Origin of the sequence: Prauserella alba (assembly GCF_024171735.1) — a bacterium.
Classification (GTDB): Bacteria; Actinomycetota; Actinomycetes; order Mycobacteriales; family Pseudonocardiaceae; genus Prauserella; species Prauserella alba.
The window spans coordinates 57,672-173,014 of the sequence record NZ_JAMTCH010000005.1 but is presented as its reverse complement, the minus strand read 5'-3'; the positions used below and the strand labels follow the sequence as shown (position 1 = coordinate 173,014).

Annotated in this window: 100 protein-coding genes and 1 tRNA gene (2 of these 101 cut by a window edge); 48 read left to right on the top strand and 53 right to left on the bottom strand. The window is 69.8% G+C overall.

Features of this window, described 5'->3' with window-relative positions; translation table 11 throughout:
- From LY12_RS16430 to LY12_RS16410, 5 genes are all read left to right on the top strand, one after another.
- Positions 1-662, top strand: the 3' portion of a protein-coding gene (locus LY12_RS16430; protein ID WP_253857712.1) for a GntR family transcriptional regulator. Its footprint begins 118 nt before the window's first position; 662 of the gene's 780 nt are visible here — the last part of the coding sequence; the start codon falls outside the window, past its left edge; its stop codon occupies positions 660-662.
- Between the two features lie 577 nt (positions 663-1,239).
- Complete coding sequence (locus LY12_RS26130) at positions 1,240-1,617, top strand: hypothetical protein (RefSeq protein WP_308292133.1); 378 nt, start codon at positions 1,240-1,242, stop codon at positions 1,615-1,617.
- Positions 1,604-1,864 carry a hypothetical protein gene (locus LY12_RS16420; protein WP_253857710.1) on the top strand — a complete coding sequence of 87 codons (261 nt, stop codon included), beginning with the start codon at positions 1,604-1,606 and terminating at the stop codon, positions 1,862-1,864. Before LY12_RS26130 ends, LY12_RS16420 begins: the two co-directional genes overlap by 14 nt.
- A 115-nt stretch (positions 1,865-1,979) precedes the next feature.
- A complete protein-coding gene (locus tag LY12_RS16415; RefSeq protein WP_253857708.1) occupies positions 1,980-2,363 on the top strand; it encodes a DddA-like double-stranded DNA deaminase toxin in 384 nt (127 codons plus the stop codon).
- The gene (locus tag LY12_RS16410) at positions 2,360-2,767 is read left to right on the top strand and encodes an Imm1 family immunity protein (RefSeq protein WP_253857706.1); all 408 of its coding nucleotides are present in this window, start codon (positions 2,360-2,362) and stop codon (positions 2,765-2,767) included. Before LY12_RS16415 ends, LY12_RS16410 begins: the two co-directional genes overlap by 4 nt.
- A 75-nt stretch (positions 2,768-2,842) precedes the next feature.
- Here LY12_RS16410 and xylB read toward each other — a convergent pair whose 3' ends face one another.
- From xylB to LY12_RS16395, 3 genes are read right to left on the bottom strand one after another with little or no spacing between them, the layout of a single operon-like run.
- Positions 2,843-4,240, bottom strand: coding sequence for a xylulokinase (xylB, locus tag LY12_RS16405; protein WP_253857704.1), 1,398 nt, complete (start codon positions 4,238-4,240; stop codon positions 2,843-2,845).
- A gap of 2 nt (positions 4,241-4,242) precedes the next feature.
- Positions 4,243-5,397 carry a xylose isomerase gene (gene xylA / locus LY12_RS16400; RefSeq protein ID WP_253857695.1) on the bottom strand — a complete coding sequence of 385 codons (1,155 nt, stop codon included), beginning with the start codon at positions 5,395-5,397 and terminating at the stop codon, positions 4,243-4,245.
- A gap of 44 nt (positions 5,398-5,441) precedes the next feature.
- The gene (locus LY12_RS16395; RefSeq protein ID WP_253857693.1) at positions 5,442-6,878 is read right to left on the bottom strand and encodes a sugar porter family MFS transporter; all 1,437 of its coding nucleotides are present in this window, start codon (positions 6,876-6,878) and stop codon (positions 5,442-5,444) included.
- A gap of 179 nt (positions 6,879-7,057) precedes the next feature.
- Here LY12_RS16395 and LY12_RS16390 point away from each other — a divergent pair, with 179 nt between their 5' ends.
- Positions 7,058-8,218, top strand: a complete 1,161-nt coding sequence (locus tag LY12_RS16390; RefSeq protein ID WP_253857692.1) for an ROK family protein — start codon at positions 7,058-7,060, stop codon at positions 8,216-8,218.
- A gap of 232 nt (positions 8,219-8,450) precedes the next feature.
- On the opposite strand, the gene LY12_RS16385 is transcribed toward LY12_RS16390, so the two are convergent.
- Genes LY12_RS16385 through LY12_RS16365 form a run of 5 tightly spaced genes read right to left on the bottom strand, consistent with a single transcriptional unit; the run spans position 8,451 to position 12,946 of the window.
- Positions 8,451-8,813, bottom strand: a complete 363-nt coding sequence (locus tag LY12_RS16385; RefSeq protein WP_253857691.1) for a universal stress protein — start codon at positions 8,811-8,813, stop codon at positions 8,451-8,453.
- A 22-nt stretch (positions 8,814-8,835) separates the two neighbouring features.
- Positions 8,836-10,344, bottom strand: coding sequence for a tripartite tricarboxylate transporter permease (locus LY12_RS16380; RefSeq protein WP_253857690.1), 1,509 nt, complete (start codon positions 10,342-10,344; stop codon positions 8,836-8,838).
- A 1-nt stretch (position 10,345) separates the two neighbouring features.
- Positions 10,346-10,858: a tripartite tricarboxylate transporter TctB family protein gene (locus LY12_RS16375; protein ID WP_253857689.1), complete on the bottom strand. Its 513-nt coding sequence runs from the start codon at positions 10,856-10,858 to the stop codon at positions 10,346-10,348.
- A complete protein-coding gene (locus tag LY12_RS16370) occupies positions 10,855-11,895 on the bottom strand; it encodes a Bug family tripartite tricarboxylate transporter substrate binding protein (RefSeq protein ID WP_253857688.1) in 1,041 nt (346 codons plus the stop codon). Before LY12_RS16370 ends, LY12_RS16375 begins: the two co-directional genes overlap by 4 nt.
- Before the next feature lie 25 nt (positions 11,896-11,920).
- Positions 11,921-12,946 (bottom strand): Bug family tripartite tricarboxylate transporter substrate binding protein, encoded by a 1,026-nt coding sequence (locus LY12_RS16365; RefSeq protein WP_253857687.1) that lies wholly within the window; start codon positions 12,944-12,946, stop codon positions 11,921-11,923.
- Positions 12,947-13,015: 69 nt separating this feature from the next.
- On the opposite strand from LY12_RS16365, the gene LY12_RS16360 reads away from it, so the two are divergent.
- Both LY12_RS16360 and LY12_RS16355 read left to right on the top strand, forming a co-directional pair.
- Positions 13,016-14,698, top strand: a complete 1,683-nt coding sequence (locus tag LY12_RS16360) for a sensor histidine kinase (RefSeq protein ID WP_253857686.1) — start codon at positions 13,016-13,018, stop codon at positions 14,696-14,698.
- The gene (locus LY12_RS16355; RefSeq protein WP_253857684.1) at positions 14,695-15,378 is read left to right on the top strand and encodes a response regulator; all 684 of its coding nucleotides are present in this window, start codon (positions 14,695-14,697) and stop codon (positions 15,376-15,378) included. The genes LY12_RS16360 and LY12_RS16355 overlap by 4 nt, the downstream gene beginning before the upstream one ends.
- Before the next feature lie 19 nt (positions 15,379-15,397).
- Here the strand turns inward: LY12_RS16355 and LY12_RS16350 are convergent, their stop codons facing one another.
- The 7 genes from LY12_RS16350 to msrA form a co-directional block, all read right to left on the bottom strand.
- Positions 15,398-17,182 (bottom strand): GMC family oxidoreductase N-terminal domain-containing protein, encoded by a 1,785-nt coding sequence (locus LY12_RS16350; RefSeq protein WP_253857682.1) that lies wholly within the window; start codon positions 17,180-17,182, stop codon positions 15,398-15,400.
- Complete coding sequence (locus LY12_RS16345) at positions 17,182-18,081, bottom strand: hypothetical protein (protein ID WP_253857680.1); 900 nt, start codon at positions 18,079-18,081, stop codon at positions 17,182-17,184. Before LY12_RS16345 ends, LY12_RS16350 begins: the two co-directional genes overlap by 1 nt.
- A gap of 92 nt (positions 18,082-18,173) precedes the next feature.
- The gene (locus tag LY12_RS16340; RefSeq protein ID WP_253857678.1) at positions 18,174-18,650 is read right to left on the bottom strand and encodes a (2Fe-2S)-binding protein; all 477 of its coding nucleotides are present in this window, start codon (positions 18,648-18,650) and stop codon (positions 18,174-18,176) included.
- An 11-nt stretch (positions 18,651-18,661) separates the two neighbouring features.
- Complete coding sequence (locus tag LY12_RS16335; RefSeq protein WP_253857676.1) at positions 18,662-21,001, bottom strand: molybdopterin cofactor-binding domain-containing protein; 2,340 nt, start codon at positions 20,999-21,001, stop codon at positions 18,662-18,664.
- A gap of 604 nt (positions 21,002-21,605) precedes the next feature.
- Positions 21,606-22,850 carry a PucR family transcriptional regulator gene (locus LY12_RS16330; protein WP_253857674.1) on the bottom strand — a complete coding sequence of 415 codons (1,245 nt, stop codon included), beginning with the start codon at positions 22,848-22,850 and terminating at the stop codon, positions 21,606-21,608.
- A 96-nt stretch (positions 22,851-22,946) separates the two neighbouring features.
- Positions 22,947-24,455: a long-chain-fatty-acid--CoA ligase gene (locus LY12_RS16325; RefSeq protein ID WP_253857672.1), complete on the bottom strand. Its 1,509-nt coding sequence runs from the start codon at positions 24,453-24,455 to the stop codon at positions 22,947-22,949.
- Between the two features lie 520 nt (positions 24,456-24,975).
- Entirely contained in the window at positions 24,976-25,635 is a 660-nt protein-coding gene (gene msrA / locus LY12_RS16320; RefSeq protein WP_253857670.1) for a peptide-methionine (S)-S-oxide reductase MsrA, read from the bottom strand.
- 150 nt (positions 25,636-25,785) lie between these two features.
- On the opposite strand from msrA, the gene LY12_RS16315 reads away from it, so the two are divergent.
- The 3 genes from LY12_RS16315 (at position 25,786) to LY12_RS16305 (ending at position 32,672) form a co-directional block, all read left to right on the top strand.
- Complete coding sequence (locus LY12_RS16315) at positions 25,786-27,102, top strand: hypothetical protein (RefSeq protein ID WP_253857668.1); 1,317 nt, start codon at positions 25,786-25,788, stop codon at positions 27,100-27,102.
- A gap of 211 nt (positions 27,103-27,313) precedes the next feature.
- Positions 27,314-28,900 carry a flagellar basal body-associated FliL family protein gene (locus tag LY12_RS16310; protein WP_253857666.1) on the top strand — a complete coding sequence of 529 codons (1,587 nt, stop codon included), beginning with the start codon at positions 27,314-27,316 and terminating at the stop codon, positions 28,898-28,900.
- A complete protein-coding gene (locus LY12_RS16305; RefSeq protein ID WP_253857664.1) occupies positions 28,893-32,672 on the top strand; it encodes an FkbM family methyltransferase in 3,780 nt (1,259 codons plus the stop codon). Before LY12_RS16310 ends, LY12_RS16305 begins: the two co-directional genes overlap by 8 nt.
- A gap of 134 nt (positions 32,673-32,806) precedes the next feature.
- Here the strand turns inward: LY12_RS16305 and LY12_RS16300 are convergent, their stop codons facing one another.
- Entirely contained in the window at positions 32,807-33,976 is a 1,170-nt protein-coding gene (locus LY12_RS16300; protein WP_253857662.1) for a putative hexosyltransferase, read from the bottom strand.
- A gap of 162 nt (positions 33,977-34,138) precedes the next feature.
- On the opposite strand from LY12_RS16300, the gene LY12_RS16295 reads away from it, so the two are divergent.
- Both LY12_RS16295 and LY12_RS16290 read left to right on the top strand, forming a co-directional pair.
- Positions 34,139-36,472 (top strand): acyltransferase family protein, encoded by a 2,334-nt coding sequence (locus tag LY12_RS16295; RefSeq protein ID WP_253857660.1) that lies wholly within the window; start codon positions 34,139-34,141, stop codon positions 36,470-36,472.
- 72 nt (positions 36,473-36,544) lie between these two features.
- Positions 36,545-36,898, top strand: coding sequence for an ester cyclase (locus LY12_RS16290; RefSeq protein WP_253857658.1), 354 nt, complete (start codon positions 36,545-36,547; stop codon positions 36,896-36,898).
- 77 nt (positions 36,899-36,975) lie between these two features.
- On the opposite strand, the gene LY12_RS16285 is transcribed toward LY12_RS16290, so the two are convergent.
- The 3 genes from LY12_RS16285 to LY12_RS16275 all read right to left on the bottom strand — a co-directional run bounded on the left by LY12_RS16285 (position 36,976) and on the right by LY12_RS16275 (position 41,824).
- Positions 36,976-38,622 carry a sugar ABC transporter substrate-binding protein gene (locus LY12_RS16285; protein ID WP_253857656.1) on the bottom strand — a complete coding sequence of 549 codons (1,647 nt, stop codon included), beginning with the start codon at positions 38,620-38,622 and terminating at the stop codon, positions 36,976-36,978.
- A 56-nt stretch (positions 38,623-38,678) separates the two neighbouring features.
- Entirely contained in the window at positions 38,679-40,406 is a 1,728-nt protein-coding gene (locus LY12_RS16280) for a gamma-glutamyltransferase family protein (RefSeq protein WP_253858862.1), read from the bottom strand.
- Between the two features lie 107 nt (positions 40,407-40,513).
- On the bottom strand, positions 40,514-41,824 hold the full coding sequence (locus LY12_RS16275; protein WP_253857653.1) for a UDP-glucose dehydrogenase family protein: 1,311 nt from the start codon (positions 41,822-41,824) through the stop codon (positions 40,514-40,516).
- A 132-nt stretch (positions 41,825-41,956) separates the two neighbouring features.
- Between LY12_RS16275 and LY12_RS16270 the strand changes: the two genes are divergently transcribed.
- Both LY12_RS16270 and LY12_RS16265 read left to right on the top strand, forming a co-directional pair.
- On the top strand, positions 41,957-42,715 hold the full coding sequence (locus LY12_RS16270) for an SDR family NAD(P)-dependent oxidoreductase (RefSeq protein ID WP_253857651.1): 759 nt from the start codon (positions 41,957-41,959) through the stop codon (positions 42,713-42,715).
- 579 nt (positions 42,716-43,294) lie between these two features.
- A complete protein-coding gene (locus tag LY12_RS16265) occupies positions 43,295-44,620 on the top strand; it encodes an HNH endonuclease signature motif containing protein (RefSeq protein WP_253857649.1) in 1,326 nt (441 codons plus the stop codon).
- On the opposite strand, the gene LY12_RS16260 is transcribed toward LY12_RS16265, so the two are convergent.
- Complete coding sequence (locus LY12_RS16260; protein WP_253857647.1) at positions 44,604-46,298, bottom strand: TM0106 family RecB-like putative nuclease; 1,695 nt, start codon at positions 46,296-46,298, stop codon at positions 44,604-44,606. The genes LY12_RS16265 and LY12_RS16260 overlap by 17 nt on opposite strands.
- A 223-nt stretch (positions 46,299-46,521) precedes the next feature.
- On the opposite strand from LY12_RS16260, the gene LY12_RS16255 reads away from it, so the two are divergent.
- The gene (locus LY12_RS16255) at positions 46,522-47,058 is read left to right on the top strand and encodes a DUF6474 family protein (protein ID WP_253858861.1); all 537 of its coding nucleotides are present in this window, start codon (positions 46,522-46,524) and stop codon (positions 47,056-47,058) included.
- A 127-nt stretch (positions 47,059-47,185) separates the two neighbouring features.
- Here LY12_RS16255 and LY12_RS16250 read toward each other — a convergent pair whose 3' ends face one another.
- From LY12_RS16250 to LY12_RS16230, 5 genes are read right to left on the bottom strand one after another with little or no spacing between them, the layout of a single operon-like run.
- Entirely contained in the window at positions 47,186-48,127 is a 942-nt protein-coding gene (locus tag LY12_RS16250) for a glycine betaine ABC transporter substrate-binding protein (protein ID WP_504967633.1), read from the bottom strand.
- Between the two features lie 35 nt (positions 48,128-48,162).
- Positions 48,163-48,939 carry an ABC transporter permease gene (locus tag LY12_RS16245; RefSeq protein WP_253857643.1) on the bottom strand — a complete coding sequence of 259 codons (777 nt, stop codon included), beginning with the start codon at positions 48,937-48,939 and terminating at the stop codon, positions 48,163-48,165.
- Positions 48,936-50,213, bottom strand: coding sequence for an ABC transporter ATP-binding protein (locus LY12_RS16240; RefSeq protein WP_372493540.1), 1,278 nt, complete (start codon positions 50,211-50,213; stop codon positions 48,936-48,938). The genes LY12_RS16245 and LY12_RS16240 overlap by 4 nt, the downstream gene beginning before the upstream one ends.
- A 16-nt stretch (positions 50,214-50,229) precedes the next feature.
- Positions 50,230-50,877 carry an ABC transporter permease gene (locus LY12_RS16235; protein WP_253857641.1) on the bottom strand — a complete coding sequence of 216 codons (648 nt, stop codon included), beginning with the start codon at positions 50,875-50,877 and terminating at the stop codon, positions 50,230-50,232.
- On the bottom strand, positions 50,874-52,832 hold the full coding sequence (locus LY12_RS16230; RefSeq protein WP_253857639.1) for a BCCT family transporter: 1,959 nt from the start codon (positions 52,830-52,832) through the stop codon (positions 50,874-50,876). The genes LY12_RS16235 and LY12_RS16230 overlap by 4 nt, the downstream gene beginning before the upstream one ends.
- A gap of 264 nt (positions 52,833-53,096) precedes the next feature.
- Between LY12_RS16230 and LY12_RS16225 the strand changes: the two genes are divergently transcribed.
- From LY12_RS16225 to LY12_RS16210, 4 genes are all read left to right on the top strand, one after another.
- Complete coding sequence (locus tag LY12_RS16225; protein WP_253857637.1) at positions 53,097-53,633, top strand: hypothetical protein; 537 nt, start codon at positions 53,097-53,099, stop codon at positions 53,631-53,633.
- Positions 53,634-53,755: 122 nt separating this feature from the next.
- The gene (locus LY12_RS16220; RefSeq protein WP_253857635.1) at positions 53,756-54,520 is read left to right on the top strand and encodes a YcnI family copper-binding membrane protein; all 765 of its coding nucleotides are present in this window, start codon (positions 53,756-53,758) and stop codon (positions 54,518-54,520) included.
- A complete protein-coding gene (locus LY12_RS16215) occupies positions 54,517-55,107 on the top strand; it encodes a copper resistance CopC family protein (protein ID WP_372493539.1) in 591 nt (196 codons plus the stop codon). Before LY12_RS16220 ends, LY12_RS16215 begins: the two co-directional genes overlap by 4 nt.
- Positions 55,104-56,111 (top strand): CopD family protein, encoded by a 1,008-nt coding sequence (locus LY12_RS16210; protein ID WP_253857633.1) that lies wholly within the window; start codon positions 55,104-55,106, stop codon positions 56,109-56,111. The genes LY12_RS16215 and LY12_RS16210 overlap by 4 nt, the downstream gene beginning before the upstream one ends.
- A gap of 121 nt (positions 56,112-56,232) precedes the next feature.
- Here the strand turns inward: LY12_RS16210 and LY12_RS16205 are convergent, their stop codons facing one another.
- Both LY12_RS16205 and LY12_RS16200 read right to left on the bottom strand, forming a co-directional pair.
- A complete protein-coding gene (locus tag LY12_RS16205) occupies positions 56,233-57,084 on the bottom strand; it encodes a phosphotransferase (protein WP_253857631.1) in 852 nt (283 codons plus the stop codon).
- 32 nt (positions 57,085-57,116) lie between these two features.
- Positions 57,117-58,535, bottom strand: a complete 1,419-nt coding sequence (locus LY12_RS16200; RefSeq protein WP_372493538.1) for an NsdA family TPR-like regulatory protein — start codon at positions 58,533-58,535, stop codon at positions 57,117-57,119.
- Between the two features lie 515 nt (positions 58,536-59,050).
- On the opposite strand from LY12_RS16200, the gene LY12_RS16195 reads away from it, so the two are divergent.
- The 3 genes from LY12_RS16195 (at position 59,051) to LY12_RS16185 (ending at position 61,218) form a co-directional block, all read left to right on the top strand.
- Positions 59,051-59,509, top strand: a complete 459-nt coding sequence (locus tag LY12_RS16195; protein ID WP_372493537.1) for a hypothetical protein — start codon at positions 59,051-59,053, stop codon at positions 59,507-59,509.
- 11 nt (positions 59,510-59,520) lie between these two features.
- Positions 59,521-59,985, top strand: coding sequence for a hypothetical protein (locus tag LY12_RS16190; protein ID WP_253858856.1), 465 nt, complete (start codon positions 59,521-59,523; stop codon positions 59,983-59,985).
- Between the two features lie 591 nt (positions 59,986-60,576).
- Positions 60,577-61,218: a TetR/AcrR family transcriptional regulator gene (locus LY12_RS16185; protein ID WP_372493536.1), complete on the top strand. Its 642-nt coding sequence runs from the start codon at positions 60,577-60,579 to the stop codon at positions 61,216-61,218.
- Between the two features lie 120 nt (positions 61,219-61,338).
- Here LY12_RS16185 and LY12_RS16180 read toward each other — a convergent pair whose 3' ends face one another.
- Positions 61,339-62,526, bottom strand: a complete 1,188-nt coding sequence (locus LY12_RS16180; RefSeq protein ID WP_253857627.1) for an alanine racemase — start codon at positions 62,524-62,526, stop codon at positions 61,339-61,341.
- 83 nt (positions 62,527-62,609) lie between these two features.
- On the opposite strand from LY12_RS16180, the gene LY12_RS16175 reads away from it, so the two are divergent.
- Complete coding sequence (locus LY12_RS16175; protein WP_253857626.1) at positions 62,610-63,917, top strand: D-arabinono-1,4-lactone oxidase; 1,308 nt, start codon at positions 62,610-62,612, stop codon at positions 63,915-63,917.
- Here the strand turns inward: LY12_RS16175 and LY12_RS16170 are convergent.
- Together LY12_RS16170 and LY12_RS16165 are read right to left on the bottom strand one after the other, a co-directional pair.
- On the bottom strand, positions 63,904-64,557 hold the full coding sequence (locus LY12_RS16170) for an SDR family oxidoreductase (protein WP_253857625.1): 654 nt from the start codon (positions 64,555-64,557) through the stop codon (positions 63,904-63,906). The genes LY12_RS16175 and LY12_RS16170 overlap by 14 nt on opposite strands.
- A gap of 128 nt (positions 64,558-64,685) precedes the next feature.
- A complete protein-coding gene (locus LY12_RS16165) occupies positions 64,686-65,351 on the bottom strand; it encodes a hypothetical protein (protein WP_253857624.1) in 666 nt (221 codons plus the stop codon).
- Between the two features lie 658 nt (positions 65,352-66,009).
- Between LY12_RS16165 and LY12_RS16160 the strand changes: the two genes are divergently transcribed.
- The 3 genes from LY12_RS16160 (at position 66,010) to LY12_RS16150 (ending at position 69,413) form a co-directional block, all read left to right on the top strand.
- Positions 66,010-66,867, top strand: coding sequence for an HpcH/HpaI aldolase/citrate lyase family protein (locus LY12_RS16160; RefSeq protein ID WP_308292132.1), 858 nt, complete (start codon positions 66,010-66,012; stop codon positions 66,865-66,867).
- 196 nt (positions 66,868-67,063) lie between these two features.
- Positions 67,064-68,320, top strand: a complete 1,257-nt coding sequence (locus LY12_RS16155; protein ID WP_253857623.1) for an MFS transporter — start codon at positions 67,064-67,066, stop codon at positions 68,318-68,320.
- Between the two features lie 121 nt (positions 68,321-68,441).
- The gene (locus tag LY12_RS16150) at positions 68,442-69,413 is read left to right on the top strand and encodes an LLM class flavin-dependent oxidoreductase (protein WP_253857622.1); all 972 of its coding nucleotides are present in this window, start codon (positions 68,442-68,444) and stop codon (positions 69,411-69,413) included.
- Between the two features lie 6 nt (positions 69,414-69,419).
- Here LY12_RS16150 and LY12_RS16145 read toward each other — a convergent pair whose 3' ends face one another.
- The 8 genes from LY12_RS16145 to LY12_RS16110 form a co-directional block, all read right to left on the bottom strand.
- A complete protein-coding gene (locus LY12_RS16145; RefSeq protein WP_253857621.1) occupies positions 69,420-70,262 on the bottom strand; it encodes a mycofactocin-coupled SDR family oxidoreductase in 843 nt (280 codons plus the stop codon).
- A 372-nt stretch (positions 70,263-70,634) separates the two neighbouring features.
- Positions 70,635-71,981: an amidase gene (locus tag LY12_RS16140; protein ID WP_253857619.1), complete on the bottom strand. Its 1,347-nt coding sequence runs from the start codon at positions 71,979-71,981 to the stop codon at positions 70,635-70,637.
- Between the two features lie 22 nt (positions 71,982-72,003).
- Positions 72,004-72,780: an ABC transporter ATP-binding protein gene (locus LY12_RS16135; RefSeq protein WP_253858854.1), complete on the bottom strand. Its 777-nt coding sequence runs from the start codon at positions 72,778-72,780 to the stop codon at positions 72,004-72,006.
- A 50-nt stretch (positions 72,781-72,830) separates the two neighbouring features.
- On the bottom strand, positions 72,831-73,577 hold the full coding sequence (locus LY12_RS16130) for an ATP-binding cassette domain-containing protein (RefSeq protein ID WP_253857617.1): 747 nt from the start codon (positions 73,575-73,577) through the stop codon (positions 72,831-72,833).
- A gap of 80 nt (positions 73,578-73,657) precedes the next feature.
- Positions 73,658-74,467, bottom strand: coding sequence for an ABC transporter permease (locus tag LY12_RS16125; RefSeq protein WP_253857615.1), 810 nt, complete (start codon positions 74,465-74,467; stop codon positions 73,658-73,660).
- A complete protein-coding gene (locus LY12_RS16120; protein WP_253857613.1) occupies positions 74,467-75,447 on the bottom strand; it encodes an ABC transporter permease in 981 nt (326 codons plus the stop codon). The genes LY12_RS16125 and LY12_RS16120 overlap by 1 nt, the downstream gene beginning before the upstream one ends.
- Positions 75,444-76,976 (bottom strand): ABC transporter substrate-binding protein, encoded by a 1,533-nt coding sequence (locus LY12_RS16115; protein ID WP_253857611.1) that lies wholly within the window; start codon positions 76,974-76,976, stop codon positions 75,444-75,446. The genes LY12_RS16120 and LY12_RS16115 overlap by 4 nt, the downstream gene beginning before the upstream one ends.
- Before the next feature lie 79 nt (positions 76,977-77,055).
- Positions 77,056-78,105 carry a trans-sulfuration enzyme family protein gene (locus tag LY12_RS16110; RefSeq protein ID WP_372493533.1) on the bottom strand — a complete coding sequence of 350 codons (1,050 nt, stop codon included), beginning with the start codon at positions 78,103-78,105 and terminating at the stop codon, positions 77,056-77,058.
- 54 nt (positions 78,106-78,159) lie between these two features.
- Here LY12_RS16110 and LY12_RS16105 point away from each other — a divergent pair, with 54 nt between their 5' ends.
- Positions 78,160-78,297 (top strand): hypothetical protein, encoded by a 138-nt coding sequence (locus LY12_RS16105; RefSeq protein ID WP_253857608.1) that lies wholly within the window; start codon positions 78,160-78,162, stop codon positions 78,295-78,297.
- Between the two features lie 205 nt (positions 78,298-78,502).
- On the opposite strand, the gene LY12_RS16100 is transcribed toward LY12_RS16105, so the two are convergent.
- Positions 78,503-78,585: transfer RNA gene (locus tag LY12_RS16100), tRNA-Leu, on the bottom strand.
- A 134-nt stretch (positions 78,586-78,719) separates the two neighbouring features.
- On the opposite strand from LY12_RS16100, the gene LY12_RS16095 reads away from it, so the two are divergent.
- The 7 genes from LY12_RS16095 to pknB all read left to right on the top strand — a co-directional run bounded on the left by LY12_RS16095 (position 78,720) and on the right by pknB (position 88,871).
- Positions 78,720-80,027: an FhaA domain-containing protein gene (locus LY12_RS16095; RefSeq protein ID WP_253857607.1), complete on the top strand. Its 1,308-nt coding sequence runs from the start codon at positions 78,720-78,722 to the stop codon at positions 80,025-80,027.
- 160 nt (positions 80,028-80,187) lie between these two features.
- Positions 80,188-80,667 (top strand): FHA domain-containing protein FhaB/FipA, encoded by a 480-nt coding sequence (locus LY12_RS16090; RefSeq protein ID WP_253857606.1) that lies wholly within the window; start codon positions 80,188-80,190, stop codon positions 80,665-80,667.
- A complete protein-coding gene (locus tag LY12_RS16085; RefSeq protein WP_253857605.1) occupies positions 80,664-82,133 on the top strand; it encodes a PP2C family protein-serine/threonine phosphatase in 1,470 nt (489 codons plus the stop codon). Before LY12_RS16090 ends, LY12_RS16085 begins: the two co-directional genes overlap by 4 nt.
- Entirely contained in the window at positions 82,133-83,986 is a 1,854-nt protein-coding gene (locus tag LY12_RS16080; protein ID WP_253857604.1) for an FtsW/RodA/SpoVE family cell cycle protein, read from the top strand. Before LY12_RS16085 ends, LY12_RS16080 begins: the two co-directional genes overlap by 1 nt.
- Positions 83,983-85,452, top strand: a complete 1,470-nt coding sequence (locus tag LY12_RS16075) for a peptidoglycan D,D-transpeptidase FtsI family protein (RefSeq protein WP_253857603.1) — start codon at positions 83,983-83,985, stop codon at positions 85,450-85,452. The genes LY12_RS16080 and LY12_RS16075 overlap by 4 nt, the downstream gene beginning before the upstream one ends.
- Positions 85,453-86,856 carry a serine/threonine-protein kinase gene (locus LY12_RS16070; RefSeq protein WP_253857601.1) on the top strand — a complete coding sequence of 468 codons (1,404 nt, stop codon included), beginning with the start codon at positions 85,453-85,455 and terminating at the stop codon, positions 86,854-86,856.
- Entirely contained in the window at positions 86,853-88,871 is a 2,019-nt protein-coding gene (pknB, locus tag LY12_RS16065; RefSeq protein WP_253857599.1) for a Stk1 family PASTA domain-containing Ser/Thr kinase, read from the top strand. Before LY12_RS16070 ends, pknB begins: the two co-directional genes overlap by 4 nt.
- A 217-nt stretch (positions 88,872-89,088) precedes the next feature.
- Here the strand turns inward: pknB and LY12_RS16060 are convergent, their stop codons facing one another.
- From LY12_RS16060 to LY12_RS16050, 3 genes are all read right to left on the bottom strand, one after another.
- Positions 89,089-89,727: an aminodeoxychorismate/anthranilate synthase component II gene (locus LY12_RS16060; protein ID WP_253857597.1), complete on the bottom strand. Its 639-nt coding sequence runs from the start codon at positions 89,725-89,727 to the stop codon at positions 89,089-89,091.
- 94 nt (positions 89,728-89,821) lie between these two features.
- Positions 89,822-89,977: a hypothetical protein gene (locus LY12_RS16055; RefSeq protein WP_253857595.1), complete on the bottom strand. Its 156-nt coding sequence runs from the start codon at positions 89,975-89,977 to the stop codon at positions 89,822-89,824.
- 1 nt (position 89,978) lies between these two features.
- Positions 89,979-90,893: a class E sortase gene (locus LY12_RS16050; protein WP_253857593.1), complete on the bottom strand. Its 915-nt coding sequence runs from the start codon at positions 90,891-90,893 to the stop codon at positions 89,979-89,981.
- Between the two features lie 198 nt (positions 90,894-91,091).
- Between LY12_RS16050 and crgA the strand changes: the two genes are divergently transcribed.
- Together crgA and LY12_RS16040 are read left to right on the top strand one after the other, a co-directional pair.
- Entirely contained in the window at positions 91,092-91,358 is a 267-nt protein-coding gene (crgA, locus tag LY12_RS16045) for a cell division protein CrgA (RefSeq protein ID WP_183780859.1), read from the top strand.
- Positions 91,359-91,480: 122 nt separating this feature from the next.
- On the top strand, positions 91,481-91,945 hold the full coding sequence (locus LY12_RS16040) for a PH domain-containing protein (RefSeq protein ID WP_253857591.1): 465 nt from the start codon (positions 91,481-91,483) through the stop codon (positions 91,943-91,945).
- Positions 91,946-92,023: 78 nt separating this feature from the next.
- Here LY12_RS16040 and LY12_RS16035 read toward each other — a convergent pair whose 3' ends face one another.
- Together LY12_RS16035 and LY12_RS16030 are read right to left on the bottom strand one after the other, a co-directional pair.
- Positions 92,024-92,977 (bottom strand): rhomboid family intramembrane serine protease, encoded by a 954-nt coding sequence (locus tag LY12_RS16035; RefSeq protein ID WP_253857589.1) that lies wholly within the window; start codon positions 92,975-92,977, stop codon positions 92,024-92,026.
- 19 nt (positions 92,978-92,996) lie between these two features.
- Entirely contained in the window at positions 92,997-93,554 is a 558-nt protein-coding gene (locus tag LY12_RS16030) for a peptidylprolyl isomerase (RefSeq protein ID WP_183647358.1), read from the bottom strand.
- A gap of 89 nt (positions 93,555-93,643) precedes the next feature.
- On the opposite strand from LY12_RS16030, the gene LY12_RS16025 reads away from it, so the two are divergent.
- On the top strand, positions 93,644-94,186 hold the full coding sequence (locus LY12_RS16025) for a hypothetical protein (RefSeq protein WP_253857587.1): 543 nt from the start codon (positions 93,644-93,646) through the stop codon (positions 94,184-94,186).
- A 153-nt stretch (positions 94,187-94,339) separates the two neighbouring features.
- Here LY12_RS16025 and LY12_RS16020 read toward each other — a convergent pair whose 3' ends face one another.
- Together LY12_RS16020 and LY12_RS16015 are read right to left on the bottom strand one after the other, a co-directional pair.
- A complete protein-coding gene (locus LY12_RS16020; protein ID WP_253857586.1) occupies positions 94,340-94,786 on the bottom strand; it encodes a DUF6918 family protein in 447 nt (148 codons plus the stop codon).
- Positions 94,787-95,016: 230 nt separating this feature from the next.
- Positions 95,017-95,595 (bottom strand): DUF2020 domain-containing protein, encoded by a 579-nt coding sequence (locus LY12_RS16015; protein WP_253857583.1) that lies wholly within the window; start codon positions 95,593-95,595, stop codon positions 95,017-95,019.
- A gap of 207 nt (positions 95,596-95,802) precedes the next feature.
- Between LY12_RS16015 and LY12_RS16010 the strand changes: the two genes are divergently transcribed.
- From LY12_RS16010 to LY12_RS16000, 3 genes are all read left to right on the top strand, one after another.
- Positions 95,803-96,693, top strand: a complete 891-nt coding sequence (locus LY12_RS16010) for an aminoglycoside adenylyltransferase domain-containing protein (protein ID WP_253857581.1) — start codon at positions 95,803-95,805, stop codon at positions 96,691-96,693.
- A gap of 277 nt (positions 96,694-96,970) precedes the next feature.
- Positions 96,971-97,546 carry a TIGR03086 family metal-binding protein gene (locus tag LY12_RS16005; protein ID WP_253857579.1) on the top strand — a complete coding sequence of 192 codons (576 nt, stop codon included), beginning with the start codon at positions 96,971-96,973 and terminating at the stop codon, positions 97,544-97,546.
- 15 nt (positions 97,547-97,561) lie between these two features.
- The gene (locus LY12_RS16000) at positions 97,562-97,966 is read left to right on the top strand and encodes a nuclear transport factor 2 family protein (RefSeq protein ID WP_253857577.1); all 405 of its coding nucleotides are present in this window, start codon (positions 97,562-97,564) and stop codon (positions 97,964-97,966) included.
- Between the two features lie 141 nt (positions 97,967-98,107).
- On the opposite strand, the gene LY12_RS15995 is transcribed toward LY12_RS16000, so the two are convergent.
- The gene (locus LY12_RS15995) at positions 98,108-99,295 is read right to left on the bottom strand and encodes a sigma-54-dependent transcriptional regulator family protein (RefSeq protein WP_253857575.1); all 1,188 of its coding nucleotides are present in this window, start codon (positions 99,293-99,295) and stop codon (positions 98,108-98,110) included.
- 137 nt (positions 99,296-99,432) lie between these two features.
- On the opposite strand from LY12_RS15995, the gene LY12_RS15990 reads away from it, so the two are divergent.
- The 6 genes from LY12_RS15990 to LY12_RS15965 all read left to right on the top strand — a co-directional run bounded on the left by LY12_RS15990 (position 99,433) and on the right by LY12_RS15965 (position 105,345).
- Positions 99,433-101,268: a flavin-containing monooxygenase gene (locus tag LY12_RS15990; RefSeq protein WP_253857573.1), complete on the top strand. Its 1,836-nt coding sequence runs from the start codon at positions 99,433-99,435 to the stop codon at positions 101,266-101,268.
- A 176-nt stretch (positions 101,269-101,444) separates the two neighbouring features.
- Positions 101,445-101,981, top strand: coding sequence for a hypothetical protein (locus LY12_RS15985; protein ID WP_253857571.1), 537 nt, complete (start codon positions 101,445-101,447; stop codon positions 101,979-101,981).
- 233 nt (positions 101,982-102,214) lie between these two features.
- Positions 102,215-103,189, top strand: a complete 975-nt coding sequence (locus LY12_RS15980; RefSeq protein WP_253857569.1) for a DUF368 domain-containing protein — start codon at positions 102,215-102,217, stop codon at positions 103,187-103,189.
- On the top strand, positions 103,186-103,722 hold the full coding sequence (locus LY12_RS15975; RefSeq protein WP_253857567.1) for a 2'-5' RNA ligase family protein: 537 nt from the start codon (positions 103,186-103,188) through the stop codon (positions 103,720-103,722). The genes LY12_RS15980 and LY12_RS15975 overlap by 4 nt, the downstream gene beginning before the upstream one ends.
- 5 nt (positions 103,723-103,727) lie before the next feature.
- Positions 103,728-104,411 (top strand): helix-turn-helix transcriptional regulator, encoded by a 684-nt coding sequence (locus tag LY12_RS15970; protein WP_253857566.1) that lies wholly within the window; start codon positions 103,728-103,730, stop codon positions 104,409-104,411.
- A gap of 52 nt (positions 104,412-104,463) precedes the next feature.
- Positions 104,464-105,345, top strand: coding sequence for a hypothetical protein (locus LY12_RS15965; protein WP_253857565.1), 882 nt, complete (start codon positions 104,464-104,466; stop codon positions 105,343-105,345).
- 53 nt (positions 105,346-105,398) lie between these two features.
- On the opposite strand, the gene LY12_RS15960 is transcribed toward LY12_RS15965, so the two are convergent.
- The 3 genes from LY12_RS15960 to LY12_RS15950 are packed head-to-tail and all read right to left on the bottom strand — an operon-like array spanning position 105,399 to position 106,551.
- Complete coding sequence (locus LY12_RS15960) at positions 105,399-105,767, bottom strand: VOC family protein (RefSeq protein WP_253857563.1); 369 nt, start codon at positions 105,765-105,767, stop codon at positions 105,399-105,401.
- Positions 105,764-106,225 (bottom strand): SRPBCC domain-containing protein, encoded by a 462-nt coding sequence (locus LY12_RS15955; protein WP_253857562.1) that lies wholly within the window; start codon positions 106,223-106,225, stop codon positions 105,764-105,766. The genes LY12_RS15960 and LY12_RS15955 overlap by 4 nt, the downstream gene beginning before the upstream one ends.
- A 5-nt stretch (positions 106,226-106,230) precedes the next feature.
- Complete coding sequence (locus LY12_RS15950) at positions 106,231-106,551, bottom strand: ArsR/SmtB family transcription factor (RefSeq protein ID WP_253857560.1); 321 nt, start codon at positions 106,549-106,551, stop codon at positions 106,231-106,233.
- Positions 106,552-106,848: 297 nt separating this feature from the next.
- Between LY12_RS15950 and rph the strand changes: the two genes are divergently transcribed.
- Positions 106,849-109,470 carry a rifamycin-inactivating phosphotransferase gene (rph, locus tag LY12_RS15945; protein ID WP_253857558.1) on the top strand — a complete coding sequence of 874 codons (2,622 nt, stop codon included), beginning with the start codon at positions 106,849-106,851 and terminating at the stop codon, positions 109,468-109,470.
- Between the two features lie 27 nt (positions 109,471-109,497).
- Here rph and LY12_RS15940 read toward each other — a convergent pair whose 3' ends face one another.
- The 3 genes from LY12_RS15940 to LY12_RS15930 form a co-directional block, all read right to left on the bottom strand.
- Positions 109,498-110,802 (bottom strand): M1 family metallopeptidase, encoded by a 1,305-nt coding sequence (locus LY12_RS15940; RefSeq protein WP_253857556.1) that lies wholly within the window; start codon positions 110,800-110,802, stop codon positions 109,498-109,500.
- The gene (locus tag LY12_RS15935) at positions 110,799-114,722 is read right to left on the bottom strand and encodes a Pls/PosA family non-ribosomal peptide synthetase (RefSeq protein ID WP_253857554.1); all 3,924 of its coding nucleotides are present in this window, start codon (positions 114,720-114,722) and stop codon (positions 110,799-110,801) included. The genes LY12_RS15940 and LY12_RS15935 overlap by 4 nt, the downstream gene beginning before the upstream one ends.
- Positions 114,723-114,855: 133 nt before the next feature.
- Positions 114,856-115,343: the 3' portion of an ArsR/SmtB family transcription factor gene (locus LY12_RS15930; protein ID WP_253857552.1), read on the bottom strand. It continues 52 nt past the right edge of the window; 488 of the gene's 540 nt are visible here — the last part of the coding sequence; the start codon falls outside the window, past its right edge; its stop codon occupies positions 114,856-114,858.

The following is a 115,343-nucleotide window of genomic DNA, read 5'->3' as shown; positions in this document are numbered from 1 at the left end:
CCGAAGCAGCGTTGATGGAGAACTTCGGCGTGGCTCGCATGACAGCCCGGCAGGCGATACAAGAGCTCCGCGGCGAAGGCCTCGTCATTCCCGAACACGGTCGGGGCGTATTCGTCCGGCCGATGCCGCCGGTGCGACGGCTCGCGTCCGACCGCTTCGCCCGCAGACACCGCGATGCCGGAAAGGCCGCTTTCATCGCCGAAGCCGACAAGGCCGGCTATCAACCGGGCGTCGACCGGATCGAGATCTCCCGGACAACCGCCACCGAAACCATCGCGGAACGGCTGCGCCTGCCAGCTGGAGACGAGGTCCTGGTCCGTGACCGCCGCTACCTGGCGAACGGACGTCCCGTAGAGGTCGCGACGTCGTATCTACCGATCGCGATCGCCGATGGAACACCGATCGAGGAACCTGACCCTGGCCCCGGCGGAATCTACGCGCGTCTCGAAGAGGCAGGGCACACGCTCGCCCGCTTCAGCGAGGAGGTCGGCGCCCGAATGCCAACGCCGGACGAGCGAACAGCACTAGAGATCGGACCGGGCATCCCTGTGCTGACCGTTGTCAGAACCGCCTACGACGTCAACGACCTCGCCGTAGAGGTATGCGACACGGTGAAGGTCGCACCCGCCTACTTACTCGAATACGACGTCCCGGCGCAGTAAGGGTGTTCGCAAAAGCAACCACTCACATAAGCCGGCTTGCAACTCCTCTAGACGTCTAGAACAGTAGTAGCGACCCTGCGGGTGGCGCCGATACGTCGGCAGCGCCCGCTCACACCAAAACCCGTAACGGACCGATTCCTATGACAGCTGCAGAGGCGGCCACTCGCCGGAAGCTCTTCACCACATGGTTTCTCTGCTCAGCGGACGGCAAGGACCACGCGGTCGAGGACGAGGCCTTCGCTGCGGGCCGTGCTCGTGGAGCAGGCGAGTATCGCGCCGTCTGCGGCCACACCGTCACGGCATCGGCAGCGATCCTGCCGAACGGTCCGCGCTGTTCGAGGTGCCGTGCGGTGCTCAACGGCCAGGAAGACCGCAACTCGCCTTGGCGCGACAAGCACTCCGGCCGACCCGGGATCGTGCGCCGCTTGCTGGCCCGTGCCATCCGCCCTCCGGCCGGGGCCCCGTCCTACCCCCGCCCGGGGCGCGCCCCGCGGCCGGAACCCGACCCCGGTGGGAGCGAGCTGCCCACCCCCTCCGCGCTCGCGCCCACCGGACTCCACGGGACGGAGGCAGGCCAATGACGGACGGCGTGATGCTCGCGCGGCCAATTCCCGGCCTGGAGAACGAGTCCCAGCGCGTCAGTCACGTGTTCCCGATCCCCGCCTCCTCGGCACCCCCACGGCGGATCACCGCCCTGTGCGGCGCGTCGTTCGGACCAGGCCAACTGGAACGGCTCGACAACCCCACGGGCATGCCCTGTGAACGCTGCCTGAGCAGGTCACCCCAGGGCACCCGGGACCCCGGCCTGCCGACAGCACGGCTGGAGGCGATCGAACGAACCCTCCACCAAATGCAGGTCCAGATCAACGGAATCAAAACAGCCCTCGCCGCAACCCTCGGCGAATACCACGACCACGACGAAATCCGAAGAAAGGACAGCGATGGCCTCCCATGAAGAAACCCTGGCAGCGCTGCACACGGCGTCAGGCAGATGCCACGAGATCCAAGGCGGCATCCACGCCCAGACCCAAGAAGTGGACGGCATCGTGCACCAACTCCTGGCCGCGCTCGGCAACACCGAGGCAGGCACCATACTCCACAGCCAAGCAGCTCAGGCCACGGACGCCCTGGGAACAGCGATGGGAGCGGTGGCGCGGCTCAAGGAGGGCGTCGACGCCACGTTGCAGCGATTTCAAGACTGAGAACAGCCAGCCGAGCACGCCGCCACCTTCGACTACGCACGACGAATACCGAAACCCCCACGGCGACCGATATCCGGCCGAAGCTGCCCCTGTCCATGAGAACCTCCCACGCCGAGTGCGCCGAGGCGAGCGCAATCCTCGCGTCGTCGCCTACCCCGAACTCGGCGGCCGCGCGCTCGGACACATCACGCCCAACCGTGACGACCCGTGGACCGCCGAGGCACGGGATGCGCTGCGCAAGCGAGATATTCCGGATGCTGTCACACGCCGACTGGCCCACCACGTTGAAATGAAGACAGCCACGATGATGATCAAACTTGGGGAACGACACGGGAAGCTCACCCTGAACCACGCTCCCTGCGGGTCCGAACCCGGCGCGACGGGCGGCTGTCATGCATACCTGCCGGCTATCCTCCCGACGGGGTTTTCGCTGACCGTGCTCGGCACAGACGTCGACGGCAAGCCATTCAAGCGCATCTACAAGGGGACAGCCTCATGACCAACCTCCTCGACCTGACGGGCTTCCGTGTCGATGACGTGCCCGACGTGAGCCGGTTCATTGACCGAGTTCGCGAGTTCGCTGCAGGAGATCTGGAGGCCGCCCACTTCTGGGTCGTCGCGGCCGGACCGACCGACGTGCGCCACGAAGACCACGTCGAACTCGAATTCGGTGTCAGCACGGCACCCGGTGTCGCTGCCCTGACTTTCGGTCAGCGCGACGGCCAGTACGTCCCGGCAGGCGGCACCAACGAGGACGAAGTCGACTACCAGCTGGCCGGTCTGCACCCTTCGTACCTACCGCCCGGGGCGGAGGTCCCGCTCCCCGACATGCTCACCGCGCTGGAAGAGTTCCTCCGCACCCATCAGCGCCCCACCAGCATCACGTGGGTTCCCGCCGACTGAACGTTCCCGGCAGCGGCTTCGCTCCTCACGCCCGCCACGCCCGCGTTTCTGTCGGCGCCGGACGAGTACCTCGGCTCAGACCGAGTGCATCCGTTCGCGTGCCTTCCGGTAGGACTCGCGTGCCGGTCGCACCGCCGCCGGATCGCCCGCAGGCAGGCGGGTGCGAACGACGTCCCAGTGCGGCGGCTCCTGGGCACCGGACAGGGTCCAGGCTGCTTGCCGTGCGGCGCCGATGGCGACGTATTCGTCCACTGTGGGGACTTCCACGTCGGCGTCGAACAGGGCGGGGGCTGCCTGCTGCACCGCCGGCGAGCGGGCGGCACCGCCGGTCAGCAGCACGCGGTTGATCGCCACCCCGTACTCACGCAGCCGGTCCAGACCATCGGCCAGCCCGCAGAGCATGCCCTCCACCGCGGCCCGAGCCAGGTTGGCCGGCGTCATGTTGGTCGTGCGCAGCCCCGTGATCGTGCCCGCAGCGTCCGGGAGGTTCGGGGTGCGCTCGCCCTCGAGGTAAGGCAACAGCGTCAGGCCGCCGGCACCGGGCTCGGCCTGCCCGGCGAGCCGGTTCAGCCCGTCGAGATCGGTACCGAGCATCGCCGCGGTGCTGCTGAGTACGCGCGCTGCGTTGAGGGTGCACACCAGCGGCAGGAACCGGCCCGTGGCGTCGCAGAAGCCGGCGATGTCCCCGGCCGGGTCGGAGACGGGCTGCCTCCCGACGGCGAAGACCGTGCCGGAGGTGCCGAGCGAGACCACGACGTCGCCGGGTCCGATACCCAGCCCCAGGGCCGCGCCCATGTTGTCGCCGGTGCCCGGTCCAAGGGTGAGACCGCCTGCGGTGGTGGCCACCGGTTCGGCCGGTCCGCACACCCGTGGCAGGTGCGGCACCGAGCCGAACGCGCGCTCGACCAGGTCCTCGCGGTAACGGCTCGAGCGGGGCGACCAGTACCCGGTCCCGGAGGCGTCTCCCCGGTCGGTGGTGACGCGGGCGGGATCGCCGCTGCCCGCCAACCGCCACGTCAGGTAGTCGTGCGGCAGGCACACCGCCGCGGTGCGCGCAGCCGAATCGGGGTCGAACTCGGCCAGCCACCGCAGTTTGGCCACGGTGAACGAGGCCCGCGGCACGCTCCCGACCGCCTCGGCCCACTGCTGCGGGCCGAGCTCGGCGGTGAGTTCGTCGGCCGCCGCGGCGGGGGCGAGGTCGTTCCACAGCGACGCCGTGCGCACGATCTCGCCGTCCTCGTCGAGGCAGACCAGCCCGTGTTGCTGGCCGGCCACCGACACCGCGGCGACGTCGTCGAGGCCCCCGGCCCGGTCGACGGCGGTGTGTAGTGCCGTCCACCAGTGCCGGGGATCGACCTGGGTTCCGGAGGGATGCTCGGCCTGGCCGTCACGCACCGGCGCACCGGTGTCGGCGTCACGCACGACCACTTTGCAGGATTGCGTCGACGAATCGACACCCGCGACGAGGGGCATGGTCAGCGCGCTCCCATGAGGTGTTCGACGGCCAACTGTTGCAGGCGCGCGTTGGCCGCCCCCCGCTCGGCGGCCTCGTCCACGTCGAGTTCCTCGGAGAGGACGCTGGTGACCGTCTCGCCCTTGTCCAGAGTGGACACCGACAGTTGGTCCAGACGGGCGGCCTTGCGCGCCTCGGCGACCTCGGGGTCCTCGCGGAACTGCCGCGCTCGCTCGCGCAGGATCAGGTAGGTGCGCATGTTGGCACGCGCGCTGTCCCACACGCCGGCCTTGTCCTCGGTGCGCAGCGGCTTGTAGTCGAAGTGGCGGGGACCGTCGTAGCCGCCGTTCTCCAGCAGGTCGACGAGGAAGAACGCGTTGATCAGGTCGCCGTGCCCGAACACGAGGTCCTGGTCGTAACGCGGACCGTGCTGGCCGTTGAGGTCGATGTGGAACAGCTTGCCCTGCCACAGCGCCTGGGCGTAACCGTGCACGGCGTTGAGCCCGGCCATCTGCTCGTGGCCGACCTCGGGATTGACCCCGACCATGTCGGGATGATCCAGCGTCTGAATGAACGCCAGGGCGTGCCCGATGGTCGGGAGCAGGATGTCGCCGCGCGGCTCGTTCGGCTTGGGTTCCACGGCGAACCGCAGCTGGTAGCCCTGCTCCTTGACGTAGTGCGTCAGCGCGTTGAGACCCTCGCGGTAGCGTTCCAGGGCCGCGGTCGGATCGTAGGCGGCTTCGGCCTCAGAACCCTCGCGGCCGCCCCAGAACACGTAGGTCTGCGCGCCCAGTTCGGCGGCGAGGTCGATGTTGCGCGCCACCTTGCGCAGGGCGAAGCGCCGCACGTCCCGGTCCTTGGCTGTCAGCGCGCCGTCCTTGAACACCGGGTGCCCGAACAGGTTGGTCGTCGCGGTCGGCACGACCAGGCCCGTCTCCGCCAGCGCTTTGCGGAACCGCTCGATGATCGCGGTGCGTTCCGCAGCCTGCGTGCCGAACGGGATCAGGTCGTCGTCGTGGAACGTGATCCCGTACGCGCCGATCTCGGCCAGTCCGTTCACCGCCTCCACGGGGTCGAGGCGTTCGCGGGTCGGGGCGCCGAACGGGTCGTCGGCCCGCCAGCCGATCGTCCACAGCCCGAAGGCGAAACGGTCCTGGGGCTTCGGGGTCAGATCCATGATGTCTCCTCGTTTCGAGTCGGGAAGGGGAAACGCGGTCGCACTCAGCTCGCCCGCGTCAGCGTGGTGCGGTCCATGTCCTCGAGCGTGCGCCCCTTGGTCTCAGGCACCCACTTGAAGACGAACCACACCGACACGGCCGCGAACACGGTGTAGCCGAGGTAGGTCATCGACAAGTTGATCTCTGACAGCGGCGGGAACGAGGCGGTGATGGTGAAGTTCGCCAGCCACTGGGCGGCTGCGGCAACCGCCAGCGCCGGAGCGCGGAACCGGTTCGGGAACATCTCGCCAAGCAGCACCCAGACGACCGGTCCCCACGAGATGGCGAAGAAGAACACGAACACGTGCGCGGCGATCAGTGCCATCGGACCGTAGGGATCGGCCAGATTCGGCTCACCGTCCACTGTGCTCGCGTGACCGAAGGCGTAGGTGGCGACCGCCAGCATGACCGCCATGCCGGCTGAGCCGGTCATCAGCAGCCGGCGACGTCCGACCCGGTCCAGCAGCAGCAGCGCGAGGACGGTACCGACGATGTTGAAGATCTGGGTGGACAAGCTCAGCAACAGCGAATTGGACTCGTCGATCCCGACCGACTGCCACAGCGCCGACGAGTAGTAGAAGATGACGTTGATTCCGACGAACTGCTGCAGCACGGACAGGACGATGCCGACCCAGACGATCGGGAGCAGGCCGGTGCGCCTGGTGCGCAGGTCCCGCACCTGCGGCCGATGGTCGTTGGCCACGGAGTCCTGGATCTCGGCGAGCCGCGCTTCGACGTCGCCGCCTTCGGTGGTGCTGAGAACCTCGTGGGCGCTGTAGATGCGTCCGCGAGCGACCAAATAGCGCGGCGATTCGGGGATGGTGAAGGCGAGCAAGCCGTAGAGGACCGCCGGGACGGCCTCGACGGCCAGCATCCACTGCCACGCGTCGAGCCCCAGCAGCGGCGCTTCGGAGCCGCCCGCAGCGCCGGCGATGCCCCAGTTGACGACCTGCGAGATGGCGATTCCCAGCACGATGGCCAGCTGCTGCAGCGAGCCGAGCCGCCCTCGGTTGCCCGCGGGGGAGATCTCGGCGATGTAGGCGGGCGCGATCACCGAGGCCATGCCGACCGCGACACCACCGACGAGCCGCCAGATCGTGAAGTCCCAGACCGACAGCGGCAACGCTGAACCGATCGCACTGAGCAGGAACAACACGGCGGCGGTGCGCATCGTGGCCAGCCGGCCGTACCGATCGGCCAGCGTTCCGGCGCTCCAGGCCCCGAGCGCCGAACCGATCAGTGCCGTTGCCACGGCCAGTCCGGTGACGACGGCGCCGATCTGGAACTCGCTCTGAATGGCGGTGACGGCCCCGTTGATCACGGCGGTGTCGTAGCCGAAGAGGAAACCGCCGAGCGCGGCCACCACGGCGAAATGTGCCGTGCGCAGCGAGCGTGACCCGGAGCCGGAACCTGGCGGATCAGTAGTGGAATCGACGGACATCAATGCTCCATTGCAGTGGTGGGGACGGTCACTCCGACGTGGTTGGTAAGGATCATATACTTACTAACCACTGTCAAGAATGGAACCGCCATCACCGAGCCGGTTGGCGGCAATCACCATGAACTGTGGTGCTCGCAGCTGGCAGTGGCCGCACAGGCCGTACGAGGAGGTTTCACAGGATGGCCGATCCCCGGACGGTCCGGCAGTTGAACCGGCAGCACCTGCTCGAGCTCTTCGGAGACGGGCTCCCCCGCTCGCGCGCGGAGGTGGCCCGCGCCACCGGCCTGACCAAACCCTCGGTGGCATCGATCGTCGACGGGCTGTTGGACGAGGAGCTGCTGATCCCCGCCGGTGTGGGCGAAGCCGGTGTCGTCGGGGGCCGCAAGCCGAACCTCGTGGTCTTCAACCCGGATGCGCGCGCCTACGTCGGCGTGCACCTGGGCGTGCACCGCAGCTCGGTCGCGGTGGCCGACGCACTCGGCCGCACCCTGGTGCAAGCGACCGTGCCCAGTGCGGTCGGCGACCCCGCAGCCGGCGTGCGTCAGCTGGGACCACTGGTCCGCGGGGCGGCCGAGCAAGCGGGCGTGCCCGCCGACCGCATCGCCTCGGTCGGGGTCTCGGTCGCCGGTCTGGTCGACCACCGCAGCGGACACTGCCTCCTCGCCCCGAACCTGGACTGGCACGACGTGCCGTTGCGGGAGTGGGTCGAGGAGCTGTTCGGCGTCCCGGCTGTGATCTACAACGAGGCCCACGCCGGTGCGCTGGCGGAACAACGCTTCGGCTGGGGCGACGGTGTCGCCAACTTCGTACGGATCATGGTCAGCGCGGGCATCGGGGCCGGTGTCGTGCTCGATTCCCGGCTGTTCTCCGGAGCCGCCGGAATCGGCGGAGAGATCGGCCATTGCCGGGTCGAGGACGACGGTCGGCCGTGCGCCTGCGGCAACATCGGATGCCTCGAGAGCGTGGCCTCTCAACCCGCGATCCTGCAGTCGGCACACGAGGCCGCTGAAGCAGCGGCCACCGACCTCGCGTCCACCCGCGACATCGACGACGTGCTGGCAGCCGCCGCGCGCGGTGACACCGCGGCGGTGGCCGCGGTGGAACGCGCCGGAACCGCACTGGGGCGCGGGATCGGCTACCTCCTCAACGTGCTCAATCCCGACCTCGTCGTCCTCGGCGGCGCGGTGGCCGGCGCCGGCGACGTGCTGTGGCGCCCGCTGGAACAGGCCGTGCGGCGCTCCTCACTGTCGCAGTCCGCCTGCCGCCTGGCTGCGAGCTCGTTGACCAACGCCGAGCTCGACGGCGCCGTGCTGCTGGCACGCGACAACGTCGCGCTGTGAGTAGCCGTCACCTGACGTGCCGGGCGAAACCGCGCCAACCGCCCGGCACCCTGTGAAAAACACTGCCGGTCCGTCGCTTGTGGACAGCGACGGACCGGCAGCTCGCGTGGCGCCGGTGTTCGGGCACCGCCGTACGGCCGAGGCCGGCACCGCCTTGCGCGGCCGGGTGATCGCCGCGGTACGCGACGGCGGCCACCCGGCCGGCCGCGGCATAGGGAGACCGGACCTACCGCTACTCGGGTTTCGCACCGGCCTTGACCGCGAGGACCGGAGCGTTCGCCTCCAGCAGCACGTGCTGTGCCATGGAGCCGAACAGCAGTTTCCCGGTCGGTGACCGCCGCTTGAGTCCGATCACGATGAGCGAGGCCTCCCGCCTCGTCGCGGTGTCCAGCAGGCTGCCGACCGGGTCCCGGTCACGGGGGTCGGGCTCTTCGAAGGAGACCGGCGCTCCTTCGACGGTGTCGTCCGGGTCGAGGCGCACACCGTCGAGGTTGAAGACCACCAGGTCCTCCCCTCGACGGCGCGACTCGGCGACACCGGCGCTCAGCGCGGCTTCGCTCTCCGGCGTGTCGGTACGGGCCACGATGACGGTCATGCTTCCTCCCTAAGGTTCCTTCTCAGACGTCCCGCCGGCTTCTGGTGACCACGACCTGGCGGACCTTGAACGCGACCACGACCAGCAGCAGGACGTAGAGCACGATCGGGATCGGCCCGGCGACGAAGACCGAGTAGTCACCGTTCGACCCCAGGAGCGCGTCGCGCATGCTCGTCTCCGCCAACGGGCCGAGCACCATGCCGATCAGCAGCGGTGCCACGGGCACGGCGTAGCGGCGCATCAGGAACGCCAAGCAGCCGATCCCGAGGAAGAACAGCAGATCGAACATCGAGGGCGACGTCGCATAGATGCCCAGCCCGCAGAAGACGACGATGCCGGCGTAGAGGTACGGCGGCGGGATGAGCAACAACTTCGCCCACAACTGCGCGAACGGCAGGTTGATCAGCAGCAGCACCACCATCGCGATGAAGAAGCTCGCCAGCAGCGGCCAGACGAGGTCGGCCGACGTGTCGAACAGCAGCGGTCCCGGCTGGATGCCGTACTGGCGGAACGCCGCGAGCATGATCGCTGCCGTGGCGGAGACCGGGAGTCCGAGCGCGAGCAGCGCGCCCATCGCCATGCCCGTCGTCGCGTTACCCGCGGCCTCGGGCCCCGCCAGACCACGCGGAGCGCCCTTGCCGAACTGCGGGTCCCGACGCCGCCGGTCCAGCCTGCGCTCGACGTCGTAGGACAGGAACGTCGGCACTTCGGCACCGCCCACCGGGATCACGCCGAACGGGAGACCGATGCCGGCTCCTCGTGCCCAGGCAGGCGCCGCATCCTTGAACTCCCGTTTGGACAGGAACTTCCGGCTGCCGGGGGCGCCCAGCTGTTCCGGCTTGGGATCCCGATGGATGCGGGTGGCGACCTTGAGCACCTCCCCCAGCGCGAGCATCCCGACCACCACGACGACGAGCGAGACACCGTCGAACAGATACATCGAACCGAACGTGAACCGCTCGGCCCCGGAGATCGGGTCGACCCCGACCGTCGCCAGGACCAGCCCCAACACCAACGAGGTCAGGCCCTTGACCACCGAGTCCGCGACGACGGAGGAGATGGCGCCGAAAGCGAGCAGTGCCAGGGCGAAGAACTCCGCCGGTCCGAAGTTGGCCGCGAACTCGGCCAATGCCGGGGCGGCGAAGGTCACCGCGACCGCGGACACGATGCCGCCGAGGAACGCGCCGATCGCCGCGATGGCCAGCGCTTGCGGGGCACGTCCCGCCTTCGCCATGGCGTGACCCTCGAAGGTCGACGCGATGGCCGAAGCCTGACCGGGCGTGTTCATCAGGATGCCCATCGTGGAATCCCCGAACAGGCCGCCGAAGTACACCCCTGCGAACAGGATGAACGCGGCCGTCGGGTCCAGCGCGAAGGTCATCGGCAACAGCAGGGCGACCGCCATCGACGAGCCGAGCCCCGGCAGGACCCCGACCGCGGTGCCGATCAGGCACCCCAGCAGGACCCAGAGCAGGTTCATCGGGGTCAGGGCCCCCGCGAAGCCCTCCAAGAGCAGCTGCAACTGGTCCATGTCACATCCCTCCCAGAAGCCCGGACGGGAGGGTCACCCCGAGCCCGGCGGCGAACACCAGGTAGATCAAGCTCGACAGCAGCAATGCCACCGACACGTCGAACAGCGGCCGCTTGCTCCCGACACCTCTGGCCACGCCCCAGAAGAGCAGGCCGGCGGCCAGGATCCAGCCGAGCACGTCGAGCAGCACTGCGAAGGCGAGGAAACTGCCGGCCACCCAGGCGAAGGCAGGCCAGTCGCTGTAGGTGCGGTACTGCGTCTCCGTGGCCTCCTCATCCGGGTGCCGCAGGTAGTGCACCACCAGCAGGATGCTGAGCGCGTAGCCCGCGACCACCAGGATCGTCGGGAAGAACCGCGGTCCGGGGAAGGTCGTCTCCGGCGGCACCTCCATCCCGACCATGCCGATCACGACCAGGGTGCAGACGATGGCCACGACCAGCGGGACCAGCAGCCCGCCGCGGCCACGCAGCTGCCGCGGCGCGTCACCACGTTCGGCGTTCGGCGCTGTGCTCATCGGCCCAACTCCTTGTAGAGCGACTTCACGAGCTCTTCCTGCTCGTCGAGGAATCGGCGGAACTCCGCACCGTCCAGCCACACCTCGTTCCATTCGTTGCGGGCGACCGCGTCCTGCCACTCGGAGGTGGTCGTCACCTCCTGGAACACCTCGCGGATCACCTCCGCCTGTTCGTCCGAGATGCCCGGCGGTGCGAACACGCCGCGCCAGTTCGCGAGCGTGACGTCGTAGCCGAGCTCGGGCAGGGTCGGTACGTCGAGCCCGTCGATCGGTTCCTTGGCGGCCAGCGCCAGGGGACGCAGCCGGCCCGCCTCGATCTGGTCGTCCACGTCCAGGTAGCCGGAGGTGGCCGCGTCGGCGGTACCGGTCACCAGGGCCTGGGTGACCTCCCCGCCGCCGGACTTGGGGATGTAGGTGGTCTCCGCGGGTTCGATGCCTGCGGCGCTGGCCAGCTGTGCCATGACCAGCTCGTCGAAGCTGCCGCCACCGGTGAAGGCGATCTCCGCCGGGTCCTCACGCCAGGCGTCGATGAGCTGCTGCAGGTTCTGGTACGGCGAGTTCGCCGGCACCACCACGACGTCGTACTCCTCGACGACCCGTGCGATCGGGGTGACGTCGTCCATCCTCACCTGCGACCCGGTCTGCTCGACCCCCGCCACCAGGCCGGTGCCGCCCACCATGGCGGCGTCGGGGCGACCGGTCATCGTGGAGAGCCGGGTCAGCCCGATCGTCCCCGCGGCGCCGGGCACGTTGACGACCTGGATGTTGCTGCCGAGGCCGTTCTCCCGCATGGACTCCTGGGCCTCGCGCATGAAGGTGTCCCACCCGCCACCGGCGGCGGCGGGTGCGATGAGGGTCGCGTTGCTCCGGATGTCGGCGGTGACGCCCCCGCGGGCGACCGAGGCCGCCACTCCGGCGCCGATCACCAGCGTCGCGACGACGCCGTACACGACCATTCCCAGCCGGCCCCGCCGCGCACGACGACCTCCGCCGGGGTCGTCCGGGTCGGTGTCCGTCACGTCGTGGGCACGGTCCACGGCCCACTCCTTTCCACGTTGTTACTCATGTCAGTCCGAGCTCCCGCAATGTCCGGTCGACATCGGTGGCCTGCTCTCGCAGGAAACCGGCGAACTCGTCGCCGGTGGCGAAGTTGTCCCGCCATCCGTTGCGTGCCAGTGCCGCCTGCCACTCGTCACTCGCATGCATGGCGGTGACGGTCTCGATCAGGTGCTGCCGGTGCCCCTCGGAGATCCCGGGCGGGGCGAGCACGCCACGCCAGTTCGTGAAGACCAGGTCGATGCCGGACTGCGTGAGAGTCGGAGCGCCGGGCCGGTGCCGGTCCCGGCCCGACACGGCGAGGAGGCGGAGCGCACCCTCCCGGACCTGGCCCTCGACCTCCCCGAGGCTGGACACGCCGACGTCCACCTCCCCGCCGATCAGCGCTGAGGTGAGTGGTCCGCCGCCGGCGAAGGACCGGTAGGCGACCCGACGCGGCTCGATGCCGACCTCGGCGGCGAGCCGCATCGGGAACAGGTGATCGGGGCCGCCGACCGTGGAGCCGCCGCCGACGGTGACCGACCTCGGCGACCGCCGCCATGCGGCGACCAGGTCGTCGACCGTCCGCAGCGGCGAGTGCGCCGGCACCAGGATGCCCTCCTGCTCCTCGACCAGCCTGGCGATCGGGGTGACGGCCGGCGGCGTGACGTCGGAGGTCCGCGCATGCACCGCACCGAGGACACCGAGACCCATTACCAGGACCAGGTCCTCCGCACCTTCCTCGTCGAGCAGCCGCTGGAGCGCCACGGTGCCACCACCGCCGAGCACGTTGGTGATCTCCACCGCGTCGAACTTCTCGCCCGCCTCCAACGCCTTCGCCGCTGCCCGGCCGGTGAGGTCGTAACCGCCGCCGGGACTGTGCGGGATCAACATGCGCAGCAGCCGATCCGCGCCGCCGTTCGCGATGCCGCAGCTGCTCCCGGCCACGGCAGCCGAGGCCACAGCGACGGCCGATGCCAGCAGCCGTCGCCGGTCGAGAATCGGCCCATGCGGTCGCAACGTCGCCTCCACACGCCAGGTGACCGCGGTCACGGGATTGGAATCGTGCGAGCATGACGCGATGACGCGGCAAACGTCACCCTTGTGAACACAAAGGAGGTTGTGGTCGTTGTGGTCGCGCTGAGCCACCGTTCCCCCGGACGGGGCGAACCCACGCTCGCTGCGCAGTTCCTGCTGCTGCAGCTGCTCGTCATCGGTGTGCTGCTGGTGATCGTGGCGCTGCTCAGCGTGCGGCAGTCGACGGCCGAGTTCACGACCCGGCAGGGCGCCCAGATGCGTTCGGTCGCCGAATACGTCGCCAACCGCTCCGTGGTGCGGCAACAGCTCACCCGGGCCCGCGACAGCAGCGTGGCCGCGAACGACACTCCCCGAGTGCTGGCGCCCGCGGTCGACCGAGGCCTGAGCCTCTCCGGCGCGACCGACGTCATGATCGTCTCCCCTCGCCGCGACGTGCTCGCCGCGTCGGATCCGAGCCTGGTCGACGGGAAGGCCGCGCTCGGCGAGAGCGACGCACTGTCCGGTCGCGGCTGGTCCGGCGACGTCCGGCCACCGCGCGGCCGAGCCGTCGCCGCACACGCGCCGATCTACTCCGACGACGGCGAGGTCCTCGGCATCGCCGTCGCCGAACAGGCCTACCCGTCGCTGTGGGAGCGCCTCGTCGGAGCCGGCCCCCACCTCGGCCTCTACCTGGGACTCGGAGCGCTCCTCGGCGGTGTGGGGACGTACGGCGTCGCGCGGCTGCTGAAACGTCGCACCCGTGGCCTCGCCTCCACGGAGATCGCGACCCTGGCCGACCATCGGGAGGCGCTGCTGCACGCCATCCGCGAAGGCGTGGTCGCCGTGGACACCGGCGGCCGCGTCACCATGATGAACGATGCCGCCCGCACCACCCTCGGCCTCGACGAGCCGGACCAGCCGGATCCCGTGGGCAGGCCCGTCGACGAGCTCGGCCTCGATCCGCACGTGATCGCCCTGCTCACCGGGGCGCCCGAAGCCGGCGACGTGGCGGACGCCGTGGCACTCGTCGGCACGCGCGTCGTGGTGTTCAACCGCCGGGAGGCGAGCACCCACGGCCGCGGCATCGGCAGCGTCACCACCCTGCGGGACCGCACCGAACTCGTCTCGCTGCAGAGCCAGCTCAGTTCGAACCTCACGATCACCGACACGCTGCGGGCGCAGACACACGAGTTCGACAACCAGCTGCACACCATCTCGGGGCTGGTGCAGCTCGGCGAGTACGACGAGGTCCGGGCACTCGTCGGCGACCTGACCCGGCACCGCGCCGAGGTCAGTGCCGCGGTGTCGGAACGACTGCGCGATCCCGCCGTCGCGGCCGTCGTGATCGCCAAGCACGCCGTGGCCGAGGAACACGGGGTCGAGCTGGTACTGGACCCCGAGTCACGGTTGCCTGCCCTGCCCTCCGAACTCGGCGCGGACCTGACCACCATCCTCGGCAACCTCGTGAACAACGCCGTCGACGCGTGCGCCGGCACGGACGGGGCCACCGTCGAGGTGCGGATCGTCGTCGACGCCAACGAGATCCACATGCGGGTGCGCGACAACGGTCCCGGCATTCCCCGGGATCGGCGGGAATCCGTCTTCACCAGAGGCTTCTCGACCAAACCCGACGTCGTCGGTGGTCGTGGGCTCGGCCTGTCGCTGGTACGACTGATCTGCAGCCAACGGGGCGGCCACGTGAGAATCGAGGAAGCCGAGGCAGGCGGCGCGGAGCTCCACGTGGTCCTGCCCGCCGACACCTCCGTCCGACAGGAGTCCACACCGTGATCCGGGTACTGGTGGTCGACGACGACTTCCGCGTCGCGCGCATCCACGAGAAGTTCGTGGAGCGGACGCCGGGCTTCGAGGTCGCGGGCACGGCGCACACCGGCCGTGAGGCGCTGGACCTCGCGGCCTCGCTGCAACCGGACCTGCTGTTGCTCGATGTGCACCTGCCCGACATGTCCGGGCTCGACGTGCTCAACCGGCTGGGCGGCGAAGGACACCCGATCGCGGTGGTGATGGTCACCGCCGAGGCGGGCGCGGCGGCGGTCCGCGCAGCGCTGCACGGCGGGGCGATGCAGTACCTGGTCAAGCCGTTCGAGTACGACGACCTCGCCGTCCGGCTGCAGCGGGTGGCCGACGCAATGGCCGCGCTGCCCACCGACCGGCAACGGGAAGAGGTCGCCCAGGCCACGATCGATCAAGCCTTCGGCATCGGACACGCTCCCGCCGACCGCGGGGCCGCGGCGCTGCCGAAGGGGCTCAGCCAGGAGACGGCGGACCTGGTGCTGACCGTGGCCAGGGAGCGGGGCGACATCTCCGCCTCGGAGGCAGCCGAGGCGGTCGGACTGGCCCGTGTCACGGCGCGTCGCTACCTCGAACACTTCGCCGCCACGGGCACCGCGGAGATACGGCCGCAGTACGGCACCTCCGGCCGCCCCGTCCGCCGCTACCGGATCCAGTGAGCACGGCTCACCTGGCTGTTCAGAGTCCGAGCGCCATCATGCCCGCGGTGATCCTCGGATCGGTCGAGACGACCGGCGCCCCGGTCCGGACCCATGGGTCACCGCCGAACCGGTCGGTGAAGATCCGCTCCGCGGTCCGGGTCGACACGGCCTGCGTGGTCAACGTCGGATTGGCACCGCTGGCCGAATTGGCCAGCGCCGAGTTGTCGGCGATGTAGAGGCCGTCCACCCATCGGGCCTGTCCGTTGGGGTCGAGCACCGAGTTCGCCTCGGACTCCCCCATCCGCATGCTCGACTGCACGTGCAGGATGATCGGCGCCCAGTCCATTCGGTACACCTTCTTCGCCCCGGCGGCCCGTGCGACCTCGACGGCGCGGCGCACCAGGAATTCCCGGTTCTCGACCGTGCGCCGAGTGCGCTGACGCTGATTGATCTCCACCTTGGCGACGGCACCGTGCTCGTCGGCCGGCAGCGTCGACAGTGAGGTTCGGTTCTGCGCCTCGACGTGGTCGTCGGTCATGATCAGCATCGCGAAGACCTGATCGACGCCGTGCATCATGAGGTCCTTGAGCTCGTTGCCCATCGGACGGCCCGCCGGTCCGTCCCAGGTGCCGGTCGGCCCGCGACCGTTGGTGTACTGACCGCGGATGCCGCTGTCGGACATCGCCATCGTGAAGCTGAACAGGGCGGGCGGGATGCCGACGTTCATCATGCCGCCACGACCCGGCCAGTCCGTTCGGGCCGAGGAGCCGGTGCCCTTGCTCGTTCCGGTGTACGAATCGAACGTGGCGAAAACCCAATCGAAGTAGTGATCGGTGTAGCCGCGGCCGACCCAGTCGTTCGGGTTGGGCAGACCGCTGTTCAACCACAGTCGCGGGTTCTCCGTGCAACCACCTGCCAGCACGACGACCTTGGCGTCCTCGCGGTGCTTCTCACCGGTCGCGCCGACCCGCCAGGTGACGCCGGTCGCGGTTGTTCTTCCGTTGCGCTGCTCGGTGTGCACCTGGGTGACGAACGCGTCCGTGACCAACTCGACCGGCTTGCCGCCGGAAGCCCAGCGGTCGGCGGTCAATGCCATCGGTATGTAGCTGTTGTCGGTCGACCGTTTCGCGGTCAGGTTCCGCGGCGCCTGCTCGGGATGCCTGCATCCCATGATGCAGTAACCGCACATGGTGCAACCGGTCGCCTGCGGGTGGAGCAGCCGCGGTTCCTCGTCGCCGCCAGCCACCTTTCCCGCGAACCCGCCGGGTTGCAGAACCGCGTTCTCCTGCGGCCGGAACGAGTTCCGTGTGGTGGTCTTTCCGGTCTGCACCGGCAGGTCGAGATTCTCACAACCGCGGAAGAACACCTCTTCCTTGGTTCCCATCGGCGCGGTCTGCACGGGCAGCGTGGCTTCGGCCCATTCGTAGTAGGGCACGAGCTCGGAATAGCTGAACGGAAACAGGTGGCCCGTGTCGTAGGCATCCTTGTCGGGGCCGTCATATCCCGCGAAGGAACCCGGATAGGCGCGCGGACTGTTACCGAAGTAGTGCTGGGTCGTGCCGCCCACGCCGGAAAGCTGCCACAGGAACGAGTTCTGTGGCGTCTCCCGGTACCAGGCGGGTTTGGACCGGTCGGCCGGACCGAACCGCAGGAAACCGGTCAACGGGTTGTTGGCGTCGTTCTCGTAGTGGCTCCAGTCCTCGTCGAGGTCGGCGTGCCGCGGTCCCCCCTCGAGCAGCAGCACGTCCAGACCTTTCGCCGCGAGTTCCTTGGCCACAACCGGGCCTCCGCCGCCCGCGCCGACCACGATCACGTCGCGCATCAGTTCGTCACCTTCTTCCGGCCCTGGTAATAGCCCTTGAACTCGTCCCATCCGTGCACGACGCCGTCCGGTTGGTAGCCCGTCAGCTCCCACCCCACCGGGCGCCGGACGACCGTCTTGGCGCGCGTGTCGTAGACACTCCATTCGTTGTAACTGCCGTACGCGGAGAACTCGAGCAACGCCCCGGCAAGGAACCGCAACGTCCCGGACAGCGTCTCGGTGAACGGTTCCGGCACATTCCCGTCCAGGGTGGCGACCAGGCTCGGGGTCGGCCCCTCCAGCTGTTCGAAGGCCCGGCACTTCTCCTCGAAGGACAGCCGGGAGAACGGCGACAGGAACGCACCGTTGATCGATGCCGGGTTGACCTGCGTCGCGGTCAGGTTCAGCAGCATCGCGACCACTGTGGACAGTGGCAGGGTCGCGTCGTTGCGCAGGATCGTGCTGAGCGCGTCATCGAGGGTGCGCACCTGTGTCAGTGGCAGGCCGGCCAGCTGTCCCGGCAGTTCGATGCCGGTTCCGTCCAAACCTGCTGCCAGACCTTGGGTCAGCGCACCGCCGAACCGGTCGGGGAACGGCACGAAGTCGTCCAGCGAGGCGATCATGAAGTCCGTCGCCTTCGCCTCCATGGCACCGGGCTCGCTGCGAGGAGTGCCCTGCGCCTGCGAGTAGGCGTCGGGCCCCGGACAGGTCATGACGACGAGGCCGTTCAAGGTGTCCCTCGCCAGTTCGGCCAGCACCGGTTGCAGCTTGGCGATCAGATCGTCCAGCGGTCCACTCGAGAGTGCACCGGAGACCTGGGCTCGCGCGGCCGGCCCGAGCAACCCGCCGGTGGCTACCGCGGCACCGAGCACCCCGATCCGGGCGAGGAAGGCGCGTCGGCCGACGTCTTCGTTGGCCATCACCTGACTCCTTTCGATTCGCAGTTGGCTGCGCCCCTCGGCAGGAAGAACACGAGCCGTCCGGGGCGCCGGAACGAATGGCGCGAATGAACTCACATGTGTTCGGCGCCTGCCCGGATGGCCTCGCGGATGCGCGTGTAGGTGCCGCACCGGCAGACATTGCGGATCTCGTCGAGATCGGCGTCACTGATCTCCCGACCTTCGGCCCTGGCCTTGCGGACCTTGTCCACCGCGGCCATGATCTGGCCCGGCTGGCAGTAGCCGCACTGCGCCACGTCACGGTCCAGCCATGCTTGCTGCATCGGGTGCAGGGGCTGCCCGACCGTTCCGGGAAGCCCTTCGATCGTGGTGATCTCGTCGGTCGGTTCGATGTCGGTCACCCGCACCGAACACGGGTTGAACGCCTTGCCGTTGATGTGCGAAGTGCACGCCTTGCAGACGTTGATGCCACACCCGTACTTCGGGCCCGTGACGTCGAGTACGTCCCGCAGGACCCAGAGCAGCCGGACGTCGTCCTCGACGTCCACGGTCACCTGCTCGCCGTTGAGCTTGAACGTGTGTTGGGGCACGCGATGACTCCTCAGTACTTGGTCAGGCCGTCGGTCGGGGACTGCACCAGCGGTGGTTCGTAGGGCTTCGGTTCGAAGAAGAGCGGATCGTTGTGGTTGATCGGGAAACTGGTCGGCATCGTCCCGGTCGCGCGGGCATAGGCACACGCGACGGCGGCCATCGCCGATGGCACGCCGAACTCACCGGCGCCACCGGGCTGGCCCGTCGTCGGCGGCATGACGATGATCTGCACGTCGAACGGTGCGTTCCACTGCCGGGTGTAGGCGTAGTTGTCCCAGCTGGCTTCGAGGAACGCGCCGTTGCGAAGGTGTTTGCTCGACGTCAGCGCCTGGGCGATGCCGTCCATCAGCCCGCCCTGCATCTGCGCCTCGAGCCCACGCGGGTTGACGGCGAGGCCGGTGTCGACCGCAACCACCGCCTTGGTGACCCTGGGCCCGGTCACGGCGTCGCGAACCTTGCGGTTGACCGTCTCGGGGCGGCAGTCGATCTCGACGAGCGTGGCGATCGCGCCCTTGTACTCCTTGTGCACCGAGATGCCCTGCGCCGTCCTCGGAGCCATCGGCCTGCCCCACTGGCCGGCCTCGGCGACCTTGTCCAGCACCGCCAGCGCCCGCTGATCGTCGGCGAACTCCCGGCGGAACCGGTAGGGATCCTTGCCCATCTCCGCCGCCAGCTGGTCGACGACGAGTTCCTGCGCGGTTCGCACGTCCGGGTTGACCAGGTTGCGCATGCTGCCGCTCGGGATCCTGTCGTATTCGTAGATCTCGTTGAGCAACTGGGTGACCGCACCGAACTTGTAGGGCACGTTGACCGTCAGGTGGAACACGGGCACGGAGTAGCCCAGCTCGTTTCCCTGGCCGAGCGGCGGGATCTCCCCTGCCATGTTGGTGATGACTTCGCCGAAGCCCTGGGTGTAGTCGGTGGCCACACTGGTGTGCCGCTGTTCGAAGGTGAGCACCTCGTTGCCGAGATACGTCGCCCTGATCCGCGAGGTGCACATCGGGTGCGCGCGACCCTGACGGGGCTCGTCGACGCGGTGCCACATCAGCCGCACCGGCTTGCCCATCTGCTGCGACGCCTCGACCGCCTCCAGCACCGGATCGCTGAACATCTTCCGCCCGAACGCACCGCCGGCCGGTGTCACGTGGACGGTGACCGCGCTGACCGGGACGCCGAGCAGCCCCGCCACCTTCTGCTGCGTGAGGATCGGCGCCTGCAACGGCGCCCAGATCTCGGCCTTGCCGTCCCGAACGTCCGCCACGGCGCACTGCGGCTCCAGGGCCGCGTTGTCGCGAGTGTAGAAGGTGAACTTCTTCTCCACGGTTCTCGCGAGCACCGGGACCTCCGGCACGGCCAGCGGCACTTCGGCCTTCTCCAGGTCCGCCAGCACGTCCTTATCGGACATTCCGTCGACCGTTCCCTGGTTCCAGGAGACCTTGAGCGCGCGAACGGCGTCGATGCACTGACCGAACGTCCGTGCGCGCACAGCCACCCCGGTCGCGATCGTTGCCACGTCGGTGACTCCCGGCATGCCGCGAACCTCGGCGACGTTGGCTACCGACTCGACCGTCCCCTTGATCGTCGGCGGCCTGCACACCATCGTCGGCATGGCGTCGGGAACCTTGATGTCCATCGCGAACTGCTTGCGCCCGGTCACCGCTTCGAGCGCGTCGGTGCGGTTCCGCGGAGTACCGATGACCGTGAAGTTCGACGACGGCGTCAGCTCGACGTCGACCTGCCGCACCTCGTGGCCGGCGGCGGCCTTCGCGAGCTCGCCGTAGCTCAGCTCGCGGCCGTCCGGCGCCCGCACGGCACCGAGAACGGGCTCCAACCGGTGCACCTGCTCGTTCAGCAGCTGCCCCGCCGCCTTCAGCAACTGTCCCTTCGCGATCGCCGCCGCGACCCGGATCGGCGTGTACATCGAGAACGTCGTGTTGGAGCCGGCGGTGAACTGGTTGAAGAGCAGTTCAGGGCGCGCATCGGCCAGCGTCACATTGATCTTGTCGAGCGGGAGGCTCAGCTCCTCGGAGATCAACATCGCCGCCAGGGTGCTGACGCCCTGCCCGCACTCGAGCCGGGGCATGTCGAACGACGCGGTGCCGTCCGGGTTCACCGCGACGGTGATCAGGCCCGACGTCGGCAGCGCGGCGTCCCTGAGGAGGTCGTTCAGGTCGTAGGCCTCGGACACCTCGGGAGCCGACGGGACCGCCGCTTCGGCCGTTCCGGTTCCGACGCCGAGTTTGGCCGCGGCAACCAGTGTCGGACCGGCCAGCACATAACCGAGAAAACGGCGTCGCCCGAAGTCCGGTCGCGACGAATCGGCAGCATGGCCGGCACGAGATTTCTCCATTGAAAAACGTCCTTTCGACTCGCCCGAACGCCACCCGGTGAAACGGGTGCATCACGAGTGCGTCAACACTGACGCACTCCGTCACGTCGGACCATGTGAGCCGGCACAACGTAGCCCCCTGCTGGATGTCGCGCCATAACAACGCGACGACCTGACAGCCGGGGAACCCGGGCCGGGGAACCCGGGCCGGGGATCCGGTGCCGCGGGCCGAGTTCTGCGAAGGGCGGCGAGTCGTTCGTACCAGTCCTGCGCAGATACGTGGGCGTTGACCGGGGTTCCGGAGAACGAGTCGCCCACCGGCCCGCCATGGTGTTCGCTGACCGGACCGAACCTCGAAGCCGGCCGCATCCACCTACGGCGAATCACACGATCGTGCTACGACCTCAGCTGAGACGAGGCCTGTCGGCAATGGACGTACTGACGATGATGTCGGCGGTTCCTCGGCGATCGGCCACGGCTTCCGCATCAGACGGTGATGCGTCGGGTGGGAGTCGACAGTGGATCCCGCTACCGCGAGGACGTCATGGGCAGACCGCGACCGGCACTGCCGACACACTCGCCGCGTACGGGGACTGCCGGGCCGGCTCGGTCGACCGTGACCGGTTCACGCCGTTGGTGGCCACGGCGGCCGCCCACCCACGGCCGACTCGGCCGGTAGCGGCACCGCGGCAGCCGGATAGGTGCGGAGGGCTCGCAGCGCTGCCAACAGTTCCGCCTGGTCGGCCGGGTTGGACAGCGACCTTCCGAGCTCGTCCTGGAGCTTGCGCAGGCGGTACCGCACCGTGTTGGGGTGGCAGTAGCTGAGCTGCGCGGCCTCCTTTGTGGACCCGCGGCTGTCGAACCAGGCCGACAGGGTGTCGAGCAGCACCACCCCGTCGTCACCGAGCCGCAGGACCGGACTGAGCACCTGGTGGGCCAGCTGGACGGCCTCCTCCGGCGAGCTGGCGACCAGGGCGTTCAGCGGCGACTCGGTGAACTGCCGAACACCCGGCCGGTTGGCGGGCAGACTGGCCAGGGTGACGCGCGCGAGGTGCAGCGCCCGGGGCGTGTTCTCCAAGCCCCGGAACGCCGGACTCACCCCGATCCTGGCGTCCGCATGCCGCCGCAACAGTTCCAGGACCCCTTCCTCGGCTGAGCGCGAGCGCAACGAGACCACACCGACCTGCAGCTCGGGGGTGAGCCGCCACGCCGAAGCCAGGTTCTCGGCGTCGAGGCGCGACTCGATCTCCGGCAGGGCGTCCTTACCCAGCGTGGGAGTCTCCGCGGCGACCACGACGAACACGCCGTCGCTGGGGATCTGCAGTATCTCCGAGATCTGCCACAACTCGGCCTGAGCGACGAGGTTGCCGGAGAAGAGGGCCTCCACCAGCACGGAGCGCTCCTTCTGCTGCCGGAGCATGATCTCCGCGGCGGTGTCGCGGTACGACTGAGTCACCGCCACCGAGTAGTCGTCGGCGAGAGACCAGAGCGTGGTCGCGGCCGAAACCAGTTCCTGCACGGCATCCGGTCCCGCCAGCGCGGCCTGTTCGGCCAGCACCTTCCAGATCTCGGTGAACCCGATCCGGAAGGCCCGCAGAACCTCCGGCAACGGCGCGCTCTGCTCGGCGCGGCGCCGCCCGGTCTCGTGGGCAGGCGAGACGTCGGGGGCCGGGCCGTACAGGGCACGGACGATCTCGCGCATGTTGTCCCCCACCGACAACGCGAGGTCGTCCCGCGGCACGGGCGCCGCCGCCTGGTAGAGGTCGATCGCACCCACGATCTCGTCGGTCACGTTGACGATGAGCTCCGGCAGCCGCCGTTCCACCTCGTCGAGAAGTGTCACGATGACCGGATCCGGTGCTTGGTGCATCATCGCCTCCCTGCTCCCTGCTCCCTGCTCCCTACTCCCTGTGCACTGCCCCGCACAGTCGACCCAGCCTGCCACCCGCCGGGAGGTTTGGCCAGGTCAGGACGGGAGCTGGGGCTGCGGCACAGCGACCTCCCGGTGCAGGATCTTGCCGGTGGGCCCCTTCGGCAGCTCGTCAACGAGCCACACGTGGCGGGGATACTTGTGGGCCGCCACCCGCTGCTTGACGAACTCGCGCAGCTCGTCGGGCGTCGCCGTGGCGCCGGCGGCGAGAGTGACGGCGGCGCCGACCTCCTCACCCAGGCTCGGGTGCGCGATCCCGACGACGGCGACCTCGGCGACGTCCGGATGCAGATGCACGACCTCCTCGATCTCGCGCGGGTACACGTTGTAGCCGCCGCGAATGATCAGGCTCTTCTTGCGGTCGACGATGTAGAGATAGCCCTCGTCGTCTCGCGTGGCCAGGTCGCCGGTGCGCAGCCAACCGTCGGGGACGGCGGCCCTGGTCTCATCCGGGCGCCGCCAGTAACCCTTCATCACGTTCGAGCCCCGGATGGCGATCTCACCGACCTCGCCGTCCGTGACGTCACCGCCGCCGTCGCCGACCAGCCGGATGTCCACGCCGGTGACCGGCTGCCCGATCGAGCCGGGTTTGCGTGGCCGGTCCGGGTGGTTGAACGAGGCCACCGGCGATGTCTCCGACAACCCGTAGCCCTCCAGGATCATGCACCCGAAGGCCTCCTCGAAGGCGCGCAACACCTCCACCGGCATCGCCGCTCCGCCGGAAACACAGGTACGGAGGCTCGCCACCGCGAACCGGTCCCGCGCCGGGTGGTTCAGCATCGCGGAATACATGGTCGGCACACCCTCGAACACGGTCACCCCGTCGCGCTGGATCACCTCGAGCGCCTTGCCCGGCTCGAACCTGGGGATGAGCGTCAGGCACGCGCCGGACAGCACCGACGCGTTGAGACCGCAGGTCAGGCCGAACACGTGAAACAGCGGCAGACACCCCATCACGACGTCGTCCGGCTCGGTGGTGATCACCGTGGTGGCCGTGATCGCGGCGTTGCTGCTCAGGTTGGCATGCGTGAGCTGTGCACCCTTGGGCTGACCGGTCGTGCCGGAGGTGTACAGGATGACCGCGGTGTCGTTGTCGTCCCGGGGAGCCGGGGCTGTGTCGGTGTCCACCTCGGCGTCGACCACGTCCTGTGGGCCGAGCGGCCCGACCGTGACCGCGGGAACCCCGGCGAGTTCTGCTCCCCTGGTCACTTCCTCGGCCACGGAATCGACCGCGAACACCATCCGGGCTCCCGAGTCGCTCAGGTGGTAGTGGATCTCGCGGGCCTTCAACAGCGGGTTCATCGGAACCACGACCCCACCGGCATACAGGATTCCGTAGAAGAGCGTGACGAAACCCGGCACATTGGGCAGTACCAGCCCGACCCGATCGCCCGGTACGACCCCGCGCCGCCGGAGCATGTCCGCGATCGCGACCACCGAGCGGTGAAGCTCCCGGTAGTCGGCGACGTAGTCGTCGAGCCTCACCGCCGGTCGCTCCGGGTACATCCCGGCTGCCTCGACCAAGTTGCGCGCCACATTCGTCATGTCCGTTCGCCCACCGTCCGTCTGCTCGCCGAATCGCTGTGCCCCACGGTGACGCGACGACTGCCGGCGTGGAATGTGCAGCGGCACAGCATGCGACGGGGCCGACTGTTCCCGCAGAACAGGCGGCAACGATCACGCTCCGGAACTCCCCATGGCCGACGCCGACGGTCCTTACCCCGCAACGGAGGGAACACGGCCCCATCGCCGCAGCTCAGCGAGGCGTCGTCACGGCGCTGCACCTACCCGGCTCCGGAGGAACGACTTCAGCGGAACGGACTCGTCCTGTGGAGAGCACTCGAACCCTGCGACGACCAGCCTGAGCGACAACCAGCGTTCCTCGGGCACCGACCGGAATCGACCCTCGAAACTCGGCCCGCAAAGACTCCGCCGTCGAGGACTATGCCTTCGAGGACTCCGCCTTCTAGAGTCCGCCTTCTACAACTCTGCCCTCTCCAACTCCGCCCTCGAGAGAACGGCCGTTGAGAGAACCGGGCTGCCACCGAGCCGGAGTGATCCCTGCCTACGACTCCACCCCGAGACCCACCGGGCACGACACACCCGTGCCACCGAGGCCGCAGTAGCCGTTCGGCACCTTGTAGAGGTACTGCTGGTGATAACCCTCGGCGTAGTAGAAGTCGCCGAGCGGCGCGAGTTCCGTGGTGATCTCGCCCTGGCCCGCCGCGCGGAGCGCCTGCTGGAACGCCTCGCGCGAGGATTCGGCCACGGCCCGCTGGTCGTCACCGTCGTAGTAGACCGCCGAGCGGTACTGGGTGCCGACGTCGTTGCCCTGGCGCATGCCCTGCGTCGGGTCGTGGCCTTCCCAGAACACCTTGAGCAGCTGTTCGTAGCTCACCCGCTGCGGGTCGTAGACGACGAGGACCGCCTCGGTGTGGCCGGTCAGGCCGGTGCACACCTCTTCGTACGTCGGGTTCGGCGTGTGCCCGCCCGCATAGCCGACAGCCGTCGAGTACACGCCGTCGGTCATCCAGAACAACCGCTCGGCGCCCCAGAAACAGCCGAGGCCGAACACCGCGGTGCGCGTGCCTTCCGGGAAGGGCGGCTTGATGCGCCGGTCCGGATGAACGGCGTGCAGCTCGGGCGTCACGAGCGGCTCGGAGCGGCCCGGCAGCGCCTCGTCCGCCGACACCCGGCGCGTCTTGTCTCGACCGAAAAGCGACATACAGCCATGGTAGGCGACACATTCTCCTTCCGACCGGTGATAACGACCGCGCATCGGCCAGTACTGTGCTCGTCGTACGTGCAAGGCGTGGCGGGCGGCGAGCAGGCACCGCCGCCCACCCGAGCTGGCAGAACCACAGGGGAGCCCGTCATGAGCTGGCAAGAAGAGCTGCGACGTCTCGACGCCCAGCTCACCGCCGGTGCGCTCACCGAAGCCGAGCACCGGCGCAAGCGTGACGAGGTCATCGCCGAAGCCTCCGGCGACGCCGGCCCCAGCACTCACCTAGGCACGTCCGGTGCCACCGGCGACGGCACTCAGCCCGACGCCTCCGGCGACACCTCCGGTGACGCCTCGCAACAGGGTGCCGCCCCGCCGCCGACAGCCCCGCCGCCGACAGCCCCGCCGGCGACGGCCCCGGGAGCTCAGCCGCCGCAGCACGACGGGCCGACGTGGGCCGCCGCCAACCCCGCTGCGGCCGCGCAGCTGCCGGCGGGCAGCGATGCCGCCGACGTCCAGCCCGGCACGTTCACCCCCGCCGCCTCGCAACCCGCCTCGACGAAACCGGCTCCGACACCGCTCGGTCACGCCCCCTCGACAGCCCGGCGCGCGCCCGCCCCGTTGTTCGTGCCGCACACGCCCGCGAACGGTTCCGCAGGCGCGTTCGGCTCGGGCGGCGCGTTGGGCTCGGGCGGCGCGTTCGGCTCGGGCGGCGCCGCACCGGCAACCGGCACCTCGCCCACGGACGACACCTCCGCCGCGGCCCAGGCGAGCGCCTACCCCGACTTCTCGGCTCCGCCGAAGAAACGCAAGGTGGCATGGCTCGTCGTGCCACTGGTGATCCTCGTCGTGCTGGGCGGTGTCATCGCGGGCACCTGGTGGCTCGGCAACTCAGGCGGCGGCGAGGCAGCCCCGGCCCCGACATCCGGCGCATTGGCCGACCCCGACGGCGGGTCCGATGATTCCGGCGATCCCGGCGACGACGAGATCCCGCTCGGGGAGCGCCTGCCCGAACTGCCCGGCGAGCCGAGTCCCGACAACTCGACGATGTCGATCGACCGTGCCCTCGACCTCGGCTTCATCACCGAGGTCGACGCCGAGTCGATGCGCAAGTTCGGTGTCGCCGACCTGATCTACCGCGCCTCCGCGGCCGGCGAGAACGGCAACCAGGGCCACAGCCTCGTCGTGGCACGTACCCCGAGCTCGCAGAAGGCCGTCGGCCTGCAGCACGCGATGAACACGACCCTGGTCAAGGAAGGTTTCGCCAACGAACGCCTGCATGACGATCCCCGTTTCATCTCCTTCACCGGACGGCAGGCCGGCGGGCGGGTGAGCATCGTCTGGTACGCCTCCGGCGACCGCACCGTGGGCATCGGCGTGTCCCAACCGGTCGACGGCGACGAGGGGAAACTGATCCGCCGCCTCGAGGAAACGCTCACGTCGATGCAGGACGCACTCCCCGCGTCCTGACACGCGGCGCCCCGCTGAGACCGGCGGCGGGTCGCCGCCCTCACCGGCCGACCGTCGCAGCACCTACTCGGTGACCGGCGGGAATCGGGGAGGTCACAAAACGACCCACACCTTCTCACAGCCTGCACACCGTGCAGAATGAGCGCAGTTCGAACACATCGCAGGAAGCGGCCGCCGGAGCCGGCGGCGCTGATCGAGCAGGGGGTACGTGGTGTCCTGGCAGGAAGAGTTGCGCAAGCTGGACGAGGAGCTTGCAGCGGGCAGACTCTCCGCGGACGACTACCGCGTCCGACGCGACCAGGTGCTGTCTTCGGCTGTCACGCACGGTGACGAAGCCGCGGGTGCACAAGCTCAGGCACCCGGACAGGCTCCCGCGCAGCCGGGACAACCGCAGCAGACTGCGCAGCCCGGCCAGCCGGACCCAGCCCAGCAGCAGGCTGCCGCCCAACCCCCGCAAGCACCCCAGGCACCTCAGCAGGCCCAGCCGCCGCAGCCCCAATCCCCACAGCCGCAGTCCCCACAGGCCCAGTCCCCGCAGGCGCAGCCGCAGCAGGGTGGTCAGCCACCCCAGGGTCAGGCGCCGCAGGGTCAGGCGGCGCAGGGTCAGGCGGCGCAGGGTCAGGCGGCGCAGGGTCAGGCGGCGCAGCAGCCCCAGCCACAGAATCCCCAGCCGCAGTCCTCACAGCAGCCGCAGTCCCAGCAGCAGCCGCCCCAGAACCAAGGCGGCGACGGCAACTCGACGCAGGTCATCGCCCCGGTGAGCCCGCCACCCGGCCAAGCCGGTCAGCCGCCCGCGGGACCGGGCCAGACACCCCCGCAGGCGGCTCAACCGGGAGGCGACCCCGAGGCCACGCAGGCGGTGCGTCCTTCAGACCCGGAGGCGACGCAGGCCGTCCGCCCCGGCGACGCCGAGGCCACCCAGGCCGTGCAGCCGGTGGCCCCGCCGCAACCGCCGTACCAGCCGCAGGCCTCACCCGCCGCCGGTTTCCCGCAGCCGCAGCAGCCGTGGAACGCACCCGACGTCGACCAGAGCCCGCCCTGGGGCGGCGAGTTCCCGCCCGTCTCCCCCGGTAACTCGGCCGAATGGGGCCAGGGGCCGGAGGACTCGTTCGACAACGAGTCGAAGGGCAAGAAGGGCAAGGTCTTCGCGATCATCGCGGCGGTCGTGCTGCTGGCAGGCATCGCCACGGGCGCGTTCTTCCTGTTCGGCTCCGGAGACGGCGAGCCGACGGCCGAGGGCGGCAACCAGGGCCAACAGGGCGGTGGCGGCAACAGCAGCAGCCAGGCCCCCGAGCCGAAGGACGACATGCCGCTCGACGGCCAGCAGGGTGAGGTGGAAAGCAGCGCCTCGCTCAAGTCGTGGGACGACATCGCCAACATCAACCTGCTCAACGACGACGAGCTCTCCGCCTACCAGGGCACCGCGCCCGGCGAGGCCGAGTACGCCGTGTACCGGCACGACGGCGGCAAGGTGAAGACGGTCGTGCTCATGGTCAAGGTGGCCGACCAGGAAGCCGCGTCGGCAGCGGTGGGCGAGCTGCGCGACATCCAGCTCAAGAACGGCCAGAAGAACACGTCGATCAACGGTGTGCCCGGCTCGGTGCAGGTCACCGAGATCAAGCAGAAGAAGGACAAGGGCAAGATCACCCAGAACGCGACGATGCGTGCCCACTACCTGGCCGGCGACGTGCTGGTGCGTATCGAGGGCGTGTCCGGCGAGGCGAAGCTGGACAAGATCCGGGACAAGTTCGAGGCGACGTTGAAGACCCAGCTCGAGAACCTCTCCGCCGATGAGTGAACCGAGGCAGGCCAGCGGCGACCTGACCGTGGTCACCGCCTGCACCATCGTCGCCCGCAACTACCTGCCCGCGGCGCGCGTGCTCGCCGCGTCGTACCTCAAGCACCATCCGGGACACCAGTTCGTCGTGGGCGTCATCGACAGCGATCGCGGCGTCGGCACCGAGGACCCCGGCGACGACGAGACGGTCATCGACGGCATGCGCATCGTCGGACCGTCGGCGTTCGGGATCGACCCCGAGACGTACCTGCGCATGGCGACGGCGTACTCGATCACCGAGTTGGCGACCGCGGTCAAGCCGTATCTGCTGCGCGAGCTGCGGGCGAGTTCGTCGGTGGTGATCTACCTCGACCCGGACATCCAGGTGTTCTCACCGATGCCCGAGGTCGCCGAGCTGGCGCTGGACCACAGCATCGTGCTCACCCCGCACTTCACCGCCCCGCTGCCGCGCGACGGCAAGGAACCCGACGACGCGGTGATCATGGGCACCGGCATCTTCAACCTCGGGTTCGTCGGCGTCGGGCCGGGCTCGGAGGAGTTCCTCGAGTTCTGGGCGGGCAGGCTGCGCCAGGACGCGATCGTGGCGCCCGAGGCGCAGCTGTTCACCGACCAGCGCTGGGTCGATCAGGTGCCGGCACTGTTCCGGCACGTCGTGCTCACCGACCCCGGCTTCAACGTCGCGTACTGGAACCTGCACGAACGCCCCGTCGACCGCGCCGACGACGGCACGATCACCGCGGGCGGCCACGCCCTGCGGTTCTTCCACTTCTCCGGCTATCGCCCGGAGAAGCCGTGGCTGCTGACGTTCCACTGCGCCCGGAACCCGCGCGTGCTGCTGTCGGACAATCCCGACCTGCGCGCCCTGTGCGACGCCTACGGCTCGGCGCTCAAATCGTCCGGGTACGCCGAAACGCTGGACGCCATCCCGTACGGCTTCGCCACGTTCGGCGACGGCACGCCACTGCCCGCGGGCTGCCGGCGACTGTTCCGCGACGGCTGGATCGCCGCCGAGACTCCCGACGAGACCGGCCGCGGCGCGGGCCGCGGCGAACCGATGCCGCCGCACGCCTACGGCGACGACGGCGGTGAGGCGCTGCGCGCGTGGCTGGCGGCGCCCGCCGACCACGCGCAGGCCTCCGCCGGGCTGAACCGCATGACGATGGCCGTCTGGCGGGAACGGACGGATCTGCAGCTGGCGTTTCCCCACCCGACCGGCGACGACGCCGACGGCTTCCGCACGTGGTGCGCGAGCTCGGGCGTCGGTGAACAGGTGCTGCCCGAGTGGGCGCTGCCCGACCGGCAACGCGAACCGGACGAACCCGACGAGGACTTCGGCGTCAACCTCCTCGGTTACCTGACCGCCGAACTGGGTCTCGGCGAGATGGGCAGGGTCATCCACGACGCGATCGTCGACGCGGGCGTCGAGGTGGCGTCGGTGGTCGAGGAGAAGGCGGTGTCGAACCGCACCGGTGTCGAGCGGCCCGCCACCACCGGTGATCCGCGGTTCCCGCTCAGCATCGTCGCCGTCAACGCCGACCAGACACGTCTGGCCGCGTCGACGCACCCCGACGTCGTGCACAACCGGTACCGCATCGGGCTGTGGGCGTGGGAACTCGAGGACTTCCCCGAGTGGCAGCACGAGGCGTTCGGGCTGGTCGACGAGGTGTGGACCGTCAGCGATTTCTGCCGCGACGCGTTCGCCGCCCACGCGGCCGTGCCGGTGAAGACCATCCCCGTGCCCGTGCGCGACCCCGGGCCGACCGCGCGTGTGCGCAAGGTCGGCGACCCGTCGCGGTTCCTGTTCGCGTTCGACTTCAACAGCGTCGGAGAGCGCAAGAACCCGTGGGGTGCGGTCGAGGCGTTCCGGATGGCGTTCGACGGCCGCACCGATGCGCGCCTCGTCCTCAAGACGATCAACGGCGATCTGCATCCACAGGCCGCCGAACGTCTGCGCACGATGGTCGCCGACGACGCCCGCATCGAACTCGTCGAGGGCTACCTCAGCGCCGCCGAACTGGCCGACCTGTACGCATCCGCCGACTGCTACGTGTCGCTGCACCGCAGCGAGGGCTTCGGCCTGACGGTCGCCGAGGCGATGGCGCGCGGCATGCCGGTGATCAGCACCGCGTACTCCAGCACCACGGAGTTCCTCGACGGCGACACCGGCTGGCCGATCCCGTACCGCATGGTGCCCGTCGGCGACGGCTGCGAGCCGTACCACCCCGGCGCGCTGTGGGCCGAACCCGACGTCGAGGCCGCGGCCGAGGCGATGCGCCAGGTCGCCGACGTGCCCGCGGAAGCCGCCCGCCGGGGCCGGGCCGCGCGGGAACACATCCTGCGCACACGGTCGATGGAGACCGCGTCGACGTGGCTGCGCACCGAGTTGGAACGCGCGCACCGGACGTGGCTCGACCGCCGCAGGGCCGCCGAACAGGCCCCCGCACCCGAGGACCCGCTGACGCCGATGCGCGAGTCCCGCGAAGCGCTGCGGTGGCAACCCGAGACCGGCGCGGCGGCGCGCTCGCCGATCGCGCCCGCGCTGCGCAAGGCCGTGCTGCGGCTGCTGGACCACTACGACGTCCACCAGCGCAAGATGCTCGGCGCCCTGCAGGACGGGTCCGAGGCGACCATGCAGCGGATGCTCGGGCGGATCGAGGCGCTCGAACGGTCCGTGGAAGCGACGTCGAGCGAGGCCGCTGCGGCGCGCGAGGCCGCCCGCAAGCAGGAGAAGCGTGCCGAGCAGCTGCGCCGCACGGTGGACGAACTGCGCCAGGCCGAGAGCGTCAGCGTGGAGGAGTTCCGCAGCAGCCGGGCCGACATCGGCAAGGTCGCCGACCGGCTCGCCCACCTGGCATCCGACGTCGAGCGGCGGCAGGAGTCGGTGCACGAGCTCATCCAGAACCGTGACCAGCGGTTCGACAACGACGAGCACGCCATCCAGCGCCTGGGCCGCGACCTGGAGGCCGTGCTGGAGGCGGCGCGGCTGCAGCACGCACCGATCCCCGAGGGCGGCGACGTCGTCGTGTGCGACGCGGGCGCGCTGCTGCTGCCCATCGACGACGTCATGCTGCCGTGGATCCGCCACCACCGGTCGTGGGAACGTGACGAGGCGCAGTTGCTGACGCAGTTGGCGCAGCGGCGGCCGGGCGCGTTCCTGGACCTCGGTGCGCACGTCGGCTACCACACGCTGAACCTGCTGCGGTCGTCGTCGGCCGTCACGAACGTCGTGGCCGTCGAAGCGGACCCGACGAACGCGGAGTTCCTGCGCCGCAACCTCGCCGTGAACCTGCCGAAGGAACGTTCCGGGCTGGTCAGCGTGCTCGAAGCGGCGGCATGGGACACCGATGGCAACCTCGTGCTCGCGCACACCGACGAACGCAACAGCGGTGACCACCGGGTGCGGGAACCGGACGGCACGGCGGCGCTGATGGTGCAGGCCGTGCGGCTCGACGGCAACACCGACGTGCTGCGCCAGCCGGTGGGACTGGTCAAGACCGACCTGCAGGGCCGCGACCACCGCGCGCTCGCCGGACTGCAGGAAACGCTCGAACGGGACCGGCCGGACGTGCTGTGCGAGTTCTCTCCGGAAGCCATCGAGGAGTTCGGTGACGATCCGGCCGCGGTGCTCGCGGCCTATCGCAAGTGGGGATACCAGCCGGTCGAACTGCTCGCCGACGGCACGCTCGCCGACGACGAACCGGACGACACGCTGATCCACCACGCCCGCATGGACCAGCGCGGCTTCACCACACTCTGGCTCCGTCCGCAGTAACCCTCCGCGACCGGCTTGTTGCCCCCAAGGGCACCTTGGTGGCGTTGAACGCGACCAAGGTGCCCCTGGGGGCATTCAACGGCCACCCGTTCGTGAAGGTCTGCTACGCGGACGATCACGCCGCGTCGACGTCGTTACGGGTTCAGTTCGGCGTACGCCAGCAAGTGGGCGCCCCACCAGGCGCCGCCGACGCACGCGAGTGACACCACGACGGCCGATACCCACCGCGGTGCCCTGGCCAGCACGAACGCCACCGGGACGGCCAGCGTGATCGCGGGCAGCAGGAACCGTGCCCTGCAGTTCCAGAACGCACCAGTGCCCAGCGCGGAGGCCATCATCACGGCGGTGTAGACGTGTGCGGGCAACGGGATCGAGCGGACGAACCACGACGCGACGAGCAACCCGACGCTCAGCACCACGACCGCGGCGAGGACCACCGACCACGCAGGCTCGTCACCGGCCAGCACCCTGCCGAGGGTGATCCGGGTGAGTTCGCCGCCGTCGAAACCCATGTGCCAGGCGTGGTCCTGGATCCAGAACCACGCGTCGAGGCGACCGCCGCGCCACCCGACGTACAGCAGGTACGCGACCAGCCCCAGCGGTGCGAGCAGTGCGCCGGCCCAGGGACGCCAACCGTCGCGGCGGCCCGCGATCGCGATCAACGCCGCGACACCGACGGCCGCGATCAGCGCGACGGCCGTGCTCCGCGACAAGCCCGCGACCAGCGTCAACCCGCCCGCGGCCAGCCATTGCCGGCGCTCGAGCGCCAGCAGGGTCCACACCGCGAGGGCCACGAACAGCGACTCCGAGTAGCCCATGCGCAGCACGATCGCGCCGGGCGCGACCGCCCACAGCACGGCCATGAGGTTCCCGACGCGAGGCCCGGCGATGCGGATGCCGAACTCGTGCAGCCCCCACGCCGCGATCCCACCCGCGAGCAGCGACACGAGCAGCAGTGCGGCCGCCGCGGGCATGCCGAACAGTCCGAACACCGAGGCCAGCCCCGGCAACAGGGGGAAGAACGCGAGGCTGACCGGTTCGGGATTGCCGTGTTCGTCGAGGGGGACGTCCTGACGGTAACCATGCTCGGCGATCTCGGCGTACCAGTGGACGTCGTAGCTGCCGACCAGCTCGGTGAACGAAGCGCCCGCACGCTCGGCCACGAGTGCGATGACGAGGTACGAGACGACCTGGACCGCGTAGAACGCCGTCAGCGCGGGTAGCGCCGGGCGGAGCGCGTGCCACACCCGCCGGCGAAGCGTCGCGGGAGCCGCCGGCAGCGGCTCGGCGGTCGTTTCGCTCATGCGCAGGTGTCACAGATCATCGGACGGACGGGATTCCACGGCCATGCTAACTGCGGATACGCTGCCGTTTGCCCGATTCACTGCTGGAGTGAACCACAGCACCACCAGACCCTGATGGACGATGGCAGACGGATCGGCAAGCATGGCGGTTGCGCTGAGGGGGTGAGTGCGTTGGACAGGACGTCACGCTCTCGGCCGAAGCCGCTCGAAGGCGACGCCAAGACCCGCATCTCGTTCGTCGACATGGGCCGTGCCATCGCGGCACTGCTGGTGGTCTACTCCCACATCGCCCACCCGTGGGTGCAGGTGAAGGGGGAGAACGCCCCGGTCATCGAGTTCGTCGAGACGTTCAGCAGCGAACCGATGCGCATGGCCACCCAGGGCATCGGCCAGGTCGCCGTACCGTTCTTCTTCCTGGTCAGCGGGTTCATCGTGACGCCGATCGCGATGCGCCAGGGATACCGGAAGTTCGCGCTCAACCGGTTCATCCGCGTGTACGCGCCGCTGCTGTTCGTGCTGCTGCTTACCTCGGCCGCCCTGTGGGCCGGCCTCGAACCGCAGTCGACGGGCCAGTCGCAGGAGCTGACGCCGTGGACGATGTTCACCAACTGGACCCTGGTGAACTACATACTGTATCCGCAGGTCGTCCTCATGCCAGTGGCCTGGACGATGATCATCGAGGTCCTGTTCTACCTCATTCTGCTGGCGCTGTTGCCGGTGCTGCGGCGTGCGGTGTGGCTGGCGATCGGCATCGAGCTGACGTTCGTGTTCGTGGTGTTGTCGAGCCGCAGCGAACTGAACGAGTCGTGGTCGCTGTTCGCGGTCAACGTGTCGTACCTGCCGATCCTGATCATCGGCCAGATCGTGTGGGCAACGACCTCGAAGAAGATCCCGCTCTGGGCGGGCGGTGTGTTCGGCGCGCTCGCGTGGATGCTGTACGTGTACGCCGACATCATCGACGTCGGCCGCATCGACGACTCGTACAACCTCGCGATGTCGATCGCCGTGATGTTCTTCCTGATGGGTTACTTCGCCGAGCCGAAGTTGAGGCAGTTCCGCTTCTGGACGGCGATGTCGGAGCGCTCGTACTCCATCTATCTGCTGCACGGCCTCGGCATCTTCGTCACCCTCGGCCTGCTGCGTCCCACCGTGCCGTTCGCCATCGCGCTGCCGATATCACTGCTGGTCACGGCGGGACTGGTCGAGATCAGTTATCGCGGTGTGGAACGGCCGAGTCATGAACTGGCCCGCAGTCTGTCCAGGCGCGTGGGCAACCCGCCCAAGCGCGCGGCGGATACGAACGACGATCCGGGCGCCGGTGCCACCCGGGCGGACGCCGCCGCCGATGCTGATGGGGTCCTCGACGCGGACGGTGTCGACGCGGACGGTGTCGATGCGGGGCATGTCGATGCGGGCGGCCGTTCCGCAGTCGGTGAGCCGACGGTGCGAATTCCGGCCGATCCGGACGGCGCAGCACCGCCTCGCTCCGATTCACCCAGAGCCGGCTCGCGGGCGGCGGGTGCTCCCAACGCTGTCCCTCCCGGCGCTGTCCCTCCGAGCGACGGTTCGCCCGGCGCCGGTGCTCCCGGGATCGGTTCTCCCGGCGCCGGTTCTCCCTCGAAGATGCCGCCCGGCGCGACCCGCTTCGATGCGACGCGATCGGAACCCGTTCCCGTCGACCCGACCCGTTCGCAGCCGTTGCCTTCGAACTCACCGCACGTCGACTCACCACACATCGACTCACCGCACGTCGAACCACCGCGTCCCGCTTCACCGCGCCCCGGCTCCCAGCTCTCGGATTCCCGGTACCCATCACCGCACCCGGAGCCACAGCACTCGGAACCACAGCGTCAGGAACCACAGCACCCGGAGCCGCAGCGTGCGGCACCTGAACAGCGTCCGGCACGCGGCGACGTCGCCGATCCACGGCGCAACGGGCACGGCGAGCCCCTCAACCGGGGTGGTGGCCGTCCGCGCCCCGCCCCGGATCGGGTCGAACCGACGTCGAACGGCCAGGGCGAACAACCCCGAAACCATCGTTCGCAGGTGCCGCCGCGGCGGCCTGCGCAACAGGCCGATCCCCCGGTCGAGCCGCGCCGGGAGCAGCCACGCTCGTCGAACCGGGCCCAACCGCGCCCGGCCGAACGTGCGGGACCGCCGCGTGAGGCAGAGCGCAACGGCGGGGAACCTCTCGACCGGAGCCAGGCGCGACAGCCCCCGCGGCGACCCCCGCCGCAACCGGGGCAGCAGCAACCGGCAGAGCAGCAACCGACGCTGCAGGAACCCGCGCAGCGGCGAGCGGAGCGGTCGACACCACGGGATCCGGAGCAGCGGGCGCAGGAACGTCGGCCGGAAGGGGCCGAGCCGCAGCGACAGTCACCGGAGCAGGCGCGGGGACAGTCGCCGGTTCGACGTCCGCAGGAACGCCGGGTGCAGGAACGCCGGGTGCAGCCGCGACGTCCCGATGGGAGCGATGGTCCTCGACACGCACGCTGACCTGCGTCCGAGCACAGGTGCGCGGCTCGACGATAAGGAGCAGCAACGGGTCGGACACGAGGAGGACTGGCGATGACGCTGTACGTGCGGTGGCTGGACGAGCTGTGGAACGGCGAACCGACGGATCTGGAAACGATCGCGCGGGATGTCGTGACGGACGATTTCGTCGGTCATTGGCCGGGCCATCCGGCGCTGGTCACCGGCCCGGATCAGCTGGCTGCTGTGATTCGTGAGGGACGCGGCATGTTCGACGACCTGTCGTTCGCCGTGGATGTGGGACCTGTCGCGGACGGTGATCTGATCAGTGCCAGGTGGGTGGCGCATGGTCACCGCAACGGCGTGCCGGCAGAGTTCCACGGCCACGACATCCTCCGCCACGACGGTCGCCGATTCGTCGAGTACTGGGTGATCGCGGAAACACCGTGATGCGGGCCGTCGCGCCCGTCGAATCGAACATGCGGCCGCGGGCGCTGGTGCAGTGCGTGTGCGAGGCGGGATGCCTGTCACGCGCCGGAGAGCAGGGCGTGGCCTTCGTCGGCGGTGGCCTCCGCCACGGCGCGCGGGTCGCCGTGACCTGCGAGGACCTGATACTCGGCGCGGCCGAGCAGTCGCCACGCGATGCGCATGCCGGGGCCGGAAGGCATCGGTGTTCCGGTTCGGCACTGGTCGATGTACGGCCGCAGGAGGGGATCGTCGCGGCGGAGGGTGTCCATCGCATCGTCGTGCGCCGGCACGATGCGGCGGATCCGGTTGAGGTCCTCGCCCGCGGTCGGCGACGCCTGGTAGGTGGTGAGCAGGTCGCGCGCGGCGGGCGGGTTGCGGGAGCGATGGTTGAGGTAGAGGCCGTGGACGGACACGAGCGTCACCGGGGGACGTGTGCCGAGCCGGGGGACCTGCGACACGGTGACGTTCAATCTTCGCCGGCGGATTTCGTGCAACGCCAGGGATGAACTGATCAGGTACGGCGCCCTTCCTCCGAGGAACAATCGCAACGATGCGCGGCGGTCCAACTCGGGATCGAGGACGCCGCCGTGCGCTCTGCCGAGAGTGGCCAACTTCTCGAACGCGTTGACGAAGTCGTCGCGCCAGCATTCGGTTCCGCGCTGCTCTCCGGGATCGTGGCCGACTCCGAAGAAAGAGGCGCCGACGCTGCTGAGGAGCGGCCACGCGTGGTAGGGATCGCCGTCGGGGGCGCCCACCTGCAATGCGACCGCGACACCGTCGTGGATTCCTTTGGCGCGCAACGCGTCCCGGCCGTGGGCGGCGACCTCCGCGAAGGTCGAGGGCATCGGCCCGGTGCCGGCGAGGGCGTCGTTGCGGATCAACGCGACGCTGTCCATGGCGTAGGGCACCGCGTACAGCGGGTCGCCGTGGCTGAGCGCGTCCACCGCGATGGGTGACATGCCCGCGCGGTCCTCGACCGTCGGCGGTGGTTGTTCGACCCAGTCCTCGGCGACGGCGCGGCCGAGCCAGTCGTGCGGGCCGGCGACGACGTCCGGTATCCGGTAGCCTGCCGGCGCGTGCCCGGTCGAGGCGACCTGGGCGAATGCCGTCTCCAGGGCCGCGTTGCCGTCGAAGGACTCGACCTCGATGCGAACCGAGTAGTTCTTCCGGAAGTGGCCGTCACGGCCGAAGTACCGTTTCAGCGTCTCCGCCATCGTCCGTTCGGCCCACAGCACGAGGGAGCGGATCCGTTCTGCGCTGCGTTCGTCGCGGAGCCAGCACTCGCGGCCGCTGCGGAACACCACTTGGACTTTGTGCTGGTCGGTTTCGTGCGCCTCGGCGACTCGGTCGTCATGGACGTCGTCACTCGGCCATACATGGGTGTCCTGCGGCTTCAACACCGCGATCTCGCGGCGGGCCGTTCGGCGGCGAGCTCCGCACACCACCGTGACGACGAGCTGCTGCAGCGGCACGTTCGATCCATTGTAGACGACGGCGCCGGTGTCGTCCGCGTCGTGCGCGACCTGCCAGCCGGCGTGGATCGCCATGACCCGCGCTTTGTTCCGCCGCGCCAGCATGTACAGCACGGCGGACGCGACACCGCTGAGCACTCCGACGATCGCACCGAGCAGGTCGGCGATACCGGAAAAGTGCGACACCACCGCTGCACTGGAATCGACGAGCTCCGGCCCCCACGAGAGCATCATCTCATGTTATCAATGCAATCCGTTGCGACAGAAGCAAAAACTGCAACTTGCACCGGTCAGCGGCCGACGGCGTAACCCTGCATACCGCGCGCATTCGCCGCCGCACGAAGGATTCCGCCGTTCGGATCACGCGACACCGCTGAAAGACGTCCCAGTGCCCACGGTCCGGCGTCAACGACGTCGTGGCCACGATCGGACAGTTCGGCGAGCGCTTCGGCTCCCACGCGCGATTCGACGACCAGTTCCTTCGGTGTCCACGCCCTCGGATAGAACGAACTCGGGAAGGCCGTCGTGTGCCACGCGGGCGCGTCGATCGACTGCTGCAGGTTCAGCCCGGCCCCGACGTGTGCTAGCCAGAAGCAGAGTTGCCACTGGTCCTGCTGATCACCGCCGGGTGTGCCGAACGCGAGGGTCGGTTCGCCGTCGCGCAACGCCATGGACGGCGAGAGTGTGATCCGCGGCCGCTTCCCGGGCGCGAGCGAGTTGGGCAAGCCGGGCTCGAGCCAGAACATCTGTGCCCGCGAGTCCAGGCAGAAGCCTAGCTCCGGGATCGTCGGCGACGACTGCAGCCACCCGCCGGACGGGGTGGCGGACACGATGTTTCCCGCGGCGTCGACGACGTCGATGTGAACCGTGTCGCCACGGGTGCGTCCCTGCGGTTCGACGGTGGGTTCGCCGATCGCACCGGACCCGGCGGCAGTGTCGCGCGTACGCTCGATCATTTCTGGCAGACGGGCGTCAGCACCCCCGGGCCGCAGCCGGTCGCTCGCCGCGTCACCGATCAACGCCCGGCGTTGGGCGGCATACTCGCGCGAAAGTAGGCGTTCCATCGGCACGTCGCCGGTGTCGCCGTACCAGGCTTCACGATCGGCAAAGGCCAGCTTCGCAGCCTCGGTGGCGAGGTGAACCGTACGAGCGGTCGGTTTCCCGTCCACAAACGACATATCAAGCTCTTCGAGGATGCGCAGCTGCTGCACGAGAACTGGCCCCTGCGTCCACGCTCCGCACTTGACCAGGCTCCATTCGCCGAAGTCCGCGACGACGGGGTCCTCATAGGACGCTTCCCAGGAGGCGAGATCGTCTCCGGTCAGCAGGCCGGCGTGCTCGCGGCCCGAGTCGTCACGGAATGCGGTGCGACTGAAACCGTCGATGGCCTCGGCGACGAACCCTTGGGCCCACGCTCGCCGTGCGGCGTCGATCTGTTCCTCTCTACTCGACGCAGTTTCGGCCTCACCGAGCAGCCGCTGCCAGGTTCGAGCCAGGACGCGGTTCGAGTGGAGTGAACCCACCGTGGGTGTATCGCCACCCGGCAACCACAGTTGTGCGGATGTCGGCCAATGGGTGGCGAACAGGTCGGACACAGTATTGATCGTGGAAGCGATCCGATCCAGCACGGGGATCCCGTTCCAGGCATAGGAAATCGCGTACCCGAGCACGTCCCGGAGCGACTTGGTGCCGTAGTCGCGAAGCAGGAGCAGCCAGGCGTCCCATGCACCCGGCACGGTGGCAGGCAGCAGACCACTACCGGGGATCAACTTCAGGCCGAGGTCGTCGAAGCGGCCGATCGTGGCCGCCGCGGGTGCACCTCCCTGACCGCACAGCACGCGCGGCCCTCCACCGGCAGGAGCGAAGATCGCCGGCACCTGCCCGCCGGGTCCGTTCAGGTGCGGCTCCGCGACCTGCAGAACGAACCCCGCGGCGACCGCGGCGTCGAACGCATTTCCACCGTCTTCCAACACTGCCATACCCGTCGCCGACGCAAGCCAGTGCGTCGACGCGACCATGCCGTGAGTTCCGGCGAGCTCGGGCCTGGTGGTGAACGCGGAAGGATTCGCAGCAGACACACCACGACCCTACGACCACTGAGGTAGTTACCTCAACTAACGATTGCCTATCCGACCGCGGACGTGGCGCACTCGACAACGCGCGGCCTGCCGATGCCCTGCCAGCTCAGTCCTGCATCGAGGACCGTGTGTGGATCAAGCAGATTCCGCGTGTCCAACACGGTGTCGCCGTGCATCGCCTCGGCCACGGCGCGCCAGTCGAGCCGCCGGAACTCCGGCCACTCGGTGAGCACGACGACCGCATCAGCGCCCTTTGCCGCCCGGTACGCGCTATCGACCACGAGCATTCCGGGCTGTTCCTCGGCGACGGCCGGGTCGTAGGCGGTGACGTCCGCTCCGTGGGCGCACAACACGGACGCCACGCCGAGAGCCGGCGAATCCCTCAGATCGTTCGTACCCGCTTTGAACGTGAGACCCAGCAGACCGATCCGAGCGTCGGAAAGGTCCCCGCCGACCGCCCGCGCGATCTTCGAGATGACACGCTCGCGTTGGGCGAGGTTCTCGGCGATCGCCGCTCCCAGCAGGTCGAAGCCGAAACCGACCGACTCGGCCATCCGCAGCAAGGCACTCGTGTCCTTCGGCAGGCACGAACCTCCCCATCCTGGCCCCGGAGCCAAGAACGAACGTCCGATGCGCCGGTCGTATCCCATACCTTCCGTGACCGACGTGATATCTGCACCGAACCGCTCGCAGAGCTCGGCCACCGAATTCACATACGACAGCTTCATGGCGAGAAAACAGTTGGCCGCGTACTTGACCAGTTCGGCACTGGCTGCGTCCGTGACCACCGAGGGCGCGCCGAGAGCTGAATACAGGCCGACGACCGCCTCCGCTGCCTCCGCCGTGTCGCACCCGACGACGATGCGGTCCGGGCGCAGGAAGTCGTCGACCGCGGTACCTTCGCGCAGGAATTCCGGATTCGACACCACCGGCACGTCCGGCCTGCCGAGTAAAGCGCTGATGCGGCGCGTCGTCCCTACGGGGACGGTCGATTTGGTGACCACCGCGCACCCGGATGGCAACCGATCGGCGATCTCCGTAACGACGTCCTCCACAGCTCGCAGGTCGGCTGCGCCGCCCGCACCCATCGGAGTCGGCACACACAGGAAGACGGCGTCCGCGTGCGCCACCGCGTCTGCAGTGCCCACCACGAACGAAAGCGTGTCTTCGGCCAGGCCACGCCGGACCAGTTCCGGTAGCCCTGGCTCGACGATGTCCACCCGGCCGGCCGACAGTCGAGCGACCTTCACACTGTCCACATCTGCACACGTCACCTGGTGGCCGAGGCTGGCAAGACAGGCGCCCGTGGTGAGTCCGACGTATCCCGTTCCGACCACGACGATCCGCGCAGGGTTCATGAGGGCACGGTCACAGTTGCCGGTGACCTGCGGGCGAACGCCGAGGGAACCAGCAGGCGGACATTGGTCGACGAATCGACCGCGTGACCACGTACGCTCTGCGTGCTCTAAGACGTGCGAGAAAGGACGAGCATGCAGATCAAGGACACCGCGGCCATCGTGACGGGTGGCGCCTCCGGACTCGGTGGCGCTGCGGCGAAGGCGTTGGCGGCCAAGGGCGCTCGGGTGTTCGCGTTCGACCTCGCGGACTCGATCGAGAAGGCCGAAGAGGTCGACGGTGTCACCTATGTCGAGGCCGACGTGACCGATGGTGCAGCTCTCCGAACCGCTGTTGACCGAGCCTCGTCCAGCGGCTTCCCGCTTCGCATCGTCGTCAACTGTGCGGGTATCGGCCCGTCGGCGCGGATCTTGTCGAAGAAGGGCACGCATGACCTCGACCTGTTCCAGAAGGTCGTGAACATCAACCTGGTCGGCACCTTCAACGTCATGACGCTCGCGGCCGAGGCCATCGCCGGCACCGAGCCGCTCGAGGACAACCAGCGCGGTGTCGTGATCAACACCGCGTCGGTTGCCGCGATCGAGGGGCAGATCGGCCAGATCGCCTACTCGGCGTCGAAGGGTGGCGTTGTGGGTATGACCGTGCCGGCCGCGCGCGACCTGGCCTCGCAAGGCGTTCGCGTCATGACCATCGCACCGGGGATTATCGACACGCCCATGCTCGCGACTGTGAGCGATGAGTTCCGCGCCGGTCTCGCCGACGGTGTGCCGTTCCCGAAGAGGCTCGGCCGGCCGGACGAGTACGGCCAGCTGGCGGTCGACATCGTCGAACACGACTACCTCAACGGCGATGTCATCCGCCTGGACGGTTCCCTTCGCATGGCTCCGCGTTGACCCTGCACACCTGACGTTCACGACCTCGCTGGGCGGGCATCGCGTCGGACACCCTGCTGTCGTAGCGGCGTCCGTCGCAACGGTCCTCGCGCGCTGCCGAGTACGTCGTCGAGTTTCGCCCCCCGTGACAACGTTTCGGGGGCGGAACTCGTCTTCACCAGCGGGACAGCAGAGCACCGCCAATCCCGGTCGAACCGACCACCGGACACCGAATGCCTGCCGGTGAACCACGCCGGGTGTACCCGCCACAACATCCTCGACCTCCGCCCAAGTCACGCCGACAACGGCCCGCTCCGTTCGCAGGGTTGACATCGCTGCAGGACTGATACGTCGAACGTTGCGGCTGACGGGGCACACACCGGACCCGGGCGGCCCTTTATCTGTGACTCTGAACTGAGGTGACACGGAGTGGGTTTACGCACCACGACCCCGACGATGACCGTGGTCGCAATGCGCGTAAGTCCAAGTCTTACACAGCAGAACCCGGCACACCGTCGCCCGATCGAGTGATTCGAACACAGGTTTGACGATGCTCTCAACGTGTGTGTAGCGTTACCGGCCACGAGCCGAGGGGGATCGATGGAAATCACCGATGTCGTGCAAGCCTGGCGTCGAATCGGCCAGGCACAAGCCACGTACCTACGAACACTCGCCGAGTACTCGGCACAACACGAACACGCCACTGATGTAACCGCCGAACTGGCACTCGCCCTAGGCGAGTCGGAACACGTGGTCCGCCGGGAGCTCGGATGGGCCCGCCAGCTGACGTCACGCCTGCCCAGTACCTTGAACTCCCTCACACGCGGCGACATCGACCTACGCAAAGCGTCCAAAGTGGTCCATCAAACGGATCCACTGTCCAGCACGGACGCCGCGCACGTCGATCGCCTCGTCGCGGACAAGCTCAAGGGTCGAAGTGCCGACTCCATCCGTCGGTGCACCTACCGGGCAGTGCACCGAGTTGACCCTGATGGCGCGGCAGCACGCGCGCGTCAACGACGTACCGAGCGGAAAGTGACACTGCGCCATCGCGAAGACGCAATGGCGACGATATCCGCCCACCTACCCGCGGAGCGCGCGTCGGCCGTGTACGCACGGCTCGATCGTCGGGCACGTGCGATGCGCACCCTCGGCGAAACCAGGACGACGGACCAGCTGCGCGCCGACGTGCTGGTAGACCAGTTCCTGGCGGACTGTTCCTGCGGAGAACCTGCGCGCGAAGACCACAGCGGTGCAACCGCCACGACCCCGGCAAGGGCCGAGAACGGCAAGGCGGAGATCTACGTCCACATCGACTTCGAGACGCTCGCCGGAATCCGCAACAATCCGGCACACCTGTCCGGCCACGGAGCGGTTCCCGCGGAAGTGGCGCGCCAGATTGCGTCCGACCGGAAGTCCACATGGCGGCGCATCATCACCGATCCGCAGACGGGTGCCCCTGTGGACGTCGGTAGAGAACGCTACCGACCGCCGGCCGTGACCGCGGACCACGTGAAAGTCCGGGACAGGGAATGCCGGTTTCCCGGGTGTCACCGGCCGGCCGAGTTCGCCGACCTCGACCACGTGCGTCCCCATGGATGCGATGGGCCGACCTGTGCAGCGAACTTGATCGGACTCTGTCGACGCCACCACATCGTCAAGCACACGGCCGACTGGGTGTTCGAGCTGGAACCAGACGGTTCACTCCGCGTCACGACACCGGAGGGAAGTGTCCGCACCGGCAAACCCGCCCAAGCCCAGGAGACCGCAGATACGCGCAAACTTGCGGAACGGAAGCGACGTCGGCGGCGAGGCAATCGCCGCAATCGAAGCCGAAACCGAAACGGCCACCACAGGGCCGGCAGCCACGCCGACGGCAGCCAAGACATCACTCAGCGCACGTCGAACGTTACAGGTCCTCCATGAACGGCACCTCGATCATGGCCCGTTCACTGATCCACGCACGGAGGGCTTGAGTAGCAAGGACATCGTCCTCGTTGTACCGGAGCAACCGTGCACGCTGTGCCACGTCGGGTTCCGTGTCGTCCATGCCGACCGCATCGCGGTACCACCGCATCGAAGCTTCACCGCCCGCTTCAGCATCCCGCCAGGCGAAGCCCGCCACCGGCGCGACCACCTTGAGGCCTTTGCCATGCGAGCACAGGAACTGATCGGACACGCTTCGAAACAAGTCGACCCACTCGTCGGAGTCGACGAAAGCCCGCACGTCAGCCGTCGACGGCACACCCCGGAACCCGGCGAACCGCTCCGCCGACGCATACAACCAACGGTTCTCGGCCAACGCGTTGTAGCAGTAGGCGCGGAACTGCAGTCCGGCGGCGGCAGTGCGGGCACGCACGTCCGTCAGCCACGACCAGAACGCGGCGAACGATCGCGCCTCATCATCCGTCGGCAACGGCTCCCACGTGGCGAACGCGTGATACCCGTGCTCCACCCCGATATCAGCACCGCTCAGCAGACAACCCCACAGATACGCCCCCGAGTCGCCGAAACTCTCCATGTCGATATCGACCTCGACGTCACCACGCGGCACGGTGACCTGGGAGACCCGCCGCACCATCGTCAGGTCAGCAAGCCACGCCTTGGCCAACGACACCGCGTCCGAGAACGACGTACCCGTCCACTGAATCGGGGGCTCGTCGTAGACGTCGAGTGCAGCGAGCTTGTCCACCGTCGCGATGCCGGCGCGGCGCAGCTCCATCGCGTCCTCGCCCCGAACGACCAGGCTTACGTCGCGAACCCTGGTGAGTTCGGCCTCGCACGTCGGCCACCACGGACAGCCCTTGCATTCGAGGACACGCGAGGGCTCGGCCAACGGCTCCTCACGCGCAGCCGCGGCGCGAGCTACGGCGAGACGGTCGGCAAACCGACTGTCGTATTCGGCGAGCGCAGTCCGCCCGCCTGGCCACGTTCCGGCCGCCAGGTCGTGCCACAGCACCACATCCGCATCGAGCCCGATCACTCCGCCGACCGCACGATCCGGCTCGGCGAACCCAGCGGCCTGCAGAAGTCGATAGGCGTGGGCAAGCCGCAGCTGATCACGCGGGTGCGACCGCACTTTCCGGTCCGGATCTGTCGAAGCGTTCGCGGGGTCGAGATCCGTCACCTCGGTCGTCCGAGCGCCCTCCCCCGCGTCCGTGATGCGATGACGCACGACGAGAACCGGCACGTAGCCGTCGACCGACCGGACAAGCAGCTGGATACCACCGCGCCGTCCCGCCTCGCGGTCGCGGGGCAGGAGGCCGCCCCAGATGTAACCGACTCCCTCCTCGAGTGCGGTCAGCGTCAGCCCTGCACGTTCCGCAGGAGCCAGATCAGCGGGAACGACCGTCCAGGTAGCGGCCGAATCGTCGGCGAGCCCGAACGCGGCATCCGGATCCTCGCCATTCCCAACCGGGGCGGTGGCGATCTGTAACCGCTCCGCGATGTCGGCGCGATGGGCTTCCGCATCGGCGATCCGCTGTTCGGCCGACGGATCCGGCGGGGCAAGTGGCGTCCCGACCATCGTGGGGTCGTTGTCGAGATGCACTCGCCGACGACACCGTGTGACCACGCCCGCGTCGAGCAACACCTCGTCAACCATGGTGTTCACTTTATGAGAAGGCCCCGACACTCCCGTAGGCGACGTGCTCCCAGCCCGGTATGACCAGTAAGTTCAGTCCCAACCATCAACGAACACGGTGCCGTCGGAAGGTCCCGATGGCACCCACGTAACCGACCGCAACCGGAGGCGAGGAACGGCGATGGCCAGCACATCCCGCAACACAGGCCACGACGACACGTTGTCCGAGTCCCCGGAGCCCTCGGTGTTCTCGGAATCTCCGGAGGTCTCGTCGGCGAAGTCGAAGAAGGCAGCGAAAAAGGATCGGAAGGCAGCGAAGAAGGCCGCCAAGTCCGACGAGCACGACTCGGGCCTGACTCCGCAGAAGGCGAAGAACGCAGTCAAGGTGGCGAAGATCGTCATCCCTGCGGTCGGCCCTGCGTTGGCGCCGTTGGCCGTCCGAGCAGCAGGCACCGTCCGCGAAGCGTACGACCGCTACCAGGCGCGCAAGATCGGCGTCCCCGTCGAGCAGCTGTCCGAGTACAGCGGCCACGGCGGCGGCCTGCTCGCCCGCATCGCCGGCGCGGCGGACGGGCTCACGGAGCTGCGACGAGCCCCACAAGTCACCAACGACGACGTGTCGTTCGCCCAGCACGCCCAGGGCACGCTCGAACAGCTCACCGCCTCGGTACGCGCAGCCGAGCACATGCCTTCGACCCGGCGGAAGGCCGCGCACAAAGCCATCGCCTCCGAGCTCGACGGTCTCGAATCCGAACTGCTGCGCCGTCTCGGCGTGGCCTGACCGCGACCACGCGGCGACGCGGCGACGCAGAAGGACGACGGCGTAGCAAGACAGGGAAAGACGGTGCAGCAGCGGCGACGCCGCAACACCGGCGACCCCACGGTGGCTCTGCTGAGACCGCGCTGGCTCAGCGGATGAAGCCCTTCGTCCGCATCCAGTCGTAGGCGACCTGTGACGGGTCGGCACCGTCGACGTCGACCCGCTTGTTCAACTCCATGATTTCCTCGTTGTCCAGCGTGTCCGCCACCGGTGCCATGACGTCGGCGAGCTGCGGGTGCTCGTCGTAGAAGTCCTTCCGCACGGTCACGGCCGCATTGTACTGCGGGAAGAACCGCTTGTCGTCCTCGAGCACCCGCAGGTTCAGCCCCGCGATGCGGCCGTCGGTGGTGAACACCTCGCCGAAGTTGCACGTGCCGTTCGCGACGGCCGTGTAGATCGCACCCGTGCCGAACGTCTTGGTCGTCCTCACCGGGAAGCCGTACGTCTTCGTCACCCCGGGCATGCCGTCCGGACGGCTGGCGAACTCCGTCTCGACGCAGAACACGGCCTCCCGCGGGTTCTGCTTCACGAAGTTCGTCATGTCCGTCATGGTCCGCAGGCCGTGCTCGCGCGCGAACTTCTCGGTCGTCGCGAACGCGTACGTATTGTTCACATCGGAGTACGGCAACCACATCAAGCCGTTCCGTTTCAGGTCGGCCTCACGAACCGCCTCGTACTGCTCCTGCTCCCCCGGGATCGGCGTGTCCTCGCCCAGATACGACAACCATGCCGTGCCCGTGTACTCCCACTGCACGTCGATCTGCCCATCCTCCAGGGCATAACGGGCACTGTTCGAACCGGCGATGTTCGTCAGATCCACGGTGTCCGCACCCGCCGCTTCGAGGGCGAGCTGCGCGATGTATCCCAGGACGATCTGCTCGGTGAAGTCCTTCGACCCCACCGTCACCTCGACACCGTCGAGCGCAGGCACCCGCGGGATCGATCCCGGCTGCACGTCGTACGGCAACGCGGCGTTGACGCTCAGTCCGCACGCCGCCGTGGTCGTCACCAACAGACCCGCCGCGAACATCGACCGCACCTTCCGGCCGACCCGCTTCCCGATCCTCATCCCAGCCCCTTCGGTCCGAGCAGCTGTTCGGCCAGCGCGCCCAGCCAGTCCACGACCAGCGCCAACCCGACGGCCAGTACGGCGCCGACGACGAGCACCGCGGGACGGTTCAGCTTGTATCCGGTGTCCACGAGCTCACCGAGCCCGCCACCGTTCACGAAGAACGCCAGCGTCGCCGTCCCGACGGCCAACACCAGCGACGTGCGCATGCCCGCCAGCACCATCGGCAACGCGAGCGGCATCTCCACCCGCAGCAGCACTGAGCGTGGCGACATGCCGATCCCCCGCGCCGCGTCCACCAGGGCAGGGTCGACGGACTGGATCCCCACGATCGTGTTCCGCAGCACCGGCAGCAGCGAGTAGAACGCGATCGGCAACGCCGCCGCCCACAGGCCCTCCCAGCCTGTCCACAGGAAGAACAGCACCAGCACACCCAGCGCGGGCGCGGCCTGCCCGATGTTGGCGATGCCCAGGAACACCGGTGCGACCGGCCTCGCCCACCGCCTCGTCAGCATCGCTCCGAGCGGCACGGCCACGCCGACGACGATCGCGGTCACCACCGCGGTGATCAACAGGTGCTCCCACGTCTTCGTCAGCAGCACGCCCGCCTGGATCGACTGCGCCTCGATCTCGTCGTTCTCCCTGGCCAGTGCCCACGTCAGCACCGCACCCACGATCACGAGGACAGCCAACGGTTGCGCCAACAGCCGCACCCGGTCGGCCTTCTTCGCGCCCGCCTCCTCGGTGGGCGCGGTGAGTTCGACGTCGCTCATGACGCACCGGCCCCGGGATCGGCGGCCGCCCCGGCACCACCGGCCGGCCCGACACCATCACCGGCCGCGGCACGACCGCCGGCACCATCACCAGTGTCCCCTGCGCCGTCGGTACCGGCGGCCTCGTGCTCCTCACGCAGCTGCGCCAGCACACCGGTCACCGTCTCGATGTCGATCATCCCGACGTACTCGCCGCGCGTACCGGTCACCACGGCGCGGCCACCCTCGGCCAGGATCGCCTCCAGCGCGTCCTGCAGCGTCGACTGCGTACTCACCGTGTCACCCACCGACCTGCCGATGTTCGCCAGCGACGTCGCCGACGACAGGTTCCGCACGTGCACCCAGCGCTGCGGCCTTCGCCTGCGGTCCACCAGCAGCGCGTACGTCGCCCCGGCTCGGGCCATGCGCGTCCGCAGCTCCGACGGCGATTCGCCCGCGTCGGCGGTCAGCGCCAGGTCGGGATAGTCGACGTCGCGTACGCGCAGCAGCGTCAGCTGTTTGAGCGAGGCACCCGCGCCCACGAATCCGGCGACCATGTCGTTGGCCGGGTTGGCGAGGATCGCCTCCGGGGTGTCGTACTGCTGAATGGTCGACGCCTCGCCCAGCACGGCGATCCGGTCGCCGAGTTTGACGGCCTCGTCGAAGTCGTGCGTGACGAACACGATCGTCTTGCCAAGGTCGGCCTGCAGGCGCAGGAGTTCGTCCTGCAGGTTGCCGCGCGTGATCGGGTCGACCGCGCCGAACGGCTCGTCCATCAGCAACACCGGCGGGTCCGCGGCCAGCGCCCGCGCCACGCCGACGCGCTGCTGCTGCCCGCCGGACAGCTGCCGTGGATAACGGTCGCGGAACTGGGCGACGTCGAGTCCCACGAGGTCCATCAGCTCGTCGACACGTTCGGCGATGCGTTTCTTGTTCCAGCCCAGCAGCCCCGGCACGACGGCGATGTTCTGCGCCACGGTGAAGTGCGGGAACAGACCGGCCTGCTGGATCGCGTAGCCGATCTTGCGTCGCAACCGGACGTCGTCGAGTTCCAGCGCGTCCTCACCGCCGATCGTGATGCGGCCGGACGTCGGTTCGATCAGCCGGTTGATCATCCGCATCGTGGTCGTCTTACCGCAGCCCGACGGACCCACCAGCACGACGAGCTGTCCCGCGGGGATCGTCATCGTGACGTCGTTCACCGCCGGTTCGGCCGAGCCGGGGTAGCGCTTCGTGACCCCCTCGAGCTGGATCTCGACGCCGGACACGGCGGCGTCGGTCGATTCGGGAGTCACGGCGGGTTCGCCTTTGTCAGCCACGGATACCTCTCGAAACGGTGAAGCGGGCGATGAGGAAGTAGACGCCCTCAAGCAGCAGCGCGAGGATCACGACGCCGAGCGTGCCCGCGAGCGCCTGGTTCGTCGCATTGGCGCTGCCCGCTCTGGTCAGTCCGGAGAACACCTCGCCGCCGAGGCCCGGCCCCTTGGCGTATGCGGCGATGACGGCGATGCCCATCAGCATCTGGGTCGCCACGCGCATGCCGGCGAGGATCGCCGGCCAGGCGAGTCGCAGCTCCACGCGCGTGAGCACGGAGAACCTGCCCATGCCGATGCCCTTGGCGGCGTCGGTGACGGCGGGGTCGACGCCGGCGAGGCCGACGATCGTGTTGCGCGTGATCGGCAGCAGCGCGTACAGCACGAGCGCCACGACCGCCGGCGTCGGACCGAGACCGAACACCGGGATCAGCAGTCCCAGCAGGGCGAACGACGGGATGGTCAGGATCGTGCTGGCCAGTCCGGTCGCCACGGCCGAACCGACCGGACTGCGGTACACCGCGACGCCGATCAGCACGCCAATCACCGCGGCCAGCAGCGTGGACTGCACGACTTCGCTGACGTGCAGCCACGACTGCAGAGCAAGCCGATCCCACCGGTCTGCGACGTAGTCGAACAGGGTCACCGGCGCCGCGCTCTCAGTCCACGGCGCCGCGCCCGGCGCTCTTCGGTGCGTTCCTCATGGATCTCCTCCAGTGACCTGCGCATCTCGTCCTCCTTGAGGATCAGCGGGTCGCTGCGCAGGTCCTTCCACAGCGATACGCACAACCCGACCATCACGACCACGAACGGCACCGCGATCAGGATGGTCAGGTATTGCAACCCATCCAGCCCGGTTTCGCCACCCGCGATGAGCATCACCGCGGCGACGGCGCCCATGATCACGCCCCAGAAGATGACGACGCCCCGTTTGGGTTCGACCGAGCCACGCTGCGACAACGTCCCCATCACGACGGACGCCGCGTCGGCCCCGGACACGAAGAAGATCGACACCAGGATCATCACGATGATCGCCGCGGGCAGGAACCACGGCAGGTGCTCCAGCATGGTGAACGTGATGACCTCGGATGAGACGTCCCCGCCCTGGTAAAGGTCGGCTCCACCGTTGCCGGGGTTGCCGTCGGTGCCGCGCTGCTGGATGTCCATCGCCGCGCCTCCGAAGATCGCGAACCAGACGAGGCTCACGGCGCTCGGCACGGCGATCACGCCGACGATGAACTGCCGGATCGTGCGGCCACGCGAGATACGTGCGACGAACATGCCCACGAAGGGCGTCCACGAGATCCACCAGGCCCAGTAGAAGATCGTCCAGGTGGACAGCCAGTTCTCCATGGCCTGACCGCCGGTCGCGCCGGTGCGGCCCGCCATCTCGGGCAGCTCGCGCACGAAGTCACCGATGGCGCTCGGCACCAGGTTGAGGATCATCACGGTGGGGCCGACGACCAGGATGAACACGGCCAGCACCGCGGCCAGGACCATGTTGATGTTCGACAGCCACTGGATGCCCTTCGCGACGCCGGACACGGCCGACGCGATGAAGCACACCGTCAGCACGGCGATGATCCCGACCAGCAGGCCGCTGCCGGGGCTGTCGATCCAGCCGACCGCACCGAGACCGCCGCCGACCTGCAGCGCACCCAGGCCGAGTGAGGCGGCCGAGCCGAACAGGGTCGCGAAGATCGCCATCACGTCGATGGCCTTGCCCAGCGGACCGCCGGTGTGGCGGCCGCCGAGCAGTGGCCAGAACACCGAGCTGAGCAGCTGGCTGCGGCCGCGGCGGAACGCGCTGTAGGCGATCGCGAGGCCGACGACGGCGTAGATCGCCCACGGGTGCAGGGTCCAGTGGAAGAGCGTCGTCGCCATCGCCGTGTGCAGGGCGTCGTCCGAGTTGGGTTCGAGGCCGGTTCCGGGTGGCGGCGAGGCGAGGAACGTCACGGGTTCGGTGGCACCGAAGAACATCAGGCCGATGCCCATGCCGGCGCTGAACATCATCGCGACCCACGACGAGGTGCGGAACTCCGGCCGCTCGCTGTCCTTGCCGAGTTTGATGCGTCCGTAACGGCTGATCGCGAGCGCGATGGCGAACACGACGAATCCGCTGGCCGTGAGCACGAACACCCAGCCGCCGTAGGGGATCACGGCGTCGAACAGCAGTGCTTCGGACACCGAGAGCAGGGTGTCGGGCTGCAGCACACCCCAAGCGATGATCGCGAGGGCGAGGATCGCGGCGACGACGAACACGGGACGGTCGGTCACGGCCTCACGGTCGGCCGCCGAGGCGGCAGGCAACGGCGGGGCAGCACGCGGTGCGGATTCCCCGGAACCGACACCTTCCTGGTCGGCACCTCCCGGGCCGGCACTTCCCGGCTCCACGTTTCCCGGGCCAACGGTTTCGGGCCGGTTCGCATGTGCCGGGACGCGCGCAGCGCCGTCGGACCCTCCTGCGCGGCCGTTGCCGTGCTGGCCGTTGCCGTGCTGGCCGTTGCCCGCGCCTGCGGCCGGGCCCTGATCCGCCGTGGGGTCACCGGTCACGGCCGGGTCGCACCCGTCGCGGGCGTCGTTACCGGAATGTGTGGACATATGCACACGTCCGCACGATCGCCACGGACGCGTTCTCCTTTCCTGTTGTCGCGGGCCGACGGCACTCACCCATGCCGTTCACCCGTTCGGGGCTGCACCCCGAGGGGCTGCCTGACGTGACGAGCTGCGCCCGCACGGTGCACACCGTTGCCGATCGCTCGTCGAACGGCAACGGTTTCCCGCGTTCCCGTCGCCTGTTTCACCGGCGGTTCCGGCATGGACGACCAAACAGGGCACGATCCGGACGGCCGATAGGCTGATGCCGTGCGCACACGAACGCCGTCCGGACGCCTCATGCCGGCCGTCCGCGGCGTTCTACTGGCGGCGACGTCGGCAGCACTGTCCGTGACCGCGCACGGTGCCGCAGGCGGCGGGCTCCCCCATCCGGCGACGACGATCGTCGTGTCGTCACTCATCGGATGGGTCGCTACGGCCACCGCACACCGTGCCCGCGGCGTTCGCGGCATCCTGCTGTTCCTCGGGTCGGGACAGCTCGCCGTGCACATCCTGCTCACGACGCTGTCCGGCCACGGCGGCGAAGCGCCCGCCATGGTCGCCGGTCACGTGCTGGCCACCGTGGCGACCGCCTGCGTCCTCGCCCGCGCCGAGACCGTGCTCACCGGGGTGACGACCGCCGTCCGCGCGATCCTCCCGGTCACCGTGTGGCGGTGGCGCCCGTACCGCAGGCCGCAACGTGACGTCGCCGGTACGCCCCTCCCACTGCCCGACGCCGCGACGACCGTCGTGGACGTGCTGCTGCGCCGCGTGCACGGCCGCCGCGGCCCGCCCGCCCTCTCCTGATCGAGTCGTTCGTCATCCCGTGGGCCGCGAGGCGCGCGGGCAACTCGTCACGCCGTGCCGCGCCCCTGCACGCCCCGCAGGCGGCACCACGGCGCCCGAAAACCCCATCAGGAGAGATCACCATGTCGACACCTCGTCCCAGCCGCCCGTCCGGTTCCCGGCTGCGTGCCCGCGGCGCCGCGCTCACCACCGCACTCGGCGCCACTCTCGCCGCCGGTGCCGTGCTCGGCGCTCCCGCCGCGTCGGCGCACGTCACAGCCAACGTCTACGGGGACGCCCCCGAGAAGGGCGGCTACGGCGCGATCACACTGCGCGTACCGAACGAGGAAAAGCAGGCCGGCACCACGAAGCTCGAAATGACCGTCCCGGCCGAGTACAAGATCACCAGTGCGCGGACACAGCCCGTCTCGGGCTGGAGCTCCGAGGTCACCACGAACGGTTCCGACGTCGTCACCAAGGTGACGTGGACGGCGGACGGCGAAGGCATCCCGGCGGGACTGGAGTCGTACCAGGAGTTCGGCGTGCAGCTCGGCGCGCTGCCCGACGACATCGACGAGATGCTGCTGCCGACGAAGCAGACCTATTCCGACGGCACCGTGTCGAACTGGAACCAGCCGCAGGAAGGCGATGCCGAACCCGAGAGCCCGGCACCGGTGGTCCCGCTCGCCGAGTCGTCGGGCGGCCACGGCGCGCACTCGGCCGCCGGTGAAGGTGAGAATGCCTCGGGTGAGGCCGGGTCCGGCGACCATGCACACGCCTCCGAGGGCGGCACCGACGAGACGGCGCGGTGGCTCGGCGGCGCGGGCCTGCTGGTCGGCGCACTCGGCGTCGGTGTCGGCGCGGGCGCCACGCTGCGCGCCCGCAAGAACGGGAAGGTGGACTCGTGACCCTGCGCATCACCGCGGTCGGGCGACTCCGCGCGGCCGCACTGTCGCTCGTCACGCTCGTGGCACTGCTGGTAACGGCGGCTCCCGCGGCTGCGCACAACCAGCTGATCGAATCGGACCCCGCCGACGGCGCGTCCCTCGACGAGGCGCCCCAGCAGGTCACGCTCACGTTCGACCAGCCGGTACAGCGCGGCGCGGGTGAGGACGTCAACCAGGTAGCCGTCACCGGGCCGGACGGCGGCAGCTGGGCGAAGGGCGACGTGCGGATCGACGGCACGAGCGTGACCGCCCCGCTGCACCCGCTCGGGCCCGCCGGCGAGTACGTCATCGGGTTCCGCGTCCTGTCGGCCGACGGCCACCCGGTCAGCGAGGAGCTCCGGTTCACGCTCGCCAGCCACGGGCCCGGCGGCGACTCTCCGCCGGGCGGGCAGACCACCGCACCGCCGCAGGCGGGCGCCGACGACGCGCGCTCCGGTGACGACGGCGAATCCGGCGGCATCCCCGTGTGGGTGTGGATCGCCGCGGCGGTCGTACTGCTCGGCGCGGGCGTGACTGTCGCGTTGCGCACCGGGTCGGACCGGCAGTGAGCCGCGCCGAGGCCACCTCGCGACCGCGCCTGGAGACGCTCACCGGACTGCTCGCCGCCGCGGTGGCGGGCGCGCTGATCGGCTTCGCGGGCGCGGCCGCCGGCCCCGTACGCGGTATCGCGGCGGCCGACGAGGTGGTCTCGGCCGGCATTCCGGTCACGCGGGCGGTGATGAACGTGGCCGCGGTCGTCACCGTCGGGTTGGCGCTGCTGCCGGTGCTGCTCGGAGGTGCGCGGGAGAAGCTGACCCGTCCCGTGCTGACGGCGGCCCAGCCCGCGGCGACCGCGGCGGCGTTGCTGTGGGCGGCCGCGGCCGGTGCCGCACTCGTGCTGCAGGCGGTGGAGTACCGGCCCGCGGCACCCGACGTCGGCGGCTACGTCGGCGACGTCGCGGCCGGCAAGGCCTTGGTGCTGGTCGTTGTGCTGGCGCTCGGCATGGCCGGGTTGAGCGTCGTGGCCGCGCTCAGGCCGGACACCGTGCCCGCCGAGGTACGCGTCGGCCTCGGACTGTTCGCGCTGCTCCCGCTGCCGGTCACCGGGCACGCGACGGGATGGTCGCTGCACGACTACGCGGCGATCTCCATCGAACTGCACGTGCTCGCCGCTGTCACCTGGACCGGAGGGCTCGCCGCGATCGCCGCGGTCGTGGGCGCCAACCGGACGCTGCTGGCCACGGCGCTGCCCCGGTTCTCGACGCTCGCCACGGGGTGCCTGGCCTGCGTCGCCGTCACCGGGGTGTTCAACGCGGTCGTCGAGCTCGGCGGCCATCCGGAGCTGTCACTGCCCGCCGCGCTGTTCGGCACGGCGTACGGCGTGCTCGTACTGGTGAAGGTCGCGTGTCTGGCGGGCGCCGCCGCACTCGGGGCGTACCTGCGGGCGAAGCTGCTGCCCCGCGTGCTCCGGCACCGGCGGACCTCACTCGCCACGTGGGCGGCCGTCGAACTGACGATCCTCGGCCTGGCGTTCGGCTTCGCGGTCGCTCTCGGCCGCACACCTGTCGGCTGAGCGGCACTGCCGCCCACGACGTTCGGTGAGCGATCGGCCCCACCGAAATGTCGACGAAAAACACCGCCATCCGGCCCAAACGCCGAACGGTTGGTTTCTGTCGTTGAACGACGGGCGGATGTCACCCTGCGCGGTAGCGCGCCCACCGGTGGTGCAGCTTCCCAGCCTTCAGATCCGCGATCCGGCGATGTGCCTCGCGCCGCACGCCGGCGTCGCGGTCGGCCGTGGGCAGCACGCTCGTGGCCAGTTTCAGTTCCCGCAGGCCACGCAGCACGTCGAACCCTTCCCACGAGGTGACGTCGAAGCCGTAACGCTCGGCGAGTGCGGCCTGCCCCGACGGGGGATCACCGAACCGCTCGCGCCCCACGGCCACCGGCACCAGGTCCCACTCCGGCGGCCCCACGCACGCCGAGTCGAAGTCGCACAACACGGGCCCTTCGGGGCCGACGATGACGTTGCCGACGTGCGCATCGCCGTGGACGAGCGTTCTGGCCAGCGGAAACTCCAGCTCCGCCGCCTTCGTTTCGAGTTCGTCGCACCGATCGAGCAGGAACTCACGATCGGTGGCGGTCAGCTCAGCCGACCCGGCGTTCACCCGCGACCGCACGTCGGACAGCGGCTCCCACACGTCCGCGCCTCCGTCCGGCGGCCCGGCCTCGTGCAGCGCGTGCAACAGATCCGCCAGCTCACCGGGAGTCGCACGCCTGCCCGTTTCCGGAACCCGCTCCCACACGGTCGCCAGGTGCTGGCCCACCCGCACCGGCTGGTCGACCCCGGTCGCGAGTCTCACCGCGGGCACGCCGCGTCGTTGCAGGTGACGAGCGAGGCGGACGACCTTCGGAGCCCGATACCGCAGCGCGGGGGTGCCGACGATGCGCACGACCAGCGGCCGGTCGGCCAGCGCGTACACCGCGTTGTTCGTGAACCGCAGCAGCGTCGCGCCGCGGGGATCTGCTCCCAGCCGTGCGCACACGGCTTCCAGGACGTTGTCGAGGGGGCCGCCTACTAGGCGAAGAATGTGTTCATCCGTTCGACGAAGTCCCTGGCATCCGGGTTGTTCGACCGGCGCGCGGCCTCCTTCTTCAGCGGCTGCATGCGCTGCTCGACGCGGGCGGACTTGAGACCCTCCGCCGAGTCGAGCGCCTTACCGCCGGTGCGCACGCCCACGTCGATGTCGCCGTCGATCATGTGGTTCGTGGCGAGCATGCCCAGGTTGAACACCTTGCTGCGGGCCATGTCGTCGTTGTAGGCGTCGATGGCCCTGCTCAGCGCAGGGATGGCGTACTTGGTGTGCGTCGGGTCGGCCGCCTGGGCCAGCTCGGTGTGCACGGTGCCGACCATCGCGTGCACGTCGGTCTCGGTGAAGAACTTGACCCACGACTCGGCGTTGGCCAGGTCGGCACGCGCGAACTCGTCCCGCGTCCTGCCCAGGAGTTTCACCGCCTGGTCGGAGTTGCCCATCATCGCGTAGGCCCACGCCTCGTTGGCACACAGCACGGCGACCGCCAGCTCCGAGCCCGACTCCTGCGCCGCGATCTGCCCCAGCTGGAACAGCTTCAGCGCGTCGTTCGGCGCTTCCTGGTGCAGATACACCCGTCCCATGCGGTACAGGATGTTCGCGACCAGCGGATGGTTGTCACCCTGTTTCGCCAGGTTGAGCGCATTCGCGAAGTGACCACGGGCCGAATCGATCAGCCCGGTGTCGAACGACGTCCAGCCGGCGAGGCTGTGCAGGTCGGCCAGCGCGACGAACAGTCGCGATCTGACCCCGTCGGTGGTGCTGGCCTGCATCATCTGCTGTCCCCAGGACAGCTGTGCCACGACGGCGTCGCGGCAGAAGCCGCCGCCGTACTGGTAATCGAGCGCACGCAAAGCCCTGGTGGCGGCTTCGACCTGCCGGACATCGGTGACTCCGATGCGCCCCGGCGCGGGTGTCCTTGCGGGGCTCGCCGCCCAGGCCTCCGCCGACGATCCGAAGACCGCGGCGCCCATCGTGACCTGGGCCGCGTGCGCGAGGAACTTCCGCCGTTTCACGGACTCGTCCTCCTCAGCCTGCTGCTCGCCGGAGGTTCCGGCGACCTGAATCTCGGTGGCCTCGTCGTATGCGAGACCCATGTATCCACGGGGAATACCCAGGCCGGCGGCGATCCTGGCGAGCACGTCGTAGGCCATGACCTGACGGCCTTTCAGGATCTCCGAGACCTCGGACTGTGACTGGCCGGTCATCGCAGCGATCTGGCGTTGCGACACACCGTGTTTGCGCAGTTGGCGGTAGACCTCACTGACGTTTCGCACGGAGAGCGCGTCGCGCATCTCGTCGCCTTCCCAGACCTCCGGGTTCAGGCGGCTGGGCGCGAGCTCGGACGAATCCTCGTTCGCGCCTCCCGAGATGCGGGCGATCGCCGTGTTGTCGGTGGTGTCCATGCGCCCCTCCACAGTCCTTCCGGGCGTCGTCAGCAGCGTAGGCACTTCACATTGAACCGCGCGAAACCCGATTTGTGACCCCTGATCGGCTCTGCCGAACTTCGTCGACCGCTTAACGGCCAGCCGTAGCCGGTCGCCGCTATCCGACCCACCGAGGCTTCTATCGGCGTTTCATTCATCGCAATCTAGTTCTCGGGATCCACGTGACCACCCGAACACGGTCCGCGATCACCCGGGAGATCCATCCGGACTCCCGAAACCTGCAGACTCACGCAACTCACGGACTCCCGGAACTTCCGGGCCGCCGGAAACAGCGGAAGCGCTGCGCCGCGATGCGGCGGAGCACTGCAGGAACCACAACCGAACACCGGCCGGATCCGGCGACGCGCAGCAAGCGTCCGGACCGGCCGTACGGACCCTCCGCACCCGGGGTCCGTACGGATGGTCCGGGCAGGCGGGTGCAGCGCAGCCGGCGAGCCGACGGACTGCCACCGACGAGACGGAACGGAGACGACGTGGAGATCGCACCCGATGCCACCTCGCGTGGCACGTCGTCCCTGCCCACGGTGTCGGTGATCGGCGCGTCCCACGCTGCCGTGCCCGACACCGCACGGTCGGGCACCGCACCGTCGGCACCCGCACCGTCGGGCTCAGCGCTCCCGCCTGCCGCCGATCCGGCCGCTACCGCCGGCTCCCCTGCCGGGGCCTCGGTCCCGGTCGCCCGGCAACACTTCTCCCCGGTCCCCACAGCCGACAGCCGCGACGGGGCGGCCCGCCGTGAAGAGAACGGTCAGGTCGTCTGGCGCGTGCAGTGCGGCGATCTCATTGGCCGCGAACGCTGCATGACGGTGTACGTGGACGACGACGAAATCGTGCTGGTCGGGCCGCCCGGTGAAGCGGCGCGGCTGACCCGCACCCAGCTCGGCCGGCTCTCGGCCGCGCTCGGCGAAGCCGCCGGACTGGCGGAAAGGTGACGGTGACTTCTGTGGACAAGATCCTCGGTCAGGTGCTCCGCAACGCGGTGTGGGAACGCCTCGACATGTTGTCCGACCTCGCGGACCGGGCCGACGAACCGTCGTTGGTGTCGGTCGCGCGTTCGGAGCTTCCCCGGCTGACCGACGGCTGGCGCGTGATGCTCCGCTCCCACGAGCCCGACGACGGTGGCCACTGCCCCACCTGTTCGACCCGCTGGCGCCGGGTGAAGGCCCCGTGCACCGTGTGGCAGGTGGCGCACGAGCATCTCGTGGCCGGTGGCTTGGCTCCCGAACAGCCGAGCAAGCGGAAGCTACGGCGCAAGGGCGCGCCCGCCCACGCGTCGGCGCACTCGCCGTCGGCCGCCTCCCCGCGGCGCTCCGAGGAGCCCGCCGCGATCCCCGAGCAAACGGGTCGGCACGCGTTGGTCACACCGACGCCGGCCCGGCATGCCGTCGCCGGACCCCCGACCCGGTAGCGGCATGCGAACAGGCGACGGGCTACTGCCCGTCCCGGCCGGCGGCCGGCTCGTTCGTACCCCCGAGCGATGCGGGCCGGCCGCCGGCTTCCAACACGACAGTCAACCTGATTAATCGGAAAACCAGTCTTTCGTTTCCTGGCGGAGACGGTAATCCACGGTTAGGTTGGTGGCCGTGACAGCGCGTCAACAACTTCACATGAAGACCCCGCGGTCTCGACGTTCTCTTCACCCGAATGGTCGAATCCCCCGCCGCGGTAGTAGCCCGCAGTAGATCCCCGCCTACGCAAGGGCCCCGATCCCCGCGGGCCGGTGTCGAAGATTCCCCTCCCCCGACCGACACCGGCCCGCGGTCCCAACAGATCCACCCGCGAGAGCGCCGACGGCGGCGAGAGCGGCGCCGCCACAGGTCCCCACCACCGTCGACGTGACTGTGGCGCTTACTCGGCACCACGCCGACTCGGCGCCACCCGCCCCCCACACGCCGACTCGTGACCGCGTCGATTCAGCCCGCCTCGGCAATCCGCTCCTTCACACAGTGATCACTCGACGGTGGACGGATCACCCGCGCGTTAGAGTTCCCCACGCAGAGTGAGGGAGCGTCACGTGACCGAGAGCCGTACCGACTTGCCGCCGCTACGTCGCAAGCCCGTTCAGGAACGGAGCGCCAAACGGGTCGAGCGCATGCTCGACGCCGCGGCCGAACTGCTCGCAGAAGAGGGCTACGACGCGCTCACGACGACGCTCGTCGCCAAACGCTCGGGCGTGGCCGTCGGGTCGCTGTACCAGTTCTTCCCCGACAAGCGCGCGATCGTGCAGGCACTCACCCACCGGAACCTCGAACGGTTCCTCAGCGCCGTCGGTGAACGGTTCCAGGGCGTCGACCACCAGAGCTGGTGGGAGATCGTCGACTCCCTGCTCGACATCTACCTCCAGATGCACCGGGACGTGCCCGGCTTCTCGCGGGTGCACTTCGGCGACGCCGTCGACGTCCAACTGCTGGACACCGAACGCACCAACAACGGCGTCATCACCGACGCGCTCGCCGACCTCGTCGCCAACCACGTCGACGTCCCGCGCGACGAGGTGGGCCTGCCGATATCCATCGCGGTCGAGGCGGCCGACTCGCTGCTGAAGTTCGCGTTCCGCACCGACCCGGATGGCGACCCCCAGGTCGTCGCCGAAACCAAAGCCCTCATCAAGACGTACCTGGCGAGCCGTTTCGGCGACTGACCCCTTGCACAACTGCAAGCCTGCTGCGCCCCCAAGGGCACCTTGGTTGCATTGAGCGCCACCAAGGTGCCCTTGGGGGCGCCACGGAAGGCCGCCGGTGTTGCAGACGTGCGACGTTCGTCAGCCGAAGGATTTCTCCTCGCCGCGGTAGGTGGGCACGGTGCGCTCGATCCTCGACCCGCGGACCAGGTGGTACTCCGGGAAACGTTCGGCGAGCTCACCCGCCTTGGCGTGGCGGAACCACACCCGATCTCCCAGTCTCAGCCGCCGTGCGGCCGCACCCTTAACGGGTGTCTGCACCTCGCCGGCCCCCTCGGCCGCGAGCAGCGCCAGCCCGGCCGGCGCCACGGGCGTCGGCAGCCGCGACGGTTTCGCAGGCCCGGACGCGATGTACCCGCCCGCGAACACCGTCGCGAGGTCCCGCGACGGCCTGCGCACCACGGGCAACGCGAACACCGCGGCGGGCTCGGGTGTGAACCGCGTGTAGGAGTCGAACAGTCCCGGCCCGAGCAGGCCGGAGCCCGCGGCGATCTCCGTGACCGACGGGTCGGCAACGGTGGATTCGATGCTTCCGGTGCCGCCGCCGTTGACGAACTCCAGGTCCGCCACCCGGCGCACGGCCGCGACCGTTTCCCCGCGGCGCTGTGCGAGCTCGGCCGCCGAACGCCGCTGCACCCACCGCACGAGGCGCGCCGAGGGGCCGCGACCGCCGTCGGGCACACCCGCGATCTGTCCCTCGTAGGCCATCATGCCGACCAGGCGGAACCCGCGGCGATCGGCGATCCGCGACGCCAGGACCTGGGCGGACCGCGGGCGGAACACCGGCGACCGGCGCGTGCCGATGTGCAGCCGCGGGGCGGGCCGCCACGACGCGTCGAGTTCGAGTGCGACCCGGATATCCGGGTGGGCAGCGCCGAGCGCGGCATCGACCGCGTCGAGGTGATCGGTCGAGTCGACCATGATCGTGATGGCCGTTCGCGCGGCGTCGTCGGAGGCGAGGGCACGCAACGCCGCGTGGTCGACGGTCGGGTAGGCCACGACGAGATCGTCACTCACCCCGCACCGGTGCAACCACAGCGCCTCCGGCAGCGAATAGCACAGCACACCCGCGTAGCCGGGCATGGCGAGTGCGTGTTCGAGCAGCGACCTGCAGCGCACGGACTTACTGGCGACGCGGATCGGCACGTCACGGGCGCGGCGAGTGAGGTCACGCGCGTTGACGTCGAACGCTTCAAGATCAACGACCGCCAATGGTGGGTCGAGATCCTGGGTCGCGGCGTCGTACGCTGCGGCGTTCACGGTGGTCACGGCGACTACCGTACGTCAGAGGACCTTGAAACGCGAAATGTATTCACATATTCTTTCGACCTCTCACGCAGGCAGGTGATCACGTGACGACGTGGACGAACTGGGCCGGCACCGCCACGGCGAGTCCGCAACGGCTGCACCACCCGCGGAATCTCGACGAGATCACCGCCGCCGTCCGGCAGGCCGCCGACGCGGGGATGCGGGTGCGCCCGCTCGGCAGTGGTCATTCGTTCACGGGAGTCGCCGCCACCGATTCCGCCGCGCTCGACCTCACCGAATGGGCGGGCGTGCTGGACGCCGACCGCGAGACCGGACTGGTCACGGTGCGGTCCGGCACCACACTGCGCCGGCTGAACACCGAGCTCGCACGCGTGGGGCTGGCGATGAGCAACCTCGGCGACATCGATGCGCAAACGATTGCGGGGGCGGTTTCGACGGGCACCCACGGGACCGGCGCCCGCTTCGGCGGTCTGGCGACGCAGATCCGAGCCCTCGAACTCGTACTGGCCGACGGCTCGGTCGTCACCTGTTCCGAAACCGAACGCCCCGAGCTGTTCGCCGCGGCCCGCGTCGGCCTCGGCGCGCTGGGCGTGATCACCACCGTGACGCTGCAGTGCGAACCGGCGTTCGTGCTCGACGCCCACGAAGGACCGGAACCGTTCGACGCCGTCCTCGAGGCGTTCGACGAGCATGCCGACGCCAACGACCACTTCGAGTTCTACTGGTTCCCCTACGGCCGCAATGCGCTGGTCAAACGCAACAACCGCGTGCCAGGTCCTGCCGAACCGCTGTCGAAACTGCGCGAGTTCGTCGACTACACGCTCACCGAGAACGCGGCGTTCGCCGCGCTGTGCCGGCTCGGCAGGGCCGTCCCCGCGCTGGTGCCGACGTTGGGCAGGTTGTCCTCGTCGGCGTTGTCGACACGCGCCTACCGCGATGTGTCGCACCGGGTGTTCGCGACGCAACGGTCGGTGCGGTTCGTCGAGTCCGAGTGGGCGGTGCCGCGGGAGGCAGTGGGCGACGTGCTGCGCGAACTGCGTGCGCTCGTGCCGAAACTGGAGACCCCGGTGGCGTTTCCCGCCGAGGTGCGGGTCGCGGCGGCCGACGACGTGTGGCTGTCGACCGCCTACGGCCGCGACACCGCCTACGTGGCGATCCACCAGTACGTCGGCATGCCGTATCGCGAGTACTTCCTGGCGTTCGCCGCGATCGCGGGCGCCGTCGGCGGACGGCCGCACTGGGGCAAGCTGCACGACCTCGACGCGGCGACCCTGCGCGAGCGCTACCCGCGGTTCGACGACTTCCTGCACGTGGCAGGCGACGTCGAACCGGGAGGCGTGTTCCGCAACGGCTACCTCGACCGGGTCCTCGGGCCGGTCACAACCGGCTGACGGCCTCCGGGATCGGCGTGTTGCCCGCAGCCAGTTCGAGCGTGCGGCCGAACGCCACGTCGTCGCTGAGCAGGACGGTGAGCACCGCTGCCACGTCGTCCCGCGGAATGTCACCGCGGGGCGTGCTGTCGCCGAGCTGCACCATGCCGGTCGCCGGGTCGTCGGTGAGCCTCCCCGGCCGCAGCACGGTCCAGTCCAGGTCGCGGCGGCGCAGGTCTGCTTCGGCGGCCGCCTTCGCACGCAGGTACACGGCGAAGACCTCGCCGAGGACGTCCTCGTCGATCGGGCCGTCCGTTCCCATGGCGCTGACCTGGACGAACCGGCGGACACCTGCGCGCTCTGCGGCGTCCGCGAACAGGACGGCCGCGCCCCGGTCGACGGTTTCCTTGCGCGGGACGCCGCTGCCGGGGCCCGCGCCCGCGGCGAACACCGCCGCGTCGGCACCGTCGAGCACGGCCGCCACCTCGTCGACCGTGGCGGTCTCCAGGTCCAGCACCGCGGGTTCGGCGCTCACGGCCCGCAGGTCGGCGGCATGATCCGGGTTGCGGATGATGCCAACGGCCTCGTCACCGCTGGCGGCGAGCCGCTGCTCAAGGTGACGGGCGATCTTTCCGTGTCCACCGGCGATGACAATGCGCATGCTCGAATCCTAGGCAGCGGCGCGAAGCGCCACAGGTTGGGCGGTGGTGGGAGACGGGTGGGCCCTAGGCAGCGGCGCGAAGCGCCACAGGTTGGGCGGCGGTGGGAGACGGGTGGGCCGTAGATGGCTTACGCGCGCTGGGCCGTCTCCTCCGACGACGCGGCTCCGGCGTCCTCCAGCGCGATGAGCTGCTCGTAGACGACCTCGTTGACCCAGCGCCACACGGCGTCGCGGCCGAGGAGAACCCGGTCGCTGTGGCTCTCGACGTCGAGCGTCACGTGCGCCTCGTCGTCGGCCGAGACGACGGCCACGCCGTACGTGCGGGCCCGCGGGAGGCAGTTGTCGACGTAGTCGTGGGTGAGCGTCATCGACTGGGGCAGCACCATGGCCGCTTCGCCGTAGCGGGAGAACGGCACGGTCGCGGCGAGTCCGGTGCGCCAGTGCCGCGCCACCGCGAGCACGCCGACGATATCGGCGGCGGGCGGCGGGGCGGTGTCGGCCAACTCGGGCCACGTCCACGTCGACACCTGTGCGCGGTCGGTGACGGGCTCGTTGCCGAGGGCGATCCGCTCGGCATGCGCCTCGGGGCGCAGCTTCGCCACGACGTAGACGCGCCTGCCGAACATCGTCAGCGGCGGCAGCACCGCGCCGTGCCAGCCGAGGCTCGCGGCGGCGTCGGCGGCGAGCGCGTCGACGTTCTCCGGCAGTTCGACGGGCGGGACCACCCGGCTCGGCACCGAACGCGTTCCGTTCGTGCCGTTCGTGATCGCGGTTTGTCCGGGTGTCGCCGCCACGGATCTGCCTCCCGTACTCGTTCGAAGTCCGCTCCGGTGAGCGGCTCCTCGTTGGATGGCTCTCTACTCCGAACACCGCCCGCCGGATTGCCCGCGAGCTCGTGGTGTTCACCAGCCCCTGCGCCGGTGCAGCCCCTCGGTCGCCGTCCCGTCGTCGTACCCGGCGGGTCCGCGCCGCGAAGCGCTGCCGATTCAGATTGCAACCGAAACACCACCGGCGTCTGCGCCCTGGCGGGGTAGCTGCGATCGACGGCACTCAGCGGTCGGTGATCGGTCGGTGGGCGGTGAAAGAAATTCGGCCCGGCGGTGCTGCCGTATGGGTGACGTACGACTGAACGGGGGATCTGCCGGGCATTCCGCACCGGGCGGTGACGTTCACCGCAGCCATGGGCTGCGGCGGGCGGTTATCGTCTCCGATGGCCGGGAGCCGAGCGGTCCACACCATCGAGCGGTCCACACCATCGAACGAGGTGGTCCGCGCCCGTGCTGAACTGGATGGACTCCAGATCAGCACATTCGGCGTCCGGATTCAATAGGAGGGACACAGGCGGCAACGAACGTGCGACGGAACCGAGCGCGCAAACCCGCCATCGGCCACCATCCCGACAGTCCCTCCTGCGACACTCCCCCATCCCGACAGCGACTAGGAGGTCCGCGCGTGGCACCGCGCCGTTCCGTTCTCTACATGCCCGGTGCGAACGAGCGGGCGCTCGAGAAGGCGAAGACCCTGCCCGCGGACGGGCTGATCCTCGATTTGGAGGACGCCGTCTCCCCCGACGCGAAGGAATCCGCACGGGAGCGCGTGTGCGCCGCGGCCGCGTCGGACGACTACGGGTCTCGTGAGGTGGCGATCCGCATCAACGGCATCGACACCGAGTGGCACGACGCGGACCTGCGCGCCGCCGCCCAGGCGGGCCCCGCCGCCGTCGTCGTTCCGAAGGTGAACTCCGCCCGCGACGTGATGACGATCGAGCGGGCGCTGGAACTCAACGGGGCACCCGAGCACACGACGATCTGGGCGATGCTCGAAACGCCCGTCGCGATGCTCCACGCCGAAGAGATCGCCACCGCGAGCGACCGGCTGTCGGTGCTGGTCATGGGCACCAACGACCTGGCGAAGGAACTGCACGCCGAACCCGCGGCGGGCCGCGCACCGCTCGTCGCCGGGCTGTCACTGTCGCTGCTGGCGGCGCGCGCCGCGGGCAAGGAGATCCTCGACGGGGTCTACAACGACGTGCAGGACCTCGCCGGTTTCGAGGCCGAAGCCACGCAGGCGCGGGAGTTCGGCTTCGACGGCAAGACCCTCATCCACCCGGGGCAGATCGAACCGTGCAACCGCGTGTTCGCCCCGTCCGACGAGGCGATCGCACACGCCCGCAAGGTCATCGACGCCTTCGAAGCCGCGCGCGCGAACGGCGACGCCGTCGTGACCGTCGGCGGACGGATGGTGGAGAACCTGCACGTCGCCGAGGCGCAGCGCATCCTCGACCTGTCGGAGGCCATCGCGGCGAAGTGACCGTGTTGCAGGTTCCGGGGCCCGTGTTGCGGATTCCGGGGATGACCGCGCCCGCCCGCCGAAACGCCACCCTCAGCTGAGTGAGACGGGTTCTGCGGGGGGTCGACACGTCCGCTGCGCCGACTCCCGCCGGTGTCGCACTGCGCGGGAGAAAGTCCGTTGCCCCACCCGCCCACTCTGCCTAGGTTGACGCGTCGTGATCACACGGGGAGTGCGTGGCGGGGGCAGGCAGCGGATTCGGCTCGGAGGCGAGTTCGCGCGTCTGTGGACGGCGTCGGCGCTGACCAACATCGCCGACGGCGTCGCGCTCGCGGCGGGTCCGCTGCTCGTCTCGTCGCTGACCGACGATCCGGTGCTGATCGGCAGTGCGGTGTTCGTGCAGCAGCTGCCGTGGTTGCTGTTCTCGCTGATCAGCGGCGCCTACGTGGACCGGCTGGACCGCCGCAGGCTGCTCATCGCCGTCAACCTGGTGCGCGGCGGGGTGGTGGCCGGGCTGACGGCGACGATCGCCACGGGAACCGTCTCGGTGCCGATCGTCTATGCGGCGTTCTTCCTGATCGGCACGTCGGAGACGCTCGCGGACAACGCGTCGAACGCCGTGCTGCCCACCGTCGTGAGCACCGAGGCACTGCCGAAGGCCAACGCCCGGCTCGTCGCCGTCCAGATGGGGGTCAACCAGTTCGTCGGGCCACCGCTGGGCGCGTCGCTGTTCGCACTGGCTGCGACGATCCCGTTCGGGCTCAACGCCGCCGCGTTCGCACTGGCCGCAGTCGTGTTGGGAACCCTGCCACGGCGTGCGGGCGCGGCGACGCGGGCTCGGCGACGTCCCCTGTGGACGGACATCCGCGAGGGCGCGCAGTGGATGTGGGGGAACCGGGTGTTGCGGATGATCAGCGTGACGCTGTGCGGTATGAACCTCACGCTGTTCGCGACGCTCGCGATCTTCGTCGTGTATGTGCGGGAACGCCTGGGGCTCGGCGAGGTCGGGTACGGCGTGCTGCTGGCGACCATGGCGGTCGGCGGGATCGCAGGCGCCGGGCTGGTGAGCCCGTTGCGCGCGCGGCTGGCCGATTCGGTGCTGCTGCGCACCGGCCTGATACTGGAGACGCTGACGCACGTCTCGCTCGCGCTGGTGACCGAACCGTGGATGGCGGCCGTGACACTGGTGATCTTCGGCATGCACAACGGCGTGTGGGATGTCGTCTCGGTGTCGTGGCGGCAGCGGATCGTTCCCGATGACCTGCGCGGACGCGCCAACAGCGTGCACATGCTGTTCGGCGTCGGCGGTGCCGCACTCGGCAGTCTCGCGGGCGGCCCGATCGTGAAGGCGTTCGGTGTCACCGCGCCGTTCTGGACGGCCGCGACGCTGATGGCGGTGCTGTCGTTGCTCGCCTGGCGCGCGTTCGGCCGGCACCTCGTCGACGACGCCGCGTCCGCGAAACAGCACGCGTAGCCGGGAGGCGCACGCGGGTACAGCAACCCGAATGCAGAACACGCACGTCCGAATGCAGGACACGCGGACCTGGTGCGCGAGCCCGAGGAATCCGGGAACGGGTACAGACGTTGCACCCGACGTGCCGCTACCGCCGTTGTCCGTGCTCGACCGCGCCTCCGTCCGCCACGGCCAGGATCCGGCCACCGCGCTTCGCGACACGGTGGCATTCGCCGGCGAGGTCGAACGGCTCGGCTACCGGCGGTTCTGGGTCGCCGAGCATCACGGCGTGCCGGGTATCGCGGGTGCGGCGCCGACGGTGCTGGCCGCCGCGGTCGGCGCCGCGACGTCGACGATCCGCATCGGCACGGGCGGGGTGATGCTCCCCAACCATCGGCCGCTGGTCGTGGCGGAACAGTTCGGCACACTCGCGTCGCTGCATCCCGGGAGGGTCGACATGGGACTCGGCCGTTCCGTCGGATTCACCGCTGCCGTGCGGACCGCGCTGGGTGCGGACAAGACCGCTGCCGACCGGTTCGGCGACGACGTCCGCGAACTGCTCGGCTACTTCGACGGCGATCACCGGGTACGCGGCCTTCCCGCCGACGGGCTGCGGCCGCCGCCGCTGTTCGTGCTGGCCACGGGCTCGGGCGCCGAGGTCGCCGCGGAACTGGGTGCGGCGCTCGTCATCGCACCCCTCGGCGACTTCGACCGGCTCGCCGACCGCATCCGGCACTACCGCGAGAGGTTCCGGGCTTCGCCGCAGTGGCCCGAACCGCACATCGTCGTGTCGACCACGGTCGCCGTCGCCGACACCCGCGAACGGGCGCGCGAGCTGCTCCTTCCGGAGGCGTGGGCGATGGTCCGCTCGCGGATCGACGGCGCCTTCCCGCCGTTGTTGTCGCCCGAACGCGTGCCCGTGCCCGGCGAACGTGAACGGCGCTACCTCGACGACGCGCTGCGCGGCCAGATCCACGGCACCGAATCCGACGTCGCCCGCGATCTCACCGAGCTGGTCGACCACACCGGCGCGGACGAACTGCTCGTCACGATGAGCACGCACGACCGCGCCGACATGCTCGACTCGTACACGCGCCTGGCAGGGCTGAGCTGAACGGCGCTACACGATGTTGGCGCCCGCGTCGACCGGCAGCGTCGCGCCGGTGATGTAGCGCGCCTCGTCGCTCGACAGGAACAGCACCGCGTTGCTGATGTCCTTCGACTCGACCCACGGCACGTCGAGTGCGTTCAGCGACGTGAATCCGGGAATGGCCTTCTCCTGTGACGGTTCCGGATCACCGGGTGCGAACATCGAGTAGACACCGGGGTTCTGGATCATCGTCGTGTCCACGTTGGTCGGGTGGACGGTGTTGACGCGGACGGCATGCGGGGCGAGCTCGTTCGCCATCGTGCGCATCAGGCCGACGATGCCGTGTTTCGCCGACACGTAGTGGCCCACGTGCTGGATGCCCTTGAACCCGCCGATCGAACTCGTGAACACGATCGACCCGCCGCGACCGGCTTCGATCATCGAGGGCACCGCCACCTTCGCCGTGTGCCACACACCGGTCAGGTTGACGTCGACCATCTCCTGCCACTGCTGCGCGCTGAGTTCCCACGACTTCGTGAACGCCGTGGCGATGCCCGCGTTCGCCACGACCGTGTCGATGCGGCCCAGTTCCGCGAGCCCGTGGTCGAAGGCCTTCTGCAACGCGCCGAGGTCACGCACGTCGGCCTTCTCCGTCACGATCTTCCTGCCGAGATCGCCGACGAGTTTCGCCGTGCCGGCCAGATCCTCCTCGGTCGCCAGCGAGTAGCACGGTGTCACCGTTTCGATGTCCTCACAGATGTCGACCGCGATGATGTCCGCGCCCTCCTCCGCGAGCCGCACCGCGTGGCTCCTGCCCTGCCCACGGGCCGCGCCGGTGATGAACGCGACCTTGCCTGCCATCCGACCCGTCATCGTCTCCTCCTCGAGACCTGCGTCACACGGTCGACCGAGTCTCGTCCGCATCGCTAATCCATGTCAAGGATTAGCAGGAATCGACTGCGCTCCGACCTTGAGATCCGACCCGCTCCGACCCGCTCCGACCCTGGTCGCCGAGGCGGGTCTCCGAGGTCGGATTGCCGGCCTCATCCGCCTCGCAGAGGCTGCGAGGGGTGGTGGTCCGGCGGCGGGCTGGCGCAACACCGTCCCCGGATCCACAACACGGGCCCCGGCATCCACAACACGGGCCCAGGAGTCCGCAACACGGTCCCCGGGATGCGCAACACGGGCCCAGTAGGCACCGGCGCGCCGGCAGCGTGTTCGACGCGGGGCGTCAGCGCGGGGGCGTCAGAGGGTTTCGAAGGCGGCGGCCGCGCGCAGGGTGCCGACGTCGTCGAAGCGGCGGCCCGCGAGCTGCAGCCCGATGGGCAGTCCGTCCGGACCACGTCCGCAGTCGACGGACACCGCGGGCTGACCGGACATGTTGTACGGCAGCGTGAACGCGATGTGTTCGAACGCGCGCGCCGGATCTCCCGTGGGTGAGGGTGTGTCGAACGCGTTCGGCGACACCTGGCACGTCGGCGAGAGCACGATGTCGTACGGCTCCGTGGCCCGCAGGGTCGCGACCGCGATCGCGTCCATCTGGGCGAAGCCGTGATAGACGTCCACAGCGGACAGTCCTTCGGCCGCGCGTGCCCATTCTACGAGATACGGCAGCACGGCGCCGGTGTCGAGATTCCGCAGGTCGGCGAGCAGGCGGGTGCGCCAGAACCGGTCGAGCCCGTCGAGCATCTCCCGCGTCAGCCATGGTTCGACGACGTCGACGCTCGCGCCGGCGGCCTCGAACCGGCGGGCCGCGGCTGCGACTGCGTCACGCACCGCGGGTTCCACAGGCAGTCCCACACCCGGGTCGAGCTGGAGTCCGATCCGCAGCGACGACGGATCGGCGGGCGGGCACGACCAGTCCGGTTCGGACGGCGGCAGGGAGAGGTGGTCGCGCGCGTCCGGCCGCGACAGCACGCGCATGAACAGCGCGGCGTCGGCGGCCGTCCGCGTCATCGGCCCGGCCGCCCTGCCCGGGAACGGAGGATCGACCGGCACCCGGCCGAAACTCGGCTTGAACCCGACGATTCCGCACCACGCCGCGGGCAGGCGGATCGACCCGCCGATGTCGGTTCCGATGTGCAGGGGCCCGTACCCGGCTGCCGCGGCAGCTCCCGCACCGGCGCTCGATCCGCCGGACGTGCGCGTGAGATCCCACGGGTTGCGCGTCGGCTCGTGGAAGCTCGACAGCCCCGAGGTGAGCATTCCGAAGTCGGGCATCGTGGTCTTCGACAGGAGCACGCCGCCCGATTCGCGGACCCGCGCGGCCGCCGGCGCGTCGACGGGCGCGGGGGCCAGGCTCGTCGCCGCCGTACCCATGGGCTTCGGCGTTCCGCGGGTCGCGATGTTCTCCTTGATCGTCAGCGGGATGCCGTCGATCGGCCCCAGCGGGGTTCCCGCGCGCCACCGCTGCTGCGATGCGGCCGCCGACTCCCGCGCCGCGTCGGGGTCGAAGGCGTACAGCGCGTGCAGCTGCGGTTCCCGCTCGTCGATCCGGGCCAGCACCGCTTCGGTGACCTCGACCGGACTCAGCTCGCCCGCGCGATACGCGGCGATCAGTTCCGTCGCGGTCTTCTCCGGAAGTCCGGTCATCGGCTCACTCCTTTTCGGACGGTCAACGCTCTGGTGGCTCGGGCCGGGCCGAACCCCGCAACGCACCGTGCAGCGTCGGGGCCGCGGCGATCAGCTCGCGGGTGTAGTCGTGGCGGGGCGCGTCGTACACCTCGTCGACCGGTCCGTGCTCGACGATCTCTCCCCTGCGCATCACGACGACCTCCTCGCACATCTTCCTCACCACGCCCAGATCGTGCGAGACGAACACCAGCGTCAGCGCGTACTCGTCGACGAGCCGGGTGAGCAGCTCCAGAATCTGCTTGCGTACCAGCACGTCGAGCGCGCTCACGGCCTCGTCGGCGATCAGCACCTCGGGGCGCGGGGCGAGCGCGCGGGCGATCGAGATGCGCTGGCGCTGCCCACCCGAGAACCGGTGCGGATACTGCGCGCCCGCATCGGCGGGCAGGCCGACGGCGTCGAGCAGTTCCGCCACCCGCCCGTCGCGGTCACGGGTGCGGCCGAGTGGTTCGCTGATGATGTCGCGCACGCGCATGCGCGGATCGAGCGATCCCATGGGGTCCTGGAACACGATCTGCAGTCGTCGTCGCAGGAAGCCGAGTTCGGACTCGCGGCGATCGTCGATCCGCTGCCCTTCGAACGTCACCGTGCCCGCGGTCGGCCGGTCGAGCGCGGCGAGGAGTCTGACGAGAGTGGACTTTCCGGAACCGGACTCGCCGACGATGCCGAAACGCCGGCCGCGCGGCACGTCGAGCGATACGCCGCGCAGCGCGTGTACGCCACCGCGGTAGGTCCGTTCGAGATCGCGTACCGAGACGATCGGCCCGTCGCCGGCGTCGACGTCCGGGGCGGGGCTGTCTGCTGTGGACGTCACAGTGCGGCCTCCAGGAGTCGTCGGGTGTAGTCGTGCCCCGGCTCCGACAGCACCGTCGCGACGGGGCCCTCCTCGACGATCCGCCCGTCGCAGCACACGAGCACGCGTTCGCACACCGACGCGATGACGGCCAGGTCGTGCGTGATGAACAACAGCGCGCTGCCGCGGTCTCGCACGCCTTCGGCGACGAGGTCGAGCACCTGCGCCTGCACCGTCACGTCGAGCGCCGTGGTGGGTTCGTCGCAGATCAGCAGTGCGGGGTCGTTGGCGAGCGCGATGGTGAGCAGCACGCGCTGCCGTTGCCCGCCGGACAGTTCGTGGGGATAGGCACGCGCCGTCCGCTCGGGCAGGCCGACACGGTCGAGCAGTTCGCGGGCACGGTCGGTGGCCCTGCGCCGGGAGGTGCCGTGGATCGTGAGCGCCTCGGCGACCTGCCTGCCGATGCGCATCGCCGGGTTGAGCGCGGTCATCGGTTCCTGGAACACCATGCCGATGTCCTTGCCTCGCAGCCGCGACAGCTCACGTTCCGAGCCGCCGAGCAGCTGCTGTCCCCGCAGCGTCACCGACCCGGACGCCGACAGGCCGTCCGGCAGCAGCCCCATGATCGCCGACGCGGTGAGCGACTTTCCCGAGCCGGACGCACCGATCAGCCCGACCCGTTCGCCGGGGGCGATGCGGAACGACACGTCGTCGACCAGCGCCGTCTCGCCGTGTGTGATGCTCAGCCCGTCGACGCTCAGCAACGCGGCCGCTCCCGTGCCCCCAGGGGCACTTTGGTTGCACTCAACGCCACCAAGGTGCCCTTGGGGGCGGGCGCGTTCGCTCATCGGCGGGCCTCCAGGCGTGGGTCGAACCGGTCGCGCAGGCCGTCGCCGAGCAGGTTGAAGCCCAGCACCACGGCCGCGATCGCCAGGCCGGGAACGAGCGCCAGCCGCGCGTCGACGGCCAGCAGTTCCTGCGATTCCTGCAACATGCGCCCCCACGACGGCGTCGGCGGGGCGGTGCCGAACCCGAGGAACGACAACGCGGCCTCGGCGAGTACCGCCATCGCGAACGACACCGATGCCTGCACCACGACCATGCCCGAGATGTTCGGCAACACGTGCCGCCACGCGATCCACCACCGTGAACGCCCGCCCGCACGCGCGGCGAGCGTGTACTCCCGCGAGAGCACCTGCAGCGTGCCCGCCCGCGCGACACGTGCGAACGCCGGCACCGTCGCCACACCGATCGCGATCATCGCCGTCAGCGTGCTCGCCCCGTAGACCGCCGCGAGCATGATCGCCAGCAGCAGGGCGGGGAACGCCAGCACCAGGTCGCTGGTGCGCATGACCAGTTCCCCGAGCCACCGGGGCCCCATCGCGGCCAGCACTCCCAGCGGAACCCCGACCGCCGCGGCCAGTCCGACGGCGATGATCCCGACGTACAGCGTCGTCTGCGCGCCGACCATGAGCTGGCTGAAGACGTCGCGGCCGAACTTGTCGGTGCCGAGCAGGTGCTCCGGCGTCGGCCCGAGCAGCCGCACGCTCGCGTCGACGGCCTGCGGGTCGAGCGGCGTCCACAGCAGCGAGACGAGCGCCGTCACCACGACCAGTCCGACGAGCGCTGCGCCGACGACGAGGTTTCCGCGCATCACGACCTCCGCAACCGCGGGTCGAGGACCGTGTACAGCACGTCGACCAGGAAGTTCACCAGCAGCACGCCCACCACTAGCACCAGCACGATGCCCTGCACCGCCAGCAGATCCCGCGCCGCGACGGAGTCGAGCAACATGCTGCCCAGCCCCGGCAGCACGAACACCCGCTCGATCACCACGGCCCCGACGAGCAACGTCGCCAGCTGCACCCCCAGTACCGTCACGACCGGCACCGCCGCGTTGCGCAATCCGTGCCGCACCAGCGCCGGATACGGCCGCAATCCCTTCGCCCGTGCGGTACGCAGGAAGTCCTCGCGCTGCACGTCGAGCACCGCGGAGCGCACGTACCGCGTCAGCACCGCCCCCTGCACCAGGCCCAGCGACACCGCGGGCAGGATCAGCCCGCGCAGCCACGCGCCCGCGTCGTAGGCGGGCGGGGTCCACCCGCCCGACGGCAGCCAGCCGAGCTGCACCGCGAACACCTGCACCAGGATGATGGCCGCGAGGAACGCGGGCACCGCCACGCCGACCTGCGACGCCGCCGACACGACCACGCCGCTCGGCCTGCGGTGCCGCACCGCGGCGACGATCCCCGTCGGCACGGCGATCAGCAGCGCGACCAGCATTCCCGCGCCGACCAGCCACAGCGTCACGCCCAGTCGGTCGAGCAGCTGCGGCCCGATCGCCTCCTTCGTGACGTACGACGTGCCGAAATCGCCGGTCAGCACACCGCCCACCCAGTCGAGGTACTGCGCGACCAGTGGCCGGTCGAGGCCGAACTCCTGCCTCGTCCGCTCGACCAGCTCCGGTGTCGCGTTCACCCCGAGCGCGACCTGCGCAGGGTCACCCGGCAGCACGGCCATGAACGCGAACACCACGACCGACGCGACCGCCACACTCACCACGAGGATCCCGAACCTGCGAGCGATCGCCACCGCCGGGCTCCCGCCGCCCGCGACGCGTTCGGCCGCCGTCATGACGTCCCCTGCCGTCGCAGCCCCGTGAGGTCGAACGACTCGCTCACCTGATTGGCGTGCAACCCGCGGACCTCCTTCTTCGCGACGACGATGTTCGGGAAGAGGAACAGCCAGTTGGCGGCGGCGGCGTCGGACAACGTCCTGGCGACCTTGCGCATGTCGGCGATGTACTCCCGTGGCGGCGCGGTGTCGGCCTCGGTGAGCAGGCGCTGCACCCGGTCGCTGTCGTAGCCCCAGTAGAACCCGGGGTCACCGAACGTCGTGATGTCCTGCGGTTCGACGTGCTGCACGATCGACATGTCGTAGTCGGCGTCGGTGAACACCTGCTGCAGCCACACCGCGGGGAAGTCGAGCGGTTCGATGTCGACCGTCACGCCGACCTTCTTCAGGTGCGAGGCGATGACCTGCGCCGACGACACGGCGTACGGCAGGTTGGCGACGCGCAGGTCCAGCCGCAACGACTCGTGTCCCGCCTCGCGCAGCAACCTGCGGGCCCGGTCCGGGTCGTACGGGTATGCACCGGAGAGGTCCTCGAACCACGGATCGGTGGGCGGGACCATGCTGCCGATCAGCTTCCCGCGACCGCCCCACGCGGCTTCGAGCAGTGCCTTCCGGTCGATGGCGTACGTCAGCGCCTTGCGGACGCGCACGTCGTCGAGCGGTGCGCGGCGGTTGTTGTAGGCGAGTACGACCTCGCCGTTCGTCGTGCCCTGCAGCACCCGGAACCGGTTGTCCGCCTCGAACTGCGGCACCGAATCGGGCGCGGTCACCCCGGAGATCACGTCGATGCCGCCGGAGAGCAGCGCGTTGTTCAGCGCGGTCGCGTCGGCGTAGTACTTGAGGACGACCGTGCGGTACCCGGGCCGGGGCCGCGGGTTCTCCGGGGTGCTGTACTCGGCATTGCGGGTGAGCACGACCGAGTCGCCGCGGCGCCTGCTCGCCACGTCGTACGGCCCGGTTCCGACGGGGTCGTTCGCGAGGTCGGCCACCCCGGCCGGGTCGAACATCGCACCGATGCGGGTGGTCATGGCGCGCAGCCACGAGTTGCTGGGCCTGCGCAGCACCACGCGCGCGTGGTGGTCGCCGACGACCTCGACACGTTCGACGACGTCCATGCCCGATTTGAGCGAGATCGTCCAGTCCTGCTGCACCCGTTCGATGGAGAATTTCACATCCGATGCGGTGAACGGTTCGCCGTTGCTGAACGTCGCCTCGCGCAGGTGGAAGTCGTAGACCGTGCGGTCGTCGCTGACGTCCCACGATTCGGCGAGCCCGGCCGTGATCTCGCCGTCGGAGTCGACCTTCACCAGCGTCTCGTAGACGTTGTAGAGCAGCGCCTGCGGGATCGCGGCGCCGTCGGTGGTGGTGAAGTCGAAGTTCTGCGGCTCGGCGGTGAGGCCCACGGCAAGCGTCGAAGGGCCCGCACCCACCATCGCCGTCGAACCGGCGGTGCAACCGGCCAGCGCGAGCGGCGCGGCCAACACCGTGGCCGACACCAACGCCGAGAGCGCCGACCGCCGTGTCGCCATCCGTCACCGCCTCCCGGCCACCTCGGAGCTCCCGATCAGCAGGCGACCTTGACACCACGCCGATCGGCGGTCAAGCAGCTCAGCCGCCGAGCCCGGCCGACACATCGCCCCACAGGTCGTCGGGGTCTTCGAGGCCCACGCTCAGCCGCAGCAGACCGTCGGGGACATGCGCGTCGCCCGGCAGGTGAGCGCGTCGTTCGATGGTGCTCTCGACCCCGCCGAGACTGGTGGCGTTGTGGATGAGCTTCAGGTTCGCGCAGAGGCGTTCGGCCGCGTCGCCGTCGGCGAGGTCGAACGACACCATCGCACCCGTTCCCGGGTACCGCACCCGCGCGACGGCCGGATGCGCGGCGAGCCGTTCGGCCAGCAGCGACGCGGTCTTCGACGCCTCGGCCAGCCGCACCCCGAGTGTGCGCAGCCCGCGCAGTGCCAGCCACGCCTCGAACGTGCCGGGTGTGGCGCCCGTGCGCGTGCGCGCGTCGCGCAGCGATGTCGACAAGTCGTCACGGGCCGTCACTGCCACGCCGAGGAGCAGATCGCTGTGCCCGCCGATGAACTTGGTGACGCTGTGCACCACCACGTCGGCGCCCTTTCCGAGGGGCTGCTGCCCGAGCGGGGTGGCGAACGTGTTGTCGACCACCGTCAACGGTGCGCGGTCGCTCGATCTCGCGGCCGTGAGGATCGCGTCGAGGTCCATGACGTCGAGCGTCGGGTTGGTCGGCGATTCGAGCCACAGCACGTCGGCCTCTGCTGCCGCCGCGATCCAGGCGTCGGTGTCGGTGGGCTCGAGGCGGCGGACGGTCAGTTTGCCCTGCTGCTGGGCGTGGTCCAGCGCGCCGCGGGTGCCTGCGTAGCTGTAGACGGGCACGGCGATCGTCGCCCCGGCCGGAAGCAGGTCGAGCACGGCGGTGACGGTGGCCATGCCGGAGGCGTACGCCGTCGCGGTGCCGCCTTCGAGGGCGCCGACGGCCTCTTCGAAGGCCGCCCACGTGGGGGTGCCGACCTCGCGGGAGTAGTCGAGGCCGAGCGCACTGGCCGGGACGAGCGGGACGTTGGCGGGATTGCCGTCACCGGCGTCGGGGCGGCCGGCGAGGATGGCGCGGGTGCGCGCGGACCACGATTCGTTCACGCGCCCAACCGTAGCCGGGCCCACCATGCGCGTCCCGCCGACGAGATCAACGCGATGCCGCGTATCGCCGACTTCCCGACCAGCCGCGAGCGCCGTCGCCCGCCGCTGACCACCAACGCCAACTCCGGAACCCGCAACACCAGCCCCGGAACCCGCAACACCAGCCCCGGAACCCGCAACACGCACCCCTGAATGCACAACACGGCGTCCCGAATGCAGGACACACGGTCCCGAATGCAGGACACGCGGTGCTGAGCGCAGGACATGCGCCGAACAGCGCCGCGTGGGGGTCCGGGGCGTGCCCCCGGCAGGGGTGTGGGCTTGGCCCCACAAAGCATCAACGGAAGCTGACAAAGCGAAACGCCCCTTGCGTGAGCAAGGGGCGTTTCGGCTTACGTGCGCGAGGTGGGAGTTGAACCCACACGTCCTTTCGGACACACGGACCTGAACCGTGCGCGTCTGCCATTCCGCCACTCGCGCGAGTGCCTGTCTGCGGCAGCTCCCATAGCCTAGCAGGCCGTTTCGGGGGCTTTCACCGGCCCCGGTGTCATGGGCGCCAAACCCAGATACGATCGATACCAGAGGGGCGTTCACCAGGGAGGAGGTTGTCCGGATTGGGTCGTGTTCAGCGTTTTGACCGGCGCCTCGAGAGTCTGGTGGGCAACACCTTCGCCCGGATGTTCGGCGGCAACGTCGTCACGGAGGAAGTGGCGCACAGTCTGGAGCGCGAGAGTGAGGACAACGTTCGTGAGCTCGCGGGCGGGCGGAAGCTCGCTCCGAACCACTACATCGTGTCCTTGGGTGCTGCAGATCACGATCGGATGGCGGGCGATGAGCAGCGGGTCACCGGATTGCTGGCGGACGCCGTCTCGCAGCATCTGTCCGAACACGGTTGGGACACCTATGGTGACGTCGTAGTTTCGCTAGAGCGCAACGAAGCGCTGCATACTGGACAGTTCAAGACCCGCTCGACCGTTGATCCCGACGTCACAGCAGCATTTGATGGCGACGGTCAAGCACGGCCGGCACGAACCAGCGACGCAGGAGACCGAGCAATGAGCCAGCCCGGCGGCTACGGCCAGTACGACCAGGGTGATCCGTACGGCCAGGGCCAGTACGGATACGGACAGGGACAGCCCGGCTACGACCAGTACGGCCAGGACCCGTATGCCCAGGGTTACGGCCAGCCCGGTTACGACCAGTACGGCCAGCCGGGCTACGACCAGGGTTACGGCCAGCCCGGCTACGACCAGTACGGGCAGGACCCGTATGCCCAGGGTTACGGCCAGCCCGGCTACGACCCCGGGTACGGCCAGCCCGGTTACGACCAGGGCTACGGCCAGCCGCCCCAGGACCCCTACGGCCAGCCGGGTTACGGGCAGCCCGGCGCCTACGACCCCGGTTACGGCCAGCCGGGCGGTTACGGCCAGCCCCCGCAGGACCCGTACGGCCAGCCTCCCGGTGGTTACGACCAGGGCTACGCCGCTCCGCCGAGCCCTCCCGGCGGCTACCCGGCGCAGGCTCCGCCCCCGCAGTCGGACCCGTACGGCCAGCCGGCGCAGGACCCCTACGGGCAACCCGGCTTCGGTGCACCCGGAGCGCCCGGCGCTCCCGCCGGCGCCCCGCCGCGGCCGCTGACGGCGTCGCTGCAGCTGGACGACGGTTCCAACCGGAACTACTCCCTCAAGCAGGGCAGCAACGTCGTGGGCCGCGGTCAGGACGCCGACTTCCGGCTCCCGGACACGGGTGTCTCGCGCCGCCACCTCGAGATCACGTGGGACGGCCAGAGCGCCACACTCGCCGACATCGGCTCGACGAACGGCTCGACGGTGAACGGAACCCCGGTCCAGACCTGGCAGCTGGCCGACGGTGACGTGATCCGCGTCGGTCACTCGTCGCTGGTGTTCCGGACCCAGGGCTGAACGAATCCGGGTTTCGGCCGGGGCTGCGGCAGCGGAACCCGGGTTTTTCGGCAATCCCGCATGGGCGCCGCGTGCTGGTCACGCATAATGGCGGCCATGTGGGGGCCTGCGGCGTGTTCGCCGTGGGGCGAGCGCGAAAAGGCGGGAGCTGACACAACAGGTGCCGGAGCTGGTCGTACAACTCACCAGAGCAGGGTTTCTGCTCCTGCTGTGGCTGTTCGTGTTCGCCGCGCTGCGCGTGGTGCGTTCGGACCTCTACGCGGCGTCCGGCCTGCGGGTGAACATCCCCAGTCTGCGCCGCGGCAAGGACAAGAAGCGTCCACGCGCGGGCGGACGCGGTGGCGGGAAGATGCCGCGGCAGCTCGTCGTCACGCAGGGCGCGCTGTCCGGCACGCGCATCGCACTCGACGGCAAGCCGATCCTGATCGGCCGTGCCGACGACTCCACGCTGGTGCTCGACGACGACTACGCGTCGACGCGCCACGCTCGGATCTCCCTACGCGGAGACGAGTGGTACGTGGAAGACCTGGGCTCGACGAACGGCACCTACCTCGACCGGGCTAAGGTCACTGCACCCCTCCGAGTCCCGCTCGGCGTCCCCATCCGGATCGGCAAGACGGTGATCGAGCTTCGCCCATGACTCTCGTCCTTCGCTACGCGGCACGCAGTGACCGCGGCCTGGTGCGATCCAACAACCAGGACTCGGTATATGCCGGCCCCCGCCTGTTGGCGCTGGCCGACGGTATGGGCGGCCACGCCGCCGGTGAGGTGGCCAGCAAGGTCGTCATCGCGTCGTTGGCGCCGCTCGACGACGACGAGCCCGGCGACGACCTCGTCAGTCAGCTCCGGGACGCCACCGTCCAGGGCAACCAGGCCATCGCGGAGCTGGTGTCGAACGACCCCGAACTCGACGGCATGGGCACGACGCTCACGGCTGCGCTGTTCTCGGGGTCGAAGCTCGGCATGGTCCACGTCGGCGATTCGCGGGCGTATCTGCTGCGTGGTGGGCAGTTCTCGCAGATCACGCGCGACGACAGCTTCGTCAACGAGCTGATCGAGCAGGGTCGGATCACCGAGGAGGAGGCGGCGACGCATCCGCAGCGTTCGCTCCTGCTCAAGGCGCTGACGGGCAGCGAGGTCGAGCCGAGCCTGACGGTGCGTGAGGCTCGGGCGGGCGACCGGTACCTGTTCTGTTCGGACGGGCTCTCCGGCATGGTCAGCAACGAGACGCTCGCCGAGGCGATGCAGATCCCGGATCCGCAGGAGTGCGCGGACCGGATGATCGAGCTGGCGCTCAAGGGCGGCGGTACGGACAACGTCACGGTGATCATCGCGGACGTGGTGGACGTCGACTACGGCGAGAACGCCCCGATCGTGGGCGGCGCCGCCGGTGACGGCACCGACGAGGGTCCGCAGGGCGACTCCCCCGCGGCACGCGCACGGGCGCTCACGGCGCCGCAGCAGCAGACGTCGCAGGCGCAGCAGGCCGAAACGGGCCCGCCGCCGGAGGATCCGAAGGCGAAGCGGCGCAAACGCGTCCGGCTGCTGGTCGGCATCGGGCTCGCGGTCGTGCTGCTCGCGGCGGCGGCGATCACGACGCGGTACTTCGTGATGAGCCAGTACTACGTGGGTGTCGGCTCGAACGACGAGGTCGTCATCTACCAGGGCGTTCCGGGCAGTGTGCTCGGTCTGGACCTGCACGAGGAAGCGGAAGGATCCTGTCCCCCGTCGTCGACACTGTGCGAGCCGCTGCGGCTGCAGGATCTGCAGCAGGACGCGCAGTCGGCGGTGTCGAACTCGGTCAAGCGCGAAGACCTGGCCTCGGCACGCGAGTACATCGACACCCTGCGCCGCAACAACATGCTGGAGATCTGCGACGACGAGCAGGAGCAGCCGCAGGGCGGCGGCATCATCGGCGGCATCGGTGACGGCGAGCGCCAGCAGAACGACGGCGGCGACAACGGCGGCACCGGCGACTCGGGCGGCTCCGGGCAGGACCGGCAGAACCAGGACGACTCGGCTTCCGGCGAAGCCACCACTCAGGCGGGACAGGACCAGCAGCCGGGGGTGGACTGCCGTCCGGCGCCCGGCTCGGGCGGTAACTGATGGCCGCAGCCGCAGGCAACGAGAGCGCGGTCGGGCGGCAGTACACCACGAACCCACCACGTGAGCTGCCGAAACGCCGCGGCACGGAGCTGATGCTGCTGGCGTTCGCAGCGGTCATCGTCACGACGGCGTTCGTCCTTGTGCAGATCAACCAGGAGCAGTCGCTGTCGTGGTCGATCCTCTGGTACGGCGGCGCTTACCTGGCGATCTTCAGCGCGGCGCACGTGGCGGTGCGGTTCTGGGCGCCGTACGCGGATCCGCTGATCCTGCCGTGCGTGGCGTTGCTCAACGGCCTCGGCCTGGTGACGATCTACCGGCTCGACCTGGCCGAGGCCGAACGTGCGCGTTCGCTGGGCCAGGAGTTCGCGGGCAGCGCGCCGCGGCAGGTGCTGTTCACGGTCGTGGCGTTGGCGCTGTTCCTCGCGGTGCTGCGCATGATCAGGGACCACCGCACACTCACCAGCTACGCCTACACGGCGGGTTTGGGCGGGCTGGTCCTGCTGGCGCTGCCCGCGATGCTTCCCGCGTCGTTGTCGGAGGTCAACGGCGCGAAGGTGTGGATTCGGTTGCCGGGGTTCTCGATCCAGCCGGGCGAGTTCGCCAAGATCCTGCTGATGATCTTCTTCGCGTCGTTCCTCGTCGCGAAGCGAGATCTGTTCATGACCGCGGGCAAACGGATCCTCGGCGTCGAGCTGCCGCGTGCGCGGGATCTGGGCCCGATCATCATCGCCGCGGTCGTGTGCCTCGGCATCCTCGTGTTCCAACGAGACCTCGGCACGGCGCTGCTGTTCTTCGGCATCACGCTGATGATGTTGTACGTCGCCACCGAGCGTGCGATCTGGGTCGTCGTCGGCCTGAGTATGTTCCTCGTGGGCGCGTTCATCGCCTACCAGTTGTTCACCCACGTGCAGCAGCGTGTCACCAACTGGATCGACCCGCTGGCGACCTACGACGACCCCGGCGGCGGCTATCAGATCGCGCAGGGCCTGTTCGGGCTCGGCACCGGCGGCGTGTTCGGCACCGGGCTGGGCGCGGGCAGACCGGAGATGGTGCCGGCGGCGCACACCGACTTCATCACGGCCGCGATCGGTGAGGAGATCGGCTTCGTCGGCCTGGCCGCGGTACTGCTGGTGTACCTGCTGCTGGCGATGCGCGGCATGCGCAGTGCGCTGGCCGTCCGCGACACGTTCGGCAAGCTGCTGGGCGGTGGCCTTTCGTTCGCGATCGTCATGCAGGTGTTCGTCATCGTCGGCGGGGTCACGAAGCTCATCCCGATGACGGGTGTGACGACACCGTTCCTGTCCGCGGGCGGATCGTCGCTGCTGGCGAACTACATTCTCGTGGCGCTGCTGCTGCGGATCTCCGACACGGCCCGCAGGCCACAGCAGCAGAAGCCGAGTGGTGAGGCGCCGCAGAAGCAGCTGGCGCCGATCGCCGAGGCGCACACCGTGATGGTGCAGCGCCCGCCGCAGCCGCCCGCAGGAGGAGGCCCGGCGGTGCCAGCCTCGGCCGAGCAGCAGGCGCCGGGGCAGCAACCACCGGGGTCCCAGGCTCCGGCACAGCAACCGCAGGCACAGCAACCGCAGGCACAGCAACCGGCGCCCGGGCAGGGCCAGCAGCCGGCGACCCCGCCCCAGGGCCAGACCCCGGTGCCGCCCACCCCGCAACCGGCGCCGCACCGGGCCTCCCGCCCCGAACCCGGCAAGGGGCAGGCACCCCCGCAGGCCGCCGAGCAGCGGCCGGCCGGCGGGCAGCAGGCGGAGCGGCCGGCACCGGCCGGTGAACCGGCCTGGCCGACCGAAGAGAGCACCGACGACGAACCGCACCGGGCGAAAGGGGATGACGCGACGTGAACACTCCCCTGCGCAAGGTCGGCATGGTCATGCTGGCGATGCTGACACTGCTGCTGGCCAACACGACGTACGTCCAGGTGGTCCGCGGTGACGACTACGCGTCCGACTCGCGCAACTCGCGGGTGCTGTACGAGGAGTACTCCCGGGAACGCGGCAAGATCGTCTCCAACGAGGCGGGCCAGGTGCTCGCGGGCGTCAAGCCGTCGAACGACAACTTCAACTTCCTGCGTACCTACCGCAACGGCCCGATGTATGCGCCCGTGACCGGCTACTACTCGATCATGTACGGCGCGGGCGGTCTGGAGAACGCCGAGGACGCGTTCCTCAACGGTTCCGACCCGCGGCTGTTCGTGCGCAGGCTGTCGGACATGGTCACCGGTCGCGATCCGCGCGGCGGCAACGTGCGGCTGACGATCCAGCCTGCGGTGCAGCAGGCGGCTTACGAGGCGATGACCGAGAACGGCTACACGGGTTCGGTCGTGGCCATGAATCCGAAGAACGGCGACATCCTCGGCATGGTGTCGACACCGTCGTACGACCCGAACCGGCTGGCTTCGCACGACGGTGACGAGCAGCAGCAGGCGTGGAAGCAGTACTCGGAGGCCGAGGGCAATCCGATGCTGAACCGGGCCGTGCGGGAAACGTATCCGCCCGGGTCGACGTTCAAGATCGTCACGACGGCCGCCGCGCTCGAGAACGGCATGGAACCGGACGCGAGTGTCACCCCGGACTCCGAGGTCACGCTGCCGAACACCTCGACGCAACTGGAGAACTACGGCGGCGCCACCTGCCCCGGCAGCACCCTCAAGGACGCCCTGAAGTACTCGTGCAACACCGCGTTCGCGGAGATCGCGGGCGACCTCGGCGCCGACAAGCTCCGCGCGACGGCGGAGAACTTCGGCATCGGCCAGGACGATCTGCAGATCCCGCTGGGTGTCGTGCCGTCGAGCCTCGGCGAACTGGAGAGCGAGGCTGCGCTGTATCAGAGCGGCATCGGCCAGCGTGACGTGCGGCTGACGCCGTTGCAGGACGCGCTGCTGGCGGCGACGGTCGCCAACGACGGCATGGCGATGAAGCCGCAGCTCGTCAAGGCGCGGTTGGCTCCGGACCTGTCGACCATCGAGGACATCGGCAAGGAGGAGCTGACCGGCGACCCGGCGATGTCGGCCGAATCCGCCGAGGCGCTGACGCAGATGATGATCCAGTCCGAGGAGAACACCGGCGGCGGTGGCAAGAACGCGGAGCTGAAGATCGCCTCGAAGACGGGCACGGCCGAGCACGGCTCCGACCCGAAGAACACTCCGCCGCACGCCTGGTACACGGCGTTCGCACCGCACGACGACCCGAAGATCGCCGTCGCGGTGATCGTCGAATCGGGCGGCAATCGCGGGCTGGCTGCCACCGGCGGCACGGTCGCCGCCGAGATCGCCAGGGCCACCATCTCGGCCGGGCTCGGGGGTGGCTAGATGCTGTCGACCGGGCAACTGATCGCGGAGCGTTATCGTCTGACCAGCCAGATCGCCGTCGGCGGCATGGGCGAGGTGTGGGAAGCCAGCGACACCCGTCTGGACCGGCCCGTGGCGGTGAAGATCCTCAAAGCCGAGTTGTCCGGCAACGCCGAATTCCTGCACCGGTTCCGCGCGGAGGCGAAGACGACCGCGTCGCTGAACCACCAGAACATCGCGGCGGTGCACGACTACGGCGAGACCGAAGCCGGCGAGTCCGCGATCGCGTTCCTGGTCATGGAGATGGTCGAGGGCGAACCGCTCGCGGGGATCCTGCAGCGCGAGGGCCGGATCTCGGCCGAACGCACCCTCGACGTCCTCGAACAGGCGGGCTACGCGCTGCAGGCCGCGCACGAGCGCGGGCTGGTGCACCGCGACGTCAAGCCCGGCAACATCATGGTGACGCCCACGGGGGCGGTGAAGCTGACGGACTTCGGCATCGCCAAGGCCGCGGATTCGGCACCCGTGACGCGCAACGGCATGGTGATGGGCACCGCCCACTACATCGCCCCCGAACAGGCGCTCGGGCAGGACGCCGAACCGGGAAGCGACGTCTACTCGCTCGCGGTGTGCGGGTACGAGTGCCTCGCCGGGCGCAGGCCGTTCCTGTCGGACAACGCGGTGACCGTGGCGATGATGCACATCCGCGACGTGCCGCCGCCGTTGCCGCCGGACGTGCCACCCGGGGCACGTGCCGTGATCGATGCCACACTCGTGAAGGATCCGCGCCAGCGCTATGCCAGCGGAGGCGAGTTCGCCGCGGCGGTCGCCGCGGTGAAGGCCGGCCATCCGCTGCCGATGCCGTCCGGGATCGCGGGCTACGGCACGGCCGGCCATGTCGCAGGCACGCCTGCAGGACAGGTCACACCGGCGGGACAGGCCGGTGGCCAGCCGCAGCCGAATACGGTGGGGCAGGGTTCGCACCCGACGATGCGGCCGGTGTCACCGGTCTCACCGGCACAGAACGGCGTCATGGGGGGCCACGGGGGTACGTCCCACGGCATGACTCCGCCGGGCGTGGGCGCGCCGGGGGCTCACCAGCGACAGCGGCCCGCGGGGATGTGGATACTTCTCACGTTGGCCGCAGTCCTGGTCGTGGCCGTCGTCGCCGCGCTGCTGATCGTGCTGCTCGGGCAGGACTCCGACGCGCCTCCGGGCAGGGTCGGGGACCAGCCGCCGCCGACCGGCGGTAACTGGTCGCAGGCGTCGGGCGACATCGGTGGCGACGGGGTCATCGGCGCAGTCGGCGTGAGCACCGCCGGTGAAACGACAACCGGTTCCGACGGCACCGTCGGGGCCCTGGACGAGAACGCAGAAGGCATGACGGGCACACCGTGGACGAAGTGGGACGGCACCGAGCAATGAGCGCACCGAGAATGCTCTCCAACCGCTACGAGCTTGGCGACACGCTCGGGTACGGCGGCATGTCCGAGGTCCACCACGCCCACGACGTGCGGCTCGGCCGTGAGGTGGCCGTCAAGATCCTGCGTGCCGACCTGGCCCGCGACCCCCAGTTCCAGGAGCGGTTTCGCCGCGAGGCGCAGAACGCCGCCGCGCTGAACCACCCGGCGATCGTCGCCGTGTACGACACCGGTGAGGCCGACACCGAGTACGGCCCGCTGCCCTACATCGTCATGGAGTACGTCGAGGGCAGGACACTGCGCGACATCGTCAAGACCGAGGGCCCGATGCCGGAGCAGCGGGCCATGGAGGTCATGGCCGATGTGTCGGCTGCGCTGGACTTCTCACACCGTCACGGCATCGTGCACCGCGACGTCAAGCCTGCCAACGTGATGATCACGCGGGGCGGTGCAGTCAAGGTGATGGACTTCGGCATCGCCCGCGCCGTGCACGACGGGCAGGCCGCGATGACGCAGACGGCCGCGGTCATCGGCACGGCGCAGTACCTGTCGCCGGAGCAGGCGCGGGGCGAGCGGGTCGACGCCCGCAGCGACGTCTACGCGGCGGGCTGCGTGCTGTACGAACTGGTGACGGGCGATCCGCCGTTCACGGGCGATTCGCCGGTGGCGGTGGCTTATCAGCACGTGCGGGAGGATCCGAAACCGCCGTCGGCGATGAACCCGGAGGTCTCGCCCGAGCTCGATGCGGTCGTGCTGAAGGCGCTCGCCAAGGGGGCGGACAACCGTTACCAATCGGCCGCCGAGATGCGCTCCGACCTGGTGCGCACCCTCACCGGGCAACGTCCGTCCGCGCCGATGGTGATGTCCGACGAGGAACGCACCCAGGTGATGGGCGCGCCCGCGGGCGGCCCCGCCGACGACTACGACGACGCCGACTACGCCCCCGCGTACGACGACGAGGACGAGCGGAGACGCCGCCGTAGGAAGGGCTGGCTCATCGCGCTGCTCGTGCTGCTCGGCGTGGGTCTCGTCGCGTTCGCCGCCTGGCTGGCAGGCGTGTTCGACAGCAGAACGACGACGGAACGGGCCGTTCCGGACGTCGTGGGGCAACAGACCGCGGTGGCGGTCGAACAGCTGAACAACGAAGGCTTCACGAACGTTCAGCAGGAAGAGGTCATCTGCCGGGCCCAGGCCGATCCGAGCGACCCGAACGCGTGCACCCCGGACCAGCGGGGCACGGTGCTGGCGGTGTCGCCGTCGGCGGGCACGCGCATGGACGTCAGCGAGCAGCTGACGATGCAGGTGGGCGTCAAACCGTCGCAGGTGCGGGTGCCGGACCTGCAGAGCCTGGACCAGGGCGAGGCCGAGCAGGCACTGAAGGACGCCGGGCTCTCGCTCGACCAGGACGTCGCGTACGAGGAGGTCGACGACGCGTCGGCCGTGGACACGGTCATCAAGCAGAACCCGGCCGCGCACCACGAGGTCGAATCGGGCACGAGCGTGAAGATCACGCTGGGCAAGGCGCCCGAGAAGATCACCGTCGAGAACATGCAGGGCAAGAAGTTCCCCGAGGCGAAGTCGCGACTCGAGGAGCTCGGCTTCACGGTGTCGCGCACGACCACCGACAGCGAACAGCCCCAGGGCACGGTGATCAGCCAGACGCCAAACGCGGGCGAGTTCGAACGCGGTCACACCATCCAGTTGACCGTGTCCAACGGCGCCAACCAGCAGATGGACATGCCGGATCTGACCGGCAAGACGTACCAGCAGGCTGTGCAGGCGCTGAAGGACGCGGGCTGGAAGGGCGGTCAGCCGAGCCGGGTCGCCGACCCCGGCGCCGACGAGGAGAACATCGGCAAGGTCACCAACAGCAGCCCGGCGCCCGGTGAGGCGATCACGAAGGGCCAGCCGGTGACCCTGTACATCGGTGCCGAGGAGGGCGGATCGTCGTCGTCATCCAGTGAGGAGGAGGACGACGGCGGCGGGATCTTCGACCCGCCCGGTGGCGGCAACCCCTGATCCACCCCGCGATGAGCCGTGACGGCCGCGCCGCCCTGCCGGGTGGCGCGGCCGTTCTCGTGCGTGGGCTTCTCGTGGTCTTGTCGTGCCGTGGTCTTCTCGTGCCGCGGTCTTCAGGCGTGCGGGGATCAGGCGTGTGGGGCTTCCGCGTCGCGCTCTCAGCGACGAACCACGGCGTGGCGCACCGCCGCGGCCGCCCGACCGGCGGGGTGAGCGGTCAGGCGGCTGCCTGCTGCAGGGACCGGGTGGCCTGTTCGAGGCTGTCGACGGTCGCGGGGGCGACGGCATGGCCCGCAGCCGCCATCCAGTTGGCGAGCATGCGGTGCCCGCCCTGGGTGAGGACGGACTCGGGGTGGAACTGCACGCCTTCGAGCGGCAACTCCCGGTGGCGCATGCCCATGACGACGCCGGACTCGGTGCGGCCGGTGACCTCGAAGACGTCGGGGATCGTCTCGGGCAGCACGGTCAGCGAGTGATAGCGCGTGGCGGTGAACGGTTCGGGCAGTCCGGCGAGCACTCCTGCACCGCCGTGCTGCACCTGGCTGGTCTTGCCGTGCAGCAGTTCGGGCGCGCGGTCCACGGTCGCACCCCAGGCGACGCCGAGGGCCTGATGGCCGAGGCACACGCCGAGCATCGGCACGCCGTCGGCGGCGCACCGGTTGATCACGTCGATGCTGCGCCCGGCGCGTTCCGGCGTGCCGGGGCCGGGCGAGACGAGCACGCCGTCGAACCGCGGCACCGTGTCGGGGTCGACGACGTCGTTGCGCCACACCTCGGGCTCGGCGCCGAGCTGCGCCAGGTACTGCACGAGGTTGTAGACGAAGCTGTCGTAGTTGTCGACGACCAGTACACGCATAACCGCAGGATACCGATCCGACAGGTGCGGACATGCCCCCAAGGGCACTGTGGTTGCATTGAGCGCCACCAAAGTGCCCCTGGGGGCGTTCGGACTACTGCACCGAGACGTCGTTGAACGGCAACATCGGTTCGACCCACGGGAACACGACGAACATCAGCAGCGCCACGACCGCCGCCACGAGGACGAGCGCCTCGACGACGCGCAGGGCGACGGGGCCGGGCAGGTGGCGCCAGATCCAGCCGTACATGTCACGCCTCCCCGATCGCGGCCAGCAGGTCGTCGTAGCCGGTGCCTTCGGCCTTCTTGTACTGGTTCGTCAGCACCCCGTGGATGATCATGCGTTCGGCGTCGGAGAACTGCGGGTGGCAGGTGGTGAGCGTGAGCAGCGAAGCCTGCGACGCCTTCGGCAGCGGGTTGCGGGCCTTGTACGGCACGGGCGCCACGGCGTCGCCGCGGTCCGGCAGCACGATGCGCCTGCCGAACGTCTCGTCGTAGGCGCCCTGCTTGTCCTGCAGCGGGGCGACGTTGGCGCACTGTTGCTGCCCGCCCTTGCTGTCGGCCCAGCCGTCGACCTCGTCCCGCATGGGCAGCACGCGGTAGACGTAGAAGCTGTCGCCGGTTTCGACGACGACGGGGTCGCACGAGTTCAGCAGGTCGAGGTCGTTGAACGGGGCGCCTTTGCCGACGCGGTGGCCGGCGATGCCGACGTTGCCGGGCTGGCCGGGCATGGCGGTGTTCTTGTAGTGCCCTGGGCCGACCTCCAGTGCGTCGGGGCCGACACCTTCCTGCACGGTGAAGCTCCAGTCGACACCGAACGTGGGGATGTACATGCGGGCGAACGCCTGGCCGTCCGCCGGGTCGACGTGGAGTTTCCGCTCGCCCTGCGGCGCGCTGCGCCATTCCTGTTCCAGCTGGGCGCTGGCCTCGCGTTGAAGCCTGCCGGACTTCCAGTTCGTGACGTACAACTCGTAGACCACGAACAGCAACAGCACGAGACCGAGCGTGATGAGCACTTCGCCGAAGCCTCGGACGGCGGTGCGCAGCTTTCCACCACGGGGCCGCGGCGGCGGCACCGGAGGCCGGTCCGCGGCGCTGGCCGCGGGGGATTCCGCACCGGTTGCCGGGACCCTCGCGGTCCCGGATTCCTCGTCGGACGTCGACAAGGGGGCTCCTCTCGCCCATGACTCCGGCCCGTGGTCGCGCGCTCCGCGTCACGCGCAGCGTCGCGCGCCGCGGTGCGGCGCGCTGCTCACGGGCTTCTCAGTACTGCTTCGGACGTCTGGGCGCTTACGTTAACGTGTCTTAGTGGCGGTGGCCCAAGTCCGCCACGCGTTTCGATTCGCAGAGCACGAGGGACATCAATGCCCAAGTCCAAGGTCCGCAAGAAGACGGCATACACCCCGCCGGCCGACCGGAAAACCCCGGTCAAGGTTGCCGCGGCCGGTCCGTCGCCGCTTCCTTACAAGATCGTCATGTTCGGGTTGATGCTGCTGGGACTGGCCTGGCTGGTCGTCAACTACCTCGCGGGCGACAAGATCCCCTTCATGTTGGAGCTGGGCAACTGGAACTTCGCGATCGGGTTCGCGCTGATGATCAGTGGCCTGCTCATGACGATGAAGTGGCGTTGAGCCGATCGGCGGATCGGCTCGGTACCGGCGCAGCACATCGGATTACACCGGTGTGATTGATCCCCACTGTGGATGCCCCTGTGGATAACTCCACTCTCAGTTGGTCGACACATCCTGGGCTGGTGGCGATCGGCTGGGTGCTCGCCGCGGGTGCGGCCGTCGGCGCGTTCGCCGCGTCCGGGTCGGCCGACCGGCCGGGCATGCTGCTGTTCGGTCTCGGTGCGGTGGCGATGGCATCGGCGGCCGCGTACGGCACGTTCGTACGTCCCCGGTTGGCGGCCGACGCCGCGGGCGTGCGGATCCGCAGTCTCGGCGGCACCAGACGGCTGGCCTGGCGCGAGGTCGGGATCCGGCTGACGACGGTGCGCAGGCTGGGGCGCGACGCCGCAGCGCTCGAGATCGAACCCGTCGCCGCTGCGCCGCACACCGCGGTCTCCGGGGCCGACGGCGACGAGGGCGTGCACTCGGGACTCGTCGTGCTGGGCTGGCTCGAACTGGGCGCCGACCCGCGCGACGTCCACGACGACCTCACCGCCCTGCAGGCTCGTCACGCCGGTCCTGGCTCGGACCGGGCGACGGGCGACTGAACCGGCGCCTGCGAGCTCACCGCCCCGACACCGGGGCGACTCGGCAGTGGATGCCCCGCTCGGCGGCGAGGACGCTGGTCAGACGGTCGCTCCGGTGCAGAGCGCAGGGTAGCCGCGGCAGATGTCGGACGCGATCGTCGAATCGCGGTAGATGATCAGGCCGACGCACGCTGCGACGAGGAGCGCCACGACCGTGGCCTGGTAGGCGGTGCGGTCCTTCTGCGGGCCGTACAGCATCGCCACCATCACGAGCGCACCCGCGACCAGGCCGCCGAGGTGACCGAGCAGCGAGATGCCGGGGATGGTCACGGTCAGCACGAGGTTGATCGCGATGATGCCGATCGCGCCGCCGGGGTTGAGTTTCAGCCGCAGGACCGCGACGAGCAGGGCACCCATGAGGCCGTACACGGCGCCGGACGCGCCCGCAGTTCCGGTGTTCAGATCGCCCAGCAGGAACACGGCGGTCGACCCGCCGAGCAGCGACACGAGGTACAGCGCGAGGAACCGGACCTTGCCGAGCAGCAGCTCGAGGTCCTTGCCGAGGATCCACAGCGCGAGCATGTTCATCGCGAGGTGGAGCAGGCCGTAGTGCAGGAATCCCGAGACGCCCAGCCGTAGCCACTCGCCCTGGAGGTGGATGGCCAGCGGCCACAGCGAACCGTCCTCGAGCAGCGCCGAGTTCTGGTTGTTCATCGGGTCGCCCGCCTGGGCGGCGGTGACGACGTAGAACAGCACGTTGACCGCGATCAGCAGCGGCGTGACGACGTTCTTCGACGACACGCGCGCCCCGGCGACCGTGCGGTCGCCGGGGCGTAGCGGCTGTGGTCGGCGCTGCTGGGCACGTGCGGCTTCGACACAGTCGATGCACTGGTAGCCGACGGACGCCTCACGCAGGCAGTCCGGACAGGCCGGACGGCCACAGCGCACACAGCTCAGACCCGTCGGCTTGCCCGGATGCCACCAGCAACCGGGCCGGGCACCGCCGTCGGCCCTGGCCGGTTCGTGGTCGGGCGGATACGGAGGCTGAGTCACTGCACGTGCCGGTGAGAGATCAGGAGCGTTCGATCTCGACCGACTCGATGACGATGTCCTCGAGCGGCTTGTCGGCCGGGCCGGTGGCGACGCGGCCGATCTCGTCGACGACGGCGCGCGACGAGTCGTCGGCGACCTCGCCGAAGATCGTGTGCTTGAAGTTCAGGTGCGGCGTGGGCGCGACCGTGATGAAGAACTGGCTGCCGTTGGTGCCCGGTCCGGCGTTGGCCATGGCCAGCAGGTACGGCCGGTTGAACTGGAGCTCCGGGTGGAACTCGTCGTCGAACTTGTACCCGGGGCCGCCGCGGCCGGTGCCCGTCGGGTCACCGCCCTGCAGCATGAAGCCCTCGATCACGCGGTGGAAGATGGCGCCGTCGTAGAACGGCCCGCTCTTCTCGCCCTTCGCGTTCGGCTGCGTGTACTCCTTCGTGCCCTCGGCGAGACCGACGAAGTTCGCGACCGTCTTCGGGGCGTGATCAGGGAAGAGGTTGATGGCGATGTCGCCACGGTTGGTGTGCAGAGTGGCCTTGAACTTGGTACCGACCACGCTCTCGTTGCTCTCAGTCACACGAATCATCGTGCCATCCCGGGCATAATCCGGCGGTAAGGGGCAGGATGGCGGGTAGTGTGACACGCAGACAACCAACGAATAACGAGGTGGAGGCGATGACTCGAACCGCGGAGGCGGGTGAGTCCGTGAAGGACCGGCTGACCGATGGCACCGACGAGGTCGTGAAGTCCTCGCGCCGTGCCCAGAAGAAGCTGGCCGCGCAGGCCAAGAAGGCCAGCAAAGAGGTCTCCAAGAGCGCGAAGAAGGCCAAGCAGGTCGCCGACGAGCGCCGTGACGGGCTGACCGAGCCGACCCGCAAGGCCAAGAAGGCCGCCGTGAAGGCCGCGAAGGCTGCGGGCGAGTCGAAGCGTCGCGCCAAGAAGGACTTCAAGGCCGCCAAGAAGGACTTCAAGGTGGCGATGAAGGAGGCCAAGGGCGCTGCATCCGGTGGCGCGGAGACCGGCGAGAAGAAGAAGCGCAAGAAGCTTCCGATTCTGCTGGCCATCGCCGTGATCGCCGGTGTCGCGTACGCGCTGCGGCCGAAGCCGGAGACCCCGGTGGCGCCTGCCCCGCCGCAGAGCACGGACAACCCGGAGACGGGCGGCGTGGCAGGCAGCAACGGCCAGCCGAGCGCGACGCCGCAGCCGAAGCAGGCCTGAGACACCGTCGCGACGCCGAACCACCGGCCACGCGCAACACGGCGCCGGCCGGCGGGTGCCGGTTCCGACGACGGGCCAGCTCGCCGACGAGCACAACGAAAGGGCTACCTTCCCGGTCCGGGAAGGTAGCCCTTTCGTGTGGAATCCGGGTGGTCAGCCCGCGTGCTTCTGGATGAGCGCGCCGAGTCGCGGCAGCGCCTCCACCACGTTCTCCTTGCCCTTCGGGCGCAGCTTCTCGTAGACCTTCTTGATGGAGTCGCGCGAGGACTTCTCGGCGCGGGCGTCGGTGACCGACAGCAGCGCGTCGGAGGCCTCGTCGCTGCGCGTGGGCAGGTAGGCGCCGAAGTCGCCGCCGCCGTTCGCCTTGAAGTCCGCGAAGATCGGCTCGAGGGCCGCGACGAAGTCGTCCAGCAGGCTGTCCACAGCGGAACCGATGATGCCCGGCTTGATCTTCTTGACTGCGCCGTAGCCGGTCTTGATGACCGTGCCGGACACGCCGCTCTTGTCGTCGACCTCCTGGTCGATGAGCGTGGTCAGGTCGGTGACGACGTCCGGACGACGGGTCGAGTCGAGCAGAGCTTCCTTGAGGGTGTCAGCCACGAGATCTTCCTTTGTCACTTCGAAATTCGGAGGGGGACCCGTGCAGCACCGGACGGTCGATCGTCACCTGAAAAGGGGAAGCGGCGATTCTTGATCAACGCTGAGTGGTCTGCACGTGTGGCGCAACCCTAGTACACCGGTGTAGCCGTACTCACGTCGTGGCCCGTTCTGCGTCGTCAACCGGTCACTCTGTGCGAGGAATCGACGTCGTCGCCGGTCGCGGGACGTGGTCACAGGCCGAGCGTGGCGATGACGTCGGTGGCGACGGTCCTGGCCTTGATGCTCTGTGCCTGGTTGGTGGTGACGACGACGGCCGTGCCCTGTTTCGCCACGGCGTAGACGGCGCCCTCGTCTCCGGACAGGTAGCCGCCGCTCCAGCCGGGCGGCTGCTCGGTGGGGTTCGACGTGTCGATGGGTGCGGCCCGGTCGACGATACCCGTGGCGACGTCGGGGTCGCCGGTGAACACCTGCGTGGTCAGCTGGACCTCGCCGTCGGGCCGGTAGAAGAAGCACGTCGGATGCGGCTCGTCGGTCGAGATGCGGACTTCGCTCACGCCCTGCCCGTTGGCCCGTTCCGCGTCGGCGGTGGGCAGGTAGGGGCAGGCGTCGACGGCTCCCGCCGGCTGCGGTTCGGGCGGCAGTTGCGGTGCGGGCTGGGTGCGAGTGACAGTGCGGGTCGGCTGTCCCGTGGCGGTACTGCCGCCGCCGTCGCCGCCGGGTTCCGGGATGTCGCAGCCGGCGAGGGTGACCGTCGCGGCTGCGAGGCCTGCCAGGACGGCACGAGTACCGAACGCGGGAGGTCGTCGCATGGCCACCGAGTCAACCAGAAGGCCGGGCGCGTGGGCGGCCGGACCCGAACGTGTCGGCCGGCACGGATGGCCGGTTCCCGTCCGGCCGGGCACGCTGGCGCTGGGGCGGAAACACGGCGCCGGGAGCGGTGTGGTGCGGTCGGCGGACGACGTGACATCCGCACCGGGTTTCCGGGCACGGCGGGCGCACACCGGGAGGTAGGCGACATGACTGACAGGGGCCGGCCGACGGCGGACGAGGGACTCGCGCTGCGGGTGGCCGAGCTGCTCGACGGCGTGATCGGCGACGACGTCATCGGCTGCTACCTGCACGGGTCGGCGGTGCTGGGTGGGCTGCGGCCCGCGAGCGATCTCGACGTGCTCGCGGTGACGCGGCGCGGGCTCGACGACGACCGGCGGCGGGAGTTGACGCGTGGGCTGCTCGGGATGTCCGGGATCGGCGGCGGGTTGCGGCCCGTGGAGCTGATGGTGGCGGTCCGCGGCGACGTCGCAGGCGATACCCCAGATCCGGACGGTGCGTCGCGGTCCGGCGCGGAGGACGGCGACGTGACGCGGGGTGGTGCGGAGACGGCGGACGCCGCGTCGCGGCGGTTTCCGCCGGTGGTCGACTACCTCTACGGCGAGTGGCTCAGGGACCGGTACGAGGCGGGTTACGTGCCGCGGCCGGAGCCGATGCCGGACCTGGTGTTGGCGATGGTGTCGGCGCTGGCCGGCAACCGGACGCTGGCGGGACCGCCGCCGGCCGAGGTGCTGGCGCCGCTCCCACACGCCGACGTCGTCCGCGCGAGCCTGGCGGGCCTCGACGAGGCGCTGTCCGGTGTCGACACCGATACCCGGAACGTGGTGCTCACGGTGGCGCGTGTGTGGGTGACGATCGAAACGGGCGAGATCCTGCCCAAGGACGAGGCCGCGGCGTGGGCGGCACAGCGGCTGCCCGAGGAGTACCGCGCCGTCATCGAGCACGCGCGGGAGCTGTACCTCGGCAGTGAGTACGCCGAGGAGGTGTGGCCCGCCCCGGTACTCGCCCGGGTACACGGCTGTGTGGAGCACATGGCCGCCGCGGCGCGGGCGGCGTCCGGCACTCCGCAGGACACGTGACGGCCACCGGCCGGCGAGCTGTGCAGCTCGAGTGGGCCGTCTGACGTAGCCCACCGCGGACTCGAGAGGCGGAAACTGTCGCGGGCGGACGGTAGCGTGAGAAATGGGGGTCCCCAGGTGACGCGAAGGGTCCACTCGCGTCATCGGGCCCGGTACGGAAGCCCGGCACGGTGGATCCGGCACGGCGGGCCCGATGCGGAAGCCCGGCATGCTGGATCCAGCACGGTGGGCCCCGGCACGAAGAACAACGACGTTCGCGAAGCGACTGGGGGTTTCAATGACGACCGCACCCGTGGACGACCTGGACACGAGCCTGCAGGCCGTCGGTGACATCGTCGCCGGCATCCGCGCCGATCAGTGGCAGTCCGCGACGCCGTGCAGCGCGTGGTCGGTACGCGACGTGACGAACCACCTCGCCCTCGGCAACAAGCTCTTCGCCGGGCTGCTGGCCGGTAAACCCGGCTACCCGCTCGACCCCGGCCGTGCCGACGCGCTCGGCGACGACCCCGCAGGCGCCTACCGCACGCACGCCTCCGACATCGTCACCGCGTTCCGCAGGCCGGGCGCACTGGAACAGGTCATCGAAGCGCCCGTCGGCGCCATTCCCGGCATCGCCGCGGTACAGCTGCGAACCGTCGAGGACCTCGTGCACGGCTGGGATCTCGCCACCGCCACAGGCCAGCGCGTCGACTACCCCGACGCCGTCGTCGAGCGCGCGCTCGCGTTCACCCACCAACAGCTGGCAAGCATGGGACGCGGTGACGACGGGCCGTTCGCCCCGCCACAGCCGCACCCGGACGACGCCGCACCGATCGACCGTCTCGTCGCTCTCCTGGGACGCCGCCCGGGCTGAGCGGGAGGAGAGACCATGAACAACGACGCCACACCCGGCACGGACGAGGCTGCCACGGCGGAGCTGCTCACCACGGGGGACAACTGGGCGAGGGCGATCGTCTCGAACGACCCCGATCGGATCGCCGGCTTCACGGCGGACGAGTGGGTGATCGTCTCCGATACGGGAATCACGTCCAAGGAGCAGTTCCTGTCGGTGGTCCGCTCGGGCGAGCTGACCCATTCGACGTTCGACCGGGTCGACGACGCCAGGGTGCGTTTCTACGGCGACACAGCAATCCTGACGACACGCATCACGAACACCGCGAATTTCCGCGGACAGCAGTTCGACGCCGACGAGTGGACGACCGACGTGTTCGTCAGGCGGGACGGACACTGGTCATGCGTGTTGAGCCACGTCACCGCGGCCACCTCCGCCTGACGCCCTTTTCCGCATCCCGTTCGGTCACCCTCCCTCCGGGAGGTCGACGCGCTGAGCCGACCACGGAACTCGTGCCAACGACACACCACCGGGGCCGCATCACGGCTGCCCCACGTTCAAGGGGCACCCGGAGAACACCTACTACTCACCGGTGACCGTCAGCCTCACCCCGTCGACCAGGCGGTACGGGGCGGACGCGACGAGGTCACCGACCACGCGCCGCAGCCGTGACACCTCGGCGCGCGCCGTCACCGTGTGCCCGTCGTCGCCGAACAGGCCCCGGCCGAGCGCCGCCGCGTCGAGACCGTCCGGACCGGCCTCCGCGATCAGCGCCAGCACCTGCGCCTGCCGCCTCGTCAACCCCGCAGACCACGACCCGTCGCCGCCGTGCACCCGCACCACGGGATCGCCCGCCAGCTCCAGCTCGGCGACCATCGGCGCCCGGTCGCGGCGCGGCCGCAGCAGCCAACCCTCGCCGAGTCGTTCCGGGGTGCACAGCCCGAGACCCGCGACCGTCATCGGCAGTCCTTCCCGCGGCACGGCAACCCGCGCACCGGCCGCGATCCCCGACCGCACCGCGACCCAGCCCTCGTCGTCGACGACCAGCAGCGGTTCCCCCACCCCACCGAGCACGGGTTCCGCCGTGCGGCGCAGCCGTTCGAGGCGCTGTTCGTGCAGTCGCCACAGTCCGGATTCGGCGAGCCGCACCGACGTCTCAACCAGCGCACCGATCGCCGGATGCAACGTCGGCGCCGGGCCGCTGATGTCCACCACACCGGACAGCTCCCCCGTCACCGGCGAATGCACCGGTGCGGCGCAGCAATACCACGGGTGCTGCGCCGACTCGAAGTGTTCGGCGGCCAACAGCTGCACCGGCGCCGCCTCGACGAGGGCCGTGCCCACCGCGTTGGTGCCGACCGTGGTCTCGGTCCACCGCGCCCCCTCGGCGAAGCCCAGCGCATCGGCGTACGCCCGCACCCGCGCGGCACCGTCGCGCCACAGGATCACGCCGTCGGCGTCGGTCACCACCACCAGGAACGGCGACGTCTCGGCGGCACGGCCCAGCAGTTGACGCAGGTCGCCGATGACCGGTTCCAGCCCGGACCGGCGCCTTCGTAGCTCCAGCTCGGGCAGCGATACCACGGCGCGCGGCGACCCCGACACGTTCAGGCCGAGGTCCAGCATCCGCGACCACGACCGCTCCACCACGCCGCGCGGGCGGACCGGCGGACGCGACCCGCCGAGCACAGCCTCGTGCACCCGCTGCATCACGCGCGCGTGCTCCGACAGGTCGGTCGGCAGCCCCGACAACGCCATCTCACCGGCCACGACAGCACCTCCCGACGACACCTCCCGCCGGCCCCGGCGCGTGCAACGCGACGCAACGCTGGCCCGACCGGCGACTCTGCGCGGACTGTGTATCCCACATCACACGATGAACCACGTGGCCGCAAGGGAGGGCCCCAATGACGCAGACCCTCGGTTCTCCGCAAACCGACTCGCTGCCGAGCCCGCAGCGCAAGGCCGAGAACTGGCTGACCGGTTTCGCCGACGCACTCGCCGCGCGAGACATCCCCCGCGCGGCGAGCATGTTCGCGGCGACCAGTTACTGGCGCGACCTCATCGCGTTCACCTGGAACATCACCACCACGGAGAATCCCGACGGCGTGACGCGGCGGCTCGAAGCGACCCTCGGCGAGGCCGACCCCGCGCACTTCGCTCTCGAAGAACCACCCGAGGAGGCCGACGGTGTGATCACCGCGTGGTTCACCTTCGAGACGGCGGTCGGGCGGGGACGCGGCCTGGTCCGCCTCGTGGCGGAGGACCACGAGACCAAGGCGTGGACGCTGCTGACCACGATGTACGAACTCAAGGGCCACGAGGAACCGCGCGGCACGCACCGGCCGATGGGTGCCGAACACGGCATCAACCCGCAGCGCCAGACGTGGGCCGAGAAGCGGGCGCAGGAAGAGGCCGAACTCGGCACCACGGTGCAGCCGTACGTGCTGGTGATCGGCGGCGGCCAGGGCGGCATCGCGCTCGGTGCGCGGCTGCGGCAGCTGGACGTGCCCGCACTGGTGATCGACAACCATCCCCGCCCCGGTGACCAGTGGCGCGGCCGTTACAAGTCGCTGTGCCTGCACGACCCGGTCTGGTACGACCACCTGCCCTACCTGAAGTTCCCCGACAACTGGCCGGTGTTCGCCCCGAAGGACAAGATCGCCGACTGGCTCGAGTCGTACGTCAAGATCATGGAGGTGCCGTACTGGGGCTCCACCAAGGCCACCTCGGCGACGTTCGACCCCACGACGAAGGAGTGGACCGTCGAGATCGACCGCGACGGTGAGCGGATGACCCTGCACCCGAAACAGGTCGTGCTGGCCACCGGCATGTCCGGCAAGCCGAACGTGCCGCAGCTGCCGGGGCAGGACGTGTTCCGCGGCGAGCAGCACCACTCCTCGCAGCATCCCGGGCCCGACGCCTACACGGGCAAGCGCGTCGTCGTGATCGGCAGCAACAACTCGGCGTTCGACATCTGCGGCGCGCTGTGGGAACACGGTGCCGACGTGACCATGGTGCAGCGCTCGTCGACGCACATCGTCAAGAGCGAAAGCCTCATGGAGATCGGCATGGGCGACCTGTACTCGGAACGCGCCCTGGCCTCGGGCGTGACCACCGAGAAGGCCGACATGATCTTCGCGTCGCTGCCGTACCGGATCATGCACCGGTTCCAGATCCCGCTGTACGAGCAGATGAAGGAGCGCGACTCCGAGTTCTACGCGAAGCTCGAACGCGCCGGGTTCTGGCTCGACTTCGGCGAGGACGAGTCCGGCCTGTTCCTGAAGTACCTGCGGCGCGGCTCGGGCTACTACATCGACGTCGGCGCGGCCGACCTCGTCGCCGACGGGCAGGTGAAGCTCGCGCACGGCCAGGTCGAACGGCTCACGGAGGACTCCGTCGTGCTGGCCGACGGCACCGAGCTGCCCGCGGACCTCGTCGTGTACGCCACGGGCTACGGATCGATGAACGGCTGGGCCGCCGACCTGATGGGCCAGGAGGTCGCCGACAAGGTGGGCAAGGTGTGGGGGCTCGGTTCGGACACCGCCAAGGACCCCGGCCCGTGGGAAGGCGAGGAGCGCAACATGTGGAAGCCCACGCAGCAGGAGGCGCTGTGGTTCCACGGTGGCAACCTGCACCAGTCCCGGCACTATTCGCTGTACCTGGCGCTGCAGCTCAAGGCGCGGCACGTCGGCATCCCCACGCCGGTACGCGAACCCGCCGAGGTGCATCACCTGAGTTGACGGGAACGGTCACCGGTGAAAGCCCCCGGGGGCACCCTGGTTGCATTCAACGCAACCAGGGTGCCCCCGGGGTGTCGCACGTGCCACCACGCACACCGGCACCTCCCTGGCACCCCGCCCACCGGCCGGATGGTCGATGATGGAGGTGACAGCGGCGAGCCGAGGGAGTGAACGTGGTGGCGACCGAGCCGAACGAGCAGACCGACGACACCGGTCCCGTCGACACCGGTCCCGTCGACGGCGAGCGCGCGGAGGCCGACGCAACGGCCGCCAGCACCGACCCCGCAACCGGTGCGGTCGACGCCGTCGAACCCGAGTCGCCGGACGAGCGCATTCGCCGCCGCGTGGGCCGCATCAGGTGGCTCACGTTGCTGAGCAGCACCCTGTCGGTCCTGCTGGCCATGGCGGCGACGGTGCCGACGACCGACCGCGTGCTGTGGACGTTGCTCGTGGTGACTTCGGTGCAGTTCGCGTTCGTCGTGCCCGCGTCACTGGTGCTGGCCGAGCCGAAGCGATGGGCGCGCACCGTGCTGCTCGTCGCCACACCGGTGAGCGCGGTGATGTGGGTCGTCGCGCTGACCCAGACCGAGTGGCTGCTGCTGCCGGGGAACATGCTCCTCGTGCTCGCGTTCATACCGCTGCGTGACGCCGAGATCGCCGACTTCTTCCGCCGCCGCGACCGCTCGCTCGCCGACATCCGCGCGGGCCGCTGAGCCGACACCGACGCACCGCGCAGGACCCGCACGGCGTGTTCACACGGCGGCTACGCCCGCCCCCGCATCATGACGTGGCGACTCCGCGCGCCCTCATCCGTGCCCGGGTGAGGACCTCCGGCGGCCCGGAACCCGGCGCCTGCCAACATGGAAGCAGCCGCAAGCGGCCGTTCCCGGTCGCCGCGAAGGAGCCGCCGGTCCGCACGAGGACCCGGCCGGACGAAGGAGAGAGTGTGACGACATCGCCGCAGCGCGCGGGTAAGGCACCGGCGTGGACCAGCTACGGCATCGACGTGGTGCGCGGCGCGCTGATCGGCACCGCCGAGACCGTTCCCGGTGTCAGCGGCGGCACGGTCGCACTCGTCACGAAGGTGTACGACACGGCGATCACCTCGGCGGGACACCTCATCTCCGGTGTGGTCCGCACGGTGTCGGACCTGCCGCGCGGTAAGGGCATGGGCAGGGCGTCCGAGGAGTTCCGTTCGGTCGCCTGGCGGACGATCATCCCGCTGCTGGCGGGCATGTTCGCCGCACTGCTGATCATGGCGAGCCTGATGGAGGTGTGGGTCGAGGAGCACCCCGTGCAGACGCGCGCGCTGTTCTTCGGCATGGTGCTGGCCTCGCTGTGGGTGCCGTACTCGATGTCGAGGAAGGCGCCTGCGAAGGACTCCCTCGGTGGCCGTTCGCCCTGGACGTGGAAGGACGGGCTGGTCGCGCTGGTCACGGCCGTGGTCGTGTACGTCCTGGTCAGCCTGCCGCCCGGTGACCTCGAAGCCACCGCACCGGTGATCATCCTGTCGGCGGCCGTGGCGATCTGCGCGCTGGTACTGCCCGGCCTGTCCGGTTCGTTCCTGCTGCTCACGATCGGCCTCTACCAGCCGACGCTCAGCGCGGTGAACGACCGCGACCTGGCCTACCTCGGTCTGTTCGCCCTCGGCGCCGTCATCGGCCTCGGGTCGATCGTCAAGGTGCTGCAGTGGCTGCTGGAGCACCGCAAGCGCATCACGCTCGTCGTCCTGACGGGCCTCATGGCGGGCAGTCTGCGGGCGCTGTGGCCGTGGCAGACCGAGGAGCGTGGCCTGCTCGCGCCCGGCGACCACCTCGGCATGGCGCTCACGCTGGGCGTTGTCGGATTCGGCGTGGTCGTGGCCGTGATGGTGGTCGAGGCGCGCATGACGCGTAAGCAGGAGACCACGCCCGCCGCGTGACCCGCTCGCCGGGCCATTCGGTGCTGGCTGTCGGTGTCGACCCGCTCGAAGGCTACGTCCGAACCCGCACCGCGCATTACGACCCGTCGTTCGTCTCCGCGGACCCGTCGTTCGTGCACGCCCACATCACACTGCTCGCGCCGTGGCTGCCCGACCCCACGCAGGACGACCTGGACGTGGTCGCCCGCATCGCCGCGGAGGCGCCCGCGTTCGACACGGTGCTGGCGAGGATCGAGACGTTCCCCGACGGGCTCATCCACCTGCGCGCCGACCCCGACCGACCGCTGCGCACGCTGACCCGCTCGCTCACCGCCGCGTTCCCGCAGTGCCCGCCCTACCGCGGCGAGTTCGGCGACGTGGTGCCACACCTGACGCTCGATCGCGTCGCCGACGGCATCACGCCGGAAACGGTCGCCGCCGACCTGGGCGGTGTGCTGCCCGTGCGACTCCGCGTCGACCGGATCGACCTGCAGTGGTGGGAGAACCACAATTGCCACGTGCGCGAGTCGTGGAAGCTGACCGGCGGGAGGTGAGCGGCGTGCGCTACACCGAACACCGCGTCGACGTCCCCGGGGCGGGCGCGTTCGGACGCGGCTGGGTGCTGTGGCGGAACGTCGCCGACGGTCCACAGCGGATCATGCCCGACGGAGCGCTGGACCTGATGGTCCACGAGGGCAGGTTCGTCGTCGCGGGTGCGGACCGGACGGCGGTCGATGTGGCCGGGACGGCCGGCACCGTGACGTGGGGTCTGCGCCTGCCACCCGGCGTCGCGCCCGCACTGCTGGGCGTTCCGGCAGGCGAGCTCACCGGCCTGCGCGTCGACCTCGCCGACGTCAGACGCACGCCCGTCGACCGTCCCGACCGGCCGTGGCGACTTCCCGGCGTCGCGGCGGCGTTGTGGCGGCAGGCGGCGCCCGACCCGGCGGAGCTGCGCCTGGCCGCCTCGCTCGACCGGGCTGCCCGCACCGGCGCTGCGGCACGGGAAGTGGCCGATGACCACGGCCTGTCGGAACGGTCGCTGCGGCGCAACGCGAACCGGTTCTTCGGCTACGGCATCAAGACCCTCACCTCGGTCCACCGCTTCCAGCGCGCGCTGCGGCTCGCCCGCTCCGGTACCCCGCTCGGCGAGGCGGCGGTGCTGGCGGGTTATGCCGATCAGGCGCACCTGACCCGCGAGGTGCGCAGACTGAGCGGCGTCACGCCCGGCGCGCTGACGGCGTGAACGTGGCCGTTTCGTACAAGCGGCGGCCGCGCCCGCGTGCCATCGTCCGAGCATGGGTATCGAACAGGCACGCGCGTTCCTGACCGCGCACGGGCGGCAGCTGGACCGGCGGCGATTCGACGCGATCACGGGCGCCGGCGACGGGCACGCAGTACTGGCCGCGCTCGAGGCATACCGCAACGACAACGGCGGCTACGGCTGGGGAATCGAATCCGACCTGCGCGCACCCGAAAGTCAACCCGCGGGCGCGCTGCACGCGCTGGAGGCGATGGTCGACGCCGAACCGGCGACCACGCCGCACGCGGTGGAGCTGCTGGACTGGCTCGCCTCGGTGACCCTTCCCGACGGCGGACTGCCGTTCGCACTGCCGGTCGCCGACGCGACGGGTTGCGCGCCGTTCTGGGCACAGGCGGACCCGCGAACGTCGTCGTTGCAGATCACGGCTGCGGTCGCGGCGCAGGCGCACCGGCTCGCGGCCTTCCACTCCGACGCGGCCGACCACCCGTGGCTCACGCGCGCCACCGAGTACTGCTTCGCCGAGATCCGCAACCTCGACGAGCGGCCGTTCGCGTACGTGCTGTCGTTCGCGCTGACGCTCGTCGACGCGGCCGCCGACACCCATCCCGAGGCTCCCGTGCTCCTCGACCACCTGGCGAGGTTCGTCCCCGCCGACGGTGCCGTGCCGGTCGAGGGCGGCGCCGAGGGCGAAACGCTGCACCTGCTGGATTTCGCACCCGAACCGGGACGGCCGGTGCGGGAACTGCTCAGCGAGGCCGCCGTCGCAGCGGATCTCCAGCGGGTCGAGCTCCTGCGGCGAACCGACGGCGGGTGGGCGGTGGACTTCGACAGCTACTCGCCCGCGGCGGAACTCGAATGGCGCGGCTACACGACCGTCGGCAACGTCGCGATACTCCTGCGCAACGGCCGACTGTGACCGGCCGACTGTGACCGGAGTTCGTGCTGTGGCCGGAGGCCGTGGCAGGACGGTCAGTAGTGCACGCGAAAGTGCCCGATCAGCGTGACGACGTTGCCGTCCGGGTCACTGAGAGAGCTCAACCGGACGCCCTTGTTGACGTCGCTGATCGCACCGAAGTGCAGGCCCCGCAACGCCAGCTCGTCGATCGCAGCGGGCAGGTCGGACACCGCAAGGTTGAGCAGTCCGCTCCCCGCACGGTCGGCGTCGGCCGTGACCTGGACCCATCCGCTCGGCGCCACGTGCCATTCGGCCAGCGACGGCATCGGGGTGTTGTCGGGGCCGCGTCCGAACAGTTCGCCGTACCAGGCGACGGCGGCGTCGATGTCGCCGACCGGAACGACGGCCAGCACGTGCTCGATTCGGAAGATGGCGGCGTTCATGACTCGGTCACCGCCACACCCAGCTCGGTGGCCAGGGCGGTCAACTGGTCCGCGGTACCCCGCTCGCGCCAGGCCGGCTGCTCCTGTCCGGGCAGGTACATGCCGTGTTCGGTGACCAGGACGCGGGTTGCTTCGCCGCCGTCGGCAGTTGCGGGCCGGAACTCCACGGTCGTCGCCGACACCGTGGACAACGCGTCGCCCGCCGTCAAGGTCGAGGTGTAGATGATGCGCTCGTTCGCCGCGATGTCGTGATAGCGGGCTTCGAAAGCCAGTTCCTCGCCGTTTTCGGCGGTACCGCGAACACATTCCGTGCCGCCGACGGAGAAATGCTGTTCGTGCTCGGCTCCCTGCGCGAACCAGCGCCGCCGCGCCTCGGGCCGTGCCCACGCCGAGAACACCGTCGACACCGGCGCCGGGGATGTCCGCTCCATCGTGAAGGTCGCGTGCGTGACGTCCATGCTCATCACTCCCGTAGGTACTCGTCGAGTTGATCGAGTTGCTGCTCCCAATGCGTTCGCTGTCGGCCGAGCCAGTGTTCAGCCATGCGCAACATGTCCGGTTCGATCTGGCAGGTTCGAACTCGGCCGACCTTCTCGGTCCGGATCACACCCGCCTTCTCCAGTACCTGAAGGTGCTGCATCACCGCAGGTAGCGACATGGCCAGCGGCTCCGCCAGCGACGAAACCGCCGCCGGGCCGCGGACGAGGCGTTCGACGATCACCCGGCGGGTCTCGTCGGCAAGCGCGTGGAACACCTCGTCCAGCGCCGCAGGTTGGTTAAGCATATCCTTAACTATCACATGCCGGCTCGGCAACGGTCAAGGAGATGCTTAAGTGATTCGACGGCCCCGCCCGCCGCCGACGGGCACGGGACCAACGGGGCGGCCGGCCGCCCCGGCTCCTTCCGGTCGCCCGGCGGCGCACACAAAAAAGTCCGCGACGCTCGTCGCGGACTCGAATAATCGGAAAGATACATCTTTCCCTGCCGTGCCTACTTTATAGCAGATCCCCGGTATTGCGGCAAGACCCTGCGCAGGGAGCACAATGCTCCGGTCGAAGAAATGGAATTTGCAGGGGGAATTGTGGAAACACCTGATGTCGTGCTGGACATCGCCGAGGTCGGCCACGGCGACATCGCCCGCGTCGGAGGAAAGGGAGCTCGGCTGGGAGAACTCTCGCGGATCGACGGGGTCGACGTCCCCGCCGGATTCTGCGTCACCACGGATGCTTTTCGTCGCGCACTCGCAGCCGCGCCGTCGCTGACGGATCAGCTCGACCGGCTGTCGCGGCTCACGCCGGACGACCGGAATTCGATTCGCGCCCTGAGCGCGGAGATCCGCAGCTCCGTCGAAACCGGCGGCCGGGCAGCCTTGGCGGCTCCGGGTGAGCTCGCCGAGGCGATCACGTCCCGGCTCGACCCGGGCGCCGCCTACGCCGTCCGGTCGAGCGCCACTGCGGAGGACCTGCCGACGGCGTCGTTCGCGGGCCAACAGGACACCTATCTGAACGTCGTGGGCCGTGACGCCGTGCTCGACCACATCCGTGACTGCTGGGCCTCGCTGTTCACCGAACGGGCCGTGACCTACCGGCTGCGGCGCGGCATCGACCACCGCCGGGTCGCGATGGCCGTCGTCGTGCAGCGGATGGTCGCTCCCGACGTGTCGGGCGTCGTGTTCACCGCCGACCCCGTCACCTCGGACCGGACGATCACGGCGGTGGAGGCATGCATCGGGCTGGGCGAGACGATCGCGAGCGGTACGGCGAACGCCGACTCCTACGCGATACGTGCCGGCGAGGTCGTCGACCGGACGTTCGCCACGAAGCCGGAGGCCGTCCGCGCCGGGCCGGGTGGCGGCACGGTCCGGGAGGAGATCCCTCCGGAGCAGCGGGACCTGCCCGCCCTGACCGACGCGCAGGCGGTGCAGCTCGAACGGCTGGGCAGGCGGATCGAGGAGCACTTCGGCGGGCCGCAGGACATCGAGTGGTGCCTCGCCGGTGACACGTTCCTGATCGTCCAAAGCAGACCCATCACGACGCTCTTCCCCGTTCCCGATGCAGGCGACGACGGTAATCACGTGTACGTCTCCGTCGGGCATCAGCAGATGATGACCGACGCGATGACACCGCTCGGGTTGTCGATGTGGCTGTTGACGACGCCAGCTCCGATGGTCCACGCGGGCGGCCGGCTGTTCGTCGACGTCACCCGGAGACTGGCCTCCTCTGCGACCCGCGACGGCCTGCTCGACGCGCTGGGCGGTTCCGACCCGCTGATCGGCGATGCGCTCCGGACGGTGCTCGACCGGGACGGCTTCCTGCCTGCACCTCCTGAATCCGATGAGTTCCCCGGTGGCAACGACCCGCCGGCCGCAGGCGCGGGTACGGCGGAGATCGAGCCCGACCCGGCGATCGCGGAGAAGCTGATCGCGCGCCACGAGGACTCGCTCGCCGAGGCGAAACGCCGCATCGCCGCCGCGTCCGGACCCGAGCTGTTCGACGTGATCCTGGAGGATCTGGCCGAACTCAAGCGGGTCATGTTCGATCCGCAGAGCCACCAGGCGATCACGGCCGTGTTGGAGGCGACCTCCTGGCTCAACACTCACGTCGACGAACAGCTGGGCGAGAAGGGTGCGACGGACACGCTGACGCAGTCCGCGCCGAACAACGTGACCTCCGAGATGGGACTGGCGCTGCTGGACGTCGCGGACGCGATCCGGCCGCATCCCGATGCGGTCGCGGTGCTGCGCGACGCCACGGGGGACGACTTCCTCGAGGAGCTGCCGCGTGTTCCGGGCGGCGAGGCGGCGCGCGACGCTATCGAGTCCTATCTGGACTCATACGGTATGCGCTGTGTCGGCGAGATCGACATCACCACACCGCGGTGGAGCGAACGGCCGTCAGCCCTCGTGCCGGTGATCCTCGGCAACATCGCGGGTTTCGAAGCGGGTGAGGCGCAGTGGCGGTTCGAACGGGGCCGCAGCGAAGCGGAACGGAAGAAGCGCGATGTGCTTGACCGGCTCAGGGCCCTGCCGGGCGGTGAAGGCGAAGCGGTGGAGGCCGAGCGGATGATCGACCTGCTCCGCACGTTCCTCGGCTACCGGGAGTATCCGAAGTACAGCATGGTCTGCCGCTATTTCGCGTACAAGCAGGCGTTGCTGGCCGAGGCGGACCGGCTTGTCACCGCCGCAGTGCTGCCGGACCGGGAGGACGTCTTCTTCCTGACGTTCGACGAGTTCCGCGACGTGGTCCGCACGCGGCACGCGGATCACGCGTTGATCGCGCGACGCAGAGCGGAGTTCGACGACCACCGGACGCTGACGCCACCGCGGGTGCTCACCTCGGACGGCGAGGCCGTGGCCGGGTCGTATCGGCGTGCGGACGTGCCGGACGGCGCACTGGCCGGATTGCCGGTGTCGACGGGGACGGTCGAGGGACGCGCCCGCGTCGTGCTGGACATGGCGCAGGCCGAGCTGCAGGAGGGAGACATCCTCGTCACCGCGTACACCGATCCGAGCTGGTCACCGCTGTTCGTCTCGGCCGCGGGCCTGGTGACGGAAGTGGGCGGCCAGATGACCCACGGCGCCGTCATCGCCCGCGAGTACGGGCTGCCCGCCGTCGTGGGCGTCGAGCACGCGACGCGGGCCGTGCCGGACGGTAGGCGCATCCGTGTCGACGGCACCCATGGCTACGTCGAACTCCTCGACTAGTCCGGCACGGGCCTCGACACCGCCGGGCTACCGGGGCAGCACGGCGGTGTCGAGCCAGGAGGTGAAGAACCGGTCCAGTGAACGGCCCGCGTACCGGGCGGCGAGGGCGGTGAAGTCGGCGGTCGTCACGGTCGAGTGCCGGTGCGTGCTCGTCCATTCGCGCAGCAGTGCGAAGAACGGGTCGTCGCCGAGTTCGCGGCGCAGGGCGTGCAGGGTGAGCGCGCCGCCTTTGTAGACGCGTTCGGAGAACATGCCGGTCACGCCGGGGTCGGCGAGGCGTGGCCCGCTCCCCTGTTGCGCGGGGGCGTCGCGCCAACGGTGGGCCAACGCGTCGGCGGATTCACCGCCGGAAGCCTCGGACCACAACCATTCGGTGTACGTCGCGAAGCCCTCGTTGAGCCAGATGTTCCGCCAGTCGGCGACCGTGAGGCTGTTGCCGAACCACTGGTGCGCGAACTCGTGCACGACGAGTCGTTCGTGGGTGCGCCGCCCGTCGACGTGGCCCGCGCCGAACACGGCCATACCCTGCGCCTCGATGGGGTCGTCGAGCTCGTCGTCGGTGACCACGATCGCGTACTCGTCGAACGGGTACGGGCCGAACCACCCTTCGAGGGCGGTGCGCATGTCCGGTTGCCGCCCGAAGTCGACGAGCGCGTTCTCCCGCAGCCGCGTGGGCACGTACAGTCGGGCACCGCCGAGGTCGACGTCGTCGTAGTATCCGATTTGGACACTCACCAGGTACGGCGCCGTCGGTTCGGCGCGTTCGAACACCCAGCGCACCGTGCTCGCCGACCTGCTCTTGTCGACGAGGCTTCCGGTCGCGACGACCGTGTACGGCGCGGGAACCTTCAGCGCGAGGCGGTAGGTGGCCTTGTCGGCGGGGTGGTCGTTGCACGGGAACCACGTCGGCGCGCCGATCGGCTGGCTCGCCACGAGCGCGCCCTCGGTGAGCTCGTCCCAGCCGACGTCGCCCCAGTCCGGTGACGAGATCGGTGCCGGGTTCCCCGCGTAGCGGATCTCGACGGTGAACTCGCCGCCCTCGGCGATGGACCGTGCCGGCTTGACGCGCAGTTTGTGCCCACGGTGGGTGTAGCGGGCGTTCGTGCCCGACACCTGCACGCGGCCGATCTTGAACTCGGCGAGGTCGAGCGTGAACGCCGACAGCGGCTGCGTGGCGACGGCGGTGATGCGGGCGCTGCCGGAGAGCCGGTTGGCCACCGGGCGGTACTCGAGGTCGAGGTCGTAGCGGCGCACCCGGTAACCGCCGTTGCCGTGCGCGGGCAGGTACGAGTCGCCGGAGCGGTCGGCGCCGGGTTCGGGCTGCGCCGTCATTCGCGACCCCACCCGCACTCGTTCCCCGGCCCGCGCTCCTCACCCCACGCGGCGATCGGGTTGCCCTGCCAACGGGAGTCGGCGGGCACGGCGTCTCCGCGCGTCACGAGTGATCCGGGACCGACCGTGGTGCGGTCGCCGACGCCTCCGCCCGGCAGCACGATGCCGTGCGGGCCGAGCGTCGCTCCCTCACCGAACTCGACGGTGTCCATGCTCATGATCCGATCATGGAACAGATGCGTCTGGATGACGCACCCGCGGTTCACCGTGGCGCCGTCGCCGATGCGGATGAGGTCCGACTCCGGCAGCCAGTACGTCTCCACCCAGGTTCCCCTGCCGATCCGCGCGCCCATCGTGCGCAGCCACGCGGGCAGCAGCGGGGTCCCGCCGACCCCGCCGACGAACCACGGCACGGCGAGCGTTTCGACGAACGAGTCCGCCAGCTCCGCCCTCCACACGAACGAACTCCACAGTGGACACTCCTTCGCGCGGAAGCGGCCCACCAGCGACCATTTCGCCACGGTCGCGACGGCCGCCGCAGCGACACCCGCGGCCAGCAGCACGGCGCCCGACGACAGCGCCGCGACCCACAGTCCGTACGCCGACCACACGGCGAGCAGCGCCGCGACGACCAGTACCGACAGCGCCACCGAGCACATCACCGGCACGACCCGGCACAGTTCCACGGCGCCGCGCGCGATCTGCAGTCTGCGCGGCGGGTCGAAGGTGCGGTCGCGGGCGCCGTTCTCGACAGCGCGTCGCAGCGGCATCGGCGGCATCCCGAGCCAGGACGAGCCCTTCTTTGCCTTCTTCGGTGTCGACGAGAGCACGCCGACCAGCCCGCGCTTGGGCACCGACCGGCCGGGCGCCGTGATTCCGGAGTTGCCGAGGAACGCCTGCTTGCCGATCCGCGCGGGCGCGACGTGCAGCCATCCGTTGCCGAGTTCGTACGCGGCGACCATCGTGTCGTCGGCGAGGAACGCTCCGCTGGCGATCTTGGTCATCTTGGGCACGGCCAGCACGGTCGACGCCTCGACACCGCTGCCGACCTTGGCACCGAGCAGCCGCAGCCACGCCGGCGTCAGCAGGCTGGCGTAGAGCGGGAACAGCGCCGAGCGGGCGGCGTCCATGAGCCGTTCGGTGGCCCACACCTGCCAGGCGAGTCTGCTGTGCACGGGGTGGAAGCCCTCGCGCAGTCCGATCCCGAGCGCGCGCACGCCCACCAGCACGAGCGCTGCGTACGTGCCCAGGTACGCGAGCGCCGCGACGGGCGCGAGCGCGAGCATCGGGCCGAGCGCCGCGGCGGGTCCGGACGCGGAAACGGCCACGGCGCCGAGGATCGCCACCGCGGGCAGCGCCGCGGCGGCGGGCAGCACACCGAGCACGAACGACGCGACGCCGTAGGCCAACGCCCAGCGACGCTTCCTGGCCGGCGTCTTCGACGGCCAGCGCAGCGCGCCCTTCGACTCGGCGGCCGCGGGCGATCCGGCCCAGCGCCTGCCTGCGGGAACGGCGCCTCGGACGGTCGCACCGGCGGCAACCTCGGCTCCCTTTCCGATGCGCGCGCCGGGCAGCAGTGTGCTCCGCGCGGCCACTCGCGCGCCCGCGCCGATGCGGATCTTGCCGATGTGGACGATGTCGCCGTCGACCCAGTGGCCGGACAGGTCGGTCTCCGGTTCGACGGCGGCGCCGCGGCCGAGCTTGAGCATGCCGGTGACGGGCGGAGGGGCGTGCAGGTCGACGTCCTCGCCGACCTTCGCGCCGAGCAACCGGGCGTAGTGGGTCATCCAGGAGGCACCCGCAACGTCGGTGGCTCCGGTGACGTCGGCGAGCCGTTCCGCCGCCCACAGCCGCAGATGCACCCGGCCGCCGCGCGGGTACCGGCCGGGTCGCAGGCCGCGCAACAACATGCGGGCCCCCGCCGCGGAGAGCGCGATGCGGCCCGCCGGGCTGAACAGCACGAGCCACGCCGCGGCGATCCCCCACCAGGGCACCGTCGGCACCCAGGTGACACCGACGAACCCGCCGAGTGCGGTCGACAGCACGGCCGCGATCGTCGTCCATCTCAGCCCGACGACCGTCAGCAGCGGAATCAGCAGCAGGCTCTGCACCAGCCCGGTCGACGCGGGCACCGGCGAGACGCGGCGGCGGCGTGCGGTCCTGCCCTCGAGCCCGTCGAGCTTCCCCGCCAGGTCGCCGAGCCGCGGATGCGTGTACACGTCGGTGACCGACACGTCCGGATACCGGGTGCGGATGTGCGCGACGAGCTGTGCGGCTGTGAGGCTGCCGCCACCGCAGGTGAAGAAGTCGGCCTTCGGATCGCCGGTGGTCACGCCGAGGATCGCGGCCCACCCCTCGGCCAGCCACTGCTCGGTCCCGGACAGCCCGTCGTCGGCGCCGGTCACCGATTCGGCGGGCAGCGGCCACGGCAGCGCGGCACGGTCGACCTTGCCGGAGGTGCGCACCGGCAGGTCGGCGACCACGGCGAGGAGCGGCACCAGCGCGGCGGGCAGCTGCTCCCGCAGCCGTGCGGTGGCGGAGTCGATGTCGAACCCGCCGCCGTCCCCTGGCAGCACGTAGCCGACGAGCACCTGGTTTCCCGCGTCGGTCTTGCGTACGGCGGCCGCGGCGCCCGCGACGCCGGGCAGCGACTGCAGCGCGCCGTCGACCTCGCCGAGTTCGATGCGCCGGCCGCCGAGTTTGACCTGCTCGTCGGCCCGGCCGAGGAACACGAGCCCCTCGGGGTCGGCGCGCACGAGGTCACCGCTGCGGTACGCGCGCTCCCAGCCGAGGGACGGCAGCGGTGCGAACTTCTCGGCGTCCTTCTCGTCGTCGAGGTACCGGGCGAGGCCGACGCCGCCGATCACGAGTTCGCCCGTCGCACCCATCGGCACGGGCTCGCCGTCGTCGACCACGGCGAGCTGCCAGCCGTGCAGCGGCAGCCCGATCCGCACCTGGCCCTCGCCGGACAGCTGCTCCCCGCAGGCGACGACGGTGGCCTCGGTCGGCCCGTAGGTGTTCCACGCCTCGCGTCCCTCGACGGCGACGCGCGCGGCCAGCTCCGGCGGGCACGCTTCGCCACCGAAGATGAGCAGCCGGATGTCCTCGAGCGCCTCGGCGGGCCACAGCGCGGCGAGGGTCGGCACGGTGGACACGGCGGTGATGCGGCGTTCGAGCAGCCACGGCCCGAGGTCGACGCCGGTGCGCACGAGCGCGCGCGGGGCGGGAACGAGGCAGGCGCCGTTGCGCCACGCCAGCCACATCTCCTCGCACGACGCGTCGAACGCCACCGAAAGCCCGGCGAGCACGCGGTCGCCCGGCCCGAGGGGTTCGTCGGTGAGGAACAACTGCGCCTCGGCGTCGACGAACGCGGCCGCGCTGCCGTGACTGACCGCGACGCCCTTGGGCTTACCGGTCGAGCCGGACGTGAAGATGATCCACGCGTCGTCGCCGGGCGTCGGCGTGCCGGGCATGCCGCGTGGCTCGCCGACCCGCTCGATCGCGCCGCCGTCACGCAGGACGACGCCGACGTCCGCCTCGTCGAACACGAGCGCGGCGCGCTCCTCCGGATCGTCGATGTCGACCGGGACGTAGGCGGCGCCCGCGGCGAGCGCGCCGAGGATCGCCACGTACAGCTCGGTGGTGCCCGACGAGATGCGGATGCCCACGCGGTCGCCGACCCCGACACCCTCGGCCGCCAGTTTCGCCCGCACGGTGTCGATCTCGGCGGCGAGGGCGCGGTAGGTGAGCACGGTCGACCCGTCGTCGATCGCAGGCGCGTCCTTGTGCCGCGAGATGGTGTCGTCGAGGACGTCGAGCAGCGTCCGGACGGTCGGCGCGGGCCCGGTCCGGAACACAGCGCGGGCGGCGGGGTCGGGGGCGGGCGTCGGTCCGGCGGATCTGTCGATCGCGATCGTCACAAGCCCTCACAGGCGCTATCCGGGCCAGCTCCGGGTGAGACGGCCGAGAACGACCGATCAGCATAGCCAGCACGACCAGCACATATCGGACCGGTGTAGAGAGGATCACACGACAGGGGACATCCGGTGGGCGTCACTCGGCGAGCCGGTGGACCACGACCGCACCGCCGTACGCCGGCAGGTCGAGGCGCTGATCATCGGTGGCGGTGTACTCGTCGATGACCGCCTGGATCCGGTTCTGCAACTCGGCGGCGTCGGCGTCCGACAGGTGCAGCGCGAAGCGGAAGAACGTACTGACCGAGCCGGGGCCCGCCGCGCGGAGTTCGTCCTGCAACGCCGCCAGCGGGGCGTCGGCGCCCGCCGGGTCCGTGCGCGCCGGATCATCGAGCCAGACGTCCCTCGGCACGGCCCGGTACGGCTTCTCCAGCGCGCCCTTCTCACCGGTGCGCACGGCGACCTGTTCCAACAGACCGGCCTGCACCAGGTGCCGGACGTGGTGGAGCACCGTGCCCGGGTCACGTTCGAGACGCGCGGCGAGTTGTTTGTTGGTCAATTCCTGTTGCCAGCAGAGCCGCAGGATGCGCAGTCGCAGCGGATGCCCGAGCGCCTTCGCCTCCGCAG

Coding starts and splice junctions, on each gene's coding strand:
- LY12_RS16280 (WP_253858862.1), bottom strand. CDS start 40,406: ATGGTCGCGTCGACGCACTGGCTTGCGTCGGCGACGGGTATGGCAGTG.
- LY12_RS16140 (WP_253857619.1), bottom strand. CDS start 71,981: ATGACCGGACTTCCGGAGAAGACCGCGACGGAACTGATCGCCGCGTAT.
- LY12_RS16200 (WP_372493538.1), bottom strand. CDS start 58,535: ATGGACACCACCGACAACACGGCGATCGCCCGCATCTCGGGAGGCGCG.
- LY12_RS16350 (WP_253857682.1), bottom strand. CDS start 17,182: ATGCGCGACGTGATCGTGGTCGGCGCGGGCGGCGGAGGCCCGGTTGTG.
- LY12_RS26130 (WP_308292133.1), top strand. CDS start 1,240: ATGACGGACGGCGTGATGCTCGCGCGGCCAATTCCCGGCCTGGAGAAC.
- LY12_RS16245 (WP_253857643.1), bottom strand. CDS start 48,939: ATGAGCGACGTCGAACTCACCGCGCCCACCGAGGAGGCGGGCGCGAAG.
- LY12_RS16005 (WP_253857579.1), top strand. CDS start 96,971: ATGACGACCGCACCCGTGGACGACCTGGACACGAGCCTGCAGGCCGTC.
- LY12_RS16275 (WP_253857653.1), bottom strand. CDS start 41,824: ATGAACCCTGCGCGGATCGTCGTGGTCGGAACGGGATACGTCGGACTC.
- LY12_RS16070 (WP_253857601.1), top strand. CDS start 85,453: ATGCTGTCGACCGGGCAACTGATCGCGGAGCGTTATCGTCTGACCAGC.
- LY12_RS16120 (WP_253857613.1), bottom strand. CDS start 75,447: ATGACGGCGGCCGAACGCGTCGCGGGCGGCGGGAGCCCGGCGGTGGCG.
- LY12_RS16115 (WP_253857611.1), bottom strand. CDS start 76,976: ATGGCGACACGGCGGTCGGCGCTCTCGGCGTTGGTGTCGGCCACGGTG.
- LY12_RS16030 (WP_183647358.1), bottom strand. CDS start 93,554: ATGATTCGTGTGACTGAGAGCAACGAGAGCGTGGTCGGTACCAAGTTC.
- LY12_RS16305 (WP_253857664.1), top strand. CDS start 28,893: ATGAGTGAACCGAGGCAGGCCAGCGGCGACCTGACCGTGGTCACCGCC.
- LY12_RS16000 (WP_253857577.1), top strand. CDS start 97,562: ATGAACAACGACGCCACACCCGGCACGGACGAGGCTGCCACGGCGGAG.
- LY12_RS16335 (WP_253857676.1), bottom strand. CDS start 21,001: ATGGAGAAATCTCGTGCCGGCCATGCTGCCGATTCGTCGCGACCGGAC.
- LY12_RS16420 (WP_253857710.1), top strand. CDS start 1,604: ATGGCCTCCCATGAAGAAACCCTGGCAGCGCTGCACACGGCGTCAGGC.
- LY12_RS15955 (WP_253857562.1), bottom strand. CDS start 106,225: ATGGACGTCACGCACGCGACCTTCACGATGGAGCGGACATCCCCGGCG.
- LY12_RS16025 (WP_253857587.1), top strand. CDS start 93,644: ATGACTCGAACCGCGGAGGCGGGTGAGTCCGTGAAGGACCGGCTGACC.
- LY12_RS16105 (WP_253857608.1), top strand. CDS start 78,160: ATGCCGCGTATCGCCGACTTCCCGACCAGCCGCGAGCGCCGTCGCCCG.
- LY12_RS16390 (WP_253857692.1), top strand. CDS start 7,058: ATGGCCGATCCCCGGACGGTCCGGCAGTTGAACCGGCAGCACCTGCTC.
- LY12_RS16265 (WP_253857649.1), top strand. CDS start 43,295: ATGGAAATCACCGATGTCGTGCAAGCCTGGCGTCGAATCGGCCAGGCA.
- LY12_RS16285 (WP_253857656.1), bottom strand. CDS start 38,622: ATGATGCTCTCGTGGGGGCCGGAGCTCGTCGATTCCAGTGCAGCGGTG.
- LY12_RS15965 (WP_253857565.1), top strand. CDS start 104,464: ATGGGTATCGAACAGGCACGCGCGTTCCTGACCGCGCACGGGCGGCAG.
- LY12_RS16085 (WP_253857605.1), top strand. CDS start 80,664: ATGACTCTCGTCCTTCGCTACGCGGCACGCAGTGACCGCGGCCTGGTG.
- LY12_RS16395 (WP_253857693.1), bottom strand. CDS start 6,878: ATGTCCGTCGATTCCACTACTGATCCGCCAGGTTCCGGCTCCGGGTCA.
- LY12_RS16250 (WP_504967633.1), bottom strand. CDS start 48,127: ATGTTCGCGGCGGGTCTGTTGGTGACGACCACGGCGGCGTGCGGACTG.
- LY12_RS16330 (WP_253857674.1), bottom strand. CDS start 22,850: ATGCACCAAGCACCGGATCCGGTCATCGTGACACTTCTCGACGAGGTG.
- LY12_RS16015 (WP_253857583.1), bottom strand. CDS start 95,595: ATGCGACGACCTCCCGCGTTCGGTACTCGTGCCGTCCTGGCAGGCCTC.
- LY12_RS16290 (WP_253857658.1), top strand. CDS start 36,545: ATGACGCTGTACGTGCGGTGGCTGGACGAGCTGTGGAACGGCGAACCG.
- LY12_RS16060 (WP_253857597.1), bottom strand. CDS start 89,727: ATGCGTGTACTGGTCGTCGACAACTACGACAGCTTCGTCTACAACCTC.
- pknB (WP_253857599.1), top strand. CDS start 86,853: ATGAGCGCACCGAGAATGCTCTCCAACCGCTACGAGCTTGGCGACACG.
- LY12_RS16385 (WP_253857691.1), bottom strand. CDS start 8,813: ATGACCGTCATCGTGGCCCGTACCGACACGCCGGAGAGCGAAGCCGCG.
- LY12_RS15960 (WP_253857563.1), bottom strand. CDS start 105,767: ATGAACGCCGCCATCTTCCGAATCGAGCACGTGCTGGCCGTCGTTCCG.
- LY12_RS16125 (WP_253857615.1), bottom strand. CDS start 74,467: ATGCGCGGAAACCTCGTCGTCGGCGCAGCGCTCGTCGGACTGGTCGTG.
- LY12_RS15990 (WP_253857573.1), top strand. CDS start 99,433: ATGACGCAGACCCTCGGTTCTCCGCAAACCGACTCGCTGCCGAGCCCG.
- crgA (WP_183780859.1), top strand. CDS start 91,092: ATGCCCAAGTCCAAGGTCCGCAAGAAGACGGCATACACCCCGCCGGCC.
- LY12_RS16300 (WP_253857662.1), bottom strand. CDS start 33,976: ATGAGCGAAACGACCGCCGAGCCGCTGCCGGCGGCTCCCGCGACGCTT.
- LY12_RS16170 (WP_253857625.1), bottom strand. CDS start 64,557: ATGCGCATTGTCATCGCCGGTGGACACGGAAAGATCGCCCGTCACCTT.
- LY12_RS16375 (WP_253857689.1), bottom strand. CDS start 10,858: ATGAGCACAGCGCCGAACGCCGAACGTGGTGACGCGCCGCGGCAGCTG.
- LY12_RS16220 (WP_253857635.1), top strand. CDS start 53,756: ATGTCGACACCTCGTCCCAGCCGCCCGTCCGGTTCCCGGCTGCGTGCC.
- LY12_RS16055 (WP_253857595.1), bottom strand. CDS start 89,977: ATGTACGGCTGGATCTGGCGCCACCTGCCCGGCCCCGTCGCCCTGCGC.
- xylA (WP_253857695.1), bottom strand. CDS start 5,397: ATGGATCTGACCCCGAAGCCCCAGGACCGTTTCGCCTTCGGGCTGTGG.
- LY12_RS16325 (WP_253857672.1), bottom strand. CDS start 24,455: ATGACGAATGTGGCGCGCAACTTGGTCGAGGCAGCCGGGATGTACCCG.
- LY12_RS16080 (WP_253857604.1), top strand. CDS start 82,133: ATGGCCGCAGCCGCAGGCAACGAGAGCGCGGTCGGGCGGCAGTACACC.
- msrA (WP_253857670.1), bottom strand. CDS start 25,635: ATGTCGCTTTTCGGTCGAGACAAGACGCGCCGGGTGTCGGCGGACGAG.
- LY12_RS16230 (WP_253857639.1), bottom strand. CDS start 52,832: ATGTCCACACATTCCGGTAACGACGCCCGCGACGGGTGCGACCCGGCC.
- LY12_RS16380 (WP_253857690.1), bottom strand. CDS start 10,344: ATGGACCAGTTGCAGCTGCTCTTGGAGGGCTTCGCGGGGGCCCTGACC.
- LY12_RS15950 (WP_253857560.1), bottom strand. CDS start 106,551: ATGCTTAACCAACCTGCGGCGCTGGACGAGGTGTTCCACGCGCTTGCC.
- LY12_RS16270 (WP_253857651.1), top strand. CDS start 41,957: ATGCAGATCAAGGACACCGCGGCCATCGTGACGGGTGGCGCCTCCGGA.
- LY12_RS16010 (WP_253857581.1), top strand. CDS start 95,803: ATGACTGACAGGGGCCGGCCGACGGCGGACGAGGGACTCGCGCTGCGG.
- LY12_RS16410 (WP_253857706.1), top strand. CDS start 2,360: ATGACCAACCTCCTCGACCTGACGGGCTTCCGTGTCGATGACGTGCCC.
- LY12_RS16315 (WP_253857668.1), top strand. CDS start 25,786: ATGAGCTGGCAAGAAGAGCTGCGACGTCTCGACGCCCAGCTCACCGCC.
- xylB (WP_253857704.1), bottom strand. CDS start 4,240: ATGCCCCTCGTCGCGGGTGTCGATTCGTCGACGCAATCCTGCAAAGTG.
- LY12_RS16345 (WP_253857680.1), bottom strand. CDS start 18,081: ATGGCCAACGAAGACGTCGGCCGACGCGCCTTCCTCGCCCGGATCGGG.
- LY12_RS16145 (WP_253857621.1), bottom strand. CDS start 70,262: ATGACGGGTCGGATGGCAGGCAAGGTCGCGTTCATCACCGGCGCGGCC.
- LY12_RS16260 (WP_253857647.1), bottom strand. CDS start 46,298: ATGGTTGACGAGGTGTTGCTCGACGCGGGCGTGGTCACACGGTGTCGT.
- LY12_RS15940 (WP_253857556.1), bottom strand. CDS start 110,802: ATGACGGCGCAGCCCGAACCCGGCGCCGACCGCTCCGGCGACTCGTAC.